Below are 85,383 nucleotides of genomic sequence, written 5' to 3' on the forward strand. Positions count from 1 at the left end.
CCAGCAGCACCGGCGGACGCTCGGAGCCGCGGCCGACGGTGTGGATGCCGGCATAGTTCTGCTCGCGCAGATCTTCGCCCTTGGTGATGCGGTAGCTGACGGCATCGCAGCCGACGTCGCACATCAGATCGACGGCGCGGGTCGCCAGTTGCTCCGGCCCCAGCTCTTCCGCCGGCATGTTGATGGTGTCACGCACCCAGTCAACGATCTTCAGGCGCTTATCCAGCTCCTGACGCGCGGCTTCCGGCAACTCTGCCCATTCGACGTTGCGCTGCCCTTTCGGCCCGCGGTAGCCCTGCCAAAACGCCCAGCTGTTTTCCAAGTCCCAACCGTCGCCGGCGAGTTTGACGTTTTTGATACCCTGACCGTCAATTTTGCGGCCCGCACGCTGGATCGCGCCCAGCTTGTCGGTGCTGGTCAGGTGGATGGTCATCCCTTCGCCGTTGGTGCTGAGCAGCGCTTTTTCGCCCCAACGGGCGTCGGCAGGTTGTTGCGACAGCGTGACCTGCATGAATTCTGTTGTCATAGCCTTCTTACTCCGGATGTTCCCTTTATTATTTCATTAGGGCTTTATTGCATACCCTATGGATTTCAGATTGCAGCTAGGCGCCCAGCGATCTCATCCCCAGGAGCTTACTCAGGTAAGTGACTGGGGTAAGACAAATCTGCCGGGAGCAGATTTGAACGCTGCTCGCAGCGGCCCCTTGGGGCGTGGCCCACGGATGGGCCACGTAACTACGTGCAGGTAACAACGCTGCGGTTTGAAAGACGACGGGTATGTCGGATACAAAATAAACGGGCCGCCCATGGCAGCCCGTTACGCTATTTACTCCGCTTCATCTAACCAGACCAGCAGGATCGCTTCCAGTATTTTTTCGTTGGAAGCCTGCGGATCGTCGTCGAACTCTTCCAGATCGCAGATCCACTGATGCATGTCGGTAAAACGCACGGTTTTCGGATCGGTGTCCGGGTATTGGTCGTACAGGGCTTCGCCGATTTCTCGGCTGTCGGTCCATTTCAGTCCCATTATGATCTCCGGGTTGGCGCTGCGGCTAACAATTAATGCTCACGCGCGTGGTTGACGGTGTAGCGCGGCATTTCGACCACCAGATCTTCGTCGGCGACCAGCGCCTGGCAGCTCAGGCGGCTTTCCGGCTCCAGCCCCCAGGCCTTGTCCAGCATGTCGTCTTCCAGCTCGCTGCTCTCTTCCAGCGAATCGAAGCCTTCACGCACGATGCAGTGGCAGGTGGTGCAGGCGCAGGATTTCTCGCAGGCGTGCTCGATTTCAATGCCGTTGCGCAGCGCAACGTTGAGGATCGACTCCCCTTTTTCAGCTTCCAGAACCGCCCCTTCCGGGCAAAGATCTTGATGGGGCAGGAAAACAATTTTAGGCATGGTTAAACCTCATCCACAGAATGGCCAGCCAGCGCGCGGCGAATGGAAGCGTCCATGCGGCGCGCGGCAAAATCTTGCGTTTGTGCATCTAATGTTTTGATGGCGTCTTCGATAGCGGCGGGATCTTCACCCTGCACCGCCTGCTGCAACGCCTGGGTCGCGGCGGCGATCGCCTGGCTTTCCGCCTCGCTCAGCAGCGCGGCGTCGCTGGCCAGCGCGCCCTGCAGGCTTTCCAGCACCCGCGCGGCTTCCACGCGTTGCTCCGCCAGCTTGCGCGCGCCCACGTCGCTTTGCGCGTTGGCCATCGAATCCTTGATCATGCCGGCGATTTCGCTGTCCGACAGGCCGTACGACGGCTTGACCTGGATCGACGCTTCAACGCCGGTGGATTTCTCCATCGCGGTGACGCTCAGCAGACCGTCGGCATCCACCTGGAAGGTGACGCGAATGTGCGCCCCCCCGGCAGGCAGCGGCGGCAGGCCGCGCAGCGTGAAGCGCGCCAGCGAACGGCAATCCTGCACCAGCTCGCGCTCGCCCTGCAGCACGTGGATCATCATCGCGCTCTGGCCGTCTTTGAAGGTGGTGAACTCCTGCGCGCGCGCCACCGGAATGGTGGTGTTGCGCGGGATCACTTTCTCCACCAGGCCGCCCATGGTTTCGAGGCCCAGCGACAGCGGGATCACGTCCAGCAGCAGCATGTCGCTGTCCGGCTTGTTGCCCACCAGAATGTCGGCCTGGATCGCGGCGCCGATGGCGACCACTTTATCCGGATCGATAGACGTCAGCGGCGTGCGGCCGAAGAAGGCGCCCACCTGCTCACGCACCAGCGGCACGCGGGTGGAACCGCCGACCATCACCGCTTCCAGCACCTCGTCGGCGGCGACGCCGGCGTCTTTCAGCGCGCGGCGGCAGGCCATCAGCGTACGTTTCACCAGCGGAGCGATCAGCGCTTCGAACTGGGCCCGGGTCACCTCGCCCTGCCAGCCAGCCACCTCGACGCGCACGCTGTCGGCATCGCTCAACGCGATTTTAGCGGCGATGGCGGCGTCCAGCAGCTGGCGCTGCACGCCGTGGTCGCTGCGATCGGCCACGCTGGCCTGCTCGCGCAGCCAGTCGGCCAGCAGGTGATCGAAATCGTCGCCGCCCAGCGCGGAATCGCCGCCCGTGGCCAGCACTTCGAACACGCCGCGGCTGAGGCGCAGAATGGAGATATCAAAGGTGCCGCCGCCCAGATCGTAAACCGCGATCACCCCTTCCTGGCCGGAGTCCAGCCCATAGGCGATCGCCGCCGCGGTCGGTTCGTTCAGCAGGCGCAGGACGTGCAGGCCGGCCAGACGCGCCGCGTCTTTGGTGCCCTGGCGCTGCGCGTCGTCGAAGTAGGCGGGAACGGTGATCACCACGCCATCCAGCTCCCCTTCCAGCGCCGCTTGCGCGCGCGCGGACAGGGCCCGCAGGATATCGGCGGAGACGCCGACCGGGTTAACCGGGCCGGCGGCGGTGACGATCAGCGGCAGGCCGTTGTCGCTGGCCTGGAATTGATAAGGCAGGTTCGGGTAACGCTGCTGCACGTCCGCCAACGAGCGGCCCATCATGCGTTTGATGGAGCTGACGGTATTGGCCGGATCCTGCGCCGCCTGTTGGCGCGCCTCCCAGCCGACGCGCTGCGCGTCCGCCTGATAATGCACCACCGAAGGCAGCAAATGGCGGCCCTGTTCGTCGGCCAGCGTTTCCGCTTGCCCGCTGCGCACCGTGGCGACCAGCGAGTTGGTGGTGCCTAAGTCGATGCCGGCGGCCAAGCGTCGCTGGTGCGGCGCGGCGCTGAGGCCAGGCTCACTAATTTGTAATAAGGCCATGTTGAAGCTTCCACAATCAGAATCAGAAGGTGTTACTCAAAACCCAGCAGTTTTTCTTCGAGTTGTTCAACCTGTTGCTGGAGTTTGTCCAAAAAGCGCAGCTTGCGCACGGTGTCGGCGGCGTCCGCCCACTGCTCGCCATCCAGCTGCTGCAGCATCAGCGCGCTGCGCTGTTTGATGGAGGCGGCCAGCCGCGCGCCGAAATCGGCCAGCAGGCTTTCCGCCTCCGGCTTGCGCTCAATGGCGTCGAGCTCTTCGCGCAGTTCCAGCTGTTCCATCAGGAACGCGGTGTCGCGCATCGTATGCTGTTCGTTGCCCAGATCGAAGCCGTGCAAAGATAGCATATACTCCGCGCGTTTTAACGGGTGCTTCAGCGACTGGTAGGCTTCGTTGATGGTCGCCGCCTGCTGCAACGCCATCAGGCGTTCGCGCTCCGGCTGGTTGGCGAAACGATCGGGGTGAAATTGGCGCTGCAGATCCTGGAAGCGGGACGCAAGCAGGCTGCCGTCCACGGTGTAGCGAACTGGCAGCCCGAATAAAGTAAAGTAATCCATAGCGTGCTCTGGGCGTTAGCGGATGAAGTTCCCCCGCCGAAACGGGGGAGCACGATGGACTGTCAGACGTTGAAACTCTCGCCGCAGCCGCATTCGCTTGAGACGTTCGGGTTGTTGAACTTGAAGCCTTCGTTCAGGCCTTCCTTAACGAAATCAAGCTCGGTGCCGTCAAGGTAAACCAGGCTCTTGCCGTCGATGATCACCTTGATGCCTTTGTCTTCAAACACGATGTCGTCATCGTTGGCTTCGTCAACAAATTCCAGCACGTAGGCCATTCCGGAGCAGCCGGAAGTTCGCACTCCCAGACGCAGGCCGAGACCCTTGCCGCGGTTCGTCAAAAACGCCTGAACACGCTGCGCAGCGCTGTCGCTCATGGTAATAGACATCACAACCTCACACTTCAAATCAAAGCCCGGCGCGGCCGGGCCGACTCAGACAAATTACTTGGCGCTATGCTTGCTCTTATAGTCGGCAATCGCTGCTTTGATGGCGTCTTCAGCCAGGATCGAGCAGTGAATTTTGACCGGCGGCAATTCCAGCTCTTCGGCGATCTGGGTGTTTTTGATCGCTTCAGCCTGATCGAGCGACTTGCCCTTCATCCATTCGGTCACCAGCGAGCTGGAGGCGATAGCGGAACCGCAGCCGTAAGTTTTAAAGCGCGCGTCTTCGATGATGCCTTCATCGTTAACCTTGATTTGCAGCTTCATGACGTCGCCGCAAGCCGGCGCCCCTACCATGCCGCTGCCGACGGTAGGATCTTCGTTGTCGAAGGAACCCACGTTGCGCGGGTTTTCATAATGATCGATTACTTTTTCGCTGTAAGCCATGACCTTGCTCCTGAAACCTGAGAATTAATGATGCGCCCATTCGATGCTGTTGATGTCCACGCCCTGCTTGAACATCTCCCACAGCGGAGACAGATCGCGCAGACGGCCGATGGATTTACGCACCAGTTGAATGGTGTAGTCGATCTCTTCTTCCGTGGTGAAACGCCCCAGGGAGAAACGGATCGAGCTGTGCGCCAATTCATCGCTCATGCCCAGCGCGCGCAGCACGTAGGACGGCTCGAGGCTGGCGGAGGTACAGGCTGAACCGGAAGAAACGGCCAGGTCTTTCAGCGCCATGATCAGCGATTCGCCTTCAACGTAGTTGAAGCTGACGTTCAGGATGTTCGGTGCGCCGTGCTCCAGATCGCCGTTCAGATACACTTCTTCCATATCTTTCACGCCGTCCCACAGACGATCGCGCAAGGTGCGCAGACGCGCCATCTCTTCGGTCATCTCTTCTTTGGCGATGCGGTAAGCTTCGCCCATGCCGACGATCTGGTGGACAGGCAGGGTGCCGGAACGCATGCCACGCTCGTGACCGCCGCCGTGTACCTGCGCTTCGATGCGGATGCGTGGCTTGCGGCGCACGTACAGCGCGCCGATGCCTTTCGGGCCATAGATTTTGTGGCCGGAGAACGACATCAGGTCGACTTTCAGCTTGCTCAGATCGATAGGCAGTTTGCCCACGCTCTGGGTGGCGTCAACGTGGTAAATGATACCGCGCGCGCGGCACATTTCGCCGATCGCTTCGATGTCCTGCACCACGCCGATTTCGTTGTTGACGTGCATGATGGAGACCAGAATGGTGTCATCGCGCAGCGCCGCTTCGAGATCCTGCAGGCTGATGATGCCGTTGCTCTGCGGCGCCAGATAGGTCACTTCGAACCCTTCGCGCTCCAGCTGACGGCAGGTATCCAGCACGGCTTTGTGTTCGGTTTTGCTGGTGATGATGTGCTTGCCTTTTTTCTGGTAGAAATTGGCAGCGCCTTTGATCGCCAGGTTGTCGGATTCGGTCGCCCCGGAGGTGAAGACGATTTCGCGCGGGTCGGCGCCCACCAGTTCGGCGATTTGGTTACGGGCGATGTCTACCGCCTCTTCCGCCTGCCAACCGAAACGGTGGGAACGGGAAGCCGGGTTGCCGAAAGTGCCGTCCAGGGTCAAAAACTGCATCATCTTCTCAGCAACGCGCGGGTCAACCGGCGTCGTTGCTGAGTAATCCAGATAAATCGGTAATTTCATTGCTCTTGTGCTCCGTACATCACTTCCAAAAACTAAAATAATTTCGCCAGCTGCTTATGCGCGCAGATTAACGTTGATAGTTTCTTGCGGACGACCGTTGGCCGTGCGGCGCGTATCGTTGTTTTGACGATCCGCCACCACCAGCACTTCCTGGTTGTTGACCAGTTCTGCCAGCGTAATGTTGTTCAGGAACCCGCTGATGCGCTCGCTCAGATCGCGCCACAGGGCGTGGGTCAAGCAGCGATCGCCGCCCTGACAGCCTTCTTTGCCCTGGCAACGGGTTGCATCTACCGATTCATCGACGGCAGTGATGACAGCGCCAACGGCGATCTCACCTGCGTCTTTACCCAGCAGATAACCACCGCCCGGGCCGCGCACGCTGGCCACCAGGCCATTCTTGCGCAGACGGGAGAATAATTGTTCCAGATAAGAGAGCGAAATACCCTGGCGTTCGGAAATGTCCGCCAGTGGTACCGGCCCTTCCTGGGAATGCAGCGCTACGTCGAGCATAGCGGTTACGGCATAACGGCCTTTGGATGTCAGTCTCATAGCTCAATGGTTACCTGTTGGTCAAATATGGCCGAAAGTCTGACATTCCTGAGTAAAACAGTCAACTATTTAACCTAGTAATTGACTCAAGTATTAGCACGTTTTGAACTTAGCAAGAACAAAGGTATATAAAATACATGTTATAACCTTTGGATAACTAATACTATTATCGCCCACCGTTATGCCACATCAATTAATTACCTTGATGTTTATCCTGTTTCTCGATCGACGTCAGCATGCCGCGCAGGATATTCAGCTCCTGCCCTTCCGGGCGCGCGCGGGTGAACAGCCGACGCAGGCGGCTCATCACCTGGCCCGGATGGGACGGGCGAATAAAGCCGGTGCGCTGCAGCGTCTGCTCCAGGTGCTGATAGAAACGCTCGAGGTCATCCACCAGCGGGTACGGCGTCTCTTCCAGCTGCGGCGCGCCCGCCTGTTGGCGATCGAGGTAAGCCACGCGCACTTCATACGCCAGGATCTGCACCGCCATCGCCAGGTTCAGCGAGCTGTAGTCCGGGTTGGCCGGAATAGCGACGTGGTAGTGGCACTTCTGCAATTCATCGTTGGTCAACCCGACGCGTTCGCGGCCGAACACCAGCGCCACCGGCGCGTGTTCGCCCTCGTGCACCGCGCGCACGCCGCATTCACGCGGCTCCAGCATCGGCCACGGCAAGGTGCGAGAACGGGCGCTGGTGCCCACCACCAGGCTACAGCCGGTGATGGCGTCATCGAGGGTGTCGACGATAGTGGCGTTGCCGATCACGTCGCTGGCGCCGGCGGCCAGGGCGATGGCCTGAGAATCGGGTTTGATCAGCGGATTAACCAGATAAAGGTTGGTTAAACCCATGGTTTTCATGGCTCTGGCGGTCGAGCCCATGTTGCCGGTATGTGAAGTCTCTACCAGAACAATGCGGATATTGTGCAGCATACAAACTCTGAGCGTGGCGGAAAATCGCAGCATCTTAACACAGCCGTAGGCAATTTGCCGAACAGCTGCTATACTTCGCGCCGTTTCCTGTTCTTTAACATCCTAGTTGGAAGATACCCATGCATCCGATGCTGACTATCGCCGTGCGCGCTGCGCGCAAGGCCGGTAACCTGATTGCCAAAAACTACGAAACCCCGGACGCTGTAGAAGCGAGCCAGAAAGGGACCAATGACTTCGTCACCAACGTCGATCGCGATGCAGAGCATCTGATCATCGACGTCATCCGCAAGTCTTATCCGCAACACAGTATCGTGAGCGAAGAACGCGGTGAGCTGATCGGCGAAGATCGCGATGTGCAATGGGTGATCGATCCACTGGATGGCACTGCAAACTTCATCAAACGTTTCCCTCATTTCTCCGTTTCCATCGCCGTACGCATCAAAGGCCGTACTGAAGTGGCCGTGGTTTACGATCCGATGCGCAACGAACTGTTCACCGCCACTCGCGGCCAGGGCGCACAGCTCAACGGCTACCGCCTGCGCGGCACCAACGCCAAAGATCTGGATGGCACCATCCTGGCGACCGGCTTCCCGTTCAAGGTCAAACAGCACGCAACGCCTTACATCAACATCGTCGGCAAGCTGTTCACCCAGTGCGCAGACTTCCGCCGCACCGGTTCCGCCGCGCTGGATCTGGCCTATGTGGCCGCCGGCCGCGTAGACGGTTTCTTCGAAATCGGCCTGAAGCCGTGGGACTTCGCCGCGGGCGAACTGCTGGTGCGTGAAGCCGGCGGCCTGGTGACCGACTTCGTCGGCGGCCACAACCACTTCAGCTCCGGCAACGTGGTGGCAGGCAACCCGCGCGTAGTGAAAGCCATGCTGGCCACCATGCGTGAAGAACTGAGCGAAGCGCTGAAGCGTTAATCGCCAGAAGCGAATCGAAAAAAGCGCTGCCGATGCAGCGCTTTTTTTATGCCCGTTAGCGGGAGAAGGGACGGATGCCGCCGCCGAATTCCGGCTGCGCGCTGACGTACAGCAACAGCCCGGCGGCCAGCAGGATCAGGCCGCCGGCCAGCGCCAACGCCCCCCAGGCCACCGCGCTCCAGGCGGCGGGCGCGCGCGAACGGCTGAGGCGCACCGCCAGCCGGCGGCTGTAATGTACCAGCAGCGCCAGCATCGAGATGGTCAACGAGGTGCCGAACGCCATCGCCAGCGCGGAGATCACTCCCCAGCCGAACACGCCGATCACTTTGGAGAACAGCAGCACCAAAATCGCCCCCGAACAGGGGCGCATGCCCATCGCCAGCACGATGGCGGCCTGAGTGCGCCAGTCGCTTCCCGCCTGCAGCTCGCTGTCGCTCGGCAGATGCCGGTGGCCGCAGCCGCAATTGGCGCTGTGCACATGATCCGCCGCCAGCGGCGTCAGGCTGTTGATGCGCAGCGCCGGCGCCGGGCGCATCGCCTTGATCGCCGCAAACAGGCGTTTCAGCGCGCGCCAACTCAGCAGCACGCCAAGCAGCATCACCAGAATAAAGCTGCCCTTCTCCAGCCAGAAACTGCTTTGGTGCAGCTGGCGCGAAGAGAGCTGCAATACCACCAGCATCAGCGTGACCAGCGCGATCGCTACCCCACCCTGCACCAGCGAGGCGGCGAAGGTCAGCTTCAGGCTGCTTTTCAGCCGCGCCGGATGGGTAGCCAGGTAGGTGGCGATCACCACTTTGCCGTGGCCGGGGCCGAGCGCATGCAAGACGCCATAGCCGAGGCTGAACAGCATCAGCGCCAGCCCGGCCTGCTGCGGCGCGGCCTTCACCTGCTGCAACAGCCCCGCCATCTGCTGGTGCAGCGCTTTTTGCCACACCACGCTCTGCATCAGCAGCTGCGGCCAATAGTGCCACGCCAGCAGCGCGGCGGCCGCCAGCGCCAGCGTGAACGGCAGCAGCGGCCACAGGCCGAAGGCCCAGTGGCGCCGGCTCGTCGTCGGTTGCGAGAGATTTAACGACATTGCAGCGTCACCCGCTGGGCGAACTGCTGCCCCAGGGCCAGGTCTTCGCCGGGCGAGTCGTTCTTATCGAGCGACAGCGCATAGGCCTGCAGCGACGCATTCGGCTTCGGCGTCATCAGCTTGTAGCTACACAGCTGCGCCATCTCCGGCGGCAGATGCAGCGCATTTTGGTCTTTATAGGTCATATCCACAAAATAAGTCGGATCGTAAGTAGAAAGTTCGAACGGCTTGCCCGCCAGCGGCTGCGGCTCGGCCAACGGCAGCACGAACTCCAGCACCGCCTGGTTGCTCTGGCGCGACAGGTGATATTCACTGGGCAAGTTCAGGTATTTCACCGGTTTGCCGTCGCGGTAAAGATCGGTGAAATAGTGCTGCCCCAGCACGTTGGCCATCACTTCCGCCGCCAGCTTTTTCCACACTTCCGAATCGCTCTTGGCGTTTTTCGCATCGTAGAGCAGATCCGCCGAGGTGATTTCATCCATCACCCACACCATTTTCAGGCCGACCAGCCGCTGGTCTTTGGCGACGAAGGTGGTATTCATGTCGATAAAGCTGTGCGGATGAGCGATCGCACCGGCGCTGAACACGGCGCCGAAGGCAGCCAAAAGACGACGTAACTTCATCATTATCCTGTCTTACCTGCATTTGTTATAACGTAACACAAATAGATGCCTAACGGCCCGCCTCTCCCGGCGATATTTGTGACGAAAGTTGTAAGCCGAAGTAAAAGCCGCGCGGTAATCCTGCCGTCACAAAGCCTTTTGCTATGCTTAGGCATAATCGCAACCTTTTATGCCGGAAGGTGATAATGAGCCTGGACACCTCTCCCGTGCCCGAGCTCTCCGGACAACAACGGCGCTGCCATCTGCTGCTGATGCTGTACACGCCGGAGCCCGAGTTACAGCTGGAGACCCTAAGCCGAATCAACGGCGTCGCCCCCCCGATAACCCGGCAAGATATAGCCGAGGTGGCCAGTGAAATCCAGCGTTTCCATCACCTGGAGATCGCCGTCGATCCCGACCATGGCTACCAACTGCGGGGCAGCGTGCTCGACCAACGCCTGTGCCTGATCCACTGGCTGCGGCGGGCCCTGCGCTGCAGCCCGCGGTTTGTCGAAGGCGATTTCGCCCCGCGCCTGCGGCAAGCGCTGGCGACTGATGCCGCCCCGGCGTCTGCGCTGACAGAGGCGATCGACGCCTGCGAGCCGCTGCTCAGCCGCCACTTCGATGCGCGCGACCGCCAATTCCTGCAGCATTACCTGCTCTACTGCGCCTGGCAAAATCGCCTGCAGCAGCATCCGCGTTTCGACGCGGTTCAACGCGACTGGCTGCGGAAAAAGCCGGAACAGCAAGCCGCCGCCTGGCTGCATCAGGCCTGCAACCGGCTGTTTAACCAGCCGCCGCAGGCAGACGAGCGCGATTTTTTGGCGCTGACCTTCACCATGTTGAAAAATCACAGCTACCACAGCAACGACTCAGCGCAAGAGCGGAGATTGATGGTGGCGATCGACAGCATGGTCGAGCGCTTCCAGCAACTTTCCGGCATGGCCTTCAGCAGCAAGGCGGAGCTGGTCAGCCAGCTGTTCGCCCATCTGGCGCCGGCGCTGGAGCGCTGCCGTTTCGCCATCGGCATCGACAATATGCTGCTGGAAGAAGTGGTGCGCAAATACCCGCGGCTGATGCGCACCACGCAGGAAGCGCTGAAACCGCTGGAGCAGGAGTACGGCGTGCATTTTTCCAACGAGGAGGCGGGTCTGGTGGCCATCAGCTTCGGCGCCTGGCTGATGCAGGACAACGCGCTGCAGGAAAAGCAAGTGCTGCTGCTGACGCTGGACAACCCGCAGCTGGAAGAGGAAGTGGAATATCAGATCCGAGAGCTCACGCTATTGCCGCTGAACATCAAGTACCTGCCGCTGAGCGACTATCTGCGCGGCGGAGCGCCGCAGGGCATCACGCTGGTGATCACCCCTTATGCGGCGGTGCACAGCGATCCGCACCCGCCGCTGGTCTATACCGAACTGCCGCTGGAAACCCGGCAGCGCCAGGCGATCCGCGCGCTGCTGGAAGCCCCTTAATCAGCGGCTGACGCTGACCGCCGGCGGCCGGATGAACAAGGCCGGCGCCGCGACCGCCGCCATCACCCAGAATACCCCGCCCTGCCAATGTTCGAACAGGAACCCGGCAATGACCGTCATGACGGCGATGCCGCCGCCCATCGCCAGCGCCGAATACACCGCCTGCAGTTGGATCACCTCTTGCCCCTGACGCGCGGCGATAAAGCGCATCGCCGCCAAATGGCAGACGGTGAAAGTGCCGCAGTGCAGGATCTGGATCAGCAGCAGCCAGCCCAGCTCGGTGCTGTAGGCCATCAGGCTCCAGCGCAACACGCCGCAGCAGGCGGAGAGCAACAGCAGGTTGCGCGCATTCCAGCGGCGGAACAGCACGTTGCTGCTGGCGAAAATAATCACCTCCGCCACCACGCCCAGTGACCACAGATAGCCGATGGTCGAGGCCGAATAGCCGGCCTCCTGCCAGTAAATGGAGCCGAAGCTGTAGTAGCCGGCGTGCGCCCCTTGCAGCAGCGTGACGCACAGCAGGAAGCGCCAGACCGGCCCTTCTTTCAGCAGCGCCCACAGCGAACGTTCGGTTCCGCTGCGCGCGCGCGCTTCGCCCTGCGGCATGACGCTCGGCTTCAACAGCATGCCCAGCAGCATCGCCAGCACGCTGAAGATCAGGCTGTAGAGAATGGCGTTATGGCCCCATACCGCCACCAACTGCCCGGTCAGCGCCGAGCCGATGACGAACGCCAGCGAACCCCACAGCCGCACCCGGCCGTAGTCCATACGGATCTGCTTTTGCCAGGTGGCGGCCAACGCGTCGGTCAGCGGCACCAGCGGCGAGAAGAACAGGTTGAAACCCGCTATCACCAGCATCAGCCAACCCCAGCCGTTGCCGAAACAGAAACCGACCGCAAAGGCCAGGGTCAGCAGCGCCAGCAGGCGCAGGGCGGAGACTAAATGAGAGGGATCTTTAACGCGGGGTGCAATCAGTAAGCTGCCGAGGAAGCGGGCCACCAAGCCAGCGCCGAGCAGCATGCCGATGGTTTCGGGCTCGATGCCCTCGCCTTTCAGCCACACGCCCCAGAACGGTAAGAAGATGCCATAGGAAAAGAAGTAGGTGAAATAACTGAGCGCGAGCCAACGCGTGGATTGCAGAACCATGATCCCTCCGGAGTGAGGGCAATACTTTGACAGAGCTCACACCGACCCGCAATCTTCATTCCACTTCAATGCGTTAGAGTGCCAGACAGCTCACAGTTTGCCGCGAGCGGCCACAAAAAAACCCGCCGCAGCGGGTTTTGTCGGGCGAAAGCGGGATTACGCGTAAACCGGCAGGCGGGCGCAGATATCCAGCACTTTCTTCTTGGTGCGTTCGATGGTGGCTTCATCGTTGATGTTGTCCAGCACATCACAGATCCAACCGGCCAGTTCGCGCACGTCGGCTTCTTTGAAGCCGCGACGGGTGACGGCCGGGGTGCCGATACGCACGCCGGAGGTGACGAACGGGCTTTTCGGATCGTTCGGCACGCTGTTTTTGTTGACGGTGATGTTGGCGCGGCCCAGGGCGGCGTCCGCTTCTTTACCGGTCAGGTTTTTGTCGACCAGATCCAGCAGGAACAGGTGGTTATGGGTGCCGCCGGAGACCACTTTGTAGCCGCGCTGCAGGAACACTTCCACCATCGCCTTGGCGTTGACCGCCACTTGCTGCTGGTAAACCTTGAACTCAGGCTCCATCGCTTCTTTCAGCGCCACCGCCTTGCCGGCGATCACGTGCATCAGCGGGCCGCCCTGGCCGCCAGGGAACACGGCGGAGTTCAGCTTTTTGTACAGCTCTTCGTCGCCGCCCTTCGCCAGGATTAGGCCGCCGCGCGGGCCCGCCAGGGTTTTGTGGGTGGTGGTGGTGACGATGTGCGCGTGCGGTACCGGGTTCGGGTACACGCCGGCGGCGATCAGGCCCGCCACGTGCGCCATGTCGACGAACAGGTAAGCGCCGATGCTGTCGGCGATTTCGCGCATTTTGGCCCAGTCAACCACGCCGGAGTAAGCGGAGAAGCCGCCGATGATCATTTTCGGCTTGTGGGTTTGCGCCTGCTTGGCCAGATCGTCATAGTCGATTTGGCCTTTGTCGTCGATGCCGTAAGGCACCACGTTATACAGTTTGCCGGACAGGTTGACCGGGGAACCGTGGGTCAGGTGGCCGCCGTGCGCCAGGTTCATGCCCAGAATGGTGTCGCCCGGCTGCAGCAGCGCGGTGTACACGGCGAAGTTAGCCTGGGAGCCGGAGTGCGGCTGCACGTTGGCGTAATCGGCGCCGAACAATTCTTTGGCGCGATCGATAGCCAGCTGCTCAACGATATCCACGTATTCGCAGCCGCCGTAGTAACGCTTGCCCGGATAGCCTTCAGCGTATTTGTTGGTCAGCTGGGAACCCTGAGCCTGCATCACGCGCGGGCTGGTGTAGTTCTCAGACGCGATCAGCTCGATGTGCTCTTCCTGACGCACCACTTCCTGCTCCATGGCACGCCACAGTTCCGCATCGTAATCGGCAATGTTCATTTCACGCTTTAACATCCGGCATCTCCTGACTTAAATCAGCTAACTAAAAAATCACCAAATAACTACCCGTTTGGGTTCTGGGCCACAGTGTAAACCGTTTCGCCCTACCGAAGATAGGTCTTGACAGAGGTTTTTACGCAAACGATTGGCATAAGGTGGCGCAAGGCTTTGATCCGCGAAACGCCGCCGTTTATCAACGGACATTTCCTCATGCGAACAATGCGCTTTTTTCATGTTCTGTGAGCGCGATCGACGCCCGAAGAACACCGCAACGAAAACAAGGGTATTTACAAGCGACGCGGAACCCAATAAGATGCATTTAAAATACATCATTAAAATTATCGTCAAGATCCCAACCCAAGGAGCGCTTCCATGCTGGATAGCCAAACCATCGCCACCGTGAAATCCACCATTCCCCTGCTGGCTGCGACCGGGCCGAAGCTGACCGCCCACTTTTACGATCGCATGTTCGCGCACAACCCGGAATTGAAAGACATTTTCAACATGAGCAACCAGCGCAACGGCGATCAGCGTCAGGCGCTGTTCGACGCCATCTGCGCCTATGCCGCCAACATCGAGAACCTGGCGGCGCTGCTGCCGGCGGTGGAGCGCATCGCGCAGAAGCACACCAGCTTCAATATCCAGCCGGAGCAGTACAACATCGTCGGCGGTCACCTGCTGGCGACCCTGGACGAAATGTTCAGCCCGGGTCAGGAAGTCCTGGACGCCTGGGGCAAGGCCTACGGCGTGCTGGCCAACGTATTTATCCAGCGTGAAGAACAGATTTATCAGCAGAGTGAAACCGACAACGGCGGCTGGCGCGATCTGCGCGCGTTCCGCATCCTGAAGAAACAGCCGCAGAGCGACGTGATTTGCAGTTTCGTGCTGGCGCCGGTGGACGGCGGCCGGGTGGCGGACTTCAAACCGGGGCAATACCTGGCGGTCTACATCAAGCACGACAGCCTGGAACATCAGGAAATTCGCCAGTACTCGCTGACCACCTCGCCGAACGGAGAGTTCTACCGCATCGCGGTGAAGCGCGAAGATCAGGGGAAAGTGTCCAACTACCTGCACCAGCAGGCGCAGGAAGGCGACGTGATCTACATCGCCCCGCCGCACGGCGACTTCTTCCTCGACGTGGCCCAGACCACGCCGGTGGCGCTGATCTCCGCCGGCGTCGGCCAAACCCCGATGCTCGGCATGCTCAACACCCTGCACGACAGCCAGCATCAGGCGCAGGTCCACTGGCTGCACGCGGCAGAAAACGGCGGCGTGCACGCCTTTGCCGATGAAGTGGCGGATATTGCCGGGCGCATGCCGAATCTGAGCCGCCATGTGTGGTACCGCGAGCCGGGCGCCGATGACGTGGAAGGCCGCGACTACCACAGCCGCGGATTGATGGATTTGAGCGCGCTGCAAGGCAGCCTGGCCGATCCGCAGATGCACTATTACTTCTGCGGCCCGGTGGCCTTCATGCAGTTCGTGGGCAAACAGCTGCTGGAAATGGGCGTAGAGGCCGAACGCATCCACTACGAATGCTTCGGCCCGCATAAGGTGCTGTAATGCTTGCGGAGCGCGGCCGTCAGACCGCGCTCCCTCTTCATTTCGCCTGCAGTTGGCGCGCGTCCTGCACCTGCTGCACCGTCACCGGCGCCGCCTGGTTGCCCCAGCTTCCCCGCAGATAGCTCATCAGATCCGCCGCCTGCCGATCGTTCAACGCCCAGCCGTAAGCCGGCATGTCAAACGCCATCGCCTGCTGCGTGATCGGCGTATGCGCCCCCTCCAACACCACCCGCAGCGCGGTCAGCGGATTGTCCGCCGTTACCGTGGCATTGCCCGCCAACGCCGGAATGGCGAAGTCGGTGCCCTCCCCCTTGTTGCCGTGGCAGGTCGAGCAGTACATCGCGTAGGTCGCCTTGCCGCCCGGGTTATCCGCCTGCGCGGCAGGCGCAGCGGCTTTGGCGGCGGTGTCCGACGCCAGGCTGCGCAGGTACACCGCGATAGCGTTCAGATCGCCGTCGCTGAGATACTGCGTGCTGTGGGTCACCACCTCGCTCATCGGCCCGGCGACCGCCGCATGGCGGCTGCGGCCGGTTTTCAGCAGCGCCGTCACCTCTTCCGGCGGCAGGCCGCGCAGATTGGAGGCATACCAGCCGTCCAGCTCGGCGCCGCTCAGGAACACCGGCTCCTTGCCGTCCAGCCCCTTCTCCTGCATCGCCCAGCCGCGCGGCGTGTGGCAGCTGCCGCAATGGCCCGCGCCCTGCACCAGGTAGGCGCCGCGGTTCCACTCGGCGCTTTGTTGCGGATCCGCCTGATACGGCCGGTCGTCGTGGAACAGCTGGTTCCACACCGCCAGCGGCCAGCGCATCGACAGCGGCCAGCTGATGTCGCTGGCGCGGTTGGCGACGTTCTGCGCCGGCACCTCTTTCATCAGGTAGTCATACAGCGCGCGCATGTCTTCCGCGCTCATTTTGGCGTAGGAGGTGTACGGCATCGCCGGGTAGAGCCGGTGGCCGTCTTTGGCTACTCCCTGGCGCATGGCGCGATCGAACTCTTCGAACGAATAGGCGCCGATGCCGTGCAGCTTGTCCGGCGTGATATTGGTGGCGTAGATAGCCCCGAGCGGCGTCGGGAACTTCATGCCACCCGCCAATTCGGCGCCGCCCGGCGCGGTATGGCAGGCGGTGCAGTCACCGGCTTTGGCGACATATTCCCCGGCCGACATCGCCTGGGCCGAGCCGCCAGCCGCCAGCAGGCTCAACAGGTACAGCGAACGCAGACTCATGCTCCCTCCTTGGCGGCAACCTTGCCGTAGGCCAGTTCATTCACCGCGCGCCACGCCTGATCGATCGCCGAGTTGGCGTACGGGCTCCAGTCGGCATCGGAGTTGGCGATAACGATCTTGCCGATCGGCTGCCGCGCCGTTTCGATGATTTTCGTGGCCTCGTCTTCGTCGTCAAACAGTCCGTTGAGGAAGTAGGAGTAACCGTGCGACCAGCGGTTGACGGTGATCGCCTGAATGTCGCGCTGATGGTCGAAACCGGCCTCGCCCAGCATGCCCTGCAGCTGTTCGCGGATCATCTGCTCGTGCACCTCGAACGGCGTGCCCAGCAGCAGCGCGCGCCCTTTGCGCGACTGCTCGCGCGGGCTGAGGCCGCTGCCCGGCAGCGTCGGCACGTACACCATATGCAGGCCGATCGGCCGATCCGGATCGCGCGGGTGCTGATACCCGCCCATGCTCACCGGGTAATCCAGCTTCACGCGGCTGTACGGCGCGGCCGGCGAATAGATCTCGTGCACGCCCAGCTTGATGAACGGTTGCCAGTTGCGGATCACCACCTTGCTGTACACCAGCGGCGACTTGACGTTCTGTTTCAGCGCCTCCTGCTGCTCGTGCGACATCTCCGGCACCAGGTACGGGATCATCATGTTGTAGCCGGCCATCACCACCTGCCCGGCGCGCACCTTGGTCATCTTCTCGCCGGTCATATAGGTGACTTCCACCTTGTCGCCGACGTTGGCCGCATGCAGCCCGGTGCTGTTCAAACGCAGCTTCACCGGCGATTCCGGCCGATCGAGCTGGCCGTAGTCGAATTTGGCCAGCACCACGTCGTTCATGTCTTTGCCGGCCGGCGCCACCGCCGGGATCAGCTTGCGCACCATCAGGCGCGCCAGCGTGGCGTTGCCGTCCGGGAAGTGGAACACGTAAGGATCGTCGAGATCCGCCTGCGACTCCTCGTCCAGCGGCGGCAGATTCATGCCGTCAAGGCCCGGCAGATCGCAGATGCGCGCATCGCTGCACGACGTGCCGTCGATGCCCACCGCCTGGAAATCGTTGGTGGTCTGCTGGAAATAACGGATCGCCAGCTCACTCAGGCCCACCTTCTCGCGCAGGAACTGGGTGTAGCTGTGGGTATCGAGCCACTCGACCTTCTGCTCCAGCGTCATCTCCGGCAGATAATCTTTCTTCACCGTATGCAGCGCGATCAACGCCTGGCGATCGCTTTCCGGCAGCGGGAAATCGCCGATGAACGCTTCATAAGAGCGGCCGTTGAGGCGATCGCGTGGAATGTCGTCCGCCACCGTGCGGCCCGGATCGCCGCTCACCACCTTGTCGACGCCGAAGTTCTTGCGATCGAAGTAAACCCCGCGGCTCAGGTTCAGATCCGGGTAGAAGGTGGTGTCAAACGCCTGCTCCAGCCGATCGATATCGACGCCGAGCTTGCGCAGCAGCCCCATCGCCACCGGGCTGAAGTTGGAGCGCGGCGACTGCAGCGATTCGCTGCCGCCGTAGCCGAGCAGCATGCCGTCGTCGGTGTTGAATTCGTTGCGCTTGGCGTGGCCGCCGAAGTCGTCATGGTTGTCGATCAGCAAAATGCGCTGCTGCTCACCTTTCAGCTGCTGCCAGAAGCAGGCGGCCGCCAGCCCGCTGATGCCGGCGCCGACCACCACCAGATCGAACTCTTCAACGGCGGGCACGCTGCCGAAATCAAAGGTTTTGCCGTCGCGCCCCAACTGGTGCGCATGCTCGAACGAGCCCGGATGGTTACCCCGCAGCCCGGTCAGCGCCGGCGGGTAGTACAGGGTTTGATTGGCGGTTTGCGGCGACGCGCGCAAGATTTGCAGCGGCGTCAACCCGGCGGCGATGGTGATCGCCACCCCGTTGAGAAAATCGCGTCGGGTAATACCCATATAGGCTTCCTTTTTTATTATCATCGGCCGGCCGGGGCCGGCCCGAAGGCCGCGCTATTGTGCGGATAATTACTGTAAAATCAATGTTTGAACATCACATGACGAATGGCGGTGTAATCCTCCAGCCCGTACATCGACATATCCTTGCCGTAGCCGGACAGTTTCTGGCCGCCGTGCGGCATTTCGCTCACCAGCATGAAGTGGGTGTTCACCCAGGTGCAGCCGTATTGCAGGCGGGCGCTTAAGCGATGCGCGCGGCCCACGTCGCGAGTCCACACGGACGACGCCAGCCCGTAGTTGGATTCGTTCGCCCAGGCCAGCACCTGCTCTTCGTCGTCAAACGGCGTCACCGTCACTACCGGGCCGAACACCTCGCGCTGCACGATTTCATCCTCCTGGCGCGCGCCGGCCAGCAGCGTCGGCTGGAAGTAGTAACCCGGCCCCTTCACCTTCTCGCCGCCGGTCACCACCTGCACGTGCGGCAAGGCTTTGGCGCGCTCGACAAAACCGGCGACCCGTTCCAGATGCTGGGCGGTAATCAATGGCCCCAGCTCGGTGCTCTCGTCGTCCGGCGCACCGATCTTCAGGCTGGCCACCGCCTCGCCCAGCCGCTTCACCAGCTCGGGATAAATGCTTTTCTGCGCGTAGATGCGGCAGGCGGCGGTGCAATCCTGCCCGGCGTTGTAGAAACCGAAGCCGCGAATGCCGTCCACCACCTGCTGCAGATCGGCGTCGTCGAACACCAGCACCGGCGCCTTGCCGCCCAGTTCCATATGGGTGCGCTTAATGCCGGCGGCGGTGTGGGCGATGATGTGCTCGCCGGTGGCGATCGAGCCGGTCAGCGACACCATGCGCACCTTGTCATGCCCGGTCAACCGATCGCCGACGCTTGCGCCGCGGCCGAACAGCACGTTGAGCACGCCCGGCGGGAACAGTCCGGCGGCCAGTTCGGCCAGTTTGAAAGTGGCCAGCGGCGTCTGCTCGGAAGGCTTGATCACCACGCAGTTGCCCGCCGCCAGCGCCGGCGCCAGTTTCCAGGCCGCCATCATCAGCGGGTAGTTCCACGGCGCGATCGAAGCCACCACGCCCAGCGGATCGCGGCGGATCATCGAGGTATGCCCGGCCAGATACTCGCCGGCCGCCATGCCGGTCAGGCAGCGGCTGGCCCCGGCGAAGAAGCGAAACACGTCGGCCACCGCCGGCAGTTCGTCGTTCAACACGCAGTGATAAGGCTTGCCGCAGTTGAGCGACTCCAGCCTGGCGAAGGTCTCGGCATGCGCGTCGATCAGATCCGCCAGCTTGAGCAGATGCTCGGCGCGCTCTTTCGGCGTGGTTTGCCCCCAGGCGGCGAACGCGGCGTCCGCCGCCAGCACCGCGCGATCGACCTGCTCCGGGCTGGCCTCCGCCACCTGCGCGATCACTTCGCCGGTCGCCGGGTTATACACCGGCTGGGTCGCGCCCTGGCCGTTCACCAGTTGGCCGTCAATCAACAGTTGGCTTTGCATAGGGTTATCCTTTTATCAGAGGTCGGGTAAGGAAATTATTTGCCGCTGCCGGCGACGCTTTCCCCACCTTTGGTCAGGTAGTAAGCGCCGAGGATCGGCAGCATGGTCAACAGCATTACCGACAGCGCCACCACGTTGGTGATCGGCACATCGCGCGGGCGACCGAGCTGGTTCAGCAGCCACAGCGGCAGCGTGCGCTCGTGGCCGGCGGTAAAGGTGGTCACGATGATTTCATCGAACGACAGCGCGAACGCCAGCATGCCCCCGGCCAGCAGCGCCGAGCCGAGGTTCGGCAAGATCACGTAACGGAAGGTTTGCCAGCCGTCGGCGCCGAGATCCATCGACGCTTCGATCAGGCTGTACGAGGTGCGGCGGAACCGGGCGATGACGTTGTTGAACACGATCACCACGCAGAACGTCGCATGGCCGACGACGATGGTCAGGATGCCCGGCTCGATGTTCAGCGCCTTGAACGCCGCCAGCAGCGCCAGACCGGTGACGATCCCCGGCAGCGCGATCGGCAGCAGCAACAGCAGCGAAATGCTGTCCTTGCCGAAGAAATCGCGCCGATACAGCGCCGCCGCCGCCAGGGTGCCGAGCACCAGCGCGATGGCGGTCGCCAGGCAGGCGATCTGCGCCGACAGCAGCACCGCATCGAGGATATCCTGCCGCCCCGCGGCAACGTTGAACCAGTGCAGCGTGAACCCCTTCGGCGGGAAGCTGAAAGCGGCATCCTCGGTGTTGAAGGCGTAGATGGCGATGATCGCCAACGGGAAATGCAGGAAGACAAGTCCGCCCCAGGCGGCCAGCTTCAGCCCTAAGGGCGCGCGTTCAGAGTGCATCGAAAGCCCCCAGACGTTTGACGATGGAAAGGTAAATGGCGATCAGGACGATCGGCACCAGCGTAAAGGCCGCGGCCATCGGCATATTGCCGATCGCACCCTGCTGGGCGTACACCATGCTGCCGATGAAATAGCCCGGCGGCCCCACCAGCTGCGGCACGATAAAGTCGCCCAGCGTCAGCGAAAAGGTGAAGATCGACCCGGCGGCGATGCCCGGCACCGCCAGCGGCAAAATGACGTGGCGGAAGGTCTGCGCCGGCCGGGCGCCCAGATCCGCCGAGGCGTGCAGTAGCGAGGGCGGCAGGCGCTCCAGCGCCGCCTGGATCGGCAGGATCATGAACGGCAGCCAGATATAGACGAACACCAGAAAACGCCCCAGCCCTGAGGTCGACAGCGTGTTGCCGCCGACGCCGGGCACCGTCAGCAGCGAAGCCAACAGCGGCTCCAGCCCCAGGTGCTGCAGGAACCACTGCGCCACGCCGTCTTTCGCCAGCAGCAGGGTCCAGGCGTAGGCTTTAACGATATAGCTGGCCCACATCGGCATCATCACCGCGATGTAAAAGAACGCCTTGACGCGGCCGCTGGTGTAGCGCGCCATGTAATAGGCGATCGGGAACGCCAGCACCGCGCTGGCCAGCGACACCAGCACCGCCATGGTCAGCGTGCGCAGGATGATGTCGTAGTTGGCCGGGTTGAACAGCGCCGCCAGGTTGGCGAAGGTCAGATCCGGCGTCACCGCCATGGTGAAATCGTCGAAGGTGTAAAACCCTTGCCACAGCAGCGTCAGCAGCGAACCGAGGTACACCGCGCCGAACCACAGCAGCGGCGGCACCAGCAGCAAAAGCAGATACAGCGTCGGCCGGCGATAGAGCCAGGTCGACAGCGCGCGCACGGTGCCGCCGCGCGCCGAGGGGGAATCGATGCTCATGTCCATCTCACCTCTCCTCCAGCAGCGGCACCATCGCCGCGCGCGGCCAGCAGGCGACGATCGGCTGGCCGATCTGCCGCTGTTGCCCTTCGGCGAGCCACTGCGGATTGGCCTGGCTGACCAGCAGCTTTTCGCCGCCGTTCAGCGCGATTTCATACCGCGTGGCCGCGCCCTGGTAATGGATTTCCTGCAGCGTGCCCTGCACCTGGATCTCGTCCTGCGCCGCGCCGCCCTGCTCCAGCAGGCGGATATGCTCCGGCCGGATCGAGAAGGTTCGGCTTTCGCCGAGCAGGCGCTGCGCCAGCTCGCTGCGCACCACGTTGGAGGTGCCGACGAATTCGGCGACGAACGGCGTCTTAGGCCGCATGTAAAGCTCGCGCGGCGTATCCACCTGTTCGATGCGGCCGTTATTGAACACCGCCACCCGATCGGACATCGACAGCGCTTCGCTTTGATCGTGGGTGACGAAGATAAAGGTGATGCCCAGCTGGCGCTGCAGCTTCTTCAGCTCGCCCTGCATCTGCTCGCGCAGCTTGAGATCCAGCGCGCCGAGCGGTTCGTCCAGCAGCAGCACCCGCGGCCGATTGACCAGCGCGCGCGCCAACGCCACGCGCTGCCGCTGGCCGCCCGACAGGTGCGCCGGTTTGCGTTCGGCAACGAAACCGAGCGCCACGCTCTCCAGCGCCTCTTGCGCCCGCGCCAGCCGCTCGCGTTTGGCGACGCCCTTCACCATCAGGCCGTAGGCGACGTTTTCCAGCACCGACATGTGCGGGAACAGCGCGTAATCCTGAAACACCGTATTCACGTCGCGCTGGTACGGCGGCAGGTTGGCGGCTTCCTGGCCGTGGATGCGAATCGAGCCGGAAGTGAGCTGTTCAAAGCCGGCGATCAGGCGCAGGCAGGTGGTTTTGCCCGAGCCGGACGGCCCGAGCATGGAGAAGAATTCCCCGTCCTGAATGTCGATGGATACCCGATCCACGGCGCGAACATCGCCGAAACTCCGCGAAACATCGATGAATTGCACGGCAATGGTCATTTTCTGTGCTCCATACTGATGTAGTTCGGGCGCAGCGGGCTGCGCCCCGCGGCTTAGCGGCCGCCCATGATGGCGATGTAATCCTGGGTCCAGCGGCTGTACGGCACGAACTTGCCGCCCTGCGCCTGCGGCGTTTTCCAGAAGGCGATTTTGTCGAACTGGTTGAAGCCGTTGGTTTCGCAGCCCTTCTCACCCAGCAGCGCGCTGGCCTTGCAGCCCGCCGGCGAAGCCGGCACCGACCCGAACCAGGCCGCCACGTCGCCCTGCACCTTCGGCTCCAGCGACCAGTTCATCCACTGGTAGGCGCAGCTCGGGTGCTTGGCGTCGGCATGCAGCATGGTGGTGTCCGCCCAGCCGGTCACGCCCTCTTTCGGGAACACGGTGGCGATCGGCTGCCCCTCGCCCTTCAGGGCGTTGGCCTGATACGGCCAGGCGCTGGAGGCCACCACGCCTTCGTTTTTAAAGTCGCTCATCTGCACCGAGGTGTCGTGCCAGTAGCGGTGGATCAGCGCGTGCTGGCTGCGCAGCAGCTTCAGCGCCGCCTGATACTGCTCTTCGTTGAGCTGGTATGGATCGCTGATGCCGAGCTGCGGCTGGGTGGCCTTCAGGAACAGCGCCGCGTCGGCGATGTAGATCGGGCCGTCGTAAGCCTGCACCCGGCCCTGGTTGCTCTTGCCGTCCGGCAGGTTCTGCTGCTGGAAGATCACCGCCCAGCTGTCCGGAGGCGTCGGGAAGGTTTTGGTGTTGTACATCAGCAGGTTCGGCCCCCACTGGTACGGCGTGCCGTAGGTTTTGCCGTCCACGGTGTACCAGGCGCCGTTCAGCAGGCGCGGATCGATGTTCTTCCAGTTCGGGATCAGCGCGGTGTTGATCGGCTGCACCCGCTTGCCGAAGATCAGGCGCAGCGAGGCGTCGCCGGAGGCGGTCACCAGATCGTAGCCGCCCTTGGCCATCAGGCTGACCATTTCATCAGAGGTGGCGGCGGTCTTCACGTTCACCGCACAGCCGGTTTGCTTCTCAAACTGGGTGACCCAGTCGTAGTTTTTGTCGGACTGGCCGCGTTCGATGTAGCCGGGCCAGGCGATGATATCCAGCCGGCCTTCGCCTTTGCCCAGCGTCTGCGGCAGATCGGCCGCCTGGGCCAGGCCGCACAGCACGGTAAGACAGAGCGCGGAGACGGTGGTGGTGACTGCGGTAGTTTTTCCCATCGTAATTACCCCTGTGTTGCTTATCGGTATGCGGCAGGGAACGGCTGCCGCCTGATTTTTCTTGATATAACCGTTAGAAGCCGGCTTTGAACTTCGCCATTACGTGCCTGACAACGCTGTAATCCTGCAGCGAATCGCTGGACAGATCCTTGCCGTAGCCGGAGCGTTTCAGGCCGCCGTGCGGCATCTCGCTCGCCAAGGTGAAATGGGTGTTGATCCAGGTGCTGCCGTACTGCAGATGGGCGGCGATGTGCAGCGCCCGATCGATATTTTGCGTCCACACCGACGAAGCCAGCCCGTATTCCGAGTCGTTGGCCCACGCCACCGCCTGCTCCAGGTGTTCGAAGCGCGTGACGCTGACCACCGGGCCAAACACCTCGCGCTGCACGATTTCGTCGCTTTGCAGGCAGCCCGCCAGCAGGGTCGGTTGGTAATAGAACCCCGGCCCGGAGTGGGCCGCGGCGCCGGTGATCAATTCGATATGCGGTTGGCTGAGCGCCCGCTCGACGAAGCTGGCGACGCGATCGCGCTGGCGGGCACTGATTAACGGGCCGATTTCGTTGTCCTGATCGCGCTTGCGGGCGAAACGCAGGCTGGCGACCGCCTCGCCCAGCGCGTCCACCAGCTTGGGATAGATGCCCGCCTGCGCGTAGATGCGGCAGGCGGCGGTGCAGTCCTGGCCGGCGTTGTAATAGCCGTAGGTGCGAATGCCGTTGACCACTTCGTCGAGATCGGCGTCGTCGCAGACGATCACCGGCGCCTTGCCCCCCAGTTCCAGGTGGGTGCGCTTGACGCTTTTGGCCGCCGCCTGAAGAATTTTTTGCCCGGTGACGATATCGCCGGTGACCGACACCAGCCGCACCTGCGGGTGCCCCACCAGCTGGCTGCCGACCCCTTCGCCGCCGCCGTAGACGATATTCAGCACGCCCGGCGGCAGGATCTCCTGCAGCGCCGGCACCAGCGCCAGAATAGTCAGCGGCGTATGTTCGGAGGGTTTAAACACCACGGTATTGCCCGCCGCCAACGCCGGCGCGATCTTCCACGCCGCCATCATCAACGGATAGTTCCAGGGGGCGATCGAGGCCACCACGCCGATCGGATCGCGGCGGATCATCGAGGTGTGGCCCGGCACATACTCGCCGGCCAGCTGCCCTTGCTGCGTGCGCACCGCGCCGGCGAAGAAGCGGAACACGTCGACCGCCGCCGGCAGATCGTCATTGAGCGCCTGATGCAGTGGTTTACCGCAGTTGAGGGCTTCCAGCTGCGCCAGCTGCGGCGCCTGCCGCTCGATGGCGTCGGCGATGCGCAGCAACAGAGCGGCGCGCTGGGCCGGCGTGGTGCGCGACCAGTGGCCGAACGCCTGCTGCGCGGCTTTCACCGCGCCGCCGACCTGCGCCGAAGAGGCTTCGGTCAGGGCGATCAGCGTCTCGCCGTTGGCCGGATTGACGATGCACTCCTGCTGGCCTTCGCCGTCGATAAGCTGACCGTTAATGAACTGCTGACAGGACAAACCTGAGAGAACCTGCACATCTGCCATCGCCTGACGCCCCTAAGTGACAAAAACGTTAACCAAATGTGAATAAGTTAGTTTTAATCAGCCTAAGCGAGCCTCTGGCGGGCAACAAATTCTAAATACTGAACGCCGCGTTCGATTAAATCGAATGCTTAAGCCCGGCGGCGTGTTTGCTGCCGTTCTCGCGCGCGATGGTAAGGAACGGCGTCACCAGCTCCGGCCGCGCGCTGCCACGCCGCCACGCCAACCCGATGTCCAGCGGCTCCAGCAGATCGTCCAGCTTGCGCGCCTCGATCATGTTGCCTTCCAGCGACCAGGCGCGGTACGCCATGTCCGGCTGGATGGAGACCCCCATCCCTGCCGCCACCAGGCTGCGCACCGCCTCAGTCGAGGCGGTCTTCATGGCGATCTCCGGTTTCAGCCCGGCGCGCGCCCAGATGCGCCGCGCGTGCACGTCCATTTCATCGGCGTTGAGCTGGATCAGCGGCTGTTTGGCCACGTCCGCCAGGCTGATGCTCTCGTGCTCCAGCAGCGGGTGCAGCGGCGGCAACCACAGGCGATACGGCGAGTGCATCAGCACCTCGGTCTGCAGCGCGTCGCGGTCTTCGATGTTCGACAGGATCAGCACGCCGATGTCGATCTCGCCGCTGACCAGCAGATGCTCGATATACGGGCGCTCGTCTTCAACCACCTGTACGGTGACGTTGGGATAGGCCGATTTAAAGCGCGTAAGCAGCTCCACCAGGAAGTAGCCGGCCACCAGGCTGGTGACGCCGACGGTCAGCTTGCCGGTCAGGCTTTCGGTGCCGATCTGCAGGCTGCGCTTGGCGTTGTCCACCGTCGCCAGAATCAGATACGACTGGCGCAGAAACTGGTGCCCCTGATGGGTCAGCGTCATGCCCTTGGCGTGGCGATCGAACAGCCGCACGCCGATCTCGGTTTCCAACTGCTGGATCGCCAGCGTCAGCGAAGACTGGGAGACAAACACCGCCTGGGCGCCGGCGGAGATCGACCCGGTTTCCGCCACCGCGATAAAGTGGCGGATTTGGCGTAACGTCATCATGGGGATGATTCCTCAAGCAAAAACATTGCGTTGAGTGTAGACGCCGGCCGTGAAGCGATCGGGCAAAGTATCAAAAATGCGATAGCGTTCGCTTTTTTAGAATGCTAATGGTGAAAATAACCAGAATTGTGGAGAAGTCGGGAGATGTTCACTGAGGTGTGGGGCGTAGCGAGCGCCGGCCAGATTGGGCACGGCCAGCGCGCAGGGCCCGGAGCGTACACGCAGTACGTGAGGAGACCGAGCACTGCCCAGGCTCAAGCTGGCGGTGCTCGGTAGACGATCACATTAAATCGCTTCTTCGTCCTGCTCGCCGGTACGAATGCGCACCACGCGCGCCACGTCGAAGACGAAGATTTTGCCGTCGCCGATCTTGCCGGTCTGCGCGGTCTGCATGATGGTTTCCACGCAGGTGTCGACGATGTCGTCGGCAACCACGATCTCGATCTTCACCTTGGGCAGAAAGTCGACCATGTACTCGGCGCCGCGGTACAGCTCGGTATGGCCCTTCTGGCGGCCGAAGCCTTTCACTTCGGTGACCGTCATGCCGGTGATGCCCACTTCGGCCAGCGCTTCGCGGACGTCATCCAGTTTGAACGGCTTGATAATCGCGTCGATCTTTTTCATCTTCTTTCCTTTTACCAATTTTTGCGGCCAAAACCGGATGTGATGGGGTAGCGGCGGTCTTTGCCGAAGTTACGGGCGGTGATACGCGGCCCGACGGCGGCCTGACGCCGCTTGTATTCGTTGATGTCCACCAGGCGGATCACCTTGCGCACGATCGCTTCGTCGAACCCTTCGGCCACCAGATCGGCAACCGATTTGTCGCGCTCAACGTAGCCTTCCAGGATCGCGTCCAGGATATCGTATGGCGGCAGGCTGTCCTGATCGACCTGATCCGGCGCCAGCTCAGCGGACGGCGGACGATCGATCACCCGCTGCGGGATCACGTAGGAGACGGTGTTACGGTATTCGGACAGCTTGAACACCAGCGTTTTCGGCACGTCCTTCAGCACGTCGAAACCGCCGGCCATATCGCCGTACAGCGTGGCGTATCCCACCGCCATTTCGCTCTTGTTGCCGGTGGTCAGCACGATGCTGCGGCGTTTGTTGGACAGCGCCATCAGCACCACCCCGCGGCAACGCGCCTGCAGGTTTTCTTCGGTGGTGTCGCGCTCGGTGCCGGCGAACATCGGCGACAGCTGGCCCATAAAGGCGTCGAACATCGGTTCGATGGAGACGATATCGAACTCCACGCCGAGGATTTCCGCCTCTTCCTTGGCGTCGGCGATGCTGATGTCCGCGGTATAGCGGAACGGCATCATCAGCGCCTGCACCTTGTCTTTGCCCAGCGCATCCACGGCGATCGCCAGCGTCAGCGCCGAGTCGATGCCGCCGGACAGGCCCAGCACCGCGCCTTTAAAGCCGTTTTTGGTCACGTAGTCGCGCACCGCCAACACCAGCGCCTGGTACACCTGCGCCAGCTGCGGCAGCTCGGCGGCCGGATCGGCCATCGGCACCACGGCCAGCTCGTTGAATTCCAGGCGGGTCACCTGCTCGTCGAAGGCCGCCAGACGGTGAGTCATGGTGCCGGCGGCGTCGAAGACCTTGGAGCAGCCGTCGAAGATCAGCTCATCCTGGCCGCCGACCTGATTGAGGTACACCAGCGGCAGCTGGGTGCGCTGGCAGTGGCCGGCCATCAGGGTTTTGCGGATATACGGCTTTTCGCGGTTATACGGTGAGGCGTTGATCGACAGGATAATTTCCGCGCCGGCCGCCTTGGCGGCGTCAATCGGCTCAGGGAACCACAGATCTTCGCAAATCAGCAGCCCCAGACGGTAGCCTTTCAGTTCCACCACGCAGGTGTCGTTGCCGGCGTGGAAATAGCGCTTCTCATCGAACACGCCGTAGTTCGGCAGCTGCTGTTTAAAGTAGCGGGTCAGCAGGCGGCCTTCGGCGAACAGCGACAGCGCGTTATACAGCTTGTCGCCTTCGCGCCACGGGTGGCCGACCAGGATCGCGGTCTCGGCGGAGGCCTGCTGCAGGCGCAGCAGCTGCGCGTCGCAGCGCTGATAGAAATCATTGCGATACAGCAGATCTTCCGGCGGGTAGCCGGACAGCGCCAGTTCGCTGAACATGACCAGATCGGCTCCCGCCTTCTGCTGCTCCTGCACGATTTGCAACATGCGTTCGGTGTTGCCTTCAATGTCGCCGACCAGCAGGTTCAGCTGGGCCAGGGCGATGGAAAGTGATCTGCTCATTTGTGTACGATCCCGCTTAATACGTTCCATGGTGCTCTACGCCGGGCGCGCCGCGGCAAAGAGAACGGAGTGTAAATCATTCCGCCGGATTTGTTGAGAACCTGCGTGGCAGGCACCGGCGGCAAACTGTCATTCTTTAAAATCGTTGGCGTCCAGCTCGTGGCGCGACAGCAATTTGTAAAACTCGGTGCGGTTGCGGCCCGCCATGCGCGCGGCCTGGGTCACGTTGCCCTTGGTGATCTGCAACAGCTTGCGCAGGTAGTGCAATTCGAACTGGTTGCGCGCTTCGGCGAAGGTCGGCAGCGCGGTGTTTTCCCCTTCCAGCGCCTGCTCCACCAGCGCTTCGCCGATCACCGGCGCCGAGGTCAGCGCCACGCACTGCTCGATGACGTTGACCAGCTGGCGCACGTTGCCCGGCCAGCTGGCGGTCATCAGCCGCTTCATGGCGTCGGTCGAGAAGCTGCGCACGAACGGCTTGTGCCGCTGGGCCGCTTCGCGCAACAGGTGGTTGGCCAGCAGCGGGATATCTTCGGCGCGTTCGTTCAGCGCCGGGATCTTCAGGTTCACCACGTTGAGGCGATAGTAGAGATCTTCGCGGAACTCGTTCTTCGCCATCGCCTTTTGCAGATCGCGGTGGGTGGCGGAGATGATGCGCACGTCAATGTCCAGATCGCGGTTGCTGCCCAGCGGCCGCACCTTGCGCTCCTGCAGCACGCGCAGCAACTTCACCTGCAGCGACAGCGGCATATCGCCGATCTCGTCGAGGAACAGCGTGCCGCCCGCCGCCGCCTGGAACAGCCCTTCGCGGCTGCTGACCGCGCCGGTAAAGGCGCCCTTGGCGTGGCCGAACAGTTCGGACTCCAGCAGCTGCTCCGGCAGCGCGCCGCAGTTGATGGCGATGAACGCCTTGCCGGCGCGCGGGCTGGCGGCGTGGATCGCCTGCGCCACCACCTCTTTGCCGGTGCCGCTCTGGCCGTTGATCAAGACGCTGACGTCGGACTGCGCCACCATTTTCACCTGCTCCAGCAGGCGCAGCATCAGCGGGCTGCGGGTGACGATATCTTCGCGCCAGGCGTCGTCGCCGGCCGGGGTGGCCGACAGCGCGAGCGCTTCGTCGATCGCCTTGTACAGCGCATCGCGATCCACCGGTTTGGTCAGGAAGCTGAACACCCCCTGCTGGGTGGCGGCCACCGCATCGGGAATCGAACCGTGCGCGGTGAGAATGATCACCGGCATGCCCGGCTGATGCTTTTGGATCTCGGCGAACAGCGCCATGCCGTCCATCTCGTCCATACGCAGATCGCTGATCACCAGATCGATCTGTTCGCGCGCCAGCAGGCGCAGCGCTTCCTGGCCGCTTTCGGCGGTGGTGACGTGAAAACCTTCGCTGGTCAGACGCATGCCCAGCAGCTTCAGCAGGCTGGGATCGTCGTCAACCAAGAGCAGGTTGGCCGGTTTGCGTGCGGTCATTGCGCGTGAGACTCCTTATTGGCAGGGGGCGGCGTATAGGTGTCTTCCGGTTCAACCGGCAGCGCGGTGCCCTTTTCCGGTTCGTCCTGCGGCTCCGCCCCTTTGGCGGCCGCGCCGTTTTTACCGGCGGCTTCGCCCTTTTGCGAGCCTGTGTTGTTTTCCGGGATTTCCCCTTGCAGCTGCTTGCGCGAAGAGAGCTGGCGCTCGATGTCGGTCAGGTTTTCCAGCTTGCGCGAGGTGTCCTGCAGTTGCGATTGCAAACGCGCCTGGTTCTGGCGCAGCGAATCGATCTGGCTGTCGCTGCTCTCCTGCAGATGCTGATAGCGCGCTTTTTCATCGAACAGCGTGATCTGCAGCATCTGCTGCTGGCGCCACAGCTGCGTCAGCGGCCGCAACGAGCCGGGGAACTCCATTCGGTAGCTGTTGATCCTGTCAATCATCTGGCGGCGCTCGCCGGAGGTCGGCTGCGCGCTGCCCAACAGGATGCTCTGTTTGAAAACGCCGGACCAGCTGTCGCCAGGCACCGTTTTCGCCAGCGCGCGCGCCTGGGTCGACCCGATGCGATCGGCGCAGTCCATCGCGCGCAGCCAGTAGAGCGCGTTATCCAGCGCGTCCTTGTCGTCCAACTGCCACAGGGTATCGCAAGCCGCGGTGCGGTAATCGATCACCTTGGTATCCGGGATCGCCTCTTGCTGCTGAGCGTTCAGGCCGCCGCTGACGGCGCGATCGACGCAGCCCGCCAGCAACAGCGGCATGAAGAAGACGGCGCCCAACCAGCCGATCGGGCGTTTGCCGAGCGGCGTCCTGTGCGTGGCACGCGGTGAACCTTCGGTCTGTGAAAGACGAAGGCGCTTAGACCATGTGTACATTATTTATTCATTCTCGGCGGTTAACGGCAATTCAATGCGGAAGCAGACGTCTGCACCGGCGACCGTCGCCAGTTGCAGCTCACCGCGCATGCGACGGATACAGTCCTGAGCGATGCTCAACCCCAGTCCGCTTCCTTTTACCGCCCCTTTTCGCTGGTGACTACCCTGGAAAAAAGGCTCGAAAATCATGGCTCTTTCAGCCTCGGGGATCGGCGTGCCGGTATTGGCGACGTCGATTTGCACCCGTTGTCCAACCTGACGGCTGCGGATCCAAATGTTACCGGATTCCTTGCCGTAGTGCACCGCATTGGAATAGAGATTATCCAGCACGCGCATTAATAGCGTAGGCTCTGCCCAGCAGATTTCCGCCTCCAGCGCAATTTCGGTGGAAATCATCTTCGCCCGCGCCGGCAAACTGTGCGCGGCGACCACCAAATCGACCATTTCGCGCAGCTCTACGTTCTCATGTGCCGCCGGGCCATCGGCCAGTTTGCGGTTGTAATCCAGCAGCTGTTCAATCAGCTGCTGCAGATGGCGGCTGCTGTTGTCGAGGATCGTCACCACCTCTTTCTGATCGGAAGTCAGCGGCCCCGCCACCTCGTCGGCCAGCAGCTCGGTGCCTTCGCGCATGCTGGCCAGCGGCGTTTTCAGCTCGTGCGAGATATGGCGCAAGAACTCGTGGCGCTGCGATTCCAGCCACGCCAGCCGCTCGCTCAGCCAGATAATGCGCTGCGCCAGGGAACGCAACTCGCGCGGCCCTTTGAACGACGCGGTGCTGCCCAGCGCGCGCCCTTCCCCCAGACGGTTGATCATCCGCTCCACGGCCTTGACCGGCCCGATGATCATGCGGGTGAACAGCACCACCAGCAGCACGCTGACCAGGAACAGCAGCAGCGCCTGCCAGCCGAAGAACTGGCCGCGCTCGGCGATGGCCTGCTGGAGCTGCTGGCCGCGCGAGAACACCACCGCGCGCGTGGCCTGCACCATTTCGGCGTTGGAGCGCGAGAACGACTCGAGCAAGGCGGAAGCCTCTTGATCCGGCCCGCTGTTATGGCATTTGATCGCCGCCAGCTGGGTCAGCAGCTGGCGCAACGTTTGATAATAGCGCTCGTCCGGCAGAATCGGCGCATGGGCGTCCAGCATCTGCGAATACTGCTTGCGCTGGTTCTGATACAGCTTTTGCAGCGTGGGATCGACCAGCACGCAGTACTGACGATAGCTGCGCTCCATCTCCAGCGCCACGCTGGTCATCGCCTCGCTGCGCCGCGCGTCCACCAGCGTGGTGCGGTTGATGTCCGCCGCCTGCGCGCTGAGGTGATCCAGGCTCTGGTAGGCCTGATAGGCCAGCACCAGCAGCGGCAGCAGCACCAACAGGAAGGCCAGCAGCACCAATTGCCGCAGCGAACGGGGGAATAAACGCCATCTTTTCAACGAAATCATCTCATTCTCTCAGCTCTGTCACGATGCTAACTGACTCGCCGGAAAGAGAAAAGCCCGGCAAGGGAGAATCCTGAACGCGCAAGGAAAAAGCCGCGTGGTCGGTGAACCGCGCCCATAGGCCTGGCCTGCCGACGGCATGCGGCCCCGGCAACATCAACCGGTGCGAAAACGAGAGTGTGGGGATAGCGTCTGCGTTCGAGGGCATAGGCAACGCAACAGGGATAAGCGCAGCGTTGAGAAATGACATCGGGGCAAGAAACTTGCCCCAACGCAAGGAAAGTGTGGATGCCCTTAAACCTCGTCCCCAGGGTGATGTAGCGCAGCGGCTGGCATCGAACAGGACGAATAGCATCCGTAAGTATCCAGGATTGATGAACCCTTCATCACAGTTGGATACAGGCGGTGCCTCACTCCACGTGTCGCCCGATGCTTGATAAAGCCGCTTGCACGGTCTGTTATCGGTTTGGTTGGACGATAGGCACCATTTCTTTGGCATCATTCGGAGGCTTATGAGGCGATTTGCCGTCTAATTACGGCGCCGTCATAAAAAGGTGAATGAGCAGCCGCCGAGAATAATGCACGTTACGTGCCAACTTTGCAATAAAAATAATAACTATATGATTTTATTAAAAAATAAGATTATATCAGCAAATTTCTTTGTGCATCACGCCCCGATGAGCGATGAAAAAAACGCCGTGCTGTCGCTAAATGCAGACAACTAAAGCCAAACCCATTTACCATTAATAAAATCAAATAGTTAAATGTCTCCATTTAGCGACAGGGAAAATAGCGCCTGTCGCTAAATGCAGACACTGCCGCCAGACGGCGAACGCCGGCCATAAAAAAGGGCGCAATTGCTTGCACCCTCTGTACGGCGGTGGCCGTTTTTAGCCCAGCTGCTTACGGGCGTTGCGGAACATGCGCATCCACGGGCTGTCCTCGCCCCACTCTTCCGGGTGCCAGGAGTTGCTGACGGTGCGGAACACGCGTTCCGGGTGCGGCATCATCACCGTGGCGCGCCCGTTGGCGCTGGTCACGGCGGTAATGCCGTTCGGCGAACCGTTCGGGTTGGCCGGGTAAGTTTCCGTCACCTGACCGGCGTTGTTGACGAAACGCAGCGCCACCAGGCCGTGGCTTTCCAGCGCGGCCAGATGCGCCGCATCGCGCACTTCGACATGCCCCTCGCCGTGGGAAACGGCGATCGGCATACGCGAACCGGTCATGCCCTGCAGGAACAGCGACGGGCTGGCCGCCACTTCCACCAGGCTGAAACGCGCCTCGAAGCGATCCGACAGGTTGCGCACAAAGCGCGGCCAGTGTTCGGCGCCCGGGATCAGCTCGCGCAGGTTGGACATCATCTGGCAGCCATTGCACACGCCCAGCGCCAGCGTCTGCGGACGGTGGAAGAACGCTTCGAACTCGTCGCGCACCCGCTCGTTGAACAGGATAGACTTCGCCCAGCCTTCGCCGGCGCCCAGTACGTCGCCGTAAGAGAAGCCGCCGCAGGCCACCAGCGTGTGGAAGTCCTGCAGATCGCGGCGCCCCGCCAGCAGATCGCTCATATGCACGTCCACCGCGTCAAAGCCGGCGCGGTGGAACGCCGCCGCCATTTCAACGTGGGAGTTCACCCCCTGCTCGCGCAGCACCGCCACTTTCGGGCGAGCGCCCTTGGCGATATACGGCGCGGCGATGTCTTCCTGCGGTGCGAAGGTCAGCTTCACGTTCAGGCCGGGATCTTGTTCATCTTGCTTGGCCTGATGTTCCTGATCGGCGCACGCCGGGTTGTCGCGCAGGCGCTGCATCTGCCAGGTGGTTTCCGCCCACCAGGTGCGCAGCGTATTGCGGCTTTCGCTGTACAGCGCCTGGCCGTATTGGGTGATGACGAAACGATCGCCGGCCTGCACGCTGCCGATGTGATGCACGTTGTCGGTCAGACCGTGCTGAGCGAACGCCTGCTTCACGTCATCGAGACGTTCGGCGCTCACCTGGATCACCGCGCCCAGCTCTTCGTTGAACAGCACCGCCAGCGCATCGTCGCCGAGGCCGTCGAGGTTGACGTCCACGCCGCAGTGACCGGCGAAGGCCATCTCCGCCAGCGTCACCAGCAGGCCGCCGTCGGCGCGGTCGTGGTAAGCCAACAGCGCTTGATCGGCCACCAGCTGCTGCATGGCGTTGAAGAAGCCCGCCAGCTGCGCAACGTTGCGCACGTCGGCCGGTTTGTCGCCCAGTTGGCGATAAACCTGCGCCAGCGCGGTGGCACCCAGCGCGTTATGGCCGTTGCCCAGGTCGATCAACAGCAGCGCGCTGTCGCCCTTATCGGTGCGCAGCTGCGGCGTCACGGTGTGGCGCACATCCTCCACGCGGGCGAAGGCAGTGATGACCAGCGACAGCGGCGAGGTCATTTCACGCTGTTCGTTGCCTTCTTGCCAGCGGGTCTTCATCGACATGGAGTCTTTACCCACCGGGATAGTGATGCCCAGCGCCGGGCACAGTTCTTCGCCCACCGCTTTCACCGCTTCGTACAGGCCGGCGTCTTCGCCCGGGTGGCCGGCGGCGGCCATCCAGTTGGCGGACAGCTTCACGCGCTTCAGGCTGCCGATCTCGGTGGCGGCCAGGTTGGTCAGCGCTTCCCCGACCGCCAGGCGGCCGGAGGCGGCGAAGTCCAGCAGCGCCACCGGCGCGCGTTCACCGAGCGACATCGCTTCGCCGTAATAGCTGTCCAGGCTGGCGGTGGTGACCGCGCAATCGGCCACCGGGATCTGCCACGGGCCGACCATCTGGTCGCGCGCCACCATGCCGGTAACGGTGCGATCGCCGATGGTGATCAGGAAGGTTTTCTCCGCCACGGCCGGCAGATGCAGCACGCGTTTCACCGCGTCGGCCAGCGTGATGTCCTCGCGCTGCACCGCCTCGCCGCTCGCCTGCAGGCGGGTGACGTCGCGGGTCATTTTCGGCGTCTTGCCGAGCAGCACGTCCAGCGGCATGTCGATCGGCTGGTTGTCGAAGTGGCGGTCGTTGAGCGTCAGGTGCTGTTCTTCGGTCGCTTCGCCGATCACCGCGTAAGGCGCGCGCTCGCGGCGGCAGATCTCGTCGAACTGCGCCATCTGCGCCGGGGCGATCGCCATCACGTAACGTTCCTGCGATTCGTTGCACCACACTTCCAGCGGGCTCATGCCCGGCTCGTCGTTGAGGATATCACGCAGCTCGAAGCGGCCGCCGCGGCCGCCGTCGCTCACCAGCTCCGGCATGGCGTTGGACAGGCCGCCGGCGCCGACGTCATGGATAAACAGGATCGGGTTCTGATCGCCCAGCTGCCAGCAGCGGTCGATCACTTCCTGACAGCGGCGCTCCATTTCCGGGTTGTCGCGCTGCACCGAAGCGAAGTCCAGATCGGCGTCGGACTGGCCGGACGCCATCGACGATGCCGCGCCGCCGCCCAGGCCGATATTCATCGCCGGGCCGCCCAGCACCACCAGCTTGGCGCCGACGGTGATTTCCCCTTTCTGCACGTGATCGGCACGGATGTTGCCGATGCCGCCCGCCAGCATGATCGGTTTGTGGTAGCCGCGCAGCTCAACGCCGTTGTGGCTGTTGACGCGCTCTTCATAGGTACGGAAGTAGCCCAGCAGCGCCGGACGACCGAATTCGTTGTTGAACGCCGCGCCGCCCAGCGGGCCTTCGGTCATGATATCCAGCGCGGTGACGATGCGTTCCGGCTTGCCGAAATCCTGTTCCCACGGCTGTTCAAAGCCGGGAATACGCAGGTTGGACACCGAGAAGCCCACCAGGCCGGCCTTCGGCTTGGCGCCGCGGCCGGTAGCCCCCTCGTCGCGGATCTCGCCGCCAGAGCCGGTCGCGGCGCCCGGCCACGGCGAGATCGCCGTCGGGTGGTTGTGGGTTTCCACCTTCATCAGGATGTGCGCGTCTTCCTGATGGTAATCGTAGGAGCCGGTCTCCGGCGCGGCGAAGAAGCGGCCGACCTGCGAGCCTTCCATCACGGCGGCGTTGTCTTTATACGCCGACAGCACATAGTCCGGCGTCTGCTCATAGGTGTTTTTGATCATTTTGAACAGCGATTTAGGCTGCTGTTCGCCGTCGATGATCCAGTCGGCGTTGAAAATCTTGTGGCGGCAGTGCTCGGAGTTGGCCTGCGCGAACATATAAAGTTCGATATCCGTCGGGTTGCGCCCCAAACCGGTAAAGGCATTCAGCAGGTAGTCGATCTCGTCCTGCGCCAGCGCCAGGCCGAGCCGGACGTTGGCCTGCTCCAGCGCGGCGCGCCCTGCGCCCAGCACGTCGACCGACTGATACGGCGCCGGCTGATGGTGCGCGAACAGCTGTTCGGCCTGTTGCAGCTCGCTGAAGACGGTTTCCATCATGCGATCGTGCAGCAGCGCGGCGAGCTGCCGCCACTGGGTTTCCGTCAGCTCGGGCGCCTTGACGTAGAACGCCAGGCCGCGCTCCAGGCGCACGACCTGCTGCAGACCGCAGTTGTGGGCGATGTCGGTGGCTTTGGAAGACCAGGGAGAAATGGTGCCCGGACGCGGCGTAACCAGCAGCAACCGGCCTTCGGGAGCGTGTTCGGCGAGAGAAGGACCGTACTTGAGCAGCCGCTGAAGCTTGGCGTGTTCTTCGGCACTGAGCGGTGCGCTAACATCGGCAAAGTGGACGTACTCGGCGTAGATATCACTGACGGGCAGGTGAGCTTCCTGGCAGCGGGACAGCAGTTTGGTAATGCGAAAAGCCGATAAAGCGGGCGAACCACGCAGAATTTCCATAATCAAAGTTCTCTCGTCTTCGAAGCGACGGATAAGACGCTTCATTGGGCGCAACAGGGGAAAACGCGCGTCATTATAGAGAATCCTCGCCGCCGACGAAACCGTTTGCGTGGGGATAATTGATAAAAGCATGCCGCACCGTCGAATTGTCATAACGTGTCAATAAAGTTGCACACTGGCGTTTTGTTGCGCAAAATGCCCCCGCACTGGTGATTTAACCATGAGAAAAGTCGCGGTTGTCGTCACCGGCGTACCTGTGCCACCACTGGATAACTATTTGAAACGTCTTAAAATAAACTACATCCTCATCGGCGTTGTCACCCTGCTTCTGGCTCTCGCGCTGTGGCCCAATATCACCTGGCGCAGCGGCCAGGGCGGGCAACTCCAGGAGATCATTTCCCGCGGCGAGTTGCGTATCAGCACGCTGAACTCCCCGCTGACCTATTTCAACACCAAGCAAGGGCCGGGTGGGCTCGACTACGAACTGGCGAAGCGCTTCGCCAACTACCTCGGGGTGAAGCTGGTGGTGATCCCCCATCAGAACATCAATGACCTGTTCGACGATCTGGACGACGACGACGCCGACCTGCTGGCGGCGGGTCTGATCTACAACCAGGAGCGCCTCAGCCGCGCGCGCACCGGCCCGGCCTACTACTCCGTTTCCCAACAGCTGGTGTACCGGCTGGGCACCCCGCGGCCGAAAAGTTTCGCCGACATTAAAGGCAAGCTGGCGGTCGCTTCCGGTTCCGCGCACGTCAGCACCCTAAAGCAGCTCAAACAGGATAAATACCCCGATCTCGCCTGGGAGTCCTCCAGCGATCTCACCTCCAAAGAGCTGCTGGAGCGGGTGGCCGACGGCAAGCTGGACTACACCCTCGGCGATTCGGTGACCATCGCGCTGCTGCAGCGCATCCATCCGCAGCTGGCAGTGGCGTTCGACGTCACCGACGAAGAGCCGGTCACCTGGTATCTGAAACGCGACGGCGACGACAGCCTGTACGCGGCGATGCTCGACTTCTACAGCCAGATGGTGGACGACGGCACCCTGGCGCGGCTCGAAGAGAAATACCTCGGCCACGTCGGCAGCTTCGACTATGTGGACACCAAAACCTTCCTGTCGGCCATCGACTCGGTGCTGCCCAACTTCCGCCCGCTGTTCGAGAAGCACGCCAACGAGATCGACTGGAAGCTGCTGGCGGCCATCGCCTATCAGGAATCGCACTGGAATCCGCAGGCCACCTCACCCACCGGCGTGCGCGGCCTGATGATGCTGACCCGCGCCACCGCCGACGGCCTGGGGGTCAACGACCGCCTCGATCCGGAAGAGAGCATTCAGGGCGGCGCCCTTTACCTGCAGCGGCTGATGGCCAAGGTGCCGGACAGCGTGCCGGAAGACGAGCGCATCTGGTTCTCGCTGGCGGCCTACAACATGGGCTGGGGCCACATGCTGGACGCGCGCAAGCTGACCAAGACGCAAAAAGGCAACCCCGACAGCTGGGTCGACGTCAAGCAGCGCCTGCCGATGCTCAGCCAGAAGCGCTACTACCCGCAGTTGACCTACGGCTATGCGCGCGGGCGTGAAGCCTACAACTATGTAGAGAACATCCGCCGCTACCAGGTCAGCCTGGTGGGCTATCTGCAGGAAAAAGAGAGAAAGGCGGCGCAAGCGGCCGCCGAACAGGAGGCGTTGGGGAAGGGCTACCCGGCGGTGATGCCGGAACTGGCGCTCAACTACTGATTATTCCGGCTTATCCGCCGCCCGCTGCGCCAGCCTGAGCGCTTTTTTCTGTTCGCGGCGCAGGCGGAAGAAATTGCTCAGGGTGGCGGCGCATTCGTCCGCCAGCACGCCCGAGACAATCTCCACCTGATGGTTCATGCCCGGATGGCGCAGAATGTCCACCAGTGAACCGGCCGCGCCGGTTTTCTCGTCGGCGGCGCCATACACCACCCGGCGGATACGGCTGTGCACCATCGCACCGGCGCACATCACGCACGGCTCCAGCGTGACGTACAGCGTGGCGTTCAGCAAACGGTAGTTTTGCAGCACCGCGCCGCCCTGGCGCAGCGCCATGATCTCGGCGTGTGCGGTAGGATCGTGTCGGCCGATCGGGCGGTTCCAGCCCTCGCCGATGACCTGATTGTCCAGCACCAGCAGCGCACCCACCGGCACCTCACCCTCTTCCTGCGCGCGCAGGGCCAGCTGCAATGCCTGACGCATCCAGTACTCATCGTTATATTCAGTCATCGCATAATTCCTCGTGCGCTTTTGCGGCGGGCATTATACACACTAGCCCTCCTTTGTCGTAGCCGCCCGCCAATGGCTATACTGGCCGAATCAGCGTGTGATTCAGGGACAAGAAGCATGAAACTCAGTAAAAAGAACGCCGTCGTGGTGCGCAAGGCACTGGACGGCTGGGTTGGGGAAGGCGCCTTGACGCCCGCACAGCGGCAGCAACTGCTGCTGCATGTGGCCGTGCAGCCTTTCGACTGGCGGCGGCTGGCGCGCTATGCGTTTCTCGCCGCGCTGGCCTCGCTGCTGATCGCCGTCACCAGCCTGTTCGCCGACAGCGAACTGCTTGCATGGCTCAGCGGACTGTTTCGCTTCGACGCGCCGGTACGCATGGCGATCGCCGGCGTGCTGGCGGCGCTGGCCTACGTCTGGGCGCTGCGTCGCCGCCGGCGCCACCCGGAAAAACGCTACGGCAATGAGGCGGCGCTGTTTGTCGCCGTGTTGCTTACCGCCTGCGCCTTATGGCAGCTGGGGGTCTGGCTGGATAACGGCAGCGGCCGGGTTTCCGTGCTGCTGCTGTTCGCCGCGCTGCTGTACGGCGCGATCGGCTGGTTCAGCCGCTCCGGGCTGGTGTGGTGGTTCGCCTTGCTGTCTCTCGGCAACGCCTTCGGCGCCGAGACCGGCTACCTGTCCGGCTGGGGCGCCTACTGGCTCGGCATGAGCTACCCGATTCGTTTTATCGCCTTTGGCGCGGTGCTGATCGCCGCCGCGCTGCTGCTGCGGCCGCTGTTGGCGCAACGCGGCCTGCAGCGGGTGTCGCTGGCGATGGGGCTGCTGTACCTGTTTATCGCCCTGTGGCTGCTGTCTATCTTCGGCAACTACGGCGATCTCGACAGCTGGTACCGCGCGCGCCAGATCGAGCTGTTCCACTGGAGCCTGCTGTTCGGGCTGGCTGCCCTCGCCACCATCTGGTTGGGGGTGAAGCATGACGACGCCATGCTGCGCGGCTTCGGGCTGACCTTCCTCGGCATTAACCTGTATACCCGCCTGTTCGAGTTTTTCTGGGACAGCATGCCGAAGGCGGTTTTCTTCGTGCTGCTCGGCCTGAGCTTGTGGGCACTGGGGCATTATGCGGAGAAGATTTGGCAGCTGGGGCGCAAGCCGCATGACGTGACCGACGACTGATCGCGCTGCCGATAGATAAACCAAGGGCGGAATCTTCCGCCCTTGGTTTATTCCAGCTGCTGCAGCTCGCCCTGCTTGCTTACCCGCCAGCGGTGCTCACAAAAGAACAGCAGCGGATTATCCTGCTTGCTGTCGCTGTAACCGCTGTACAGCTTCAGCGGCGCACCGAGCCGCTGCTCCAGCTGCACCACTTTCTGCGCTCCCAGGCAGCGCAGAGTCAAGACCCAACCGCCGCAGCGGCGCGTGATGCGGCTGCCGATCAACCGCACGCGCGGCAGAAACGCCGAGTCGCGATACACCTGCTCCACCAGCCGTTCCGGCGAGCCGGTGATCAGCCACACTTCGGCATCGTGCTCGTCCAGATACTGCCGCAGCCGCATTTGCACCACCGGAAACGCGGTCACCTTCTGGCGGAAGGCCTCGATAAACTGCCGCTCCAGCGCCTTGAGCTTCGCTTCGGCGCGCCCGAAGGTAATCGCCCACAGCAGCAGGCTCATCGGCCAACGCGCGGCGCGCCCCAGCAGCAGCAGCGCCAGGCCGATCGGCGGCAGCACCGGTATCACCAGCAGCAGGTTCAGCGGCAAACGGCGCAGCAGAAAGCGCAAAAAACTGCCGAACATATCCTCCTGATGCAGGGTGCCGTCCAGATCGAAAAAGACCACGCGGCGCCCCTCTGCGGCCGGTTGTTGCTGCTTGTCGCTCAAACGCTACTCCTCGGGATCGTTGAACCCCATCATCCAGGTGAAGAGAAAACCGGCGATAATCGTAATCAGCATCCCCGCCAGATACAACATCACCTTACCTGAGACGATGGTCAACGCCAAAGGCAGCCCCGAAATGCCGAAGGTGATTACCGTCGCCACCTTCCAGTAGCTGATCAGCGCGCCGCCGACCGCCCCGCCGAGGCAGGCGCCGATAAACGGCCGCCCCAGCGGCAACGTCACCCCGAAGATCAGCGGCTCGCCGATGCCGAGAATGCCGACCGGCAACGCCCCTTTGATCACCTTCTTCAGCCGCGCGTTGCGGGTCTTCAACAGCACCGCCAGCGCCGCCCCTACCTGCCCGACGCCGGCCATCGCCAGGATCGGCAGCAGCGGGTTGGAACCGTGCGCCTGCACCAGCTCGACGTGGATCGGCACCAGCCCCTGGTGCAGGCCGGAGAGCACCAGCGGCAGGAACAGCCCCGAGAGCAGCGCCCCCACCAGCAGCCCGCCCTTGTCGATCGCCAGATTGGCGCCGTGGGCGATGGCGTCGGAGATAATGCCGCCGATCGGCTGCAGAATCAGGATCGCCAGCGAGGCGGTGACCAGCGTGGTCAGCAGTGGGTTAAGGATCAGTTCGACCGATTCCGGCAGCAGCGTGCGCAGGCGTTTCTCCACCCAGCACATCAACGCCACCACCAGCAGCACGGCGATCACCCCGCCGCGCCCCGGCTGCAGCGCCTCGCCGAACAAGGTGATCTGCGCCAGCGCCGGGCTGGAGAGAATGCCCGCCATCACGCCGCCCATCGCTTGGGAGCCGCCGAACACCCGCGCGGCGTTGACCCCGACCAAAATGTTCATGATGGCGAACACCGCGCTGCCGAAGATCGCCAGCAACCCCAGCACGTTCGGGTAGTCCACCGCCAGTTGGCCGGCGATGTCGGGCCGTTTCAGCAGGTTGATGATGCCGGTGATCAGGCCCGAGGCGATAAACGCCGGGATCAGCGGAATAAAGACATCGGCCAGCTTTTTCAGCGCACCGCTCATCGGCGCAGCGTATTTTTGCTTGGCCTGCGCCTTGGTGCGGGCCGCGTCACCGACGGCGACGGCAGGCTGCGCGCTACCGCTCAGCAATGCGCGCATGGCGTCCACCACCTTGGCGGCGGCGCCCGGGCCAACGATAAACTGATGCTGCTCACCCTGTTTGATATAGCCCTTCACGCCGGACAGCTGCTTGAGAGCGGCCAGATCCAGACGCTGTTCGTCGCTGACCTCGACGCGCACCCGCGTCATGCAGTTCTCCAGTTTGAGGATATTGCCCTCGCCCCCCACGCCCGCCAGGATCTGTGTCGCCAATGCCGTTGTCTTGTCCATCGCCGCCCCCACCGTGAATTAACGCGCCAGCGCCGCGCGCAGGTAGCCGTCGTGCCGCTGCAGCCGCTGCTGCGCCTCTTCGGCGCTGACGCCGGCCAGAATCATCAGGATCGCCGGCTTGACCTCGAAGCCGGTCTGCGCCAGCGCCGCCTCCGCCTGAGCGCGTTCGGCGCCGGTGGCCTCCACTACGATGCGGCAGGCGCGATCCACCAGTTTGACGTTGGTGGCCTTCACGTCCACCATCAGGTTCTGATAGACCTTGCCCAGCTTGACCATCGCGCCGGTCGACAGCATGTTGAGCACCAGCTTCTGCGCGGTGCCGGATTTCAGGCGCGTCGAACCGGTCAGCGCCTCCGGCCCCACCACCGGCGAGATCGCCACCTGCGCTTCATGCGCGATCGGCGAATCCGGGTTACAGGAGATGGCCACCGTCGGGCAGCCCAGCCCGCGCGCATAGCGCAGTGCGCCGATCACATAAGGCGTGCGCCCCGAGGCCGCCAACCCCACCACCATATCGACGGCGGTCAGATTCAGCGCCCGGAGATCGGCTTCGCCCAGGGCTTCGTCGTCTTCCGCCCCCTCCACCGCCTTGAGCAGTGCGCCCGGCCCGCCGGCGATCAAGCCCACCACCACGCCGTGCGGCACGCCGAAGGTCGGCGGGCACTCGGAGGCATCCAACACCCCCAATCGGCCGCTGGTGCCGGCGCCCAAATAAATCAGCCGGCCGCCGGCCTTCAACGCCGCCGCCGCCAAATCGACCGCCTGCGCGATCGCCGGCAGCACCTTTTCGATCGCCTCCGGCACCTTGCGGTCTTCCTGGTTAAAGCAGCGGACCATCTCCAGCGTCGACATCTCATCCAGCCCCATGGTGGCCGGGTTGCGGGTTTCCGATACCAGTGCGCCTAAGTTCATCTGTTCACCTTTGAATTTTTAATTCACAAATTTAAATTAATATTTGAATATTTTATTCAACAAAGCGAGCGCTATTTGCTATTTTAACGACGAGCTCACAAAAATTTTCACCGCGCGTTTTCGCCGCCTGCGTGGCAAAATGGCCGCTGGTTTCCAGGGAAAGATCAATGAGTACCCTTCTGCGCATACGCCAGATGTATCCGACACTGGCGCAAAACGACCGCAAGCTGGCGGACTTTTTGCTGAACAACGCCGAGCAGGCGCGCCATCTCAGCTCGCAAAAGCTGGCCGAGCTGGCCGGCATCAGCCAGTCGAGCGTGGTCAAGTTCGCCCAAAAGCTGGGCTATAAGGGCTTTCCGGCGCTGAAGCTGGCGCTGAGCGAGACGCTGGCCCAGCCGCAGGCCGAACCGGTAGTGACCGTTCACAACCACATCCTCAGCAGCGACACGCTGAAAATCGTCGGTGAAAAACTGCTGGCGGAAAAGCAGGCGGCGCTGCGCGCGACGCTGGACATCAACAGCGAAGAGCGGCTGCATCAGGCGCTGGACATGCTGCGCCAGGCGCGCCGGGTGATGCTGATCGGCATCGGCGCCTCCGGGCTGGTGGCCAAGGATTTCTCCTTCAAACTGCTGAAAATCGGCGTGATGGCAGTGGCCGAACCGGACATGCACGTCCAGCTGGCGGCGGTTCAGGCGCTGGACAAACGCGATCTGCTGCTGGCTATCTCTTTCAGCGGCGAACGGCGTGAAATCAATCTGGCGGCGGAAGAGGCTCGCCAGGCCGGCGCCAGGGTGCTGGCGCTGACCAGCTTCTCTCCCAACGGCCTGCAGCAGCGCGCGGACCACTGCCTCTATACCATCGCCGAAGAGCCCCACACCCGCAGCGCGGCCATCTCTTCCAGCACGGCCCAGTACGCCCTCACCGACCTGCTGTTTATGGCGCTGATCCAGCACGATCTCGATCATGCCCGCGATCGCATCAAGCACAGCGAACAGTTAATGAAAAAGTTGGTTTAACCGGTATAATGCCGCTGCGAAAATACCCCTGTTAATAATGAGAGATACACCATGGCCCTGCTAATCACACGCAAATGCATCAACTGCGATATGTGCGAGCCGGAATGCCCGAACCAGGCGATTTCGATGGGCGATGAGATTTATCAGATCGATACCGATCGCTGCACCGAGTGCGTCGGCCATTACGATACGCCGACCTGCCAGCAGGTTTGCCCGATCGACAACACCATCATCACCGATCCGCAGCATCGCGAGACCAACGAACAGCTGTGGGACAAGTTCGTGGTGCTGCACCACGCCGATCGCATTTAATTTGCCGCAGGACTGACAAGGGCGCCACAGGCGCCCTTGCTATTTTCAGCTTTCGACGATCACCGTCGCGCAGGCGTAGCGCCGTTCGTCGGCCAGCGAAACGTGGATCGCGGTGACCCCCATCTCCCCGGCCAGCTCGGCGGCGCGGCCGTGCAAACGAATATTCGGCTTGCCCAGCGCATCGTTGAACACTTCGAACTGATTGAACGCCAGGCCGTTGCGAATGCCGGTGCCGAACGCCTTGGCGGCGGCTTCTTTCACCGCGAAACGTTTGGCCAGAAAGCGAATCGGCTGCTGGTGCTGCTGATACAGCGCCCACTCGGCGTCGCTCAGCACGCGGCGCGCCAGGCGATCGCCGCTGCGCTCCACCACCGCTTCGATACGCGCCATCTCGACGATGTCGGTTCCCAGCCCGAGCACCGCCATTACCGGCGCGCTTCCCGCATCAGCACTTTCATGTCGGCAACCGCGGCCGGCAGCCCGCTCATCACCGCCTGGCCGATAATCGCATGGCCGATGTTCAGCTCGTGCATTTCCGGCAGCGCGGCGATCGGCTGCACGTTGTGATAGGTCAGGCCGTGGCCGGCGTTGACCTTCAGCCCCTTCTCGGCCGCGTAAGCGGCGGCTACCGCGATGCGGCGCAGCTCGGCCTGTACCGCCAGCTCGCCCTGCGCTTCGGCGTAGGCGCCGGTGTGGATCTCGATATAGGGTGCGCCCACCGCCACCGCCGCGTCAATCTGACGATGATCGGGATCGATGAACAGCGAGACCAAAATGCCCGCCTGCGCCAGGCGCTCAACCGCCACGCTCATTTTGTCCAGCTGGCCGGCGACGTCCAGGCCGCCTTCGGTGGTCACTTCTTCGCGCTTTTCCGGCACCAGGCAGCAGAAATGCGGCTTCAGCTCAATGGCGATGTCCAGCATCTCGTCGGTCACCGCCATCTCCAGATTCATGCGCGTCTGGATGGTCTGGCGCAGCAGGCGCACGTCGCGGTCGGTGATGTGGCGGCGGTCTTCGCGCAGATGCACGGTAATGCCGTCGGCCCCCGCCTGTTCGGCAATGAATGCCGCCTGAACCGGATCCGGGTATTGGGTTCCGCGCGCGTTACGTAACGTGGCGATGTGATCGATATTGACGCCCAGCAGCAAATCAGCCATGACAACCTCTAAATACGATTTTCAGTGCCAGCAGTTTACACGCGGGCGCAGGGCGGCAAAAGGGGAAAAGGTCAGGCGTCGTCGACCGGCGTATTCGGCTGTTTGCGCACGAACTGGCGGAACAGTTCGCGGCTCTTCAACGGCTTGCCGCCGAGGTAGGGTTTCAGCGCCATGCGGGTGAAACGCTTGGCGGCGCGCAGCGTCTCGGCATCGGGAAACTGCCGCTCCGCCAGCGCGCGCAGTTCGCGCCCGGTGAAGCTGTAGTGATCCACCACCAGGCTGGCGATGAAGCCTTTCTCTTCGCGATAGCGATAGGTCATGGCATCATCCACCGGCAGGCCGCTGCCGGCGCAGTGCAGGAAATCGAGACCGTAGCCCAGGTGGTGCAGCAAGGCCAGCTCGAACTGACGTAGCGCCTGCTCCGGCGAGCTGTCTTCCGCCGCCAGCGCCTGCAGGCATTGCAGATAGTCGAAGAACAGCACCGAGTAGTTGGTTTCCTGCTCCAGCACGCGCGCCAGCAGTTCGTTCACGTACAGGCCGCTGTACAGCATCATGCCGCTGAGGGGTAAACCGAGGGAGACCGCTTCGGCGTTGCGCAGCGTTTTCACTTCGCCGCGGCCGCCCCAGCGCACTAACAGGGGGGTAAAGGGCTGCAGACAGCCCTTGAGATTGGAGCGGCGGCTGCGCGCGCCTTTCGCCAGCAAGCGCACCCGCCCATGACCTTCGGTAAACAGATCCAGCATCAGACTGGTTTCACTGTACGGCCGCCCATGCAGGACGAAAGCGCGCTCCCAGCCGTCCACGGATCGTTACTTCAGATCGTCAACATAGCCCAGGCTGCGCAGCGCACGTTCGTCGTCCGCCCAACCGGATTTCACTTTCACCCACAGCTCGAGATGCACTTTGGCGTCGAACATCTGTTCCATGTCCTGGCGCGCTTCGATGCCGATGGTTTTGATCTTGGCGCCCTTGTTGCCGATGACCATTTTCTTCTGGCCTTCGCGCTCGACCAGGATCAGGCCGTGCACATCGTAGCCGCCGCGATCGTTGGCCACGAACTGTTCGATTTCTACCGTCACCGAGTACGGCAGCTCTTCGCCCAGGAAACGCATCAGCTTCTCGCGGATGATCTCGGAGGCCATAAAGCGCTGTGAGCGATCGGTGATGTAGTCTTCCGGGAAGTGGTGTTCCGCTTCCGGCAGCAGCTTGCGCACGATGCCGGCGATGGTGTCGACGTTCATGCCTTTTTCGGCGGAGATAGGCACCACATCGAGGAAGTTCATCTGCTGGCTGAGGAACGCGATGTGCGGCAACAGCTTGGATTTGTCGGTGACGTTATCGACCTTGTTGATCGCCAGCAATACCGGGCAGCGCAGGCTGCGCAGCTTGTTGACCACCATTTCGTCGTCGGCGGTCCAGTTGGTGCCTTCGACCACGAAGATCACCAGTTCGACGTCGCCGATCGAGCTGCTGGCCGCGCGGTTCATCAAGCGGTTGATGGCGCGTTTTTCTTCGATGTGCAGCCCTGGGGTATCGACATAGATCGCCTGATAGGCGCCATCGGTGTCGATGCCCATGATGCGGTGACGGGTCGTCTGCGGCTTACGCGACGTAATGGAAACCTTCTGCCCCAGCAGTTGGTTCAGCAACGTCGATTTGCCCACGTTCGGGCGGCCGACGATGGCGATAAACCCGCAGTGTTGTTTTACTTCGCTCATTCAAGCTCCAGCTTTTTCAGCGCTTGTTCCGCTGCCGCCTGCTCGGCTTTACGGCGGCTCGAGCCGGTGCCCACCACGGGCTCGCTCAAACCACTCACCTGGCAGTGGATGGTAAACTCTTGGTCGTGCGCTTCACCGCGAACCTGCACCACCAAATAAGAAGGCAACGGCAGATGACGCCCCTGCAAAAACTCCTGCAGACGGGTTTTCGGGTCTTTCTGCTTATCACCGGGGCTGATTTCGTCCAACCGGCTGCGATACCAGTCCAAAATCAGACGCTCGACGGTCTGGATATCACTGTCCAGGAACACGCCGCCGATCAATGCCTCCACCGTATCCGCCAGGATTGACTCGCGGCGGAACCCACCACTTTTCAATTCGCCCGGCCCAAGCCGCAGACATTCGCCCAGGTCAAACTCGCGCGCCATCTCCGCCAGCGTGTTGCCGCGCACCAGCGTGGCGCGCATGCGGCTCATATCGCCCTCGTCGACGCGAGGAAAGCGGTGATAGAGCGCATTAGCGATGACAAAGCTCAGAATCGAGTCACCCAGAAACTCAAGACGTTCATTGTGTTTACTGCTGGCGCTGCGGTGAGTCAAAGCCTGCAGTAAAAGCTCCTGCTGTTGAAAAGTGTAGCCCAGCTTCCGCTGCAGCCTGTTTATTACGATGGGGTTCATGAGTTACCAATAGATCAAGAATGCGTCAAAAACTTGCAGCATACGGAACAGGCCTGCTTCGCCGAAAGCCGATCCAAAGCTGTTTCGTTTGCAGTGGCTCCCAGCAGGGGCCAACTTTTTATCGCTCGAGAAAGTATTCTACAACGAGTGGAAACATAATGCTGTGTTTTATATCCCCTTAATCTTTCACGCCGCAGTAGGCTGCGGCGTGAAATTAACAGGGAATCAGTCAGCGATTAATGAATGCCGCCGATCCGGCTGAAACGCACGCCGGTAGGCCACTCACCTTCCTGCTTTTCAAAGCTCATCCAGATGGCCGTGGCTTTACCCACCAGATTCTTCTCCGGCACAAAGCCCCAGTAACGGCTGTCCGCGCTGTTGTCGCGGTTGTCGCCCATCATGAAGTAATGCCCGGCCGGCACCACCCACTCCGCCAGCGGTTTGCCCGGCTGTTGGTAGTAAGCGCCCACCCGATCCTGCGCGTCCGGCACGGTCAGGATACGATGCGTGACGTTGCCGAGGCTTTCCTGGCGCTCGCGCATGCGAATGCCGCCCGGCGGCACGTTATCGCTCTGCGGGATCTGGTAGAAGCCGTTGCTGGCCTCGCCCATGCCGCTGCGGCTGAACAACTGCACGAAGTCGCTCGGCTGCGCGTCGGCGTAGGTCACCGCCAGCGCGGTATCGCAGGACTGCCCACTGTTGCAGGACGGCTGCACCGTAACGCGCTTATTCACCGGATCGTAAGTAATACGGTCGCCCGGCAGGCCGATCACGCGCTTGATATAATCCAGTTTCGGATCCAGCGGATATTTAAATACCGCAATATCGCCGCGCTTCGGATGACCGGTTTCAATGAGCGTCGTCTGGGTAATCGGATCTTTAATGCCGTAGGCATATTTCTCCACCAGAATGAAATCGCCAATCAACAGCGTCGGCATCATTGAGCCGGACGGGATCTGGAACGGTTCGTAAATAAACGAACGCACCACAAAGACCAGCAACAGCACCGGGAACACCGATGCGCCGGTCTCTACCCAACCAGGCTGCTTCGCCACTTTCGCCAGCGTTTTATCGTCTACGGCGCCCGCGGTCTGCTCGTTGACCGCCGCGATCTTCGCGCGGCGGGCCGGCGCCCATTTAAAGCGCTCGAAGCACCAGATGATCCCGGTGACCAGGGTGGCCAACGCCAGGATCAGGGCAAACATATTCGCCATGCAAACTCCCTCGTTTCGCGAACTCGTCGCGGTTACTTGCCGTCTTTACCGACGTGCAGAATGGCCAGGAACGCTTCCTGCGGCAGCTCGACGTTACCGACCTGCTTCATGCGTTTCTTACCGTCTTTCTGTTTCTGCAGCAGCTTTTTCTTACGGCTGACGTCACCGCCGTAGCATTTCGCCAGCACGTTTTTACGCAGCTGCTTCACGGTGGAACGCGCGATGATGTGCGTGCCGATCGCCGCCTGAATCGCGATGTCGAACTGCTGACGCGGGATCAGATCTTTCATCTTCTCCACCAGTTCACGGCCGCGATACTGCGAGTTGTCGCGGTGAGTGATCAGCGCCAGCGCATCCACGCGCTCGTTGTTGATCAGCACGTCCACGCGCACCATGTCGGAAGCCTGGAAGCGCTTGAAGTTGTAATCCAGCGACGCATAGCCGCGCGACGTGGACTTCAGGCGGTCGAAGAAGTCGAGCACCACTTCCGCCATCGGGATTTCATAAGTCAACGCCACCTGGTTGCCGTGGTAAACCATGTTGGTCTGCACGCCGCGCTTTTCGACGCACAGAGTGATGACGTTGCCCAGGTACTCCTGCGGCATCAGCATGTGACATTCGGCGATCGGTTCGCGCAGTTCCTGGATGTTGTTCAACGGCGGCAGCTTGGACGGGCTGTCGACGTAGATCACTTCTTTGCCGGTGGTTTCCACTTCGTAGACGACCGTCGGCGCGGTGGTGATCAGATCCAGATCGTATTCACGCTCCAGACGCTCCTGAATGATCTCCATGTGCAGCAGGCCGAGGAAGCCGCAGCGGAAGCCGAAGCCCAGCGCGGTGGAGCTTTCCGGCTCGTAGAACAGGGAGGCGTCGTTGAGGCTCAGCTTGCCCAGCGCATCGCGGAAGGACTCATAATCGTCGGAGCTGATCGGGAACAGACCGGCGTACACCTGCGGCTTCACTTTCTTGAAGCCCGGCAGCGCTTTATCCGCCGGCTGACGCGCCTGCGTCAGGGTATCGCCCACCGGCGCGCCGAGGATGTCTTTGATCGCACAGACCAGCCAGCCCACTTCGCCGCAGTTCAGCACGTCGCGATCGACCTGCTTCGGCGTGAAGATGCCCAGGCGGTCGGCGTTGTACACCTGGCCGGTGCTCATGACCTTGATCTTGTCGCCCTTGCGCAGCGTGCCGTTCTTGACGCGCACCAGAGACACGACGCCCAGGTAGTTATCGAACCAGGAGTCGATGATCAGCGCCTGCAGCGGCGCATCAGGATCGCCCTGCGGCGGCGGGATGTCGCGCACCAGGCGCTCCAGCACCTCGGGCACGCCGACGCCGGTTTTGGCCGAGCAGCGCACCGCATCGGTGGCGTCGATGCCGACGATGTCTTCAATTTCCTGTGCGGCGCGATCCGGATCGGCGGCCGGCAGGTCGATTTTGTTCAGCACCGGCACCACTTCCAGATCCATTTCGATCGCGGTGTAGCAGTTGGCCAGCGTCTGGGCTTCGACGCCCTGGCCGGCGTCCACCACCAGCAGCGCGCCTTCGCAGGCCGCCAGCGAGCGGGAAACTTCATAGGAGAAGTCAACGTGGCCGGGGGTGTCGATAAAGTTGAGCTGATAGGTCTGCCCATCCAGCGCCTTATAATCCAGCGTCACGCTCTGCGCTTTGATGGTGATGCCGCGCTCGCGCTCCAGATCCATGGAATCGAGCACCTGCGCGGCCATTTCACGGTCAGACAAGCCGCCGCAGATTTGGATAATGCGGTCAGACAGCGTCGACTTACCGTGGTCAATATGGGCAATAATGGAGAAATTTCGTATATGCTTCATTATAAAAGTTTTTCTGCCTTGGTATTTCTGAATTACTCGCCTATAGAAACCCGCATGGACCTAAAGCGACAGTGAATGGGTTAGGCCGTCTTGCACCTGAATCGCTGCATTCTACATGCCACACCACTGAAAACCTAGCGATCGGTGCAGTGAAGGCATTCTATTATGCGCCGCTAAATGTTACAGGGCGCCCCGGCGGGTGAAAACAGATGTTAACGCGGACGATACGGCCTGAACCCAAGGCTTGCCGATGATTCGTGGCCACCAAACTCCGGCGCTAATACATAACCGGCCGCAGCGCAATAAACCCTCTCCGAAATTATAAAAAAAGAATATTTGGATCAACCTCTTAGATTTCCATCTCACCCCTCTTACTTTAGGAAAAACCCCATATACGCCACCACTGCCCCTCGGATAGAAAGGGCATGAACTCCGCGACAAAACATTATTCAGGGCACTACATCGGCAGCCCACCGGGGTTCACCAGCATATATCCGTACGTTGATTGGAAGGTGCATTATGATCGATAAAGGGCAAATGCTGAGCCGGCACGATTTTTCAAAGGTCAACTGGGGCATTCTGGCGGCGGCGGCGCTGCTGTTTAGCGTGGGGGCGGCGCTGTTGGTGCTGCCGCTGCTGAGCAGCATTGATGAGAGCGAGGTCATCACGCTATTGCAAGCCGGCGCGGGCACGATTTTACTCGGCTGTACGCTGCTGGCGCTGCGGCATTATCTGCGTCCGACGCTGACCTATCGCCTGTACGAGCACGGCGTGCGGGTCTTTGACGGCCACCATCACAAAGAGCGCTTCATCCCGTTTGAGAAGATCGGCGATATCTATCGCTTTCGCGGCGGCCAGGCTTTTGGCGGGCTGTTTGACGTCACGGCGTTCCGCGCCGGCGCGGATCAGCCCTGGTGTACGGTTTTCAGCAATGTCGCCCATTCGTGGCGGCTGGCGGACGTGATCGTCGACCAACAGCTGCAGCAGCGCGGGCCGCTGGCGCTGAATGCGCTCTATCAAGGGGAGACGGTGTCGTTTCACACCGTTGAGGGCGATGCGCGCTGGCTGTGGCAACTGCTGCTCGGCAAGCGGCAAGGCACGCCGACCGAAACGCTGCGGCTGAGCGCCACCCTGCTGACCACTGAGCGGGGCAACGTACCGATCGAGCAGATCCGCGCGGTGGAAAATCATCCACAGCGCGGCATCCGCTTGCTCGACGGCCAGGGAAATGTGCTGTTCGCGATTAACTACGATTCGCTGCTCAGCGCCGATCTGTTCATCGCGCTGCTGGAGCATATGATCCACAACCGCATCCCCGCCTATCACAACCCGGCGATGACGCGGCCGTCGGTTTAAATCAGCGGGGAATTTTCCGCCTGCATGCGCATCGCGGTAGGCGGCAATCCAATCTGCAGCACCACCGGCTGGTAATCGGCCTGCTCACCCAGACGCCGGGCCAACCGGCGCGCCAGCATAAAGGCCGCCGCGCCGCCCAGTACGGCGCCGACGGCCGCCGAGGCGTCGCTGCCGAAACAATATTGCAGCAACGTGCCGCCAAGCATCATGCCCAGCAGCGGCGTCAGGTAAACCAGCATGGCGGAGCGCAGCAGGCTGCCTTCCGCAATGCCGACTTCGACGCGCTGCCCCGGTTCGAGCGGCTGATCGATATGCACCTGCAGCTGATGCTCGGTTTCCGGCACCAGCTCGTTCAGCGCGCGCGCGCCGCAGCCGGAACGCGCGGTGCAGCTGCCGCAGCCGGCCTTGGGTTCACAGCGCAGCAGCGCTACGCCCTGTTGCCACGAAACCACCGTGGCCCACTCTTTCATCATTGCGGCGATACCTTGAAAGAAATGCTGTCGGCGATGCGCTTGGCCGTAGCCGGCGGCAATTCGCCCACGATAGTGATTTCGTTGCCCGCGCGCACTTCGGTCTGAATGGTGCGGCGCCCCTGACGGTAGTATTGCTGCCCGGCTCCGCTGCCCGCCGGGCTGACGTTGACCGAGAAGCTGAACAGGCCGTCGCTGTAGAGCCGGGATTCAACCGGCACGGCGACGTTCGGCAATTTGCGGCGATTGCGCGCCACCTCGTCCACCCCGGCCGGCAGCCAGCCGGTGCTCCAGCTGAGCTTGACGTTTTCTACCGCCGGCAGCGACAGCAGCGGCGGCAGGTTGGCTTTGAGCAGCCCCTGCATCGCGCCCTGCACGTCGGCGCCGACCGCGAAGGAGATCACCCGATATTGCTCCAGCGTTTCGCCGTCACGATCGAGCAGATCCACCCGCAGCGGCAGCTTGGTGTCCTCGTCCATCCAGACGATATAGCTGTAGCGGGAGCCGTCGCGCGCCACCACGCGCAGCACTTCACACGGCCGATCGGCGATGCGGGTGCTGCCCACGGAGATAAAGTCGTAGTACTTGGCCAAGCGGGTGAAATCGGCATAGACGATCGCCGGCAACGCATCGACGATGTGATCGCCGGTGAGCGTGAACGGCTCCAGGCCAGGCTCGAAGTAGCTGATCCCGCCGCCGCGCTGCAACACTTCGCGGCGCGGGCCGTCCATATGCAGCAGTTGGCCGAGCGGCACGTTGCCGATCACCGCATGGCGATAGCGCAACGACTCGATTCCCTGCTTGCTGATGCTGATGTAGGCGAGCTCGTAATTGAGAGAACGGCTGGCGCTGCTCATCTGTTGCAATAACGCCCCGGACGCAGTTGGCTGCGCCGGGGCGATGCTGGAATAGAGCAGGCTGCCCGTCAATAAACAAACGGAGAACCAGATTTGCTTCATTACTGCTGTTGCATTCCTAAAGACTGAGTTCCGGGAACCTGAATGGCGGCCTGTTGCGGGTTGCCTTGCTCAAGCTGCAGCTGATCCGAATGCAGGCGACGTTGCAGTTCATAGTCCTGCAGCATGGCGTTGATACGCTTGCGCTGTTCCTGCACCTGCTGCTGTTGGCCGCTGCCGGTGGAGAAACTGTCGGCCGGGACGCCCAGGCTGACCGGCGAGGCCTGACCCATGATCGGCAGCGTGGTGAAGGCCGGCGATTCGGACGCATTCGATGGCGCAGCAGGCTGGTTATAGTGCTGTACGCCGACGATCACCGCCAGAGACACGCAGGCCGCCATACCGATTTGCGTAATCTGGCTCGCCCAAGGACGCACTTTGTCCCAGAACGGCATTTTCTGCCAGGTGTGAGGCTGCGGCTGAGATTCCTGAACGGCGGAAGGTACCAGCCGGGCGGGTTCTTTCTCAAGTGCAGCGGCTACGCGATCGGCGATGTCGAGATGCATCACTTGCCCGACATCACCTCGCAGTGTGTCACGTATCAGGTGATAGCTCTGCCAGCTTTGTTGAAGCGTTCGATCTTGCGACAGAGAACTCAACAGCTCGCTGTCGAACGATTCACCATCCATCAGAGCGGAAAGCTTTTCTTTCTGCATGCCTAAGTACCCTTCCTGTGCCCGCCATTGCTAACGCTGGATCAGCGGTTGAACTTTATTATCGATAGCTTCCCGGGCGCGGAAAATACGCGAACGTACGGTTCCGACCGGGCAATCCATGATGGCGGCTATCTCTTCGTAGCTTAGACCATCCAACTCCCGCAGGGTAATCGCCATGCGAAGATCCTCGGGGAGCGACTCAATGGTACGGAAAACTATCTGTCTCAGCTCTTCTGACAACATTAAGTTCTCAGGGTTCGAAATTTCTTTCAGTGCGCCCGCACTTTCGTAATTTTCCGCATCGTTGGCGTCCACATCACTGGATGGCGGACGGCGCCCCTGAGCAACCAGATAATTCTTTGCCGTGTTCACGGCGATTCGATACAACCAGGTATAAAAAGCGCTGTCGCCACGGAACGATTCCAGTGCGCGATAGGCCTTGATAAACGACTCCTGCACCACATCGGGCACATCGCCCTGCGGCACATAGCGGGAAACGAGACTCGCCACCTTATGCTGATAGCGCACTACCAGTAGGTTAAACGATTTCTGATCGCCCTTTTGGACCCGCTCGACCAGAACTTGATCCGTTAACTGCTCGCTCATCCGAGGTAAACTCTCCCCAAATCCGTCTCCACGCGTAAAATTGTACTGCCAGCCATACATTATTTTCCTGAGCAAGCACTCGCTTGGAGTTCATATAGAACACGAAGTTCCATATCGCCATTGTTTTTTCTGTTGATGTCACCCTATCCGTGGCTTTTGCCCGGACAGTTAGGCTAACATGAAATTCACTCTTCTTCTGCACACATCATACGTTATGCAACCATCATCTGAACATGTAAGCGATGTACTGATCGTCGGCAGCGGCGCTGCGGGCCTGTCACTGGCGCTGCGCCTGGCGCAGCATTGCAAGGTTACCGTTCTCAGCAAGGGGCCGCTCAGCGAGGGAGCCACCTTTTACGCCCAGGGCGGGATCGCCGCGGTGTTCGATGAGACGGACAGCATTGCCTCACACGTTGATGACACTTTGATTGCCGGCGCCGGCCTGTGCGACAAAGAGGCCGTCGAATTCATCGCCGGCAACGCGCGCCACTGCGTGCAGTGGCTGATCGATCAGGGCGTGCTGTTCGATACCGAGGTCAACGCGCAGGGCGAGGAGCATTATCACCTCACGCGCGAAGGCGGCCACAGCCATCGCCGCATCCTGCACGCCGCGGACGCGACCGGTAAGGAAGTAGAGACCACGCTGGTGGGGAAAGCAAGCGCTCACCCCAATATTTGCGTGATGGAGCGCCGCAACGCGGTTGACCTCATCACCTCGAACAAAATCGGCCTGCCGGGCACCCGCCGAGTGGTGGGCGCGTACGTCTGGAACCGCGAGCTGGAGCGGGTGGAAACCTACCGCGCCAAAACGGTGGTGCTGGCGACCGGCGGCGCGGCCAAGGTATACCAATACACCACCAACCCGGACATCTCCTCCGGCGACGGCATCGCCATGGCCTGGCGCGCCGGCTGCCGGGTCGCCAACCTGGAGTTCAACCAGTTTCACCCGACCTGCCTGTTCCATCCGCAGGCGCGCAACTTCCTGCTGACCGAAGCGCTGCGCGGCGAAGGGGCTTACCTGAAGCGCCCGGACGGCAGCCGCTTTATGCCGGATTTCGACCCGCGCGGCGAACTGGCCCCGCGCGATATCGTCGCCCGCGCCATCGACCATGAAATGAAGCGCCTGGGCGCCGACTGCATGTACCTGGACATCAGCCACAAGCCGGCGGAGTTCATCACCCAGCACTTCCCGATGATCCACGAGAAGCTGCTGACGCTGGGCTTCGATCTGACCCGGCAGCCGATCCCGATCGTCCCGGCGGCGCACTACACCTGCGGCGGCGTGATGGTCGATCAGCACGGCCGCACCGATCTCGACGGGCTGTACGCCATCGGCGAGGTCAGCTATACCGGCCTGCACGGCGCCAACCGCATGGCGTCGAATTCGCTGCTGGAGTGCCTGGTGTACGGTTGGTCGGCGGCGGAAGACATTCTGCAGCGCCTGCCGTTCATTCAGCAGGCCAAACAGCTGCCACACTGGGATGAAAGCCGGGTGGACGATGCGGACGAACGGGTGGTGATTCAGCACAACTGGCACGAACTGCGGCTGTTCATGTGGGATTACGTCGGCATCGTGCGCACCACCAAGCGGTTGGAGCGCGCCCTGCGCCGCATCAACACCCTGCAGGCGGAAATCGACGAGTACTACGCTCACTTCCGCATCTCCAACAACCTGCTGGAGCTGCGCAATCTGGTGCAGGTGGCCGAGCTTATCGTGCGCAGCGCCATGGCGCGCAAAGAGAGCCGCGGCCTGCACTACACGCTGGACTACCCGGATTTGCTGCCGGAAGCGCTGCCGACCATTTTGCAGCCTTAAACGCTGCGACAGGGCGCCTAATCGGCGCCCTTTTCTTTTCAGTAGAACAGGTAGAAGTCGGCGATCAAATGGCGGAAATCGTCGGTGTAGCTGCCGTCGGCCTGCTTGATCGCCAGCGCCTGCTCCCGCAGCGGCGTTTCCCGCCGCGTCAGCGCCAGCAGCACCCGGTGCAGCGGCGTATCGGCCCGATCGCTGACGTTCACTTTCACCGCCGTGTGCCAGCCGCTTTGCTGCGCCAGGCGTTCGAATTCGGCGCCGATATCGTGCGGCAGCACCACGCAGAACGTCCCCTGCGCCGCCAGCAGCTGCGCCGCACAGGCCAACAGCGCCTCGTGCGTCAGGGTTTCGGTGTAGCGCGCGTTGTGGCGCGCCTGGTCGCGGCAGGCCACCGCCGGCTCGAAATACGGCGGATTGCTGACGATCAGATCATACTCAGCGGCATGCCGCTGCGCATAATGGTGAATATCCTGCGCATGCACGCGGATGCGCTGCGGCCACGGCGATGCCGCCGCGTTTTCGCGCGCCTGGCCGGCGGCGGCTTCGTCCAGCTCCACCGCGTCAATGGTCACTTCGTCGCCGCTGCGCTGCGCCAGCATCAGCGCGATCAGCCCGCTGCCGCTGCCGATGTCCAGCACCCGGCGCGCCTGCCCCAGCGGCGCCCAGGCGCCGAGCAACACCCCGTCGGTGCCCACTTTCATGGCGCAACGATCGTGGGCGACAAAGAATTGTTTAAAGGTAAAACCCCCGCGGCGCGGGGTAAAATCGGCTTTCGATCGCTTGCTCACACTCACCACCTGGCTATAAAACTGGCGTAGCATAAGGCAATCTGATCGGCGGGAAAAGAGCGGCTTTCCGCTTAAATAGGTGAAGATCGCGGCCAACCCGTCTATAATCGGCGCCCCAAGTAGAGGTAGACCATGACAGCAACCACTTTTTCCGAACTCGAACTCGATGATCGCCTGATCGACGCGCTGCGCGACAAAGGCTACGATCGCCCCACCGCCATTCAGGCCGCTGCGATCCCGCCGGCGATGGACGGGCGCGACGTCTTAGGTTCGGCTCCGACCGGCACCGGCAAAACCGCCGCCTTCCTGCTGCCCGTTTTGCAGCACCTGCTGGACTTCCCGCGCAAGAAATCCGGCCCGCCGCGCGTATTGATCCTGACGCCAACGCGTGAACTGGCGATGCAGGTCGCCGATCAGGCGCGTGAATTGGCTGCTCATACCTCGCTGGATATCGCCACCATCACCGGCGGCGTCGCTTACATGAACCACGCGGAAGTGTTCAGCGAAAATCAGGACGTGGTGGTCGCCACCACCGGCCGTTTGCTGCAATACATTAAAGAAGAGAACTTCGACTGCCGTGCGGTGGAAACCCTGATCCTCGACGAAGCCGACCGCATGCTCGACATGGGCTTCGCGCAGGACATCGAAACCATCTCCGCCGAAACCCGCTGGCGCAACCAGACGCTGCTGTTCTCCGCCACGCTGGAAGGCGAAGCGATCCGCGAATTCGCCGAGCGCATCCTGAAAGAGCCGGTGGAAGTGGAAGCCGATCCGTCGCGCCGCGAACGCAAAAAGATCCTGCAGTGGTACTACCGCGCCGATGACGTGCAGCACAAAACCGCGCTGCTGATCCACCTGCTGCAGCAGCCGGACGTGCAGAAATCGGTGATCTTCGTGCGCAAACGCGAACGCGTGCACGAGCTGGCCACCTGGCTGCGCGAAGCGGGCATCAACACCTGCTATCTCGAAGGCGAAATGGTGCAGGCCAAACGCAACGAAGCGGTCAAACGCATGATGGATGGCCGGGTTAACGTGCTGGTGGCCACCGACGTTGCCGCACGCGGCCTGGATATCCTCGATATCACCCACGTGTTCAACTTCGACATGCCGCGCACGGCGGATACCTACCTGCACCGCATCGGCCGTACCGGCCGCGCCGGGCGCAAAGGCACCGCCATTTCGCTGGTGGAAGCGCACGACCATCTGCTGCTGGGCAAAGTGGGCCGTTACCTGAACGAGCCGCTGAAAGCGCGCGTGATCGACGAACTGCGGCCAAAAACCAAGGTGCCGAATGAGAAGAGCAACGGCAAGCCGTCGAAAAAAGTGCTGGCCAAACGCGCGGAAGATAAAGCGAAGAACAAAGAAAAGGCCAAGGTGAAAGTGCGCCATCGCGACGCCAAAAACGTCGGCAAACGCCGTCAGGCGAAGGCCAAACCGGCCGGCGACGCGGAATAACCCCCCGCTGCCTAAGAAAAAACCGCCTGTACAGGCGGTTTTTTTATGGGCGTTTACGGCTGCGCGTAGTGCGTGGCCAGGCGGTGCCCCTGCAGCCATTTGTCCAGTTCGCGGAACTGCGCCTTCAGCTCGTCATTCTGCAAATGCGCCGGCGTTTGCGAGAAATAAAACTGGAACGCAACGCCCTGCTGGTTGCGCGCCCGGGCATCGGCCCCGGCCTGCAACAACAGCAGCGCCAGGTGCGGCGCGTTAATCTTCGCCGCCAGATGCAGCGGGGTATCCCCCAGCCGATCGCTCAAGGTGGTGTCCGCCCCGGCCGCCAGCAACAGCCGCAGTTGATCTTCGCGCCCGGCCAGCACCGCCGCCGCGAGCGGCGTGGCGCCGGTAACGGCATTGCGCACGTTCACCGGTGCCCCTTCGGTCAGCAGCAACCGCAGGTACTGCGCGTCTTGCAACATCGCCGCGGTGTGCAGCGCGCTGTTGCCGTCCAGCCCCGCCGCCGCCGGGTCGGCCCCGAGATCCAGCAACGCCTGCACGCTACCCGGCTGCTGCGAAAGCACCGCCCACTGCAACAGCGTGACCTGCCGATCGCCCCGCTCGCGCAAACGATCCTGCGTGGCCTGCGCACGGATGCCCTGCGTATCGCCGCGCGCCACCGCCTGAGCCAGCGCCAGATTGCTGTGGCCGTCAAACGGCGAAATCTCCTGCCCCATCTGTTGCTCCTTAGCCATCATCAGTAAACCGGTCACCGCGACCAGCGCCAGTAAGGCTATCGCCAGCGCCCACCGCAAGCGACGCCCTTCAGGCATTGGCCTTCGCCTCCCACGGCTTTTGTTCCGTCATCGAGCTTATCACCTTGTCGATGCCGTGCGCCGTCAGGCTGCGATCCAGATGCTTGCTCGGCCGCCAGTCATCGATGCCGGTCAGGGTATCGTTGTTGGCCAGGGTGATGTTGTGGCCGATGGCGTCCGGGATCAGCGAGGTCGATTCTTGGGTGCTGGTCAGCATGTCATATTGCTCGCTGTAGCGGCGAATGCTGCCGGCTTCGGCATCTTTCTTCGCCGCCGCCGGATCGATACCCAGGCGATTCAGGGTGTAATCCGAGACCCCGGCCGCGTTGAAGGTGACCGCGACGGTGCCGGTCGCCAGCGCCGCCGTGGCCGCCAGACCACCGCCGAGCGAATGGCCGGCGATCACCAGCGCATCGCCGAAGGCCGCCTTGGCGCTTTTGGCAGCGGCAACCGCCTGATTGTACTGCACATCGTCATAGCCCGTCGCCTGCCGCACGTTGCTCAGCCAGTCGCGCCAGTCGTTGGTACCGGCGAACGCCAACACATACTGCTTGTCGTTGCTGTAAATCCCAGCCTGGAAACCGCTGCCCGCGTCGTGCAGGCTGGCGGGATCGATGCCGAAACCGAGCAGCGCGCTGTCGCTCAGGCGGTTGAACCCGGCGGCACCCTGGCCATTGAGTGAATAAACGTCCTTGGCCAACAGCGCCAACGCATAATCCCCCTCCTGCGATTGCTGCCCCCGCGTCACGCCCGGCGCTGCCGCCGCCGTCGGCGCCGCCGCTGAGATATCGCCGACCAGCGTATTCAACAGATTCTGCGCATTGAGCGTGTTCTGAGAGGGAGAGGCCACCGGCGCCGGATTTGCCGGCGTTGCCGCGGGCAGCGCCGCCGTCGCCGTCTCGGCAGCGGCGCGAGGTGTAGGGATCGCGGCCACCGGGGATACTGCAGAGGTAAAACTTAAAGGCATACTCATGCCGACTCCTTGTCGATAGACTTTTTATTGAGCACCTGAATAGGTGCTGATTTAGCTATCGGCAGGTCGGATGAGTTCTGTATTAGAAATGCTTATCTTTGTGCAGAATGTGATCCGCGTTCGATTTTCGGCCGTCAAACGCAGAAAAGGGAGCCGAAGCTCCCTGATTGACTGCGCCGCAAATTACAGGCTTTCGGTAAAGGTGCGGGCGATAACGTCGCGCTGCTGTTCCGGCGTCAGGGAGTTGAAGCGCACCGCATAGCCGGACACGCGGATGGTCAGCTGCGGGTATTTTTCCGGGTGCTTGACCGCGTCTTCCAGGGTTTCGCGACGCAGCACGTTGACGTTCAGGTGCTGGCCGCCTTCCACGCGCACGGTCGGCTGCATTTCCAGCGGCACTTCACGGTATTCGATCTGGCCCAGATCGCTCACCGCGACAACCTGATCTTCCGCGTAGTTGGCCTTGGCGCACACGCAGCGAGCTTCCGCTTTTTCATCGTCCAGCAGCCAGAAAGAATTCACCAGCGCCTGGTCGTTCGCTTTGGTAATTTGAATACCGGTAATCATTATGTTGCCTCCGTACAAGGGCGTAAAAATTCACGTCGTGAGAAAACCCAATTCTGGTTTCGGCCATTTGGTAAAACCATTGTTGTCTTGTTGTTCTGTATACCAGCCTGACCAAGCCAGTTCCTTGATTAAAGTCAATTTTTACCGGGTAGGCACAAGACGTGAAGGGGCAAATTTATGTTTTATATCAATTTTCCCACTGCGGCAAAAACCAATTATTTTTGTAAATTTTCAAAATTAATTGCATAAGACGCAGCGGCGAGAAATGAAAAGCGGGTTTCGCTGCGCGAGCCGACACGGTAAGCTATAGCCCATGAATTGCTAAAGAAAACAAAGGAGAGCGTTTATGGCCACCTCCCTCACCTGGCATGACGTGATCGGCAAAGAGAAAGAGCAGCCCTATTTTGTTGAAACGCTCGCCTTTGTTGCCGCTGAACGCCAGGCCGGTAAGACCATTTATCCACCGCAGAAGGACGTGTTCAACGCTTTCCGCTATACCGAGCTGGCGGACGTCAAAGTCGTCATCCTCGGCCAGGATCCCTACCACGGCCCCAATCAGGCGCACGGCCTCTCTTTCTCGGTGCGCCCCGGCGTGCCGGCGCCGCCGTCGCTGGTGAACATGTATAAAGAGCTGGCGACCGACATTCCCGGTTTCGAACGCCCGGATCACGGCTATCTGCAAAGCTGGGCCGAACAGGGGGTGCTGCTGCTCAACACCGTGCTGACGGTGGAAGGCGGCCGCGCGCACTCGCACGCCAACCTGGGCTGGGAAACCTTTACCGATAAAGTGATCGCCGCCCTGAACGAGAACCGCGAAGGCGTGGTGTTCCTGCTGTGGGGCTCGCACGCGCAGAAGAAAGGCAACTTTATCGACCGCAACCGCCACCATGTGCTGAAGGCGCCGCACCCGTCGCCGCTCTCCGCCCACCGCGGCTTCCTCGGCTGCCGCCACTTCTCGCAGGCCAATCAGCTGCTGGAGCAGCAAGGGCTCACGCCGATCGACTGGATGCCGCGCCTGCCGCAGGCGTAACCCAGAAACAAAAAAGGCACCCTCGGGTGCCTTTCTTTATGCCGTTGCCGGGGCGATTACGCCTTGGCTTTGGAGACCGCAACCATCGCAGGGCGCAGCAGGCGGCCGTTCAGCGTATAGCCTTTCTGCATCACCATCATCACGTGGTTCGGCTGATGATCGGCGGATTCCATCATGCTCATCGCCTGATGCACTTCCGGGTTGAACGGCACGTTGACGTCGCCGACGATTTCGATACCGTACTTACGCACCACGTCCAGCAGCGATTTCAGCGTCAGCTCGATGCCTTCGATCATCGCGGCCAGTTCCGGATTGTTTTTATCCGCCAGATCCAGCGCGCGCTCCAGGTTGTCGATCACCGGCAGCAGATCGCCGGAGAATTTCTCCAGGGCGAACTTGTGCGCTTTCTCGACGTCCAGTTCGGCGCGGCGGCGGATGTTCTCCGCTTCGGCTTTGGCGCGCAGCAGGCTGTCGCGCTCGTGCTGCTGAGCTTCCGCCAGTTGGGCTTCCAGTTCGGCGATACGCGCATCGCGCAGATCGACGCCTTCCGCCGCTTCCGGCAGCGTATCCTCGTGGTGAGCGTGTTGTTCCATTTCTTCCGAGACTTGCTCGTTTGGCGTCTTCTGTTCTTTACTACTCATGAATATCTCCGCGTTTTAGCATTAATCTCGCAACTTGGCTTATTATGGGGATCAAAACCGGGGTTTCAAGTCAACCGGTCACAATGTGGGGCATAAACGGCTCCCGGTGAGGAAAATCACAACAAATGAATAAAAAATTCGCCTGTATTGGCATTGTTGGCCACCCGCGTCACCCTTCAGCGCTGGCAACCCACGAGATGCTGTTCCACTGGCTGGTCGCCCGCGGCTATTCGGTGATGGTCGAACGCCAGATCGCCCATGATTTAGGGCTGAAAGACGCCGTGACCGGCAGCCTGGCGGATATCGGCCAGCGCGCCGACCTGGCGGTGGTGGTCGGCGGCGACGGCAACATGCTCGGCGCCGCGCGCGTGCTGGCGCGCTACGACATCAAGGTGATCGGGGTCAACCGCGGCAACCTCGGCTTCCTCACCGATCTCGATCCCGACAACGCCCTGCAGCAGCTGGCGGACGTGCTGGAAGGCGAGTACATCGACGAACAGCGTTTCCTGCTGGAAACCATCGTGCATAAAGAGCACCAGCAGTGCCGCATCAGCACCGCCATCAACGAAGTGGTGCTACACCCCGGCAAAGTGGCGCACATGATCGAATTCGAGGTGTACATCGACGATCGCTTCGCCTTCTCGCAGCGTTCCGACGGCCTGATCATCGCCACGCCGACCGGCTCCACCGCCTACTCGCTCTCCGCCGGCGGACCGATCCTCACCCCGTCGCTGGAGGCGATCGCGCTGGTGCCGATGTTCCCGCATACCCTCTCCGCCCGGCCGCTGGTGATCAACGGCGACAGCACCATCCGCCTGAAGTTTTCGCAGATCGGCAGCGATCTGGAGATCAGCTGCGACAGCCAGATCGCGCTGCCGATCCAGGAAGGCGAAGAAGTGCTGATCCGCCGCAGCGATTTCCACCTGAACCTGATTCACCCGAAGGACTACAGCTATTTCAACACTTTAAGCACCAAACTGGGCTGGTCGAAAAAATTGTTCTAAAATCTGCGCCGGCCACTTTACTGTATATAAAACCAGTTTATACTGTATGAAACTACAGTTATGTGTTTATACACAGGAAGGTTCCCATGCTGGCGCAATTAACCATCAGCAACTTTGCTATCGTTCGTGAGTTGGAAATCGATTTTCAACCGGGTATGACGGCGATCACCGGTGAAACCGGCGCCGGCAAATCCATCGCCATCGATGCGCTGGGGCTGTGCCTCGGCAACCGCGCCGACGGCAACGTGGTGCGCCTGGGAGCCGCCCGCGCCGACATCTGCGCCCGTTTCTCGCTGGCGGACACCCCGTCCGCGCGCGAGTGGCTGGAACAGAACCAGCTGGACGACAGCAACGAATGCCTGCTGCGCCGGGTGATCAACGCCGACGGCCGTTCGCGCGGCTTTATCAACGGCACCGCCGTGCCGCTGTCGCAGCTGCGCGAGCTGGGGCAACGCCTGATCCAAATCCACGGCCAACACGCCCATCAGCTGTTGCTCAAACCGGAGCACCAAAAAGCGCTGCTCGACGCCTACGCCGACGAACCCGCCCTGCTGGCGGCGATGAGCCAGGCCTACCAACGCTGGCACCAGAGCTGTCGCGAGCTGGCGCACCATCAGCAGCAGTCCATCGAGCGCGAAGCGCGCAAGCAGCTGCTGCAATACCAATTGAAAGAGCTGAACGAATTCGCGCCGCAGGCCGGCGAGTTCGAACAGACCGACGCCGAGTACAAGCGCCTGGCCAACAGCGGCCAGCTGCTGACCCTCAGCCAGCAGGCGCTGCAGCTGCTGGCCGACAGCGACGAGAACAACATGCTCAGCCAGCTCTACAGCGCCAAGCACCTGCTGCTCGAGCTGGCCGGGCTGGACGACAAGCTCAGCGGCCTGCTGGACATGCTGGAAGAGGCTTCTATCCAGATCAGCGAAGCCAGCGACGAGCTGCGCCACTACGCCGATCGCATGGATCTCGATCCCAACCGCCTGCACGAGCTGGAACAGCGCCTGTCGCGCCAAATCAGCCTGGCGCGCAAACACCAGGTCGCGCCGGAAGAGCTGCCGCAGCTGCATCAGCAGTTGCTGGATGAACAGCAGCTGCTGTCGCAGCAGGAAAGCGACCATGAGCACCTGAACGAGGCGGTCACCCTGCATCACCAGCAGGCGCTGGCGCTGGCGGAACAGCTGCACCAGAAACGCCTGCATTACGCCGCCGAGCTGACCACGCTCATCACCGACAGTATGCAGGCGCTCTCCATGCCGCACGGCAAGTTCAACATCGATGTGCGTTTCGAGCCGCAGCATCTGAGCGCCGAAGGGGCCAGCCGCACCGAGTTCTGCGTCTCCACCAACCCGGGGCAGCCGCTGCAGCCACTGGCGAAGGTCGCCTCCGGCGGTGAGCTGTCACGCATCGCGCTGGCGATTCAGGTGATCACCGCCCGCAAGATGGAAACCCCGGCGCTGATCTTCGATGAGGTGGACGTGGGTATCAGCGGCCCGACCGCCGCCATCGTCGGCCGCCTGCTGCGCCAGCTCGGCGAATCCACCCAGGTGATGTGCGTGACCCACCTGCCGCAGGTGGCCGGATGCGGGCATCAACACCTGTTCGTCAGCAAGCAGACCGACGGCACGGTCACCGAAACCCAGATGGCGCCGCTGGATAAACGCGCCCGGCTGCAGGAGCTGGCGCGCCTGCTCGGCGGCAGTGAAGTCACCCGCAATACGTTGGCGAACGCCAAAGAACTGCTGGCGGCATAAAAAAGCTCAACTTTTTCACTTTCCTGCGGTCTGACAGTGACGCTGTTGACCCGAAAGATATCTAAAGTGCGGCGCGGCGGCGATCCTAAGCCTCCTCAACGGCCTGAAACAGGCCAAGCGCTTGAGGTGCTGAAAGAAAGCCAACGCGTCGCAACTTGAAAGATGAAGGGTATAAAGGTTTCCAACTGCCGCAAGGTCTATTATCATCGGCATCCTATGCCCTAAAGGAATGTGATTACTATGCGCTGTAAAACGCTGACTGCCGCCGCTGTAGTTCTTGTGATGCTGACTGCAGGCTGTTCTACTTTTGAAAAGGTGGTTTATCGTCCTGACATCAACCAGGGGAACTACCTGACGTCGACCGACGTGGCGAAAATTCAGAAAGGGATGACCCAGCAACAGGTCGCTTACACATTGGGCACCCCAATGCTGCAAGACCCGTTCGGGACTCAGACGTGGTTCTATGTGTTCCGCCAGCAGCCTGGCCATGAAGACATCACCCAGCAGACGCTGACGCTGACCTTCGACAGCGCAGGCGTGTTGACCGACATCCAGAACAAACCGGCGCTGACCAAGTAATCGGCGCCGCCCGCTCTTCCGGCCCATGAGGGGGCATGGTGTTCCTCATGACAGTCGCAGGCTGCAACGCGGAAGAGAAAATCAGTTTCAGATAAAAAATAAGGCGCTTATAGCGCCTTATTTTTTTGCCTTTTCTGCCCGTTGCCGGCGCAGCTCTTTCGGATCGGCTATCAGCGGCCGGTAGATCTCCACCCGGTCGCCGTCGTTCAGCGTATCGCCCAGCTTGGCCGGGCGGCTGTAGATGCCGATTTTGTTGCTCTTGAGATCGATATCCTGGCGCAGCTCCAGCAGGCCCGAAGCCTGGATCGCTTGCTCGACGCTGCTGCCCTCGGCCAGCTTCACCTTGCGCAGGTACTGGCGCTCCGGCAAGGCGTACACCACCTCGACCTGGATGTCAGACACTGTAGACCTCTTTCGCCCGCTGGGTGAATGCCTGCACCATGTTGCCCGCCAGCTCCTTGAACACTTTGCCGAACGCCAGCTCAATCAGTTTGTTGGTGAACTCGAAGTCCAGGTGCAGCTCCACCTTGCAGGCCTCTTCGCTCAGCGGCGTGAACTGCCAACCGCCCATCAGCTTGCGGAACGGGCCATCGACCAGCTGCATATTGATGCTCTGGTTATCCAGCAGCGTATTGCGCGTGGTGAAGGTCTTGCTGATACCGGCCTTGGCGACGTCCACCGCGGCGGTCATTTCGTTGGAGGTAGCGTTAAGCACCCGGCTGCCGGTGCAACCTGGCAGAAAATCGGGATAAGAATGAACATCGTTAACCAACTGATACATCTGCTCGGCGCTGAACGGCACTAATGCAGACCGACTGATCTGGGGCATATCATTTCCTGTGAGACATAAAACGTACAGATAATACCATTTATCTGGCGGCAAACAAAAAATCTGCTAAGGGATGAGGGCGCCAAAAATGCGAAAAATTGCGCAGGTGCTGAACGGGAAAGGATTTCTTTCGCTGAAGCATCCAGTATAATGAACGCACTATGACAAAGAAAAAAGCACACAAACCCGGTTCCGCCACCATTGCTCAAAACAAGCGCGCGCGTTTCGAATACTTCATTGAAGAAGAGTTCGAGGCGGGCCTGTCGCTGCAAGGGTGGGAAGTTAAATCGCTGCGTGCAGGCAAAGCCAACCTCAGCGACAGCTACGTGACGTTCCGTGACGGTGAAGCCTATCTGTTTGGCGCCACCATCACTCCGCTCAACGTGGCTTCGTCGCATGTGGTGTGCGATCCGACGCGTACCCGTAAACTGCTGCTGAAACGACGCGAGCTGGATACCCTGCTCGGCCGCGTCAACCGCGATGGCTACACCGTGGTGGCCTTGTCCCTGTATTGGAAAAATGCCTGGAGCAAGATCAAGATCGGCGTAGCCAAAGGCAAGAAAGAGCACGACAAACGCGATGACATCAAAGATCGCGAATGGCAGACGGCGAAAGCCCGTATCATGAAGCACGCCAATCGTTAAGCCGCTGGCTTATCGAAGTAAACTTCTGGTATACTGCACAAAGTTACTTGGGGCTGATTCTGGATTCGACGGGATTTGCGAAGCCCTAGGAGCATGCCGAGGGGCGGTTGGCCTCGTAAAAAGCCGCAAAAAAATAGTCGCAAACGACGAAAACTACGCTTTAGCAGCTTAATACCCTGCTTAGAGCCCTCTCTCCCTAGCCTCCGCTCTTAGGACGGGGATCAAGAGAGGTCAAACCCAAAAGAGATCGCGTGGATGTCCTGCCTGGGGCTGAAGCGTTAAACTCAATCAGGCTAGTCTGTCAGTAGCGTGTCCATCCGCAGCTGGCCGGCGAATGTAAAGATTGGACTAAGCATGTAGTGCCGACGGTGTAGTAATTTCGGACGCGGGTTCAACTCCCGCCAGCTCCACCAAAATTCTCCATCGGTGATTACCAGAGTCATCCGATGAAGTCCTAAGAGCCCGCACGGCGCAAGCCCTGCGGGCTTTTTTGTGCCTTGAATTTGTCCCGCGAAGTCTGATGCCAACTAATTAAATCCGAACCTTTTAGGCACCTTGTTAGGCACCTCATAAAGCTTTATTGTTTTTGAGGTGCCTAAAACTATGGAAACCCGGCAATGGCAAGACAAACCAAACCTCTATCCGTTAAAGAAATCGAATCTGCTAAACCCAAGGAAGCGGACTACGTTCTCTATGATGGCGATGGCCTTGAGCTACTTATCAAATCCAGCGGGAGTAAAATCTGGCAGTTTCGCTACATTCGCCCTGTCACCAAGAAACGTGCGAAGAAGAGCATAGGCCCCTACCCGTCAGTTACGCTTGCCGATGCCAGAAACTACCGGGCAGAGTCACGCTCTCTCCTGGCGAAACAAATCGATCCACAGGAACATCAGCAAGAACAACTTCGTAGTTCGCTTGAAGCTAAAACCAATACTTTCCAGCTCGTAGCTGAACGATGGTGGAATGTGAAGAAAGCCAGCGTGACAGAGGACTATGCCGACGATATCTGGCGCTCTCTTGAAAGAGATGTCTTTCCTGTGATTGGCGAGGTTAGCGTTACAGATATTAAAGCTCACACATTGGTTCAGGCCGTCCAACCGGTTCAGGCCAGAGGAGCACTGGAAACCGTTCGTCGCCTGTGCCAGCGCATTAATGAAGTCATGATCTATGCTCAAAATACAGGTCTGATTGATGCGGTGCCCAGTATCAACATTGGCAAGGCCTTTGAGAAGCCGCAGAAGAAGAACATGCCAAGCATTCGACCGGATCAGCTACCTCAACTGATGCAGACAATGCGAACAGCCAGCATGAGTCTTTCCACACGCTGCCTGTTCATGTGGCAACTTCTTACAATTACCCGCCCTGCCGAAGCGGCTGAAGCTCGCTGGGAAGAGATAGACATAGAAGCGCGCGAGTGGAAGATTCCTGCAGCACGCATGAAAATGAAGCGCGACCATACTGTTCCATTGTCAGATGAAGCAATTGCGATATTGGAGATGATGAAGCCGATAAGTGGAAATCGAGAATTTATCTTTCCCAGCCGCATCAAGCCAAACCAGCCGATGAACAGTCAGACCGTTAACGCATCGCTAAAACGCGCAGGTTTTGGCGGGGTGCTTGTTTCACACGGACTGCGATCTATTGCTAGTACAGCCCTTAATGAGCAGGGTTTTCCACCCGATATTATTGAGGCGGCTCTTGCTCATGTGGATAAGAACGAGGTTCGGCGTGCCTATAACCGCAGCGATTATCTTGAGCAGCGGCGGCCAATGATGCAGTGGTGGGCTGATTTTGTGATGGCAGCTGATTGTGGAAGTATGATTGAGGGCGGTATGAAAGGAATGAGGTTAGTAGGGTGACGGATAACTAATAACAGTTCCTGCTTTAATACAGTGTTAAATGAGGCTTTAAATTTCATCCCCGTAGTGCCAAAAACGGAAGTTGGTATTTTTTGCCAAGTTGAAAGATGCTTACTAATATGCCTGCTAAACCAGTGGCTATCCAGATTCAGTTATCGTTTCTGAAATTAGGCTGTTAGACAGTAAAATGGGTCGAAGGACGACCCGTTTTTACTTATTCGAAAACAGGCTCGCCATCGCCGGGAAAAAACCATCCGCAGACTTTACCGTGTAACCTAATGCGCTTAATACCGGGCTGATTTCTGGACGATGAGCAGTGCACACTACCACTCTGAATCCGAAAGCCAGAAATACAGACTGGTTCGGGACCGGGACGTGCCGCTGTTATCTAGATCTGGAGCTTTCGGCAACCTTCCATAGCCACCGATTAGCTCCATAGCGATCAGTCAGTCCGCAATGAACCCACGGTGGCGCCATTTCGCCCGCACGAAATCCTTGAAGTTGTAATCCTGTCCGAGATTGAGTCCATCGGCGTGATCGCAGACGATGATCTGTGGCATCACGCCCGTCTCACGCGCCGTATCATCACAGAAATGCGCCATCTGCGTGAACATGTTCGACACAGCATCGATGTCATCATGCAGTTCTACACCCAGGGTGTCCTCGGCCCGCAAATTCTCGGCTTCGAACTCCTCGCCCTCATCCTTGGAAGGGAAGTACACCTGAGTGGGTTGATCCAGAAATAGGATGGGGGGGATTGCACATTTGTCCCCCCAAGCAGCGAACTGGTAATGTAGCGCCATAAACAGGGTGAGGTGTGAGTACACCCAGTTGGCACCACTGCCCATCGAGCGGAGAAACACTTTCTTGTGCGCCTCTTTCTCGTGCCACAGGTCAAACGTATTAATATCAAATCGCAGGGAGCCCTTCCTGTAGGTCTCCTCGAAATGGAACCGCTGACCGATCTCCTTCATTTTTTTGTTGATATCCCGAGATAACCGATCCAGCTCGATATCAACGTCATACTTATCCAGAAGCTCCTGGTACTTCTTGACCTGCTCTGCCCAATACGCCTTCATCTTCTTGAGGTCAGATGGCGGATTCTCGATGAACTCTTCGATAGCGATCTCAAGTAACAGCTTGGCCTTTTTCGGCGCATCTTCGAGCGAGCTTGCTTCAGCAACCCGCCTATCATGCTCCTCGAAAGGTTTGAGCGAGGTTTGAACGCTCTTCAGCTTCAGCCGAATTTCCTTGATCTCCTTTCTCAGATCACGACTCTCCTGCCCCAAGCTCTCTCGGGCGTAGGAGGAAAGCCTCAACTCGGTATTGAGCCACTCAATCGCCTGAGTGAGCTTGTTCGCCTGATCTTCGGGAATGTCGGAGTGCGACTCACAAACGGGGCAGAATGTGTGATCAAAGCTCGTGGAACGAGGGACTGTCAGTGACGCATACGAGGTGCCGATCCCCTTGACCTGCTCGACTGACCGTTCCAGCAGGTTCAGCCGGCCAATGGCTGAGCGTAGTTCGGCCACAAGCTTGGCTTTCTGGTCACGCAAGGAGTTGAGGGTTTTCTCGTAGTCGTCGGCTAGACCATCCACAAAAACTGGGGTCGCGAGCATAAGCCTGAGCGCTTCCTTTGGCTTGAGGAAAATTTCATCTGCCGTCATGTCGAAGAGGGGCTTTCCTGCAAGAGCTTGATACTGATTCAGCAGTCTGTTGAATTTCGCGATGGCCATCTCTCGCGCTTTGTCGTCTTTCGGTATTTTCAGCTCAACACGCCGAAGCTCATAGGACGCCTCGGTCAGATCTTTATACACATCAAAGTAATCTTCCTTCACGATCCCCATGAGAATCTTGAAGTGGTCGATCGCCTGGTCTCGTTTAACCTTCTCATCAAAACGGTAGAAAATCGCATGCTTATTCGCGACCAGATTCTGGTGCTGCAGCATAAATGACGGGAAGCTTCGCACGGACGGCGTCGCACCTTTGGCCCCCGTGACCTGCTTATACATTGGGTCTGTATCAATGTTCTCCATCGTGATACCGAAGAACTTGCCTAGGCTCTTCAAGAACTGATCTTTGTGAATAAAGTGTCGTTCATCGAAGAAGTATTCGACGTGCCCCATGAGCTCAAGAATGTTGTCCGCCTCTGTCCCAGTGACTTCACGCAAGAAGCAGCGTTTGGAAGCTGCTGTACGCCCTGTTACCAAAGTCAGCGTAGGGAATTGCAGGACGGTGAAAAATGTCTTGCCACGCTCGGTCAGCTTGCCATCAGGGATAGTGTCTTCGCTGCTGCCTAGGCAATAGTCGAAGATCTCCAGGATCGCACTCTTACCTGTCGAAGACTTCCCGGTAATGATGTTCAGACCCTGAGTAAACTCCACAGCATGAATCCGGTCGTCTTTGTCAACGACGCCGATATACCTTACATAGCAGTTCATAGCGATTTCAACCCCAACGACCTGTAAACAGAAACAACATTTTCACCGTTAAACACAATAGCGAGCTTTCGTGCGTACTTGATGAGCTGGGCATTAGCATTTTCTTCCCTGATCTTACCTTGGGGTTGCACCGACATGTCGTCATTGATCTTGATGCTTTTCTCGGAGGTAAGGATGAGCAGGGAAGCATGGGTGATTGGCTTGTATTCCTCGATCCTGGCCTCCAAGCCAAGAACACGGCTTGGCTCCTGCATCAGCGTGCGCAATGAGCTGTTTTTCTTGGCATAGTTCAAGAACTTATGCATGGGCTTGTATGTCACTAGCGGCAGCACTAGGTAGCTAAGAAGGATGTCCTTCTCTGTCGGATCCCAGTGGTCATAGAACGAGTGGATGATGGGCGCGAGAGAAAATGGCGTCCGGCGCAAGGTATAGATGTAGTCGGCAGCGTTCAGGTTCACGGCCATAGTCTCCAGTAAAACGTTTTGTCTTCGTCATCGGTTTTCACATCAGCCAGCATGTGGTAGATGCCGTTTCGAAAGTCCGCCGTCGTATCTTCAAAGGTGTTTAACTGCACCACAGTTTCGGCGTGCTGCTTGTAGAAGAACTTCAGCGATTGGCGCCGCAACTGGATGGGACAGGTCTCATCCATGCAATCAACCATCGCACTTAGGCGTCCGTCCAAATGACGATCAAGGTGGTTTTTCTGGTAGCGCTTGACGTCAAATTCAGAGGCCAAGTTGTCGCTGTACAGCTCATCAATGACCTCACCCGCAATGAGCAATTGCAGGGCGGCCTGCTTGATCCGTGCTTCACCACCGATCTCTCGAATTTTCTGGACGAAAGGCCGGTCAGCAATTTCATCTAGATTAATCTTCTGCTTCAGAGCGTCGGTATCGACCTCCGGAAAGATGCTCGAATGTTTCATGTAGAGCTTGGTCAGATCAACAAACTTGGCGGTGAACTCCTCGCAGGTGATCTCCCAGCCAGTATTGATGTACCGCGAGCTCCCAATAAAGCCCAGGATGTCATCCATGAAGGTCTGCTGCTTCGACTCCCGTATGACCCTGAGTTTCTCCACCTTATAGGCATGGAGTCGCTCGTTGAGCGAAGGTGAGCCGGTGATGAATACCGCGCGCTCCAGCACCTCCAGCAAATCGTCTCTGATTGCCAGATCCATGACCGACCGCTGCAACTGCAGGGTTTCCGATGGCTCAGTCGCCTTGGAGGCGGCAAAGCGCTGCTCAGCACCGTCGTAGATCGCAAGCAGTAGAGCGAGCTTTTCGCCAGCGGTGGAGCAGTTCCAGTCGGTCAGGGTGGACTGGGGTGAGTACTCCTGGTTCGTCAAGAGTATCAGGCTTTCGTAGGCCTTATGGTCAAACGCTTTATTCAACCAATTATTCAAGGTGTTCCAGATGTTCTGGTGGCCATCTCTCAAGGTATCGGCATACAGCTTGACCTCCACCTGAGCCACATCCTCCAAGGTTACATCGCCGTACACCTCGACCCAGAGGCGTTTCCCCTTCTCCAGCTTATGGCAGTACTCAAGCGCAACAACTAACTGATACATAAGGGCTTCGAAAAGCTTCGAAGCATCAAACGGCAATTTCTCTGACAATTTATCCATAAACATTCCATGACCGACTTCAGAGGCAAGAGCGACCATTACACTGAATGCACTCTAGCGTGATGATCCATATTCCTGGAAACGCCGACTGAGACTTTGCCACCAACTTGATCAGTCTCAAATACTATATAAAAAGACAGTAACTGCGACGGTTTTAGACCCCAATATAACTGATAAATAACCAGTTAACTCAATTGACGCCACCAAATAGTAGCACTGCAAACCAAGTGTTCGCAAAGGGCTTTCATTTACTAGGGGATACCTTCTAAAAACTATCAAAGGGATAACGCTTACTACTCATGTGAACCTCTCTTTAAGCCATTTTAAATGACTCTGAGGTGTCTGTTAAACCCGTGGCGATTCAACCGCCGATATGACTGTGAACGGATTTCCAGGGAGAGTAACTCAGGTGACCGAGCGAGAGATGTGACCACTCGCCTACTACAGTATATCTAGTGTGATCATTGTCTCTGTCAACGATAAAAAATCCGCCAACCTACGATGACTGTGGCTATGCACTTGGCCGGATGATACCGGTGCTACATCAATATGACGATGTCGAGCTCATGCCATATCGATCCGATCCCGAGCTTATCACTCGGGTGTTTTTCTTGATCAGATATTGCTACTATGATCGGCATAGAACAGTCTGGATTGATTACCTTCTAAGGGTCTATTATTCGGCGCAGTTACTTGGAAAGTACAGCACATTACAACTAGTAATTTTATAACATCTATGTGCGAGGGATGAATATGCAAGGTTTAAATTATCTATCGGAAGTGGAAAAACTAAAACTATTTAAAAACATTCGAATCGGAATGAGTTCTGAGGAAGAGTTTGATGTTTTCCTTACTTCTGTTGGGAATGATAAAAATAAAGATGAAATAAAAAGGCGAATTAACGGTTTATTTTTAGAGGACGAATTCGCTTTATTGTGCTTTTTTATGGAAGTATGTACAAGTTTAGCATCTTTAGGCCAATCACCAGTAAATAACACTGGCATTAAGGTACCAGATTATCTGGCCAGTTTTAACATGCCCAAGGGTAAGGAATTAAAATGTTTTATTGAGGTAAAGACAAGCAATGCTTTAGAAACCAAAAAAATCTCAGGATCTTTTTTAAATAAGTACAGTGAGTTCTGTCACAGATTTCGATACCCTTTATTTATTGCATCACGTATACATCAAAACAATCTTCTTTTCTGGATATTGCAAAGTGAGAGTGAGTTTATAGATTCTGGGCGAAAAGTAGAGGTGCGTGATTTAACGAATAATAGTGGGTGTATTCTCTTAGATGATTGGTTTATTTCCGCAATTAGTGCCTTAAAAGTGACAATTCATTTTAGCGAGCATCCTTTAGTATCTCAGGCCAGATATGAGGACAAGGGATATTTACATCGAATTACAGTATCACAGGAGTATGGTGGACAGATTTACGAGTTTAATCTTAATGATAAAGAATTTGTTTTAAATGCCTTCCTTGATGAGTTTCAGTCTAATGATGTTTATTATAAAGAAAAAAACATATTAGTAAGAGAAATACCTGAGCATTCTGGTGATCTATTGAGCAGCTTATTACTAAGGATGAATATGCGAGTAATTGATTCAGCCAGCCCAGACGACAGATTTAATGCAAGTAGAATGTTGGTAAAAATAGAATCAGGCTACAGTTCTTACATAAACAAAAGTTATTTGAAAAACATAATCAATATATTAAATAAAAAATCAAACCTAAGCGGCGCCGGGGTTATTTTTGCACCACTGGGACTTGGCAGTGACCAAGAGAGAAAAAAGAAAATGGGCGAACTACTTAGGCTTTGTAAATGAGATTGTTATTTACTTACATGCATAAAGTATAGGTTCTCTACCCTGTGCCTTTAGGGACGTTTTTTCCTTACCATTGCGTTAAAAGATGCATTAATTACTGTATCATCTCTAGATCAATCAACCGGAGAGTTCGTGCAAATAATATTACCACGTCCTCTTCTTTCTCTTCAGTGGAACCAGAATAGACATGCTTTTGAATAAATGTGTATATCTCATCATTAATTAACTCCAGAGCCTCCCTTCTGCTTTTCCGGCCATCCTCAGGATTGTTATAATGCAGCAAATGGATCACTTCAGCTTTAGATGAGTGAAAAGTGATGCTATTGCTTTACTACCATGAGTGGCCTGTTCTTTTTTTCTTGTCTAAGTTTGTTGCCATTTTTCATGATGAACAATTCCTTTACACATATCGAGAAGTTCCATCGATTTAAGCAACAATTCAACACCATCGCGTCTATCCAACGTCACTAGATGTAACACCAAATATTCGTTTATTGTCGCCAGAAAGATCCATTCATTTACTGATTCCTAGATAGTGTCATCCGTGACGATATTGCCAAACCGATCACCGCCCGTGACCACAGGTCAAAAAACACTGACAGCCCCTATCTGTGCATAAGTAAGTGATGTCCCACGCCTGCTTCTGGTTCGGCCGCAGACGATGAAGACCTTCTTCAGCAGGTTTTCTTATACCGGCAGGCCGTGTTCAATGAGCTGACCGGGCTGAACTTCCGGCTCACTTTTGCCCGCCGTCCCTGACGACGCAGACTCGCTATGATGGTCTTGAATTTCTACTATTCATCAACCATACGCGATGCCCATAGCGCTGTTTGGCACCGAAGACGGCCTTACATGCAGCCTCATCACAGATGCGCCCGAACCGCTGACTCACTCGGAACGACAAATCTATGATCGCCATAGAATCTCATAATTTAATTCATTTACATTTATTGAGAGGAGGAATACAACAGTCAACACCGTTGATAGCACAGGGAAAGTTATATGGCTTCTGCAAGACAAGATTTTGATCGGTTTGTTAGCTGGATTTACCAATCTGAGGCAATCCCATCAGATGTCCGGCAACTGGCTAGCCTGTGTCTTGCAAACTTTGATGCTCTTGCAGGAACTTCCAGAAATCGCAGCCAGCGCTCCATCTATCTGGCGCAGTTGATGCGTCAGCAACTGGCGCAGACCCCCGAAGAGCCTCCCGCAATTGAAGCCAATACTGAGGTAGGTGAATGGCCGTGGTCACGCCTGCATAGGCTGACCTTAGGCCCCTTCCGCGGTTTCAGAACACCAGAATCCTTTGAGCTCGATAAACAGATAACGCTGCTTTACGGCCCGAATGGGAGTGGAAAGACCAGCCTTTGTGAAGCGTTGGAATATGCCTTACTGGGGGATGTAGAGGAGGCAGGAAACAAACGCATTGCTGCACGAACCTACCTCGCGAACCTTCATGCAGGCCGTTCTGCTCCGCCTGTTCTTAAAGCTCTCGACAATCGGGGCCTGGAGCTTGATGTTGTTTCAAATCCAGACACATTTCGCTTTTGCTTCGTTGAAAAAAACCGAATTGATTCCTTCTCACGAATAGCCGCCCGTCCCAATACTCAACGTGCCGAGCTTATCGCTACACTCTTTGGCATGGACCAGTTCAGTGACTTCGTTAGCCACTTCAATGAGAGCATTGATAACCAGCTCATATTGACTGCGAATAAGCAGGCCGTGCTTGAAACGCGCCGCGCCGGACTGCTGACAGATAGACAACTGGTGGACGGTAAAGCCGAAGCATTCAGGACACTCATCAATGAAGAGTCAGCTTTAGCTGAAAGCTATGCACCAGGAACTACGTACGCCGACCTGAAAGCTTTGTTCGGTAGCGAAGACGCGCCTGGACGCCTGCAGCAACTGGACACCATTCTGGAGGCCGCTTCACCCGCCATTGTTGGTATTAACGGCCCAACCCTTCAGGAAAACTATGACAGGGCTGAGACACACAAGAATGAATTGAACCGCATCGCCGCCGATCTAAAAGCTCAAAGCGATCAGGTATCATTCAAAGGACTTTACGAAGCCGTACTCGCCCTACGCGAGCCCGTGGGGGATCGCTGTCCGGCGTGCGATACCCCACTCGCTGGTGAGAACCATGTCGCAAACGATCCGTACGAAAAAGCCACAACCGGACTGCAACAGCTTGAAGCACTAGCCCTGCTCCAGGAAAATCAAAAAGCAGCGGAGATTGACGTTAACCGCATCTCCCGAGAACTCAGGCTAATCCTCAAAAAAATAGAGCGATTCATTGGCGCTGAGCCCGTGACACCGGTAGGGGCCTTCCTCGCTGCATTGCCCGATGAACCCGCGGGATTCTGGTGGGAAGCTATTGCGCCTGATAATGCCGGGATTAATCCGTCCTTAGCACAAATCATCGAAATAGCAGATCAGATTGCGGCGCAAGATACTGCGACAAAAGCGTCCCAACAGGGACGCCAGCAGTTAATTGAGGAACGAAACCGGCTTAGGGATTTCCAGCTTCGCGTACAGGCGCAGGACCAAAAACGTCAACAATTGAAAGAGAACATTGACGCCGCAGGTGCTCGTATTACAGGGTTTGATGAAACAAACGCCTCTTTAATTTTGGAAGTAGCGCAAGAGCAGCAGGACATCGTCAGGGACACGCCGCTAAAGACAACGTATGACCTTTTCCTTGAAGCAATAAGATCGTACCGCAACCAGCTGCCAGGGCAGCTCATGGCGGGACTTAACGAGTCAGCCATGACGCTCTACAACTCATTTAACCGCAACGATCTTGACACAGATAAGCTCGCAGCGCTCCATTTGCCATTAACAGGCGAAGAAAAGATAGAAATTTCATTTCGGGGTGCCCCTGAACGCCGGGTAGATGCACTGCATGTCCTGAGCGAGGGCCATGTTCGCTGCCTTGGCCTCGCCATTCTGCTGGCGAAGGCGAGGAGCATTGCATGCCCACTCATTGTTTTCGATGACGCTATCAATGCCATCGACCACGACCACCGTGGCGGCATACGAGAAACGATTTTTGAAAATGACACCTTTGAAGACACTCAGCTTATCGTTACCTGCCACAGCAACGAATTCATCAAAGATATTCAGCAACATCTTCCCGTAAGACGGCGGAATAACTGCCGCGTCTACCTTCTCAGACATCATGATGGCAATTATCAACCTCGCATTCGCGGTAATGTGGCGAGCGCAAACTACATTGCCAGAGCAAGGGCTGGCCGTGACGTTCTTAATGACAGGGAGGCGTTAGCCGCTTCCCGACAGGCATTAGAAATGCTTTCAGAAAAGGTATGGAAATGGCTTAGCAGTCATGATCAGGGCGTTCTCACATTACAAATCACGGCGGCGGGTGCCGAGCCCCAGCTCCGAAACCTTTGCGACTCGCTACTGAAAAGACTTAGAAGTGCTGCTACTTTCCAGCATGCCAATAAAGAGCCATTAATTGCAGCCTATGGCACGATTCTGGGCATTCCAGAACAGAATCTGGTTTGGACATATCTGAACAAGGGAACACACGAAGAGGAAAATCGTGATGACTTTGATGGAGAGCATGTTGAGTCTGTTATTGCTACTCTTGAGGCCTTGGATTCGCTGGATTTGCGCCTCGGAAGATAGCTCTCCACTTAAGGGAAAAATAGTAGATCTGAGTGTTGATAATACAGACCAAATGAGACAGAGAATGACAACGAGTATGATATCTCATCTTGTAATAGTACCGGATGACACGCGTGCAAGGCGAACGACTTTCTTTCAGGGTTTCTCAGATTTTTGGTATCCGGACTATTTAGCAATATTAAAGCGTCTAACCCAATTTCCGCATGACCTTGGCGACATATACTTTACTGGCGGAGAATACGTACTGACCAAGGCCATAGGTAGCCCGCTTCAAATACAGACGTTACGCGCAGACCTTGTTGAACAGTATTTATCCGATTGTGAAACCCGGCCCCTCATCGTGTGGAGTACAGCATCAACGGTAGATGTAGTTAAATCTGCCATCGGACAAAAACCAATAACTCATATCTCAACAGCCCAACAAGAGGGTGTTATACATGTTGACTCGTTGAACCACGACTCTGTTCTGGCACTAATTTCTGGAATTGTAGATGCGTTGGCAGAAGAACACGATGAATTTAGGGAGTTCAAAAAATTTGCTGAGCGCAAAAGAGGGGAAGCCACACAAGAAACTCTCACTGTCAACGCAAAAGGGCATAACTGTACCGAACCTATGCTAGATGTTTTACTCAGTTATGGAGTACAAATTGACGTTACGCCAATTAAACCTGCAGGCGATAGTTCTGAACACATTACAGGGATGCTGGAGCTGGCCGCACTGATTGACGGATTACGTCCAGAGAAAATAAACTCGTCACCACTCAGAAAAAATGATGTAATTATTCACTGCCCCTCGGTTTACACTTATCTGTATCGTGCAGATAGTGCTCTCTGGCAACAGCTCAACAGGCAACTTAATAACCCTAAGCGTAATTTTCTCCGGCGCGGACTGATAAGAAGCAGCGGTTATGGCAACTACACTCTTCAGATGGACGAGAAAGATCTTTTCAATCCGTATGAGGACCCAATATTAAGACCGTTGCTATGTGACCGACAAATCGAGTTGAAAATTTTCACAACGATCATCGCAATTGTCGCCGTCAACCAATTCTCCCCGGCATTTAGACTTCCAAATGATGTAATGCTTCATCATGACAAGCTTCGGGACATTGGAAAACTTCTTTGCTCAAACGACAGAAAATGGCGTGAAAAACTCAACACAAGAATGCGGGAATATGGCCAACTGCTTAAGACAGACATTGGTGATGCTCTGTTAGCCAACATATTCAGTGAAAGAGAGAAATGTTTAGCCGTATGCGATTTTCCAGTTGAATGGGTACCGGTTGATGAACTCCCCATAATGTTCAGATACGAGTTATCCCGGATACCTTCAACCCCGGGCAATGTCGCTCTGGACGTATTAACTTCCCGACCGAAGTCCATATTCAGATATAAGGACTTATGTAACGTCCTCATAATCAGATCCTTTGCTGACAACGATCCGATCAAGAATCATCTGTCGGATATAGTGCAGGCAAGAGAGCAAACCCAAAGACTTCCTGGCATGCACATTCAGATAGTCGATGTTAATACACGTCAGGAAATTGTCGACGCGCTGAACGCATTTACAGGATTAATGGTTATTTTCGATTGCCATGGTGGTCATGGCGGTGAAACAGAATCGGCTTGGTTAACTATAGGAAATGAAAAACTAAGTGTCTGGCATCTTTATCAGGAAGCAAAGATCCCCCCTATCATTGTTCTGGCAGCATGTAGCACCCATCCAGCAGAGGGCTCGCATGCCTCTGTCGCGAATGGTTTTCTCGAATCAGGTGCATTTAGCGTTATCGGAACGTTTGCGCCAGTCGACTCTTCTCACGCAGCCGTGTTTGTGACCCGGCTTCTGGAGCGGATCGCCATTTACCTTCCGTTAGTATTAAAACGGAGAGCGTATTCCTGGCGTGAGGTTGTGACGGGGTTGCTGAGAATGTCATATGTGCGTGATGTTCTGGAAGGATTTCGGGACAGACTCGGCCTTCTTAATCAACAACAATACGAAGAGATTCATATTCAGGCCAATACGCTCATAAATACTCATGAGGACAAAAATTGGTTTGAGCATTTCAGATCTCTGATTTCAGATGAAACTGGGTTAGACAAAGACACTGAAACAAAACTCTGGGATGAGCACTTCCAGTTTGTAGAGACTATGCTGTTTGTTCAACTCGGCAGACCAGAAAATGTAATGATTTCTATCGAGGACGAGTAATCGTTTTTCCGGAGCGGCTACTTTAAATAAATTTTCAGTATGCGACAGATGACTTCGTCTGTCTCACGTCTATTGAGCATTCTGAGCTGAGGACCGTATGACTACAGATCAGTTTTATGAAATCTATCGCCAGCTCGCTGCATTACGAACCGATGCCGGCAATTGTCCTTCCGTTATAGCTGAACTGACCCTGCTGTGCCGCGAAACCATCAGGACCTCGTCCCCTGAAGAGTGTCTTCGCGCCGCAGATAACTGCCTGCATGAAATCGGTCAGTCTGCTCCGCTTTTCGCACTCGCCCTCTCCTGCTGGCTGACCGATAAAGAGTGTATTGGACTGGCAAAAGCCCTCGCGCATGAGGCAAGCGTGTGCCACCTTCAGGCAGCAACCCCACAGGCGTACGACCTGTCCTCCATTGATGAGGCACGCGCCATACTGACGGCGTCCCGGCTCTGCGCCCTGCATGTTTCCCCCGCCGTCTCACTCGGCTGGGCTTTAAGCCTGGCAACCACTTACCCAGCCGGCGTCACGGCACTTAATGCAGCCGGCGTACTCCTGCAGCATCACATAGAAGAATATCCCCGGACCACGCAGCGGCTGCTTGCCAGCCCTGAATCCCCGTTTACCTCGCTTGAGCTGGCGAATACCGCGCTGGCACAGCTGGAACAACAGCAAAACCATCTGAACGGACTACCGGTGCTTCGAGAGCTTGCGATGACGCCTGAGATGCGACTGATGTATGCCAGTCTGAAACGCAGTGAGAACAGGGAGATTCAACGACACTCGGAGGAGCACTCCATTTTTGGTCAGTTCGTCACAAAGCAATATTTCAAATACGCCAACAAAACTGCCGTCGAGTTTTCGATGGGTGACGACGCCAGAGAAAGCACGATGGAAATGACCCACTTCCAGGTAGAAGTCGAGTTGCCCCTCACCTGGCGCACCGATCCACTTTCCGGTGTTCTGACCAGAAACAGGCTGTGGAAAGGAGAGCTGGAATGAGTATTCAGCTGGTTCTCTCCCATTATCTAGCGGGCCTGCGTGAGCGCAATGAGCTCGATGTTCTGCTGCCAGAACTGCTTAAGGCCATGGGGCACAATGTGCTCAGTCGCCCACAGATTGGCCCCGCGCAGGCTGGTGTTGACGTGCTGTCGACCAAAGCGGGTGCCGACGGGGTTGATGAGGTTTTTGTCTTTATCATCAAATTCGGTAACGTCGGACGGGCCGATTTTTACGGTGGGCCGCAGTCTATCGACCCCTCTATCCGGGAGGCCTGCAATGACTTCCTCAGAAACCGTTTACCGGAACGGCTCAAGCCGCTGCGCAAGCGGATTGTTCTGGTATCCAATGGCGTACTGCTGCAGGAAGCCCAGGCCGGTTTTTCAGCCCTTACGGAAGACATCGCAACACGTCCGCTTTGCAGTCTTGAATTCTGGGGCACCGATCAGCTCACACCGTGCATAGAGCAGTACCTCTTCGATGAAACATTACTGCTGGCTCGGGGAAAATCTGACCTGCGCGCCGCCCTGGCCGGCCTTGAGGAGTCAAACTCAGCGATAAACCGGTTTATCCGCTTTGTTGATGCCTGTTTTGAAATACAGGCCGAGGAGTCAGAACAGAGTGCGGAGACGCGAAAGAAGAAGTTTTTAAGGCGATGTGCCGCCGCGTCGATGGGCTGGGCGGTCCTGCTGGTCTGGGGAAAAAGCGAAGACAATTTAAAGCCTGGGGTCGTTACCGGCGAATACCTGATACTGCGTATGTGGGCCGAGGCGGTAAAACTGGAATTGTACGCCGACAACGCCTTTATCGACCGCTTTGAAACGCTAGTTACGCTGCATATACAGGCTCTGGTGGACTACTTTGAAAAAGTAATGCCAACCCTGGAGTCACCGCGCGCCGTCCTCCGCTGGCGCCCGGATCGCGTCTTCTATCTGGAGCTTATGTTTGAGGAGTTGGGTCGCATGTCTACCCTCTTACTATTGCTCCAGCAAAAACCTGGAGAGGAGACTCTTCGCACGACGATTCGCAACGCCATCATTCATCTGGTCAATCAGCATTCGGGGGTGCTACTTCCCCTTTATGACGGGCACGGCATCGACCTGACCCTGCTCTTCTGCGCCCTGATGGGTGAGTCAGACTGGGACAATACGCTGATTATCGCAGGAGAAGTTGTGGCCCGACTTCACCATGCGCTGAGAACAGAATGTTATCTGCCGGTCGACACCGACTCGCTGGAAGATGCTATTGCCCTCAACAGTAACAAGGCTGAGAGTCGTGATTTCTTCCAGACCTCAACGCTGGTGCCGGCACTCGCGACGGTGACTTCATTGCTCGGTGATGAAGAAGCCCTCCAGACGCTGCGCGATCAGCTACTGCCTCTGATGAAGGGGGTAACGCTTGAGCGCTGGTTCCCGACCACAACACTTGAAACACTCAGCGGCTCAACACTGGAGATCCACAGCGTCGGTATTTCCAGAGCATTGTCTGGCCTCAGGCCTTCAGCAAAGGAGGAAGCCGAGGCGTCAATTAAAACCTTTGGCGGTGCAGCCGTCCCATCAGACTTCAGGTGGTACTGTAACTGGCAAGTCCTGATCGCGTTGTCAGCTCGACTGTACCGACACCCACTACCCACGTGGTTTATCAATGAATACAGCCCAACAGGCCCTTCCGCTGATTAGTACTCGCCCAGCCAATGAGCCGTGCCAGATGACGGAGCAGCTTTCTTAAACACCGTTCCAGTATTAATATTCTCGCGTATGTCTGCTCAGTAATGCTGAGCAGACATACGGCTTCATTACTTAGCGGAAATGAAGGGCTATGTATCATTTATCCATCCACGCCGAATTCGATGTAAGCGTACACCGTGTACCGTCTGGTGATTTTCTGACACATTCGACAAAGTGGTTCCCACCAAATAGTAGTGGGAACCAAAATGTCAGATATGCAGAAAAATGTTGTCGCCGGCAGGCGAAAAGGC

At 59.2% G+C, this 85,383-nt stretch carries 75 protein-coding genes, 1 other RNA gene and 1 pseudogene (1 of these 77 running past the window's edge); 22 read left to right on the top strand and 55 right to left on the bottom strand.

Annotation, left to right across the window (positions count from 1 at the left end; genetic code table 11):
* The 10 genes from pepB to trmJ all read right to left on the bottom strand — a co-directional run.
* Positions 1 to 526, bottom strand: the beginning of a protein-coding gene (pepB, locus tag ACK3CV_RS19120) for an aminopeptidase PepB (protein ID WP_164037964.1). The gene continues 770 nt to the left of window position 1, outside the view; the window shows 526 of its 1,296 coding nt (coding positions 1-526); the start codon lies at positions 524 to 526; its stop codon lies beyond the left edge, outside the window.
* 300 nt (positions 527 to 826) lie between these two features.
* Positions 827 to 1,027 (bottom strand): Fe-S cluster assembly protein IscX, encoded by a 201-nt coding sequence (gene iscX / locus ACK3CV_RS19125; protein WP_006327336.1) that lies wholly within the window; start codon positions 1,025 to 1,027, stop codon positions 827 to 829.
* Between the two features lie 32 nt (positions 1,028 to 1,059).
* Entirely contained in the window at positions 1,060 to 1,395 is a 336-nt protein-coding gene (gene fdx / locus ACK3CV_RS19130; protein ID WP_004941417.1) for an ISC system 2Fe-2S type ferredoxin, read from the bottom strand.
* A 2-nt stretch (positions 1,396 to 1,397) separates the two neighbouring features.
* The gene (hscA, locus tag ACK3CV_RS19135) at positions 1,398 to 3,248 is read right to left on the bottom strand and encodes a Fe-S protein assembly chaperone HscA (protein ID WP_033635598.1); all 1,851 of its coding nucleotides are present in this window, start codon (positions 3,246 to 3,248) and stop codon (positions 1,398 to 1,400) included.
* 32 nt (positions 3,249 to 3,280) lie between these two features.
* On the bottom strand, positions 3,281 to 3,802 hold the full coding sequence (gene hscB / locus ACK3CV_RS19140; RefSeq protein WP_047570915.1) for a co-chaperone HscB: 522 nt from the start codon (positions 3,800 to 3,802) through the stop codon (positions 3,281 to 3,283).
* A 62-nt stretch (positions 3,803 to 3,864) separates the two neighbouring features.
* On the bottom strand, positions 3,865 to 4,188 hold the full coding sequence (iscA, locus tag ACK3CV_RS19145) for an iron-sulfur cluster assembly protein IscA (protein WP_004941410.1): 324 nt from the start codon (positions 4,186 to 4,188) through the stop codon (positions 3,865 to 3,867).
* 54 nt (positions 4,189 to 4,242) lie between these two features.
* Positions 4,243 to 4,629 (bottom strand): Fe-S cluster assembly scaffold IscU, encoded by a 387-nt coding sequence (gene iscU / locus ACK3CV_RS19150; RefSeq protein WP_004941408.1) that lies wholly within the window; start codon positions 4,627 to 4,629, stop codon positions 4,243 to 4,245.
* A 24-nt stretch (positions 4,630 to 4,653) separates the two neighbouring features.
* Positions 4,654 to 5,868 carry an IscS subfamily cysteine desulfurase gene (locus ACK3CV_RS19155; protein WP_164037961.1) on the bottom strand — a complete coding sequence of 405 codons (1,215 nt, stop codon included), beginning with the start codon at positions 5,866 to 5,868 and terminating at the stop codon, positions 4,654 to 4,656.
* A 54-nt stretch (positions 5,869 to 5,922) separates the two neighbouring features.
* Positions 5,923 to 6,417 carry a Fe-S cluster assembly transcriptional regulator IscR gene (gene iscR / locus ACK3CV_RS19160; RefSeq protein WP_004941404.1) on the bottom strand — a complete coding sequence of 165 codons (495 nt, stop codon included), beginning with the start codon at positions 6,415 to 6,417 and terminating at the stop codon, positions 5,923 to 5,925.
* A gap of 193 nt (positions 6,418 to 6,610) precedes the next feature.
* Positions 6,611 to 7,345 (bottom strand): tRNA (cytosine(32)/uridine(32)-2'-O)-methyltransferase TrmJ, encoded by a 735-nt coding sequence (gene trmJ, locus ACK3CV_RS19165; RefSeq protein ID WP_164037957.1) that lies wholly within the window; start codon positions 7,343 to 7,345, stop codon positions 6,611 to 6,613.
* Between the two features lie 119 nt (positions 7,346 to 7,464).
* Here trmJ and suhB point away from each other — a divergent pair, with 119 nt between their 5' ends.
* Positions 7,465 to 8,268: an inositol-1-monophosphatase gene (suhB, locus tag ACK3CV_RS19170; protein ID WP_004941400.1), complete on the top strand. Its 804-nt coding sequence runs from the start codon at positions 7,465 to 7,467 to the stop codon at positions 8,266 to 8,268.
* Between the two features lie 55 nt (positions 8,269 to 8,323).
* Here the strand turns inward: suhB and ACK3CV_RS19175 are convergent, their stop codons facing one another.
* Both ACK3CV_RS19175 and ACK3CV_RS19180 read right to left on the bottom strand, forming a co-directional pair.
* Positions 8,324 to 9,346, bottom strand: a complete 1,023-nt coding sequence (locus tag ACK3CV_RS19175) for a nickel/cobalt transporter (RefSeq protein ID WP_016929766.1) — start codon at positions 9,344 to 9,346, stop codon at positions 8,324 to 8,326.
* The gene (locus ACK3CV_RS19180; RefSeq protein WP_164037954.1) at positions 9,337 to 9,972 is read right to left on the bottom strand and encodes a DUF1007 family protein; all 636 of its coding nucleotides are present in this window, start codon (positions 9,970 to 9,972) and stop codon (positions 9,337 to 9,339) included. Before ACK3CV_RS19180 ends, ACK3CV_RS19175 begins: the two co-directional genes overlap by 10 nt.
* 182 nt (positions 9,973 to 10,154) lie before the next feature.
* On the opposite strand from ACK3CV_RS19180, the gene csiE reads away from it, so the two are divergent.
* Entirely contained in the window at positions 10,155 to 11,420 is a 1,266-nt protein-coding gene (csiE, locus tag ACK3CV_RS19185; protein ID WP_060423197.1) for a stationary phase inducible protein CsiE, read from the top strand.
* Here the strand turns inward: csiE and ACK3CV_RS19190 are convergent, their stop codons facing one another.
* Positions 11,421 to 12,566 carry a 3-phenylpropionate MFS transporter gene (locus tag ACK3CV_RS19190; protein WP_164037951.1) on the bottom strand — a complete coding sequence of 382 codons (1,146 nt, stop codon included), beginning with the start codon at positions 12,564 to 12,566 and terminating at the stop codon, positions 11,421 to 11,423. It abuts the gene before it with no gap.
* A 156-nt stretch (positions 12,567 to 12,722) separates the two neighbouring features.
* Positions 12,723 to 13,976, bottom strand: coding sequence for a serine hydroxymethyltransferase (gene glyA, locus ACK3CV_RS19195; protein WP_004941389.1), 1,254 nt, complete (start codon positions 13,974 to 13,976; stop codon positions 12,723 to 12,725).
* Between the two features lie 357 nt (positions 13,977 to 14,333).
* Here glyA and hmpA point away from each other — a divergent pair, with 357 nt between their 5' ends.
* Positions 14,334 to 15,524: an NO-inducible flavohemoprotein gene (gene hmpA / locus ACK3CV_RS19200; protein WP_164037948.1), complete on the top strand. Its 1,191-nt coding sequence runs from the start codon at positions 14,334 to 14,336 to the stop codon at positions 15,522 to 15,524.
* 37 nt (positions 15,525 to 15,561) lie between these two features.
* Here hmpA and ACK3CV_RS19205 read toward each other — a convergent pair whose 3' ends face one another.
* The 15 genes from ACK3CV_RS19205 to purL form a co-directional block, all read right to left on the bottom strand.
* Positions 15,562 to 16,746 (bottom strand): c-type cytochrome, encoded by a 1,185-nt coding sequence (locus ACK3CV_RS19205; RefSeq protein ID WP_164037945.1) that lies wholly within the window; start codon positions 16,744 to 16,746, stop codon positions 15,562 to 15,564.
* Positions 16,743 to 18,653 carry an NAD(P)/FAD-dependent oxidoreductase gene (locus ACK3CV_RS19210; RefSeq protein ID WP_033635608.1) on the bottom strand — a complete coding sequence of 637 codons (1,911 nt, stop codon included), beginning with the start codon at positions 18,651 to 18,653 and terminating at the stop codon, positions 16,743 to 16,745. Before ACK3CV_RS19210 ends, ACK3CV_RS19205 begins: the two co-directional genes overlap by 4 nt.
* An 80-nt stretch (positions 18,654 to 18,733) precedes the next feature.
* Positions 18,734 to 20,158, bottom strand: a complete 1,425-nt coding sequence (patD, locus tag ACK3CV_RS19215) for an aminobutyraldehyde dehydrogenase (RefSeq protein WP_164037942.1) — start codon at positions 20,156 to 20,158, stop codon at positions 18,734 to 18,736.
* A gap of 35 nt (positions 20,159 to 20,193) precedes the next feature.
* Positions 20,194 to 21,000: an ABC transporter permease gene (locus ACK3CV_RS19220; protein WP_004941378.1), complete on the bottom strand. Its 807-nt coding sequence runs from the start codon at positions 20,998 to 21,000 to the stop codon at positions 20,194 to 20,196.
* A complete protein-coding gene (locus ACK3CV_RS19225) occupies positions 20,990 to 21,934 on the bottom strand; it encodes an ABC transporter permease (protein ID WP_025303927.1) in 945 nt (314 codons plus the stop codon). Before ACK3CV_RS19225 ends, ACK3CV_RS19220 begins: the two co-directional genes overlap by 11 nt.
* 1 nt (position 21,935) lies before the next feature.
* Positions 21,936 to 22,964, bottom strand: a complete 1,029-nt coding sequence (locus ACK3CV_RS19230) for an ABC transporter ATP-binding protein (protein WP_164037939.1) — start codon at positions 22,962 to 22,964, stop codon at positions 21,936 to 21,938.
* A 53-nt stretch (positions 22,965 to 23,017) separates the two neighbouring features.
* Entirely contained in the window at positions 23,018 to 24,172 is a 1,155-nt protein-coding gene (ydcS, locus tag ACK3CV_RS19235) for a putative ABC transporter substrate-binding protein YdcS (protein ID WP_033648931.1), read from the bottom strand.
* A gap of 73 nt (positions 24,173 to 24,245) precedes the next feature.
* Positions 24,246 to 25,709, bottom strand: coding sequence for a gamma-aminobutyraldehyde dehydrogenase (locus tag ACK3CV_RS19240; protein WP_049194935.1), 1,464 nt, complete (start codon positions 25,707 to 25,709; stop codon positions 24,246 to 24,248).
* A 115-nt stretch (positions 25,710 to 25,824) separates the two neighbouring features.
* Positions 25,825 to 26,748 (bottom strand): LysR substrate-binding domain-containing protein, encoded by a 924-nt coding sequence (locus ACK3CV_RS19245; RefSeq protein ID WP_004941365.1) that lies wholly within the window; start codon positions 26,746 to 26,748, stop codon positions 25,825 to 25,827.
* 285 nt (positions 26,749 to 27,033) lie between these two features.
* Positions 27,034 to 27,372 (bottom strand): nitrogen regulatory protein P-II, encoded by a 339-nt coding sequence (gene glnB / locus ACK3CV_RS19250; RefSeq protein ID WP_004847623.1) that lies wholly within the window; start codon positions 27,370 to 27,372, stop codon positions 27,034 to 27,036.
* Positions 27,373 to 27,383: 11 nt separating this feature from the next.
* Positions 27,384 to 29,006: an NAD+ synthase gene (locus tag ACK3CV_RS19255; RefSeq protein ID WP_025303930.1), complete on the bottom strand. Its 1,623-nt coding sequence runs from the start codon at positions 29,004 to 29,006 to the stop codon at positions 27,384 to 27,386.
* A 129-nt stretch (positions 29,007 to 29,135) separates the two neighbouring features.
* Positions 29,136 to 30,476, bottom strand: coding sequence for a two-component system response regulator GlrR (glrR, locus tag ACK3CV_RS19260; RefSeq protein WP_033635613.1), 1,341 nt, complete (start codon positions 30,474 to 30,476; stop codon positions 29,136 to 29,138).
* Positions 30,473 to 31,345, bottom strand: coding sequence for a two-component system QseEF-associated lipoprotein QseG (qseG, locus tag ACK3CV_RS19265; protein WP_052475427.1), 873 nt, complete (start codon positions 31,343 to 31,345; stop codon positions 30,473 to 30,475). The genes glrR and qseG overlap by 4 nt, the downstream gene beginning before the upstream one ends.
* A gap of 3 nt (positions 31,346 to 31,348) precedes the next feature.
* A complete protein-coding gene (locus ACK3CV_RS19270; RefSeq protein ID WP_033635614.1) occupies positions 31,349 to 32,785 on the bottom strand; it encodes a sensor histidine kinase in 1,437 nt (478 codons plus the stop codon).
* An 887-nt stretch (positions 32,786 to 33,672) separates the two neighbouring features.
* On the bottom strand, positions 33,673 to 37,566 hold the full coding sequence (purL, locus tag ACK3CV_RS19275; protein ID WP_204280378.1) for a phosphoribosylformylglycinamidine synthase: 3,894 nt from the start codon (positions 37,564 to 37,566) through the stop codon (positions 33,673 to 33,675).
* A gap of 274 nt (positions 37,567 to 37,840) precedes the next feature.
* Here purL and mltF point away from each other — a divergent pair, with 274 nt between their 5' ends.
* A complete protein-coding gene (gene mltF / locus ACK3CV_RS19280; protein WP_086580332.1) occupies positions 37,841 to 39,301 on the top strand; it encodes a membrane-bound lytic murein transglycosylase MltF in 1,461 nt (486 codons plus the stop codon).
* Here mltF and tadA read toward each other — a convergent pair whose 3' ends face one another.
* Complete coding sequence (gene tadA / locus ACK3CV_RS19285) at positions 39,302 to 39,808, bottom strand: tRNA adenosine(34) deaminase TadA (protein WP_033635616.1); 507 nt, start codon at positions 39,806 to 39,808, stop codon at positions 39,302 to 39,304.
* A 117-nt stretch (positions 39,809 to 39,925) separates the two neighbouring features.
* Between tadA and ACK3CV_RS19290 the strand changes: the two genes are divergently transcribed.
* The gene (locus ACK3CV_RS19290; RefSeq protein WP_164037933.1) at positions 39,926 to 40,978 is read left to right on the top strand and encodes a DUF2157 domain-containing protein; all 1,053 of its coding nucleotides are present in this window, start codon (positions 39,926 to 39,928) and stop codon (positions 40,976 to 40,978) included.
* Between the two features lie 47 nt (positions 40,979 to 41,025).
* Here ACK3CV_RS19290 and yfhb read toward each other — a convergent pair whose 3' ends face one another.
* Genes yfhb through murQ form a run of 3 tightly spaced genes read right to left on the bottom strand, consistent with a single transcriptional unit; the run spans position 41,026 to position 43,965 of the window.
* Positions 41,026 to 41,682, bottom strand: a complete 657-nt coding sequence (gene yfhb, locus ACK3CV_RS19295; protein WP_033635618.1) for a phosphatidylglycerophosphatase C — start codon at positions 41,680 to 41,682, stop codon at positions 41,026 to 41,028.
* 3 nt (positions 41,683 to 41,685) lie between these two features.
* Positions 41,686 to 43,053, bottom strand: coding sequence for a PTS transporter subunit EIIC (locus ACK3CV_RS19300; RefSeq protein WP_033635619.1), 1,368 nt, complete (start codon positions 43,051 to 43,053; stop codon positions 41,686 to 41,688).
* 18 nt (positions 43,054 to 43,071) lie between these two features.
* A complete protein-coding gene (murQ, locus tag ACK3CV_RS19305) occupies positions 43,072 to 43,965 on the bottom strand; it encodes an N-acetylmuramic acid 6-phosphate etherase (protein WP_033635620.1) in 894 nt (297 codons plus the stop codon).
* A 167-nt stretch (positions 43,966 to 44,132) separates the two neighbouring features.
* On the opposite strand from murQ, the gene ACK3CV_RS19310 reads away from it, so the two are divergent.
* Together ACK3CV_RS19310 and ACK3CV_RS19315 are read left to right on the top strand one after the other, a co-directional pair.
* Positions 44,133 to 44,981 (top strand): MurR/RpiR family transcriptional regulator, encoded by an 849-nt coding sequence (locus ACK3CV_RS19310; RefSeq protein WP_033648938.1) that lies wholly within the window; start codon positions 44,133 to 44,135, stop codon positions 44,979 to 44,981.
* Positions 44,982 to 45,032: 51 nt separating this feature from the next.
* Positions 45,033 to 45,293 (top strand): YfhL family 4Fe-4S dicluster ferredoxin, encoded by a 261-nt coding sequence (locus tag ACK3CV_RS19315; protein WP_033632309.1) that lies wholly within the window; start codon positions 45,033 to 45,035, stop codon positions 45,291 to 45,293.
* Between the two features lie 45 nt (positions 45,294 to 45,338).
* Here the strand turns inward: ACK3CV_RS19315 and acpS are convergent, their stop codons facing one another.
* The 7 genes from acpS to lepA form a co-directional block, all read right to left on the bottom strand.
* Positions 45,339 to 45,719, bottom strand: a complete 381-nt coding sequence (acpS, locus tag ACK3CV_RS19320; protein ID WP_004929169.1) for a holo-ACP synthase — start codon at positions 45,717 to 45,719, stop codon at positions 45,339 to 45,341.
* Positions 45,719 to 46,450: a pyridoxine 5'-phosphate synthase gene (gene pdxJ, locus ACK3CV_RS19325; RefSeq protein ID WP_025303943.1), complete on the bottom strand. Its 732-nt coding sequence runs from the start codon at positions 46,448 to 46,450 to the stop codon at positions 45,719 to 45,721. Before pdxJ ends, acpS begins: the two co-directional genes overlap by 1 nt.
* Positions 46,451 to 46,521: 71 nt before the next feature.
* Complete coding sequence (gene recO / locus ACK3CV_RS19330) at positions 46,522 to 47,253, bottom strand: DNA repair protein RecO (RefSeq protein ID WP_004929165.1); 732 nt, start codon at positions 47,251 to 47,253, stop codon at positions 46,522 to 46,524.
* Positions 47,254 to 47,259: 6 nt separating this feature from the next.
* On the bottom strand, positions 47,260 to 48,168 hold the full coding sequence (gene era, locus ACK3CV_RS19335) for a GTPase Era (protein WP_004929162.1): 909 nt from the start codon (positions 48,166 to 48,168) through the stop codon (positions 47,260 to 47,262).
* Complete coding sequence (rnc, locus tag ACK3CV_RS19340) at positions 48,165 to 48,845, bottom strand: ribonuclease III (protein ID WP_004929158.1); 681 nt, start codon at positions 48,843 to 48,845, stop codon at positions 48,165 to 48,167. The genes era and rnc overlap by 4 nt, the downstream gene beginning before the upstream one ends.
* 236 nt (positions 48,846 to 49,081) lie before the next feature.
* Complete coding sequence (gene lepB, locus ACK3CV_RS19345; protein ID WP_164037930.1) at positions 49,082 to 50,059, bottom strand: signal peptidase I; 978 nt, start codon at positions 50,057 to 50,059, stop codon at positions 49,082 to 49,084.
* A gap of 32 nt (positions 50,060 to 50,091) precedes the next feature.
* Complete coding sequence (lepA, locus tag ACK3CV_RS19350; RefSeq protein ID WP_033635625.1) at positions 50,092 to 51,891, bottom strand: translation elongation factor 4; 1,800 nt, start codon at positions 51,889 to 51,891, stop codon at positions 50,092 to 50,094.
* Positions 51,892 to 52,410: 519 nt separating this feature from the next.
* On the opposite strand from lepA, the gene ACK3CV_RS19355 reads away from it, so the two are divergent.
* Positions 52,411 to 53,247, top strand: a complete 837-nt coding sequence (locus ACK3CV_RS19355) for a hypothetical protein (RefSeq protein WP_033635626.1) — start codon at positions 52,411 to 52,413, stop codon at positions 53,245 to 53,247.
* Here the strand turns inward: ACK3CV_RS19355 and rseC are convergent.
* From rseC to rpoE, 4 genes are read right to left on the bottom strand one after another with little or no spacing between them, the layout of a single operon-like run.
* Positions 53,244 to 53,720 carry a SoxR-reducing system protein RseC gene (rseC, locus tag ACK3CV_RS19360; RefSeq protein ID WP_033635627.1) on the bottom strand — a complete coding sequence of 159 codons (477 nt, stop codon included), beginning with the start codon at positions 53,718 to 53,720 and terminating at the stop codon, positions 53,244 to 53,246. The genes ACK3CV_RS19355 and rseC overlap by 4 nt on opposite strands.
* Positions 53,717 to 54,676, bottom strand: a complete 960-nt coding sequence (gene rseB, locus ACK3CV_RS19365; RefSeq protein WP_033635628.1) for a sigma-E factor regulatory protein RseB — start codon at positions 54,674 to 54,676, stop codon at positions 53,717 to 53,719. Before rseB ends, rseC begins: the two co-directional genes overlap by 4 nt.
* Complete coding sequence (gene rseA / locus ACK3CV_RS19370; RefSeq protein ID WP_164037928.1) at positions 54,676 to 55,329, bottom strand: anti-sigma-E factor RseA; 654 nt, start codon at positions 55,327 to 55,329, stop codon at positions 54,676 to 54,678. Before rseA ends, rseB begins: the two co-directional genes overlap by 1 nt.
* A gap of 30 nt (positions 55,330 to 55,359) precedes the next feature.
* The gene (rpoE, locus tag ACK3CV_RS19375) at positions 55,360 to 55,935 is read right to left on the bottom strand and encodes an RNA polymerase sigma factor RpoE (RefSeq protein ID WP_004929136.1); all 576 of its coding nucleotides are present in this window, start codon (positions 55,933 to 55,935) and stop codon (positions 55,360 to 55,362) included.
* A 214-nt stretch (positions 55,936 to 56,149) separates the two neighbouring features.
* On the opposite strand from rpoE, the gene nadB reads away from it, so the two are divergent.
* Positions 56,150 to 57,751, top strand: coding sequence for an L-aspartate oxidase (gene nadB, locus ACK3CV_RS19380; RefSeq protein ID WP_170310565.1), 1,602 nt, complete (start codon positions 56,150 to 56,152; stop codon positions 57,749 to 57,751).
* Between the two features lie 38 nt (positions 57,752 to 57,789).
* On the opposite strand, the gene trmN is transcribed toward nadB, so the two are convergent.
* Positions 57,790 to 58,569, bottom strand: coding sequence for a tRNA(1)(Val) (adenine(37)-N(6))-methyltransferase TrmN (gene trmN / locus ACK3CV_RS19385; RefSeq protein ID WP_060423226.1), 780 nt, complete (start codon positions 58,567 to 58,569; stop codon positions 57,790 to 57,792).
* A 99-nt stretch (positions 58,570 to 58,668) separates the two neighbouring features.
* On the opposite strand from trmN, the gene srmB reads away from it, so the two are divergent.
* On the top strand, positions 58,669 to 59,991 hold the full coding sequence (gene srmB / locus ACK3CV_RS19390; protein ID WP_025303951.1) for an ATP-dependent RNA helicase SrmB: 1,323 nt from the start codon (positions 58,669 to 58,671) through the stop codon (positions 59,989 to 59,991).
* Positions 59,992 to 60,044: 53 nt separating this feature from the next.
* On the opposite strand, the gene ACK3CV_RS19395 is transcribed toward srmB, so the two are convergent.
* The 3 genes from ACK3CV_RS19395 to grcA form a co-directional block, all read right to left on the bottom strand.
* Entirely contained in the window at positions 60,045 to 60,800 is a 756-nt protein-coding gene (locus ACK3CV_RS19395; protein ID WP_164037925.1) for an ankyrin repeat domain-containing protein, read from the bottom strand.
* A complete protein-coding gene (locus ACK3CV_RS19400) occupies positions 60,793 to 61,755 on the bottom strand; it encodes a Tle-like phospholipase domain-containing protein (RefSeq protein WP_154030226.1) in 963 nt (320 codons plus the stop codon). The genes ACK3CV_RS19395 and ACK3CV_RS19400 overlap by 8 nt, the downstream gene beginning before the upstream one ends.
* 183 nt (positions 61,756 to 61,938) lie before the next feature.
* Positions 61,939 to 62,322 (bottom strand): autonomous glycyl radical cofactor GrcA, encoded by a 384-nt coding sequence (grcA, locus tag ACK3CV_RS19405; RefSeq protein WP_004929114.1) that lies wholly within the window; start codon positions 62,320 to 62,322, stop codon positions 61,939 to 61,941.
* Positions 62,323 to 62,668: 346 nt separating this feature from the next.
* Between grcA and ung the strand changes: the two genes are divergently transcribed.
* The gene (gene ung / locus ACK3CV_RS19410; RefSeq protein WP_033635636.1) at positions 62,669 to 63,352 is read left to right on the top strand and encodes a uracil-DNA glycosylase; all 684 of its coding nucleotides are present in this window, start codon (positions 62,669 to 62,671) and stop codon (positions 63,350 to 63,352) included.
* Positions 63,353 to 63,408: 56 nt separating this feature from the next.
* Here the strand turns inward: ung and grpE are convergent, their stop codons facing one another.
* Positions 63,409 to 63,993 (bottom strand): nucleotide exchange factor GrpE, encoded by a 585-nt coding sequence (gene grpE / locus ACK3CV_RS19415; protein WP_025159545.1) that lies wholly within the window; start codon positions 63,991 to 63,993, stop codon positions 63,409 to 63,411.
* 125 nt (positions 63,994 to 64,118) lie between these two features.
* On the opposite strand from grpE, the gene nadK reads away from it, so the two are divergent.
* The 3 genes from nadK (at position 64,119) to bamE (ending at position 67,324) form a co-directional block, all read left to right on the top strand.
* Positions 64,119 to 64,997, top strand: a complete 879-nt coding sequence (gene nadK, locus ACK3CV_RS19420; RefSeq protein WP_019452304.1) for an NAD(+) kinase — start codon at positions 64,119 to 64,121, stop codon at positions 64,995 to 64,997.
* 86 nt (positions 64,998 to 65,083) lie between these two features.
* Positions 65,084 to 66,745 carry a DNA repair protein RecN gene (gene recN, locus ACK3CV_RS19425; RefSeq protein WP_033635637.1) on the top strand — a complete coding sequence of 554 codons (1,662 nt, stop codon included), beginning with the start codon at positions 65,084 to 65,086 and terminating at the stop codon, positions 66,743 to 66,745.
* A 240-nt stretch (positions 66,746 to 66,985) separates the two neighbouring features.
* The gene (bamE, locus tag ACK3CV_RS19430) at positions 66,986 to 67,324 is read left to right on the top strand and encodes an outer membrane protein assembly factor BamE (protein ID WP_004929101.1); all 339 of its coding nucleotides are present in this window, start codon (positions 66,986 to 66,988) and stop codon (positions 67,322 to 67,324) included.
* 117 nt (positions 67,325 to 67,441) lie between these two features.
* Here bamE and ACK3CV_RS19435 read toward each other — a convergent pair whose 3' ends face one another.
* Positions 67,442 to 67,726, bottom strand: a complete 285-nt coding sequence (locus ACK3CV_RS19435) for an RnfH family protein (protein ID WP_004929098.1) — start codon at positions 67,724 to 67,726, stop codon at positions 67,442 to 67,444.
* Positions 67,719 to 68,153: a type II toxin-antitoxin system RatA family toxin gene (locus ACK3CV_RS19440; protein WP_033648948.1), complete on the bottom strand. Its 435-nt coding sequence runs from the start codon at positions 68,151 to 68,153 to the stop codon at positions 67,719 to 67,721. The genes ACK3CV_RS19435 and ACK3CV_RS19440 overlap by 8 nt, the downstream gene beginning before the upstream one ends.
* Positions 68,154 to 68,314: 161 nt before the next feature.
* Here ACK3CV_RS19440 and smpB point away from each other — a divergent pair, with 161 nt between their 5' ends.
* The 3 genes from smpB (at position 68,315) to ACK3CV_RS19455 (ending at position 70,656) form a co-directional block, all read left to right on the top strand.
* Positions 68,315 to 68,797, top strand: a complete 483-nt coding sequence (gene smpB, locus ACK3CV_RS19445) for an SsrA-binding protein SmpB (RefSeq protein ID WP_033654311.1) — start codon at positions 68,315 to 68,317, stop codon at positions 68,795 to 68,797.
* A 49-nt stretch (positions 68,798 to 68,846) separates the two neighbouring features.
* Positions 68,847 to 69,210: a transfer-messenger RNA gene (gene ssrA, locus ACK3CV_RS19450) on the top strand.
* A 204-nt stretch (positions 69,211 to 69,414) separates the two neighbouring features.
* Positions 69,415 to 70,656, top strand: coding sequence for an integrase (locus ACK3CV_RS19455; RefSeq protein ID WP_164037923.1), 1,242 nt, complete (start codon positions 69,415 to 69,417; stop codon positions 70,654 to 70,656).
* Positions 70,657 to 71,102: 446 nt separating this feature from the next.
* Here the strand turns inward: ACK3CV_RS19455 and ACK3CV_RS19460 are convergent, their stop codons facing one another.
* From ACK3CV_RS19460 to ACK3CV_RS19470, 3 genes are read right to left on the bottom strand one after another with little or no spacing between them, the layout of a single operon-like run.
* The gene (locus tag ACK3CV_RS19460; RefSeq protein WP_164037920.1) at positions 71,103 to 73,097 is read right to left on the bottom strand and encodes a DUF3732 domain-containing protein; all 1,995 of its coding nucleotides are present in this window, start codon (positions 73,095 to 73,097) and stop codon (positions 71,103 to 71,105) included.
* On the bottom strand, positions 73,094 to 73,561 hold the full coding sequence (locus tag ACK3CV_RS19465) for a three component ABC system middle component (RefSeq protein WP_164037917.1): 468 nt from the start codon (positions 73,559 to 73,561) through the stop codon (positions 73,094 to 73,096). The genes ACK3CV_RS19460 and ACK3CV_RS19465 overlap by 4 nt, the downstream gene beginning before the upstream one ends.
* The gene (locus ACK3CV_RS19470; protein WP_164037914.1) at positions 73,552 to 74,721 is read right to left on the bottom strand and encodes a hypothetical protein; all 1,170 of its coding nucleotides are present in this window, start codon (positions 74,719 to 74,721) and stop codon (positions 73,552 to 73,554) included. Before ACK3CV_RS19470 ends, ACK3CV_RS19465 begins: the two co-directional genes overlap by 10 nt.
* 753 nt (positions 74,722 to 75,474) lie before the next feature.
* On the opposite strand from ACK3CV_RS19470, the gene ACK3CV_RS19475 reads away from it, so the two are divergent.
* Entirely contained in the window at positions 75,475 to 76,548 is a 1,074-nt protein-coding gene (locus ACK3CV_RS19475) for a hypothetical protein (RefSeq protein WP_164037912.1), read from the top strand.
* Positions 76,549 to 77,084: 536 nt separating this feature from the next.
* On the opposite strand, the pseudogene ACK3CV_RS19480 reads toward ACK3CV_RS19475, so the two are convergent.
* A pseudogene (locus ACK3CV_RS19480) lies at positions 77,085 to 77,434 on the bottom strand (IS3 family transposase); the annotation flags it as partial.
* A gap of 116 nt (positions 77,435 to 77,550) precedes the next feature.
* Here ACK3CV_RS19480 and ACK3CV_RS19485 point away from each other — a divergent pair.
* From ACK3CV_RS19485 to ACK3CV_RS19500, 4 genes are all read left to right on the top strand, one after another.
* Complete coding sequence (locus ACK3CV_RS19485; protein ID WP_164037909.1) at positions 77,551 to 80,199, top strand: AAA family ATPase; 2,649 nt, start codon at positions 77,551 to 77,553, stop codon at positions 80,197 to 80,199.
* Between the two features lie 64 nt (positions 80,200 to 80,263).
* Positions 80,264 to 82,408, top strand: coding sequence for a CHAT domain-containing protein (locus tag ACK3CV_RS19490; RefSeq protein ID WP_164141485.1), 2,145 nt, complete (start codon positions 80,264 to 80,266; stop codon positions 82,406 to 82,408).
* Between the two features lie 97 nt (positions 82,409 to 82,505).
* Entirely contained in the window at positions 82,506 to 83,408 is a 903-nt protein-coding gene (locus ACK3CV_RS19495; RefSeq protein WP_164037906.1) for a hypothetical protein, read from the top strand.
* On the top strand, positions 83,405 to 85,084 hold the full coding sequence (locus ACK3CV_RS19500; protein ID WP_164037903.1) for a hypothetical protein: 1,680 nt from the start codon (positions 83,405 to 83,407) through the stop codon (positions 85,082 to 85,084). Before ACK3CV_RS19495 ends, ACK3CV_RS19500 begins: the two co-directional genes overlap by 4 nt.
* The last annotated feature ends 299 nt before the right edge of the window (positions 85,085 to 85,383 follow it).

It is taken from the genome of Serratia sp. TSO36, from assembly GCF_057808395.1.

What these genes read in the sequence shown, in the direction of transcription:
- ACK3CV_RS19175 (WP_016929766.1), bottom strand. Translation starts at nt 9,346, where the DNA reads ATGTCGTTAAATCTCTCGCAACCGACGACGAGCCGGCGCCACTGGGCC.
- era (WP_004929162.1), bottom strand. Translation starts at nt 48,168, where the DNA reads ATGAGCGAAGTAAAACAACACTGCGGGTTTATCGCCATCGTCGGCCGC.
- ACK3CV_RS19180 (WP_164037954.1), bottom strand. Translation starts at nt 9,972, where the DNA reads ATGATGAAGTTACGTCGTCTTTTGGCTGCCTTCGGCGCCGTGTTCAGC.
- trmN (WP_060423226.1), bottom strand. Translation starts at nt 58,569, where the DNA reads ATGCTACGCCAGTTTTATAGCCAGGTGGTGAGTGTGAGCAAGCGATCG.
- ACK3CV_RS19220 (WP_004941378.1), bottom strand. Translation starts at nt 21,000, where the DNA reads ATGCACTCTGAACGCGCGCCCTTAGGGCTGAAGCTGGCCGCCTGGGGC.
- ACK3CV_RS19470 (WP_164037914.1), bottom strand. Translation starts at nt 74,721, where the DNA reads ATGGATAAATTGTCAGAGAAATTGCCGTTTGATGCTTCGAAGCTTTTC.
- ACK3CV_RS19225 (WP_025303927.1), bottom strand. Translation starts at nt 21,934, where the DNA reads ATGGACATGAGCATCGATTCCCCCTCGGCGCGCGGCGGCACCGTGCGC.
- ACK3CV_RS19490 (WP_164141485.1), top strand. Translation starts at nt 80,264, where the DNA reads ATGACAACGAGTATGATATCTCATCTTGTAATAGTACCGGATGACACG.
- ACK3CV_RS19155 (WP_164037961.1), bottom strand. Translation starts at nt 5,868, where the DNA reads ATGAAATTACCGATTTATCTGGATTACTCAGCAACGACGCCGGTTGAC.
- csiE (WP_060423197.1), top strand. Translation starts at nt 10,155, where the DNA reads ATGAGCCTGGACACCTCTCCCGTGCCCGAGCTCTCCGGACAACAACGG.
- ACK3CV_RS19455 (WP_164037923.1), top strand. Translation starts at nt 69,415, where the DNA reads ATGGCAAGACAAACCAAACCTCTATCCGTTAAAGAAATCGAATCTGCT.
- rseA (WP_164037928.1), bottom strand. Translation starts at nt 55,329, where the DNA reads ATGCAGAAAGAAAAGCTTTCCGCTCTGATGGATGGTGAATCGTTCGAC.
- ACK3CV_RS19400 (WP_154030226.1), bottom strand. Translation starts at nt 61,755, where the DNA reads ATGAGTATGCCTTTAAGTTTTACCTCTGCAGTATCCCCGGTGGCCGCG.
- ACK3CV_RS19270 (WP_033635614.1), bottom strand. Translation starts at nt 32,785, where the DNA reads ATGATTTCGTTGAAAAGATGGCGTTTATTCCCCCGTTCGCTGCGGCAA.
- ACK3CV_RS19205 (WP_164037945.1), bottom strand. Translation starts at nt 16,746, where the DNA reads ATGAGTCTGCGTTCGCTGTACCTGTTGAGCCTGCTGGCGGCTGGCGGC.
- srmB (WP_025303951.1), top strand. Translation starts at nt 58,669, where the DNA reads ATGACAGCAACCACTTTTTCCGAACTCGAACTCGATGATCGCCTGATC.
- ACK3CV_RS19245 (WP_004941365.1), bottom strand. Translation starts at nt 26,748, where the DNA reads ATGATGACGTTACGCCAAATCCGCCACTTTATCGCGGTGGCGGAAACC.
- rpoE (WP_004929136.1), bottom strand. Translation starts at nt 55,935, where the DNA reads ATGAGCGAGCAGTTAACGGATCAAGTTCTGGTCGAGCGGGTCCAAAAG.
- ACK3CV_RS19500 (WP_164037903.1), top strand. Translation starts at nt 83,405, where the DNA reads ATGAGTATTCAGCTGGTTCTCTCCCATTATCTAGCGGGCCTGCGTGAG.
- ACK3CV_RS19310 (WP_033648938.1), top strand. Translation starts at nt 44,133, where the DNA reads ATGAGTACCCTTCTGCGCATACGCCAGATGTATCCGACACTGGCGCAA.
- nadK (WP_019452304.1), top strand. Translation starts at nt 64,119, where the DNA reads ATGAATAAAAAATTCGCCTGTATTGGCATTGTTGGCCACCCGCGTCAC.
- glrR (WP_033635613.1), bottom strand. Translation starts at nt 30,476, where the DNA reads ATGACCGCACGCAAACCGGCCAACCTGCTCTTGGTTGACGACGATCCC.
- ACK3CV_RS19210 (WP_033635608.1), bottom strand. Translation starts at nt 18,653, where the DNA reads ATGGGTATTACCCGACGCGATTTTCTCAACGGGGTGGCGATCACCATC.
- grcA (WP_004929114.1), bottom strand. Translation starts at nt 62,322, where the DNA reads ATGATTACCGGTATTCAAATTACCAAAGCGAACGACCAGGCGCTGGTG.
- ACK3CV_RS19355 (WP_033635626.1), top strand. Translation starts at nt 52,411, where the DNA reads ATGATCGATAAAGGGCAAATGCTGAGCCGGCACGATTTTTCAAAGGTC.
- recN (WP_033635637.1), top strand. Translation starts at nt 65,084, where the DNA reads ATGCTGGCGCAATTAACCATCAGCAACTTTGCTATCGTTCGTGAGTTG.
- ung (WP_033635636.1), top strand. Translation starts at nt 62,669, where the DNA reads ATGGCCACCTCCCTCACCTGGCATGACGTGATCGGCAAAGAGAAAGAG.
- lepA (WP_033635625.1), bottom strand. Translation starts at nt 51,891, where the DNA reads ATGAAGCATATACGAAATTTCTCCATTATTGCCCATATTGACCACGGT.
- tadA (WP_033635616.1), bottom strand. Translation starts at nt 39,808, where the DNA reads ATGACTGAATATAACGATGAGTACTGGATGCGTCAGGCATTGCAGCTG.
- hscB (WP_047570915.1), bottom strand. Translation starts at nt 3,802, where the DNA reads ATGGATTACTTTACTTTATTCGGGCTGCCAGTTCGCTACACCGTGGAC.
- grpE (WP_025159545.1), bottom strand. Translation starts at nt 63,993, where the DNA reads ATGAGTAGTAAAGAACAGAAGACGCCAAACGAGCAAGTCTCGGAAGAA.
- iscR (WP_004941404.1), bottom strand. Translation starts at nt 6,417, where the DNA reads ATGAGACTGACATCCAAAGGCCGTTATGCCGTAACCGCTATGCTCGAC.
- acpS (WP_004929169.1), bottom strand. Translation starts at nt 45,719, where the DNA reads ATGGCGGTGCTCGGGCTGGGAACCGACATCGTCGAGATGGCGCGTATC.
- hscA (WP_033635598.1), bottom strand. Translation starts at nt 3,248, where the DNA reads ATGGCCTTATTACAAATTAGTGAGCCTGGCCTCAGCGCCGCGCCGCAC.
- ACK3CV_RS19230 (WP_164037939.1), bottom strand. Translation starts at nt 22,964, where the DNA reads ATGACCATTGCCGTGCAATTCATCGATGTTTCGCGGAGTTTCGGCGAT.
- iscU (WP_004941408.1), bottom strand. Translation starts at nt 4,629, where the DNA reads ATGGCTTACAGCGAAAAAGTAATCGATCATTATGAAAACCCGCGCAAC.
- ydcS (WP_033648931.1), bottom strand. Translation starts at nt 24,172, where the DNA reads ATGGGAAAAACTACCGCAGTCACCACCACCGTCTCCGCGCTCTGTCTT.
- ACK3CV_RS19485 (WP_164037909.1), top strand. Translation starts at nt 77,551, where the DNA reads ATGGCTTCTGCAAGACAAGATTTTGATCGGTTTGTTAGCTGGATTTAC.
- fdx (WP_004941417.1), bottom strand. Translation starts at nt 1,395, where the DNA reads ATGCCTAAAATTGTTTTCCTGCCCCATCAAGATCTTTGCCCGGAAGGG.
- bamE (WP_004929101.1), top strand. Translation starts at nt 66,986, where the DNA reads ATGCGCTGTAAAACGCTGACTGCCGCCGCTGTAGTTCTTGTGATGCTG.
- hmpA (WP_164037948.1), top strand. Translation starts at nt 14,334, where the DNA reads ATGCTGGATAGCCAAACCATCGCCACCGTGAAATCCACCATTCCCCTG.
- qseG (WP_052475427.1), bottom strand. Translation starts at nt 31,345, where the DNA reads ATGTACACATGGTCTAAGCGCCTTCGTCTTTCACAGACCGAAGGTTCA.
- pdxJ (WP_025303943.1), bottom strand. Translation starts at nt 46,450, where the DNA reads ATGGCTGATTTGCTGCTGGGCGTCAATATCGATCACATCGCCACGTTA.
- ACK3CV_RS19300 (WP_033635619.1), bottom strand. Translation starts at nt 43,053, where the DNA reads ATGGACAAGACAACGGCATTGGCGACACAGATCCTGGCGGGCGTGGGG.
- ACK3CV_RS19440 (WP_033648948.1), bottom strand. Translation starts at nt 68,153, where the DNA reads ATGCCCCAGATCAGTCGGTCTGCATTAGTGCCGTTCAGCGCCGAGCAG.
- lepB (WP_164037930.1), bottom strand. Translation starts at nt 50,059, where the DNA reads ATGGCGAATATGTTTGCCCTGATCCTGGCGTTGGCCACCCTGGTCACC.
- ACK3CV_RS19465 (WP_164037917.1), bottom strand. Translation starts at nt 73,561, where the DNA reads ATGGCCGTGAACCTGAACGCTGCCGACTACATCTATACCTTGCGCCGG.
- ACK3CV_RS19475 (WP_164037912.1), top strand. Translation starts at nt 75,475, where the DNA reads ATGCAAGGTTTAAATTATCTATCGGAAGTGGAAAAACTAAAACTATTT.
- patD (WP_164037942.1), bottom strand. Translation starts at nt 20,158, where the DNA reads ATGCAAAGCCAACTGTTGATTGACGGCCAACTGGTGAACGGCCAGGGC.
- nadB (WP_170310565.1), top strand. Translation starts at nt 56,150, where the DNA reads ATGCAACCATCATCTGAACATGTAAGCGATGTACTGATCGTCGGCAGC.
- rseB (WP_033635628.1), bottom strand. Translation starts at nt 54,676, where the DNA reads ATGAAGCAAATCTGGTTCTCCGTTTGTTTATTGACGGGCAGCCTGCTC.
- rnc (WP_004929158.1), bottom strand. Translation starts at nt 48,845, where the DNA reads ATGAACCCCATCGTAATAAACAGGCTGCAGCGGAAGCTGGGCTACACT.
- ACK3CV_RS19255 (WP_025303930.1), bottom strand. Translation starts at nt 29,006, where the DNA reads ATGAGCAGATCACTTTCCATCGCCCTGGCCCAGCTGAACCTGCTGGTC.
- smpB (WP_033654311.1), top strand. Translation starts at nt 68,315, where the DNA reads ATGACAAAGAAAAAAGCACACAAACCCGGTTCCGCCACCATTGCTCAA.
- iscX (WP_006327336.1), bottom strand. Translation starts at nt 1,027, where the DNA reads ATGGGACTGAAATGGACCGACAGCCGAGAAATCGGCGAAGCCCTGTAC.
- trmJ (WP_164037957.1), bottom strand. Translation starts at nt 7,345, where the DNA reads ATGCTGCACAATATCCGCATTGTTCTGGTAGAGACTTCACATACCGGC.
- iscA (WP_004941410.1), bottom strand. Translation starts at nt 4,188, where the DNA reads ATGTCTATTACCATGAGCGACAGCGCTGCGCAGCGTGTTCAGGCGTTT.
- ACK3CV_RS19460 (WP_164037920.1), bottom strand. Translation starts at nt 73,097, where the DNA reads ATGAACTGCTATGTAAGGTATATCGGCGTCGTTGACAAAGACGACCGG.
- glnB (WP_004847623.1), bottom strand. Translation starts at nt 27,372, where the DNA reads ATGAAAAAGATCGACGCGATTATCAAGCCGTTCAAACTGGATGACGTC.
- ACK3CV_RS19290 (WP_164037933.1), top strand. Translation starts at nt 39,926, where the DNA reads ATGAAACTCAGTAAAAAGAACGCCGTCGTGGTGCGCAAGGCACTGGAC.
- suhB (WP_004941400.1), top strand. Translation starts at nt 7,465, where the DNA reads ATGCATCCGATGCTGACTATCGCCGTGCGCGCTGCGCGCAAGGCCGGT.
- rseC (WP_033635627.1), bottom strand. Translation starts at nt 53,720, where the DNA reads ATGATGAAAGAGTGGGCCACGGTGGTTTCGTGGCAACAGGGCGTAGCG.
- ACK3CV_RS19395 (WP_164037925.1), bottom strand. Translation starts at nt 60,800, where the DNA reads ATGCCTGAAGGGCGTCGCTTGCGGTGGGCGCTGGCGATAGCCTTACTG.
- ACK3CV_RS19315 (WP_033632309.1), top strand. Translation starts at nt 45,033, where the DNA reads ATGGCCCTGCTAATCACACGCAAATGCATCAACTGCGATATGTGCGAG.
- glyA (WP_004941389.1), bottom strand. Translation starts at nt 13,976, where the DNA reads ATGTTAAAGCGTGAAATGAACATTGCCGATTACGATGCGGAACTGTGG.
- ACK3CV_RS19495 (WP_164037906.1), top strand. Translation starts at nt 82,506, where the DNA reads ATGACTACAGATCAGTTTTATGAAATCTATCGCCAGCTCGCTGCATTA.
- murQ (WP_033635620.1), bottom strand. Translation starts at nt 43,965, where the DNA reads ATGAACTTAGGCGCACTGGTATCGGAAACCCGCAACCCGGCCACCATG.
- ACK3CV_RS19190 (WP_164037951.1), bottom strand. Translation starts at nt 12,566, where the DNA reads ATGGTTCTGCAATCCACGCGTTGGCTCGCGCTCAGTTATTTCACCTAC.
- ACK3CV_RS19240 (WP_049194935.1), bottom strand. Translation starts at nt 25,709, where the DNA reads ATGGCAGATGTGCAGGTTCTCTCAGGTTTGTCCTGTCAGCAGTTCATT.